This is a genomic window from [Phormidium] sp. LEGE 05292 (assembly GCF_015207735.1).
In the GTDB taxonomy this organism is placed as follows: Bacteria; Cyanobacteriota; Cyanobacteriia; order Cyanobacteriales; family Aerosakkonemataceae; genus Floridanema.
In genome coordinates, this window is record NZ_JADEWG010000001.1 from 115,343 (window position 1) to 200,965 (window position 85,623).

Below are 85,623 nucleotides of genomic sequence, written 5' to 3' on the forward strand. Positions count from 1 at the left end.
GAATATCAATTTTACGATGAATATAGTCTATCGGAAAGGGTAGAAGAGTTAGCTAAAAAAGCTCTGAAGTTAGGTTCCCAGTACCCAATTCAATTTCATCAATAAAATTGGAGACAGTTTTTGTAAATGTTTCTGTAAAAAAGAAGTTCCATTCATGATAAACGCCATCAATAATTACCAGTTTGGAACCTTTAATATTTCGAGCAAATTCTTTAGCCATTGTCATGGGAGTGAGTAAATCATCTGCACCCCAAATAATCAAACAAGGAGTATGAATTCGGGGCAACATTGAGCGGATATCTCTGTCTAGTACTAACTTAGCTGTTTCTAATACTTTTTTCGTATTAAACAGGCTATTGTAAAGTACACGGGCAAGTATAGCTAACGCAGGTTCAGGTTTTGCTTGCCACATTTGAGCAGACATTTCGATCGCTCTTCGCACTACAACTTCCGGCAATGAATTCATCGGAATACCTGTACTATCTACTACTATTAAACTTCGGGTAAAATCAGGTTTTAAAGCTGCTAATGCCATTGCGATCGCACCGCCTAAAGAATGGCCTACAATATGTACTGACTGAAGATTTAACGCCTTGAGAAAATCAATTAATACGGCAGCATAGTCGCTATAATCTTTGACAAAATGAGGGGCAGTTGATTTTCCAAAACCTGGCAAATAAGGTGCTACTACGTGATAACGTTGCGACAACATATTTAAGTTTTCTTGATAAGGTTCAATTGATACAGACCACCCATGAATAAATAATATAGAAACAGAATTAGTAGCTGTTCCGGCTTCTTGGTAAAAGATATTACTATCTGCTAAATGAATTTGCTTTTCGATGAACAAGCTCTCCATAGCATTTACTCCTGGCTACTTTCATAAATTAATTTGTAATCCAAATTACCAAAAACTATCTGTAATACTTCAGCCGATGGAGGGGTTTACGAAAACAGTAAATAACTCATCATTCAACGTAAAGAAGGATGAGGTCAGACATTATTATGTTAGCTTTAGAATATATAGTAATTGCACTGCTGTTCCTAGCGATTTTCCCTTTCTCAATTATACAAATGGGAACAGCTTTAGAGCAAGAAGATATTGAAGCTTTTTGCGTTTGGACTTTTTTAGCTTCTACGATCGCAGGTTTGCCATTAATGACGGTTTTATTAATTTAAGTCTTTACCTCTTGTCGATTTTTGTTAGTAGGGAATAATTTTTTTGGTAGATTGCGATCGCTCTAAGCCGTTTCCGTAACTGTATCTTTTGACTCCAGCATTTTGATGCTTTGAGAAGATTTCCAAGCCGAACCATATAGCTCAACAAATCTTTTAAATAACCAAGCAGTTTCGTGAGTTGAAACCATACTAACATTAAACAAACGGTCAATATTTCTATCTGCTAACTTCCTTAAGTATGGCAAATCTTCAAACAAAGTTAAGCAAGATGCAAAATGTAGTAAAAGTTGCAACAATGGTTTAGGCCAATCGAGATTGCTGTAAATGTCTATATACAATCTGTGTTCTTTATCACTAATAGGTTCGACATTAAACATCACAACAATTCTTTTATTGCCATAAACGGGAATATTCAGTTCTACCGTATATGGGTTATAGAGAGCTAGAATTACTTCTACTAATGGTTGTCGCCAAATTCGCAGAGTATTAAAATCTGAATTTAGCATGGTTTGAAATTTAATAATTCCCCCGATAGCCGTCGGTTGAAAATGTGTAACTGAAACAACTCTTAGGTTACTGAGGCTAAAGCTGTGAACTGTTTCTAAGTGTTTTAAATTCAACAAATGATAGATTTGGCAAAGATGAGAAAAGGGTAATATATACTCCTGACTAATCATGTGTAATTTTCGGAGTTCCAGCATCCTATTTTGTGCTGAATCTGGGTTAATTTCGTGAGGAACCAAACTTATATCGGTAGGATAAGTATTGATTTCTACCTGATAAGGTTTCAAAAACAGCCAACTTAAAAAGATGAAAGAAGCTGTAAATAGTTGCATGAAATCCATCGCTGATAAATAACCATCAGCTAAGGTAGCCATACTGCGATCGGTAATTCCAAATAACCAAGAGGGAATTCCTAACAGCCAAATACCATTTCTCAGGCTAGTAATAAATTCTGAAATCTCTACAGAACTTTGCTCAGAGGTCAATTTATCCATAGTTGCTTAATTACTTTTAATTTCTAAACTGAGAATTTAAGCTACTAAAAATTAGCGCCAAGCAAAAACTTGGCTACATAAAGCTGCCAGCTTTATTAGCAAATAAAAATTCTTCAGGCAGACATACCTTGCCTAATCTTTTGGTTGCTTATCTATATATTAATCCTAATATTAATCCTAATTATTAAGATTGCTTTCTATCGAAAGAGTAGTCTTGCAATCTATTCCAAGATATGCGTTTTTTCTATCAAAAAATAGTCAAAAATTGCATAATTTTAGCAAACAAAATATTACTTACATCCATCTTAAGTTGAGTAATTTAAAAATCATCCTTGCGATTGTTACTAAAGGCAGAAGAGTAGATAAGTTAACAGAGATACAGTTTAAAGAATAGACAATTATGAGCTATTGCTCTCACAGGCAATTAGCGATTTTAGAAGGATTTAGGAGAAGAGATAGTATGACTCTATTATCTATAGATGAGTTAAAAAATTTAGTAGAACAACCTACAGGATTGTGTGTTTCAATTTATATGCCTACTTGCCGTTTAGGACAAGAAACGCAACAAAATCCAATTCGGTTTAAAAATCTCATTCGTCAGGCAGAAGAATTATTAGTAGAACATGGTTTCACCCAATCGGAAGCAGGAAAATTTTTGCAGCCTGCTCATAAACTAGACGATCAAGATTTTTGGCAACATCAAAATAATGGGTTAGCAATCTTTGTAGCTGAGGGGGTATTTCATTACTACCGCTTACCATTAAACTTTGCGGAATTAGCTGTTGTTACCGATCGTTTCCATCTAAAACCGCTGTTACCTCTATTAACTAATGATGGGCTATTTTACATTTTGAGTTTGAGTCAAGAGCAAATCAAGCTATTAGAATGTACCCGCTATGATGTAAAAGAAATTGAGTTAGAGGATGTCCCCAAAAATATGGATGAAGCTCTCATGTATGATGAGACTGCTAAAGAGGGACAGTTCCGCATCAACACATCAAAAGGGGGAACTAATAATTCCTTTCAACATTCTGGAACTTTTCACGGGCAAGGAAGTCCAGACAGAGATAATATTAAGGTAGATTTGTTGCAGTTTTTCTACTTAGTCGATCGCGGAATTCAAAAGTATTTGCGCGGAAAAAATGTACCTTTGGTATTAACTGGAGTAGAATATCTCTTCCCAATTTACCGAGAAGCTAATACTTACCCGCATTTAGTTGAAGAAGGAATTACGGGAAATACCAAAATCTCCACTCCCGAAGAATTGCAAAGTGAAGCTTGGCAAATAGTGGAACCGATATTTTCACAGGCGCAGGAAAAAGCGATCGCTTACTATCAAGAATCCGCAGCCGCTCAAAGAGCTTCAACTGATATCAAAGAAACTGTCCCCGCAGCATATTATGGGCGCGTTGAACAATTATTTGTAGCTGTTGGAGTGCAGCAATGGGGTAATTTCGATCCCCAAAATAACACAATTGAACTACATCCCGAACCCGAAACCGGAGATGAGGATTTATTAGATTCAGCCGCAGTTCAAACCATTTTAAATGGAGGAACTGTATATGCTGTTGAACCAGAACAAGTTCCCGATCGCGCTCCCTTAGCAGCTGTTTTTCGTTATTAATCTGCCCTAGTTCATGATTCATTAAATTATCAATTATGAATCATGAACTTTTAGTATTTTCAGGAGACAAACGGATGGAAATTACCAAACAAAATACTACCAATCAACCAGAAAACACCAAGGATGCTGGACAATGGGCATCCTTAATTGGTGGTGGCGCACTTGTACTTTATGGATTATCGCGTCGCTCTCTTCGGGGTGCGTTGATGGCTCTTGCAGGTGGCGGTTTAGTGTATCAAGGTGTTGGTGGAAAAAGTGGCGTACAGGATGCAACAGGAATGAACCAAAATATCATAGTGGAAAAGACAGTAACTATTAACAAATCACCGGAAGAATTGTATCGTTTCTGGCACAATTTCGAGAATTTACCAACTTTTATGAAACATCTCAAATCTGTGAGAGTATCAGATCAAAAACGCTCTCATTGGATTGCTAATGCACCTATGGGTAACAGCGTAGAGTGGGATGCTGAAATAATTAATGACCAAGAAAATCATTTAATTGCTTGGGCTTCTTTAGAAGGTGCGGATGTAGATAATTCTGGTTTTGTTCGCTTTCAACCTGCGCCAGAGGGAAGGGGAACAGAAGTAAAAGTTGTCATGGAATATAACCCGCCTGCTGGTGCTTTGGGGGCTGCGATCGCCAAACTTTTTGGTGAAGAACCAGAACAACAAATCGGAGATGATTTGCGCCGCTTTAAACAATTAATGGAAGCCGGAGAAATTGCCACCACCGAAGGGCAACCTGCTGGACATAGATAACTGTGTGTAATTAGGACTTACGCACTCTGGAGCCTGAAATCTAGATCCGAACTAGCCCCCCTTCCCAAGGGGGGAACTTAATAGCCCCCTTGGGAAGGGGGTTGGGGGATCTCAGTGCGTAAGTTCTAGTAATATCAAAAAAACACCGTTGATTATTGGAAAAATCCATTAATCAACGGTGTTTTCTGCACTCACTTATTCGTTCAGAATAAAAAGGGAGGGAAATTTTTAAAACCCGGATTTAGGTCTAGAATTCCTACAGAATATCTAAATAATTTTTGGCTCAATCGGCTCTTTTTTTGCTACTTAGTTACCGCCTGAACTAACAGATTTGTAATGTATGCCTGGTTCTTCTGGCTTCTTGTGCCACTTGCCATCTTGAGCTTTTTCAAAGTTTACACCCAGGCTATTCCAAGCTACATTCATAGCAGATTCTTCATCCATTCCATTTTCGTAGGCGCTATTAAAAGCTGCCAGAAAATATTGTTCAGAACCATCAGCTAATTGTTCTCTAACTTCAGGAGATAAGTCTTCGAGTTGTTTTACAGCCATAAATACCATCCATTTGTTATTTCACTACTGGGATCATCATAAAAAGCAGAGTTTACAATTTCTTCATCCTTGGAGGTAATTATGGTATTTAATTCACTATGTCTGAGGTATGATTAGCAAATTAACAGTCACACTCAACAACTTAAAACAAAGTCATTAAGCCGCTTCTGGATTGAGTTGAATCATTTCCCAAGTAGTATAAGTTCCAACTGGACTCCACAGCAAATAAGGAATTAATAAAGCAGCAGCCAAGCCAGAAATAGGCCAAATTAATAGTGTTAGTGAAACAGCTAAAACTAGTCCCACTGCTCCTAATATTAAGCCAACTTTTAGGCTTCTTAGCCTTAGTGTCATAGGGATATAAGCCACTGTCACTACTTCTAAAACTAGGTAAAGTGCCATGAGTAACCAAGTTTTTAAACTACCTGGATCTTTTTCCCAAATCAGAATAGCTGACCCTGCACCACAGATAAAAATGAAAGTCCAAATGAAAGGAATAGCAGGTTCAAAAATTAGCCATTGAGGTCGAAGTAATTGTACTCCCCAAACGGTATCACGCGGTCTCATCAAAATAGTACCAAGGGCAACTATTAAAGTTATGCCTCCGATTACCAGCCAAGATTTAAGCATTTTTATACCTCTGATAATGCTAAATTATTTTGAATTTGTCATCATCCTGACAAGTGAACCAAAGAGTTTAATCAGTCTTGAGTATGAACATATCAAGACTGATTTTTTGTATTTTTTATTACTGAGGCTAAACATTAAAAATTCTTCAACTACTTTTGGTAAACTTCTGGTAGTTTCCACCAGGGAAGATGAGGGTATTCATGATGTTCTTTATGGTAGCCAAAATGGTAACAGGTAATGAATGACCAGAAAGGTGAAAGATGATTACTTGTAGTTCTATGCTGATTGGTATAGCCTTCTTTTGGTTCTCGGTGGGTGAGGAAAGTTCCAAAATAAAACAATTGTAATGAGCTTAAAAGTGAGGGAATAATCCAAAATAAAACTAAGTTAATTATAGGTATATGGAACCATTCAGCTAGTAACGAGAATACTAATGCGAATCCTAAAAGTTGTTTCCAATTGGAGTAACTTTTCATAAAGTGGAAATACCAGCTAAAGAAGCTTTTATGTACCAGATCATGATAATCTGGATCGAAATGAGTCGCCGGATAACGGTGATGTAACCAATGTTTTTTCAGTAAGTTTTGATAGGAAAATAAACCGTATAAAAATACTGCGATCGATCCGATTGAATGGTTAATTTTAAGATTTGCAGGAAATACTACTCCGTGCATGGCATCATGGGCAGTGATAAATAAACCTGCATAGAGAAAGGTTTGCAATAATATAGCGGGTATTATCCAAAAAAGCTGTAGCTTTGCGACATCAATAGAAAGTAATATTACTAAAGTAATTGCCCATAATGAAAGAATTACAGCAGCAATAATAATTCCATAAAAGTTAGCTATATTCCGAGAAATTGATAGGCCATAAAAGTTGGCTTCTCTACTTTTAATAATGTTATTAAAAGCCGATAAATTGGTGACTTCAGTCGTCATTTCACATTACTTAACAATTACATTCAAATCGTAACTGTTAAAAATTATTCTTTTCTCTGTCTACAGTTCTAAAAGTCTTGCACTTCTGAAGACAGATATTTATGGGTTAAATAATACAAAAAATTCTGTGGCTATACCTAAAAAATGTAGAATATTTAATAAGTATCATTTTATTGAAGCGAAGTTTTTTTTAGCTAAATCTATCTAAAGCAGGGATTTTTGTTTGGAAAATAATGTGTTTTTCTACACTAGACATCTATAAAAAGGAGGAAATGTTTTTGATTTAGGAATTATTAACTAAGTTAGCTACTAGGGCAATCAATTCTATTGGTTCTACAGGTTTAGAGAGATGTTTTTGAAATCCTGCTTTGAGGGCTTGTTTCTGATTAAATTCACCAACATAAGCAGTAAGTGCGATCGCCGGGATTTGGTTAATTTTTTGGTTGGGGTGATTTCTAATTTCGCGTACTAACATATAACCATCAATTTCTGGCATTCCAATATCACTTAATAAAATATCGATTTCTGATTGTGTTAAAACTTGTAATGCTTCTTGCGCCGAGGCGACTGGAATTACTTTGGCGCTTGCTTGTTCTAGGAGCGTGACAATTAATTCTCGCGTATCAGCTTGATCTTCTACAACTAAAGCTCGCACCCCATCTAATTTTATGTTTAATTCAGAATCTTTGGTTTCTATTTTTGTTTCTAAAGTAGTTTGTTTTACTGGTAATTGAACTGTAAAGGTAGCTCCTTTACCTTCACCTAGACTATCTGCTTGTACAATTCCTCCATGTAATTCTACTAAATGGCGTACAATTGCTAAACCTAAACCTAAGCCACCAAATTTGCGAGTTGTACTGCTATTTTCCTGACGAAAGTAATCAAATATATAGGGGATAAAATCAGGTTGAATTCCTTTACCAGTATCGCTGACTCGAATTAATACAAAACTGCCTATTTGGTTTAATTCAATTTCTACTTGTCCGCCATTGGGTGTAAACTTAACTGCATTAGAAAGCAAATTCCAAATTACTTGCTGCAATCGATTCGGATCGCCAGAGATTAAGCTAATATTTGATTGAAACTGAGTTTTGATTTGAATTGACTTTGCTTCAGCAGCTAAATGCACAGTTTCAATTGCGGCATGAATGATAGTTTTTAAGTCCACAGAACAAACATTGAGCGTCAGTTTACCTTGAAGGATGCGGGAAACATCTAATAAATCTTCGATTAATTCAGTTTGAAGTTTAGCATTGCGTTCTATTGTTTCTAAAGCGCGATCGGTAGTTTTTTGATCGAGTTTGCGGCTTCGTAGTAATTTTGACCAACCGAGAATAGGATTTAAAGGAGAGCGCAATTCATGGGAGAGAACTGCTAAAAATTCATCCTTTATTCTGTTAGCTGATTCGGCTTGAGTCCGAGCATTTTGTTCTGCTTCATATAATCGAGAATTTTCGATCGCAACCGAAGCCATTTGCGCCAACTGCACCAAAATATCTGCATCGGCTTCAGTAAAATCGCTGGAATGTTTATCAGAAAGTTGAATTACTCCAATATTTACTCCATCTCTTCTAATTAACGGTGCAACTAATAAACCCCGCATTGGCGGATAATTTTCTACTTCTTGATTAAATGTTATCCATTGCGGATCTAAAATTAACTCGGTTTCCGTCATCCTTAAAACTTGATTCATCTGACAAATTTTTGGATAGATTTGGCAGATATCAAAATTAGGTTTATAATCTCGCCATTGAGCATATTTATCGGAAAAAGATACAACATGAATTGGTTTTTGCCAATTTCCTTCGCTCGCCATAGTTGTAATTGATTGGTGAGCACCAATAATTATTCGCGCTTGTTCTGTGACTACTTGCAGTACTTGTTCAATTGACAGCACAGAATTCATTGCTAATGATGCTTCTGTTAATCCGCGTAATTGACTTGCTCTTTGTTGCACATCACCTAATAATTGATTGCGTTCAGTGACATCAGTTGCTACAGCAATTGCAATCCAACAATTCAACTCTGCTTCATATCGGGAAGTCATAATATCGGAAATCCAACGCCAAGTTCCATCTTTATGTTGAAACCGATATTCCATTAAATTAGTTCGACCAGCAAAGATATCTTGATAACGATTAGGAAGCAATAAAGCTAAATCTTCTGGTAATACTCGTGACATCCAAAGATGATGATTTTCTGTTAATTCTGCGGCGGTAAAACCAAAAACTTTCTCACAACCTGCGGAAAAATATTCAGATTCCCAACTACCATCAGCAAATACTCGATAGCTGATAATAGCAGCGATCGCACTATTAAGAATATCATCAAGTTTAGCTTGCGAACGTTGTAAGGCTACTTCTAGCTGTTTGCGATCGCTAATATTTGTAGTTGTCCCCACCATTCGCACCGAATTTCCCTGACTATCTTTAATCACAAAACCCTGATCTATAACATCCAAATATTGATTATTTTTACAGCGAACTCTATACTCAACTTCATAACGATTTTGATTGACTAATTGACTCAATCCTCTCTCCTTTACTAAAGGCAAATCTTCTGGATGAATCACACTTGACCACCAATCTGGCGTTGGTTCTGCTTCTTCGGGTAAATAGCCAAAAATGCGTGTTAAACCATCGGTTCTTTCTACTAAATTTGTTTGCAAATTCCAGTCATAAATTAAACAATTTACTGCCGCAGCTGCTAATTCAAAACGCTCTTTTTGCAATTGCAAATCTGATAAAGCTTGCTTACGTTTACTAATATCATAAGCAGTACCGAGAATTTGTCTAGGTGAACCATCAGTATTTCGACTAAATACAGTTGCCCGACCACTAAACCAACACCACTCACCATTAGCTCGTCGCATCCGATATTCTAGTTCTAAAACTTCTCCTTCTTTAAGTGAGTGAAACTGTGCGATATGAGCAGGAAATTTAATTAAATCTTCGGGATGCACCAATTGAGGAAATAACATTTCTCCCATTTCTTGAATTTGTTGCGGTGTATATCCCAGTATGTCACTAATTTGCTGATTTACATAAATATTCCGATTTTCTAGTAAATCATAAATATATAAGATTCCTGGAATTGTATCAGTTATTTGCTGTAATAAATGTTGACTTTTTTGAAACTGCTGTTCATGAAGTGAAAGCTGCCGAAGCGGATTCTGAGTATTTTCTGTACAATTAATAAAAATTCCTCCCACCTGATTACTTTCATCCCGAATTGGGCTATATGAAAATGTTATATCAACCTCTTTTCGGTATTTATTACGGTGCGTGAATAGCAGCATATTCTCCGAGCAGGCAGCTTCGCCAGTTTCCCTGACTTTTTGTAGCATTGAACCCATCTTTGACCACATTTCTGGACAAACTTCAGCAAAAGGTTTTCCTAACGCATGGGGATGATTTTCTGCCAAAAAGGGGATGTAATTATCGTTATAGAACTTGATAAACTGAGAACCCCAACAAATGAAGATTGGATAAGGAGAATTGAGCAGAATACTCACCGCCGTCCGTAAACTTTGCGGCCAATTTTTTACTACACCTAAAGGAGTATTCCCCCAGTCAAAACTTCGCATTAATACTCCCATTTCTCCGCTACCAGCAAAAATATCTTGAGGAACATTCATCTTCTATCTCTCCAATTTCTATCCCTGATAATTCAAGATAATTTACTTGGACTGATTAAAATTTCCCTTGTTCTACTGCTCGCTTGCTGCAAGGAACTGATTGCTTATTGCCTCTCTGTTTTGGCACGATGAATTAGAGAAAAATGCAGCAGACATGGTTTTTTATTTTCTGTTCAACGAGTAATCCAAAAGATTTATTCCGTTAGTAAAAATCAGTTTATACCGGATGGCAGATGGGTTGAGTAAATTATTACTGATAAATTGTAAATGTCAAAAGAAGAGGTTAAAAAGAACATTACCATGAATATTCTTGCTTGGATCATTTTAGGTTTGATTGCTGGTGCGATCGCTAAAGCTATTTATCCCGGACACCAAGGCGGTGGCATTCTCGGCACCATCTTACTAGGTATCATCGGCGCTTTGGTTGGTGGAAGTTTGGCTAACTTACTTACTACAGGGACTTTAGCTCTAACCTCGTCAACCTTAAGTATTGCTGGCGTTATTGTTGCTGTTTTAGGTGCAATTGTTGCCATCTTCCTGTGGAACTTGTTCACTCGCAGTGCGGCATAGGTAACTTTTGGTTAAAGCCCTTTGTTTTTGGCTTTCATGATTTTTTTAATCGCTGTAAAATTCAGGCTCAAATTATCACTGCTTCCTTAATCCATGCAGTGATTTTGAGCCCATACACCATTAACATAACATAAATAAATCTAGTTTTCTAATTACTGGAGTGCCAAATATTACTCAATAATAATAATAACTAATGAGTAACAAAAAGCACTCTATTAATAATAACGGAGTCTCAATTTTACTTATAGGACTTCGCAAAATATTTATTGAGAGTTTATCCAGCAGATGCTAAACGTTTAAAAAAATTACGATACCCAGAAGTTAGTAGCAATCAAACAGGAGAAACAAACTTTTCTTTTGAATAAAACTTTATGGGATAATTGAAGATTGAGATTTGCTAAAAATTAGGTGCGAATGCTGGCAGTATATTCTAGGAGTAATGATGATGAAATTCCCTTTTAATTAGCCTACTAATTTTGCAACAACGTAGCTGTACCATTAGCTACTATTTGCGCTACTCCAGTAAAAAATTCTTGGTCAATCGTATCAGGGTTGTCTGTTGATTTATGATAGTGAAGAGAGCGAAAATTGGCTGTATCGGTTATTAAAACTGCACCAATTCCTCGCATCCAAAAAGGTGCATGATCGCTACGCAATAAATCAGGTGTTGCTATACCTTTTAAAGGAATAGGTAAAGTCACGATTGGTGGTAAACTAGGAGCAGTTTTCTGATTAAATGCTGCAAGCAATTGAGTACTTTCCCTATCACCTATTACTGCTAAAAAATCTCCTTTGTCACTTGGCGGGGTAATTAGTAAACCGGGAGGATATTGCTGACATCCGGGAGTATGGCAAGCAAAACCAACCATATCTAAAATAATTGCACCTTGTAAATTGGTTAAATTTTCCGGTTGATTAGCAAAAGCGAAACTACCCAAAAGTCCTTTTTCTTCTAAGTCGAAAAAGGCAATTTTTAAGGTTCTTGCTGTAGGAAATTTACTCAATAAACGCGCCACTTCTAAAACGGTAGCAACACCGCTAGCGTTATCATCTGCGCCGGGAGAACCAATAACTGTGTCATAATGCGCTGCTAATAAAATGGTTCCCGCTTTGGGGTTAGTTCCGGGTTTTTCTGCTACTAGATTAACACCATACTCGAAAGTTTGTAGAGTTGGTGACCATCCCGATTTTTTTAAATTGTTGATAATATAATCTCTAGCTTTACTGCGGCTAGCGTCTTCGTAGCGTTCAAAGTTTAAAGCTTTAATATGTGCTAATAGTTGGTGGTTACTAACTTTTGGTGCTGCGATCGCTTGCGAGGTTTTAAGTTTTGGGGTAGGAATTGGTTGTGGGACTATTTCTGGAGTGTAATTTGTTGTTAATTGGGATGCTAGTAAGTTGGAGTACCAATTGCTCATGAAGTTGTTAGTGTAGGAAGAGAAAAAGATTGTTGTAGTTGTGGCGATCGCAAACAACCATCCCCACCATAACCATTTTTTCATTTTTAGGCGTTAATAATATATTTTTTTACCACAGATGACCACAGATAAACACAGATAAACACAGATGTTTTAATTTCAACTTTTGGTCAAACTTTAAAGTTTTAATTATTAAACCGCAGAAGCACGCAGAAGCACGCAGATGAAAGAAAGCAGATAAAATAATGGGATTATTAACTTTTTCTGCCTTCTGTATTTCTACTATTAAAATTCCACAGTCAATGGCGCACGAGGGAAAGGAATTACATCTCTAATATTAGCCATTCCAGTCATAAATTGCACCAATCTTTCAAAGCCTAAACCAAAACCTGCATGAGGAACTGTTCCAAAGCGACGCAAATCTAAATACCACCATAAAACTTTGGCATCTATTCCTAACGTTTCAATGCGTTTTTCCAGCACATCTAAACGTTCTTCTCTTTGGGAACCGCCGATAATTTCACCTATTTTTGGGGCTAAAATATCCATTGCGCGAACGGTTTGTTCATCATCATTTAACCGCATATAAAAAGCTTTAATTTTCGCCGGATAATCGGTAACAATTACAGGCTTTTTAAACTTTTCTTCTGCTAAATATCTTTCATGTTCCGATTGTAAATCCAAACCCCAATTAACGGGAAATTCAAACTTTTTATCTGCTTTTTCCAAAATTTTAATGGCATCAGTATAAGTTAAACGTTCAAACTGATTATTAATGATATTATCCGCCGTCGCCAACACCGAATTATCAATCCTTTGGTTGAAAAAATCCATATCTTCCGAACAGGTTTCCAACACATATTTAAAAATATATTTCAGAAACTCTTCTGCCAAATCCATATCACCTTGAAGATCGCAGAAAGCCATTTCAGGTTCTACCATCCAAAACTCAGCTAAATGGCGGGAAGTATTGGAATTTTCGGCGCGAAAAGTTGGCCCAAATGTATAAACATTAGAAAAAGCCATCGCCATAACTTCCGCTTCCAGTTGTCCGCTAACCGTTAAATAAGCTGGACGACCAAAAAAGTCTTTACTGTAATCAATTTCTTGCTTTTCAGTGCGAGGAACTTTATCTAAATTAAAACTTGTAACCGAGAACATTTCCCCTGCACCTTCACAGTCACTAGCAGTAATAATTGGTGCATGAATCCATAAAAAACCGCGTTCTTGGAAAAATTTATGAATCGCAGTTGCACAAGCATTTCTCACGCGAAAAACTGCGCCGAAGGTGTTAGTACGCGATCGCAAATGTCCAATATCTCTTAAAAACTCAAACGAATGCCGTTTCTTCTGCAATGGATAAGTTTCTGGATCGGCTTCTCCAAACACTTTTGCACTAGAAGCCTTCAATTCAATTCTTTGTCCCTTCGCCGGAGACGCAACCAAAACCCCTTCAACTTCCACCGACGCACCAGTATTTAATTGTTTAATTATTGTCGCATAATCCGCCAAATCAGGATTCAAAACCACCTGTAAATTTGCCATTGAAGAACCATCATTCACCTCAACAAAAGCAAACTCCTTTAACTCCCGCTTAGTGCGAACCCAACCTTGCACCTTAACAGATTCATCAGGTTGACCATTTTTCAGAATATCAGCAATACGTCGAGTCATAATGATTAATTGATTTTAACTGAGACACTTAGAACTTCATTATATTAAACCACAGAAATAAATCATCCCTCTTCATCTGCGTTCATCTGCGTTCATTTGCGGTTAAATTAACCAAAGACTAGGCTACCCAACAAAGATACAAAACTTTCTTTCTTCCTTCGCGTCCTTTGCGCTCTTCGCGGTTCAAAAAATCTTATCTAAATTAATCACCAATAGCAACCCCCTCCCGACGAGGATCGGCCCCCCCGATGAGTTCGCCATTTTTAATTTCAATCCCATGAGAACCGCTATTTAAAGGAATAACAATCACCTGATGACCACGCCTTTCCAAATCTGCCTTAAAACTAGCATAATTAGTATCAGCTTCCAACTCCGTCGGGCCATTACGACTACCAAAATTAGGTAAAGAAATCGCCTCTTGAACATCAATATTCCAATCTAAAACCCCCACCAAAACCTTAGCGACAAAATTAATAATTCCGCTACCGCCAGGAGAACCAATAATTAAAATTGGCTGCTTTTGAGCATTAAAAACTATCGTTGGAGACATAGAACTTCGGGGACGTTTCCAAGCTTCCACACGGTTAACAACAGGTTGACCATTCTCTTGGGGAACAAAGTTAAAATCCGTCAATTGATTATTTAATAAAAACCCCCTTACCATCAACCGAGAACCAAAACCGCTTTCAATAGAACTAGTCATAGAAACGGCATTACCATCTTTATCGACGATCGAAAAATGAGTAGTCGCAGGTAAATCTAACCAATGAATCGATCGCCTTTCTCCAGAAGAAACTACAATATTTCCCGGTGTAGCTTTTCCCATAGAACGGTTAGGATCGATCGCACTCCCCCGCACCCGCAAATACTGCGGATCGAGTAACCTTTGAGTAGGAATCTTCACAAAATCGGGATCGGCTAAAAACCGATCGCGATCGGCATAAGCAAGTCTACCCGCTTCCGAAAATAAATGCACCATTTCAATTGGTTTAGACTTCAAACTAGCTAGATCGAAATTCTGCAAAATTCCCAATATTTGCAAAACCGTAATTCCGCCAGAACTCGATGGCCCCATGCTACAAACTTGGTAAACTCGATATAAACCACAAACAGGATCGCGCTTTTTTGCCTGATATTTAGCTAGATCGGAAAGCGTCAAATCTCCCGGATTCACAGGCGATCGATTAACAGTTTCCACAATATCTTTAGCAATTTCCCCTTGGTAAAAAGCATCTGCGCCTTGATTTGCGATCGCTCTTAAAACCCCCGCCAAAGGTCGATTTACTAGTTTACTACCGACAGGTTTCGGCTGACCATTTGCTAAATAAAAATAATCCCTACTATTAGGAAAACGTTGTAAATACTTTTCCCTACTCAGCAGTTGATACAGTCTGGGAGAAATCGGAAAACCATTTTCTGCCAACTCGATCGCAGGTTGAAACAACTCTCGCCAAGGAAGTTTCCCTTCTTCCCGATGTACCATTTCCAACATCCGTACAACCCCAGGTACACCGACAGACTTTCCTCCAACTACCGCCGCGAATAAATCTAAAGGTTTACCTTCAGCGTTCAAAAAGCGATCGCTTCTCGCCTTCCCAGGTGCGGTTTCCCGACCATCATAACTCAGTAATTTCCCCGTTGTGCCATCATACAACAGTAGAAATGCCCCACCGCCAATACCCGAAGACTGCGGTTCTACCAAAGTTAACACCATTTGGACTGCGATCGCCGCATCCACAGCATTACCTCCCCGCCGCAGAATAGCGATCCCCGCCTGAGAAGCCAATACATTACCAGTAACTACCATTTGTCTTTTAGCGCGGACAGCTTGCTTTTCAATCCTTCCAGTGTCTCCCTCTGGCGCAGGTAAGTCTTGAGTGCGAACTGGGAAAACAAAGTTACAGGAAAATACCAAGGCGGTAAAAATGACTTTCCAGAATTTTTGTTGCATTGTGCAGTTGCAGAGTCGGGGATCATTGATACATAACTGATCCCCACTTTAACTCATACTTAATCTATGTCGATCGGGGATCGCATAACTTCTGTGCAATGATTTGTGCATAGCAGATTACCCAAGCAATGCACAATGGGGAAAATACAGGTCTTTAATTTGCACAAGACTTCAACAACCAACCGATAATCATCCCGATCCCCGCAAACCGCACTGCCATCCAAAAAGGTTCTTTCAAGCTACTCCAAGAAAACAAGCTACTTTCTAAATTAACTTCCAAAGTTTCTAATTCCTGCCGAATTTGCTTTAACTGGGCTTTCATTTCCTGGGATCGCGCAATACTGCGGTCTTGACGGACTTCCTCATAGCGATGTTTTAATTCTGTTTGTCGTTGGCGATCGCGTTTTACCTGTGCATAACGTTCTTTTAACGCCGTTAGCGATCGTTCTACTTCCACCAAAGCTTGCTCAAACTCTGGTTCACTATTTCCCGATCCCTGGGGATCGCTAGACGCAGATGGTTCCTCTGGTGGCTTCATAGAATACAGTAAAGGTAAATGCAAATGTGATTTCAGTATGAGTGAACCTACCCAGCTACTTAAAACCGACACCTTGAACCAATTTACCACCTTAGAACTGGCTCAAGCTTTAATGGAACGCCTTGCCATTACACCTAATGATTGGCATCGCCTCAAATCGAATCGTCAGGCGCGTGCAGGTGAACAAGCTGCCGCCGCACTGGTATTTTTGCTCAAAGATCAGCCAGAAGAAGCTTTATCGCGCTTTAACCAAGCCTCCGGCTGGTTAGATCGATCGCTCTCTGCACCTCCCTGTCCCTCTCACGGTCACGATCGTTCTCACTAATATCCCACCCTCAAAAAGTGGCTGCTCGTTCAGCCACTCAACCTGAAAATCAGGAACATTAAGATTTATTAGCTGACCAAAAATCGCTAATTTGTGAGCTACAATTAATTACCCAACACAAGGTAGCGGAAATAACTAACTAAACATCTGAAATAAGGTTAAAACAGCTTTTTAACCAGCTTTTTAACTTCTCCCTTCCAGCCTTCTACTATCTATCGCACTAATGGTAACTTATGACGGCTCTTGACATATTTACACAGACTTAACTCTCTGGCTTCTGGGTTCCAATGCACTTGATCGAAAACTTGGTAAAGAATATACAAGCCTCTACCACATTCTGACTCTTCCGAAGGCAGATACTCATTGTCATCGGTAGGGCGACAACAACAAGGATTAGGTTTAAACCCCAAACCTTGGTCTGAGATCACCCACCAGTAGTGATCTGCGATCGCGGCAAATTTCACCACAACTGTTTTACTAGGATCTAAGTTGTTCCCATGTTTAGCCGCATTTACCAACGCCTCCTGTAAACCTAGTCGCAATTCCGCTTGCCAAGAGTCAGGAATCTCTGACACCAGCAAATCCAGAATTGGACAAAGGTAAAGAGTCGAAGCAAAGCTAATCGTAGCCCAGCTGCGCCCAACTGGACGCTTAGATATAGCAATCACTTTGAAAACCCCCTCGTTTTCAGGTGGACAGACTGAAATCTCTGCACAGACTCTATCCCTACGCTCATAACTTAATAGTTTCGTTATAAACTCCTGCTTCAGTCTAATGGGAATATTTTTAGGTTTTGTTACCTATTTGGCAATTTTATTGATTCGCATTTTCCTCTCAATGCCTAATGTTAGTTAATTCCCATTACCTCAGCCATTTCATTTCCTTTCATTCAAGTTTGTGATTGCCCATAGCTTTATAAAAGCCATACAAATACATCCTGAACAGGTGTAATTTTTTGGTAGGGTTTTTACTACCTATTTATATTGTATCCAAATCTTCTTAAAAGACCAGAGCCTTTTGAGTAAATCTGCCCATTTGTTCTGTTCCTCTGGTTTCAATGTAACATAATATACAAAAATGCCAATCGCTTGGACAGCAGAAACCATCGCAGTCCTGGCATACTTGGCTAAACTGAAACCGACCTAAGTTATAGTCGCTTATTTAGGGCAGTAATTGCAAGAGTAATGGACAACCATTTCTCAATCCATCAGGATCAGCAAATAAATAGCTCTGAGAGTAAAACCTCAAATCAGCTTCAAATAGCTGCTTTCAGCTTAACAGCCACCTATCAAGAAATCTATACTGGGAAATAGGAAGACCAATATCTGAGGGAAGAGCATGGCTCCAAATCCCACCATCATGCAGGCTGTAGAACAGTTGAACTACCGTGTTACGGTAGGCGACATCGCAGCACAAACCGGATTAAATATCAACCAAGCTGAACAAGCATTATTAGTATTAGCTTCTGATGCAGGAGGACATTTACAAGTAGCTGAATCAGGAGAAATCGCCTATCAGTTTCCGCGAAATTTTAAAGCAGTGCTACGCAACAAATTTTTCCGGTTGCGGCTACAAGAATGGTGGCAAAACGTTTGGCAAATTCTGTTTTATTTAATTCGCCTGAGCTTTGGTTTAATTTTAATAGCTTCGATCGCATTAATCTTCATTACGATCGCCATAATTTTAATCGCCCTCAACTCCAGCCGAGACAGTGACAGTTCCGGCGGCGACTTTGGCGGTGACTTTGATGGCGGTTCAGTTTTTGCCCCAACATTTTGGTTTAGTGATTGGTGGTTTTGGGTATTTTATCCCAACTACGATAGCCCCCAATACCAATATCATCGACGGGAAAAACCCCAACTAAATTTTTTAGAAGCAATCTTCTCATTTTTATTTGGTGATGGAAACCCTAACGCCAACTTAGAAGAAAGACGCTGGCAAGAAATTGCCACAGTAATTCGCAACAACCAAGGCGCAATAGTAGCAGAACAAATAGCACCCTATTTAGATGAATTAGGAGAAGGTTACTCCCGCGAATATGAAGACTATATGCTACCAGTACTAACAAAATATAATGGTCGTCCAGAAGTTAGTCCTGACGGGCAACTAGTTTATCACTTTCCCGACTTACAAGTAACAGCTACCCAACAAGAAATCCAACCAGTAACACCATATTTACAAGAATTGCCTTGGCGATTTAGTGCAGCTACTTCTGGACAAATTCTGTTAGCTTGTGGATTAGGAGCGATCAATTTAGTTGGTGCATTAGTGTTAGGAAATCTCTTGACTGGCGGTACTGTCGCTGCCCAAATTGGTGGATTAGTTGCCTTTGTTCAATCAATTTATTGGCTGTTACTCATTTACGGAATAGCTTTTCTGACATTACCTTTAGTTCGTTATTTTTGGCTGCAATGGCGCAACAGTAAAATTGCCAAGCGCAACCAAAAACGCCAACAAAGAGCTAACTACTTAACCCAAGCAACTGCCGAATTAAAGAAAAAAATTACTTATGCTCGTCAATTTGCCGCCCAAAACATCATTAAGCGAGAGGACTTAGCTTACACTACAGAAACCGACTTAATCGAACAAGAAATTGCCAACAAAGATAAAATCGACGCTGAATGGCAACGCCGATTAGAATCTGGATCTTAGAAACTGGGGTCTGGGAGATGGGGAGAATTAGATTTTACCTTCTCCCCTGCTCCCCTGCTCCCCTGCCCCTCTGCCTCACCTAACTCTAATTCTGGCTAGACTCGCCCCCCGATAATAATGATTGAGGATTTGTTGGTAATTTGCACCTTGACGAGCCATTCCATAAGCACCCCATTGACTCAAGCCTATGCCATGACCAAAACCTCGACCATCAAAACGGAAAGAGATTGGTAGAGATTTATTATTGCCTTCTGGGGTGACGGTGAACCAGGTACTTCTTAATTCAAATATTCGCTGCAATTCTGCACCACTCATAATCCGCGAACCCTTGTCACCAACAACTTTTACCGTCATAATCCGCCCGTATGGAGAGATTCGTTCTGGTGTCAAAGATTGAACTTGTCCGACACCGCTAATGCGGCTACTGAGTTGTGGTTGAGTAAATGATCTTGTCCACTGATAACCGGGAGTTCCTTGATCGAAGTCTGGAACAGCACGGAGATAAGGTAAGGCTTGTACACCCCAAACATTTTCGACGTTTTCTGTGTGTCCTCCAGAGGCGGCGTGATAGGCAGCTAAAATCAGTCGGCCTCTATAAGTGAGTACTTGTCCTGCGGTGGAATCTACAGCGTTGTAAAAGCTGGGTGATTCGGTTTCTACTCCGCGATAAACTTGCCAAGCGATCGTATCACCGACATCAAAAAGCCGATTGCCTCTAGTTTGCCGTTGGTAAAGGGCATAAGTACGGGCGGCGACAGCTTGCGCTTTTAATGCTTCTTGAGGCCAGTTTGTGTAAACTTCGCCTCCCAGGACACTGTAAAGGTATCTTTCCAAGTCTACATAGTTGACTGCTGTTAGACCTTGGTTTGTGGGTACGACTAGAGTGCGTCCTCGATACCACTTATCGCCAATCCACACAAAGCCTTTGTTAGTCGGTTCCACCCACAAGGCATTGGATAGCCAACGGTTCATCTTCACTCTACCGCTGTCGGTTTCTGCAACAAAGGCGTTGAGTGGGGCGATTTCTCCTACTGGTTTTCCAGTGGCATCGCGGACGATCGCTTTTGTCGAACTACCGATTTTGACTTGGTTGGCATTTTCTTCGATCGCCACTCGCAATTCTAATGCGGCTTGGGCAGGCGCAACTAGAAGCATCCAGAACAACAGCGACAACCAAAATTTTTTTCCTGATTTCGGAAATAACTGTTTCTGTCTGACAGATAACAAGGAAAGCATTAAACTTCTGGCTAACATCTGGTAAACACCTCCTCACACGGCGGAGAATCGAGGTTACAAAGGATTTCTATAGTTTGACTTAGGTCTTGCACTTCTGAGGCGGAGCCTCTATTTCTCGTTCCCAGGTTCAACCTGGGAACGAGGGTTGGGAGGTTCTACCTCCTTAAGTTTGCAAGATCTAAGTTTGAATTTGGCAAAAAAATTTTCTTAAGTTGGCTATGCTAGACAGTCCTCTAGAATACCTTAATTGGGTAAATAGGTAAAGAAAAACTTTTTCCTAGTTAAAATGTCAATGGGGTAATCCCTGAAATTTTCGTAGGGTTGGCTTAATTTAAGTGCAGATTACTTTTTTTGGGACAAGTTCCGGTGTACCAACGCGATCGCGCAATGTTTCAAGTGTTGCCTTGCGCTTACCTCAGCGTGCAGAAGTTTGGCTATTTGACTGCGGCGAAGGCACTCAACATCAGCTTTTACATAGTGAGTTGAAAATTAGCCAAATTACTCGCATTTTTATTACCCATACGCACGGCGACCATATTTTTGGGTTGATGGGTTTATTAGCAACTTATGGTTTGGCTGGCAATCCTACTAAGATAGATCTTTATGGGCCGCCTGGTCTAAATGATTACATTAAAGCTTGCCAACGTTACTCATTTACTCATTTTTCCTATCCCTTAAAAGTGCATACTGTTGAGCCAGGAATAGTTTATGAAGATGACGAATATATTGTTAAATGTGGTCTTTTAAAACATCGAGTAACAGCGTTTGGTTATCGTGTAGAAGAAAAAGATAGACCAGGACGTTTTGATGTGGAAAAAGCCAAGGAATTAGGCATTCCTTCCGGCCCGATTTATGGCAAACTCAAACGAGGCGAACAAGTTACTTTGCCCGATGGAAGGGTAATTAATGGCGCTGATTTATGTGGGCCAAATCAAACTGGGCGTAAACTAGTTTACTGTACAGATACGGTTTATTGTGAAGGCGCTGTTGACTTAGCAAAAGATGCTGATTTATTAATTCATGAAGCTACTTTTGCTCACCAAGATGCAGAATTAGCTTTTCAAAGATTACATTCTACTTCCACAATGGCAGCCCAAGTAGCTTTACAAGCGGGCGCAAAACATTTAATTATGACTCATTTTAGCCCCCGTTATGCCCCAGGCAATGATATTCAATTAAATGATTTGTTGAATGAGGCAAAAGCAATTTTTCCTAATACAACAATGGCTTATGATTTCCTCGCTTATGAAGTGCCGCGTCGGGATTAGGGACTGGGGACTGGGGACTGGGTACTGGGGACAAGGGGACAAGGGGACAAGGGGAAGTTATTAACTCAAAACTTTCCCAGTACCAAGTACCCAGTCCCTTATTTAGCAACTAAGATTATTACCGATCGATCGCCAATTAAAATTCCATGTTGTTCAGTTAAAATTGCTTCATTTCCCGGTTGGCAAATATCTTCGGGAAAGGCGAGTCCTGTATTAACAAAAAGGTGCCATTTTAATTCTGAAGGTAACTTAGGTAATTCAAACCAGTGGCTTTCCCAGTGCATATTCATTGCTACATAAATTGAGTCATCTTTGACAGTACCTCCTTTAGCGTGTTTGCCACAAAGCATAAAAGCTAAAGTGCGACAATAGCTTGCCCAATCAGGTTTCCACGCATAAACACCATGCCAACTAATATCGGGATAACCACTTTCCATATAGTCTTGATTGCGAAAGTATTCCCGATTTCTCAACACTGGATGGGCATGACGAAAAGCTATACAATTTTTCACGAATTGGAAAAAATTATTATTGGTTTGTAATAAATTCCAATCTAACCAACTTAATTCTGAATCATGGCAATATGCGTTATTATTTCCTTGCTGCGATCGCGCCATTTCATCGCCCATCAGTAACATCGGAATGCCTTGACTAACTGTTAAAATGGCGATCGCATTCTTCATTTGCCGACGGCGCAAATTAATTATTTCTGGATCGTCAGTTTCGCCTTCGACTCCACAATTCCAGCTAAAATTATCATTTGAACCATCTCTACTTTCCTCTCCATTAGCTTCATTATGTTTTTCGTTATAAGCCACCAAATCTGCTAAAGTGAAACCATCATGAGCAGTAATAAAGTTTACCGAACTATCCACAGTCCTGTCTGTCCAAGCATACAAATCCGGCGAACCTTGAAGGCGTTGCACCATTTCTCCGACTAAAGGATCGCCTTTAATAAACTTCCTTACCGCATCCCGATATTTACCATTCCACTCGCCCCAACGATCATAATCTGGAAAAGAACCAACCTGATAAAGTCCGCCAGCATCCCAAGCTTCCGCAATTAATTTACACTTGGCTAAAACTGGGTCATAAGCTAAAGTTTCTAACAATGGTGGATTAGTTAAAGGTTCACCTTTGGTATCCCGTCCTAAAATTGATGCTAAATCAAATCTGAACCCGTCAATGTGATATGCAGATGCCCAAAACCGCAAACAATCTACTACAAATTGTCTAACAATTGGGTGATTACAATTAAGCGTATTACCGCAACCACTGAAGTTATAATACAGCCCTTCGGGAGTCAGCATATAGTAGGTTTTATTATCTAAACCCCGAAAAGAAATTGTTGGGCCATTTTCGTTGCCTTCTGCGGTATGGTTAAACACTACATCTAAAATTACTTCAATGCCATTTTTGTGTAGTTCTTTAACTAAAGTTTTCAATTCATTTGCTTGATTACCATAATTACCTGTGGCTGCATATCCAGCTTTCGGGGCATAGAAACCTACTGTATTGTAGCCCCAGTAGTTAAATAATCTTTCATCATTAAAAGGATTATGTCGAGTATTATCTAACTCATCAAACTCAAAAATTGGCATTAATTCCACACAATTAATGCCCAATTCTTTGAGATAAGGAATTTTTTCTTGTAGTCCAGCAAATGTACCTTGATGTTCTAGTTTAACTCCAGAGGAAGGGTGACGAGTAAAACCTCGGACGTGCATTTCGTAAATAATTAAATCTTCTTCGGGAATTTCCAAAGGTCGATCGCCTTCCCAATCAAACTCTTTGCTAACAATTTGTCCGCGATAGGGGTAAATATCATCTTCTCTTAAAGTATTTCCCCAAACATCCCTACCACCCACACAAGTAGAGTATGGATCTAGAAGAATCTTAGTGCGATCGAATCTGTGCCCTGCTTCTGGATTGTATGGGCCATCGACACGATATCCATATTCTAGGTCTTCGTATTTTGGTAAATCTAAAACTATCATGCTGAGTACATTGCCTAAGCGAAACTCGCTGGGAAAAGGAATTTCGGCATAAGGTTCTGGCGCATCTTTTTTGAATAGCACTAATGTCGCAGCGGTAGCATGACTAGAGTAAATAGAAAAATTAATCCCTCCTGGTACCGGAGTTGCGCCAAAAGGAATAGGATGTCCCTGTAATAGTTTGAAATTACCGTAAGTGTAACTGTGATAAATTTCCATACTTTATACTTACAAACATCATGAATCTTCTTATTGTCTCAGATCCAAATGTAGTTTGCTTCCAAATTAGATATAGTTTTTAGATTATCTTAAATTTTCACTTTTTTTCTGTTACATAAATATCAATTTAACTATAATTTGATTTAATTAAACTTAAGTATACTTTTCTTAAAATTACTCTATTTATTGTAAAAATATTTCGGATTAAATAAGGTTAAAGGAATAACCTTACCCTTAATCCTTACCTTGAATAAAAGTCTACTCTACTTTTTCCTTAATATTCTCAGAAGAAGATTCTACCTCATCAAGATTTCTTTGTTTTTTCAACAGGCGGGTAATTAGAGTATTTAAATGTACTTGGGTGTCAACTGGCGATCGCGGCAATGGAGTCTCCAAATTAGGCCAAGTCGGTAAATCAGAACAAGGACAATTATTAGGTGGTAATCCCAAATTCCTCACTGGTATTGGCATAGAACAACGCGCACAAGAGTTTAAATCCCAAGCAGGTGTCAGCAATTCGGTAATTGTTTCTTGTGTACCTTCGAGATTACAATCACCAGAATTAGGAGAGATTATTCTTTGCCAACATTCTTCAAATTCGTCGCTATAGCGATCGCCTTGAATCACTCTTTGCGGCAACAAAGCCTCTCTGCCATTGCGAATCAAAACTCTCTTACCTAGTTGAAACCAATAGGCAATGTATTGTTTAACTTGTTCTTCAGATGCCATAGCTTTTAATTGAATCACTGGTTAAAACTAGTACAAGAAGGTAAAAAGCAGAGAACAGAAGGCTCTAAGATAGAAGGAAAAAGAAAATAACACTTTTCCAAATTTTTTCCTGAGCGTTTAACTAATATTTATTTCTGCCTTACTACACTAGGGAGCAATGGATATTATCATGAATATCTCATAGCTGTTTCCCGATCTTAGTTTTTTTTTTCAAATTATGTTTCCATCTAATAGAGGAGTAACTCAGCTATAAAAAGGCATAAACTTTCTGCTGAGTCAATCATAGCCTTTAGCGATCTTCTTCCAAAAGAAATAAAATATTTATTTCCCATGTTGAGTAAGGTAAAAAGTCTCAATCTGGGAAAATGGCATTAATCAGGTAACAGCGATTTGCTATTTGTTGTTTAGGGGGCTACCAAGCTGACTTAAGTTTAAAACATGACCTGCTGTGACTAAGTAAGTGGGATTAGCGATCGCTCCTAATTGACGTACTAAAGTACCTAAGCGATCGCGGAAAAGCCGACCTGCTGGATATGCCGGAACTACACCCCAGCCTGTTTCCTCTGCTACAAAGATTACATCACAATTACAATTCTCAACAATTTCTAACAATTCTTTTAAGATTTTCTGCCACTGAGTTCGATCGTATTCTAATAAATTCGCTACCCATGTTCCCAAAGAATCTACCAATAAGCAATTACTACTTTTTGCTGACTCAATAGTTGCGCCTAAATTCACGGGTACTTCCCAAGTTTGCCAAACAGAAGGACGGCGCTGAATGTGTTGAGAAATTCTCGCCATCCACTCGGCATCATCAGGAGCTTTTTGAGCAGTTGCTACATAGATTACCGATTTTCCTGATTCTTGCGCTAGTGATTCCGCCCACTCACTTTTCCCCGATCGCGCAGGCCCAGTTACTAAGATTACTCGTCTTTTAGATAATTTATTCATATAATCTGGATCGGCTTTAAAAGCTACGAACAATCTGATCGATAGGGGCTGATTCCCTTTTTCGCTACGTACTTAACGGTACTTAATAACTGGACAAGTGTCAAAGATTTTACGGATATCGATAAATACTTTTATTTGGTAGCATGAGAAAAGTTCAACGCAAATTTTTTAACTTCATCTCTAAAAAGGAATAATTAAAACTTTTGGTAATAAATGTAGCTTTTCGTAAACAACCGATAAGTTAGTTAACAATTAGGCGGAAGTTTATGAGCAAAATTTCTGCAATTATTTGTACACATAATCGAGAAAAATATTTAGGTGCGGCTATTGATAGTTTGCTGGCACAAGATTTTCCTGATTATGAAATAATTGTTGTAGACAACGCTTCGAGCGATCGCACTCGTGAAATAGTTCAAGCACGCCCTAGCGTGAAATATGTATATGAACAAATCACGGGATTATCAGTAGCTCGCAACACAGGGGCAAAATCAGCCACAAGTCAAATTCTCGCATATCTTGATGATGATGCCGTAGCTAATCCCAATTGGTTGAGTGTACTGTATGCAGCTTATCAGAGCAACGAAAAATTGGCGATCGCAGGTGGCAAAGTTACCTTAATTTGGCCGGAGGGAATTTTACCCCCAACGTGGCTCTCCGATGACTTAGCGGGAAATTTAGGCGCATATAATCTGGGTGACAAAATTGTTTATATCGATCGCCCAGGCTTAACTCCCAGAGGCTTAAACTATTCTATTCGACGTAAGTTTCTCGAAGAAATCGGTGGTTTCGACGTTAACCTGGGTCGAGTTGGGAAAAAATTACTATCCAACGAAGAACTACTAATGACAGAACAAGCTTTAAACCGAGGTTGGCAAGTCGCCTATATCCCGGAAGCTTTAGTACAGCATAACGTTTCCCCAGAACGAGTTAACCGCCAATGGTTTTTAAGTCGAGGTTGGTGGCAAGGCATCAGCGAATATTACCGCGAACAACTAGTCGGGAAAGCCGGAGTAAAACAACTAGGACGAGGTGGCGAACGCTTAATGTACGGTGTTTATAAATCAATGAAATATTTTCGCCATCCCGACCGACGGTTTGAAAATTTAGTGTATAGTTACGGTCAAATTGGATATTTAAGTGCCGTAATCATGGGGTTATTTTCTGCCGCAAAACGGGAAAAATAAGATCGGGCGATGAGTTGGTTTCTCCTGAGACTCACTTGCCAATTATCTTGAAGTTTATTGCTAAATTAAGCACCACTAATCATGACTGCCACAGCCAAAAAAATCCCAGTCTCCGTGTTGATTCCCGCCAAAAACGAAGAAGCTAACTTGCCAGCTTGTTTAGAAAGTGTAGCAGTGGCGGATGAAATTTTTGTCGTGGATTCGCAAAGTAGCGATCGCTCGATAGAAATATCCGAAAAATATGGAGCAAATGTAGTGCAGTTTTACTTTAACGGTCGGTGGCCGAAAAAGAAAAACTGGTCATTAGATAATTTGCCTTTCCGCAATGAGTGGGTTTTAATAGTCGATTGTGACGAACGCATTACTCCAGAACTTTGGGCAGAAATTGCCGCTGCTATTGAAAACCCAGATTACAACGGCTATTACTTGAATCGGAAAGTCTTTTTCCTGGGAACTTGGATTCAGCATGGTGGTAGATATCCTGATTGGAATTTACGTCTATTCCGTCACCAAAAAGGACGTTATGAAAACTTGGGTACGGAAGGAATTCGTAACACTGGAGATAACGAAGTTCATGAGCACGTAATTTTAGAAGGCAAAGTTGGCTATCTAAAAAATGATATGTTGCACATTGACTTTCGCGATATATATCACTGGTTAGAACGACACAATCGTTATTCTAATTGGGAAGCTCGCGTTTATTTGAACTTGTTAACTGGCAGGGCAGATGATGGTACGATCGGCGCTAATATTTTGGGAGATGCGGTTCAACGCAAACGCTTTTTAAAGAAAGTTTGGGTACATTTACCTTTTAAACCTTTGTTGCGCTTTTTGATCAGTTATGTTTTCCAACTGGGCTTTTTGGATGGGAGAGCCGGATATACTTATGCTAGACTTTTGAGCCAATACGAATTTCAAATAGGGGTAAAACTCTACGAATTACGCCGTTTTGGTGGTCAGTTAAACAACGCACCACAACCAGTTACTCCTCCAAAAACTGTGACATCTACAACTGATTCTCCTACCACCAGCGATTCTACAGCTTATGACTCAGTGGGTTCCTGAACCAGCAGACCCAATTTCTGCATCCAAAAAAGAACCCTTGATGGATGCAGAACCTTGGATAGATTTAAGGAAGTACGATCAATCAAATTTCGATCGCGGTCGTTCCAATTGGATAATTTTACTTTGGTGGTTGGTGCAAGCGATCGTATTTCCCCTCACACCCCACCAACTTCACGCACCCAGAAATACTTTACTACGTTTATTCGGTGCCAAAATCGGCAAAGGAGTAGTCATTCGACCGACCGCCCGTTTCACTTACCCTTGGAAAGTAGAAATCGGCGATTACAGCTGGATTGGTGATGACGTAGTTTTGTACAGTTTGGATTACATTCGCATCGGTCGTCACAGCGTTATTTCCCAAGAATGCTACCTTTGCACCGGAAGTCACGACTTTCAAGACCCCACTTTTAGTTTAATTACCGCGCCGATTACTATTGGTAACGGCGTTTGGGTGGCAACTGATTCCTTTGTTGGCCCAGGTGTAGAAATTGGTGCAAATACTATAGTAGGGGCACGCAGTAGCGTATTTCGCAGTTTGCCAGCCGGACAAGTTTGTTGGGGTAGTCCCTGTCGTCCCCACCATCCGCGAAAAATGAACTTTTAGCAGAAGTTAGGAGATAGTTAAGAGGGTAGAAGGCAGAAGGATTTTTTCTGAAGTCTATAGGGCAGATAAATTGTTTGCGACTCTCGATCCAACAACGCGAAAATTATCGATCGCAAATCCCGAAACAGACGAACGTAAATCAATTCTTCTGACAGATACAGTGGGATTTATTCACGAACTTCCACCCCCACTAACGATCGATAATAAAATGTCACAGAGCTAAGCAGATAAGAGCAAAAGGGGAAAAGGGGAAAAGGGGAAGTTAATTAACTTAAAAATCCAACCCTAATGTCGGCAGGGGTCTCCCGTTAACCTCCGGTATAACGGGAGGGGAATGCCGATTTGATATAAAAGTGAGCGTAGCGAAAACGATTTAATTCTCTGGTGTCGCTTGTTGGTCGACATATTTTTTTAACTGTTCAATGGTAACACCGCCACAACTAGCAACAAAATAGGAACCAGTCCAGAACACAGGTTTTTTATAAAACTGGTATAAATAATCAGGAAATTCTTTTCTAATTAAACGACTAGAGACAGTCTTTAAATTAGCAATGAGTGTTATATTAGCTTGATGATTATAACCTACCAGTACAAAATCAAACCCAGTGACGAGCAAGTGTCTATCCTGGAAAATTGGATGGAATTATTGCGCCGTCACTGGAATTTTGCACTTGGTCAAAGGTTAGATTGGCTCAATTCAACTCGATGTCAGATTAACTATTGCTCTATTATTTCTGAACCGATTGGGGAAATACCAGAAAAAGTAGATTATTACACTCAACAAGCAGCACTTAAAGAAACTAAAGTATTATTTCCTGAATATAAGGAAATTTATACAGAAGTACAACAACTTAATTTACAAAGGTTAGATAAAGCCTGGAAGCGATGGTTAATTCCTGATAAATCAGGTAAACGTGGAGGAAGACCAAAATTTAAGAAAAAAGGCGAATTAAGGTCTATTAGTTTTTCGAGAGTAAATCATCCTAAAGCTGCCTGTTTTTTAGCAGGAAATACTTTAAGGATTCCTAAACTTGGTGGATTTCTAGTAGTTTTGCATCGTGATATTCCTTTATGTTTTACTCCCAAAACAGCAACTATAGTTAGAAAAGCTGATGGTTATTACGTTTGTATTACTGCGTCAGATGAAACAATACCAGATTTAAAGCCAATTGATACAGTTAAAACTGCGGTAGGAATTGATGTAGGCTTAAAGGAATTTTTAACAACATCAGATAATGAAACTGTAGCAACACCACAATTCTACAGGAAAGTACAAAGTCATTTAGCACGTCAACAAAGATTTATATCACGGCGTTGTTAAAGTGAATCCACATAACACATCACAGAATTGTTCTGGTTGTGGCGTAAAAGTTCCGAAAACTTTATCAGTTAGAACTCATTGTTGTCCCAAGTGTAATTTAACTTTGGATCGTGATCAAAACGCTGCAATTAATATCTTGATAAAAGCGTTACAAGCGGTGGGACTCATCGTTTCTGCGGGTGGAGGCTTCGTCAATAGACAGCCTGTGAAGCCTGAAGCTTGGGGTTTTAGTGGAGTGCAATTAGCTCTATTTTAGTCCTAAGAAGCCCCCGTTATATTTCGCAGAAATTAACGGGGGAGAACGTCACAATTTCATAACTCTCCCTAACTCAGAACGCAAAAAACGAAGCTAATAATTTTTCCTGTTCGCCGTTTCCTAACTTTTAATAAGGACATGGAATTCTTCTGGGATAACGAACTCGCTGCCTCGATCTGGGAATATAAACTTCTTCCTCTACACATATCTGTTCGGGAAATTCACTGCGATCGCGATCGAACCAACTACCACCTGAGCGAAATTGGGCGCGACATCCATTTGTTACCCAAACAAAACCTGGGCGATAGTCCCAATCTCTACCACGTATACAAGGGGTGCGAGATAATACTCTTTCTAAAACTACGCCACGTCGGGTATCCATTGAACATCTTGCAGGTTGAAAATTAATACTCTGGCAAATAGCAGCGCTTTGAGCTGAAGCTGACTTAGCCATGATGATAGTAGCGGCAACTGCAACCGTAGCAGCACCAGCTAAAGCGACTTTTTGACACATATTGGTCATTAGTTAAACTCCTCACTGTACAGGGCTTAGGTAGCTTTTGCATCTGCCCCCCGATAGACCAACAGTATCTCTAAGTTAGGTACTCTCGTCAACTACTTAGATTTTTGAGCATTTGATAACCTGGTTGGGTAATTGAAAGTTTTGATATCCATTACTTAGGATTTGTAACGCTTTTGAGGGGAGAGTATACGGGCTGCGATCGCACCACCAATAAAGCCAAACAAATGCCCTTGCCAAGAAATCCCAATTTGGGTTGGTAAAACACCCCAAATCATACTACCGTAAATGAAAAGTACGATTAATGATAAAAGAATAGATCCTGGACTACGTTGAAAATAGCCCCGAAATACTAAATAACCCAGATATCCAAACACAACTCCACTAGCACCAATATGAATACTATGAGGTGGTGCAAATAGCCAAACACCTAGACCACTAACGATCATTGAAACGACACTGACAACAAAAAAATCGCTGGTTTCTCGTAACATGATTAACCAGCCAAGAGTTACAAAGGGAATGGTGTTGGCTGCTAGGTGCACGAAGTTTCCATGTAGAAAGGGGGCAAATAATATGCCACGCAGTCCAATAGGCGAACCGGGAATAATCCCAAAGTTGTCCAGTTGACCGTGAAAAACGGTTAGGTCGAAAAATTCTAGAATCCACATTAGGGCGACAGTTCCCCCCAAGATTAGTACTTGGGTTTTTAATTCATTAGCGATCGCTTTTACATCCTCGCGACTCATTTCTTTTCCTCTGGGATAGCAAGTTGTATATGTCTAAGGTAGCAACTTCAGGGATAAAGTCTAGCCATTCAGATAGGTTTGGGAGGTGTAGGGAAGTCAGGTGGCAACAACCTGGGTCAGTTCCTTGGTATTTGGCAATATATGTTTAGCTTAGCGATCGTCTTGATTCCAAAATTGATCCTATAAGTACAATTACCCGTATAAATACTTAAATAACTATTTTTTTACCTACATAAATACATATTAACTACAGCACCAACTCCTATGCAAAAAATTTTTATTTATAGTTTAATTAAAAATAAAAATATTCGGGAAACTAGATCGTAATAATAACTAATATTCCGAGGCAATTTGAGAATAAATAACTAGTTTCCTATGTATATCTAGCATTGAACTTTAGTGAATTAACAGCAATTTAATATAGAGATTGATTACTATAAAGACTTAGTAAAAACAGCGAAAACATATTGCTTTTCACTAAATACTAGAAGATATTCATAAACAAGAGTAAATCTTTAACTTCTAACGGAAATTACAGGAATAAATCCATGCAATCTAAATTTTTAACAGGATTAATGATCGCTACAGCTTCAGTAGCCAGCGTATTTTACACCACAACAGCTAGTGCTTTGCAACTTAGCAACTCAATGTGGTCTCAGTTCAATAAATACGTACAAACAGAGCGTTTACAACTTGAAGGAGCCGAGCTTTTAGAGCTAGATCCTGCTAGTTTGAGATGGGAAAATGGTGTTAATGACGCAGAGATTTACTTTATTAATGAAGGCGCAGGTTTTAGAAATGCTCTCTACTATTCTGTGAATAATGGCCCTGAGAAGCTAATTTGGGGCGATATTGCTTCTCCTAACAGCATTTTGTCAGAAAGTGATGGCCCGATGAAATTAGGTCAAGGTTTTAGTTTAGGCAGCTACCAAGGTAATACTCAGTTATCTTTGTCCCTTGCTGCTAATGGCAACAAAAGTGCTATGTACGGTGGTGTCGCCGCTAATAACGCTGATGGATTACAGCACATGGTTGCTTATAATGTGAATGCTGGTGGCGAAAATTGGGTATTAATTGGTTTTGAAGATTTATTTGGAGCTGAAGGGGCAACTGGTGGCAATAACCAAAACTCTGACCGCGATTTTAATGATGTAGTGGTTGCGGTTCGTGGTGTTAAAGGTACTGCCTTCGCTAGCGTACCTGAACCTTCTGCAATGCTTGCTTTGTTAGGCGTAGGATCTTTTTTAGGATTGCGCCGTCGTCGCCAAAGCACGAATGAAATTTAATAAAGATAAGGCTATAACGTTAATCAAAGCTGGTCTGTTGTCAGGACTAAAATCCTGCTACTTGGGAAGACTGTTAGCGATAGCCTTTACTACAAACTTGATGAGAGTTAGAAATTTTTTGTTCCCTGTTGACCTTTATTCCAGCGCAAATACCATTTGTGGGAGTAACAGAACATTCCCCTCTGAATTAACTACTTTACCAATGCCCAAAAAGCGATCGTCTTCGTGATAAATTTGCTGCACATTTCCTAAGTGTTCGGTTGAAATATCTGAAAGTGGAATGCGTTGACCTTGACACCAAGCTTTAGCTTCTTTTGCTGATAGATTGATTATTGCTAAATGTTCTAAAACTGTTTCTGGGGAAATGGGGTTAAATGTTCCTTGTTCTAGCTGAGTTTCTAAGTCGGCAAAAGTCAAACTTTTGGTTAATTGTAAGCCACAACTGGCGGTGCGAGTTAAGGCGGCGAGAGTTCCTCCTGTTTGTAAAACTATTCCTAAATCGCGTGCGATCGCTCTAATATAAGTACCAGGCCCACAAGCGATTTCCAGGTCTAATTCGGGAAATTCTCCCCCACGCCAATCTAAAATATCTATTTGATGAATTTCCACAGGTCTAGGGGCAACAATAATGTTTTCTCCGGCACGAGCTAAGTCATATAAACGTTTACCTTGGACTTGAATTGCACTATAATTAGGTGGGATTTGTTGAATAATTCCCTGAAACTTTTCCAAAGCTATTTTCACTGCTTCTAAAGTTAAGTTATTTGCGGATTTTTCGGCAATTACTTCTCCTTGTAAATCATCTGTAGTCGTAGTTATTCCTAATTTAATAGTGGCGCGATAAGCCTTATCTTCCCGCAGGTATTGTAACAGGCGAGTTGCTTTACCCAACGCAATGGGTAAAACGCCCGTTGCTGCGGGATCTAATGTTCCGCCATGTCCGACTTTTTTTTGACGTAAAAGACGGCGTACTTTAGCTACGCAGTCATGAGAAGTAATACCAAAGGGTTTGTTTAAGTTAAGGAAACCTTGCACGATTTAGTAATTAATAATTGGTGATTTTTAGTTACGCTTAGTGGGCGAGATTACCGTTTCTGGTGATGGACGCTCTAAAGCTAATTTTAACTCAGCTTCGGTGAGCGATCGCACCAAACTTAAAGGCAAAGGCTCTTGACTTAAATATCCAATGTAGGATGGAGTCAAATAAGCTTGATATTCTCTCTGATCGGCAACATAAAATTTAAAGAAAGCCACACTGAAAACTTTTATGTAATCACGCGCCAAGGCAGGATTTGGGCCTATTACTGATGACGGCAAAGGTACACTAGATTGAGATTCAGCTAAAGTAGAAAAATGTGTACCGTTATTCATGATTAATAAGTATTTTTGGGGATCGTTTAGCCAAGTAAAAGGCACAATTTGTTCTGGTAAAGCGGGTGCAACTGTATCAGCAGTACCCGCAACTATAGCCACAGGAATATTAATATTTTGCAGTCCGTCTTTACCAAAAACGCTACTACCAATAGGGTTAATAGCAATTATCGCTTTGACTCTTGAATCTTGCAAATCATAATTGTAATTGGGTAAAACTAAAGCGCGACATTGCAATAAGAGTGACAAATTCCAAGTAGAATTAATTGCAGCACAATCTTTTTGTAGACTATTAAAATCGATACCTGCACCTGCTAAAGCTAATGTAGTATAACCGCCGAAAGATTGACCAATTACTCCCACTTGTTGAGTATTTATCCGACCTTGATACAAAGGATCTGTTTGAGAAAGTCTCTCTAATTCATCGAGGAGAAACTTAACATCTAAAGGTCTATTAGTAAATTCGTAAGGTTGAGCAGCTTCTTCTGCTTTACCTGCAAACAAATTTTGCAATTGCTGTGCATTACTACCAGGATGTTCCAACACAGCAACCGCTAGTCCAAATGAAGCTAAATGTTGGGCTAAATAAGCAAAGGTTTCTCTATCTGAACCTACACCATGAGAAATTACAATTACTGGTGCTGGAGTTGTTTGCTGATTAATGTTATCAGAAATTGGTAAATAAATATCTGCTTTAAAATTGCGGTTGCGGCGTAGGTCTTGTAATTGTATTGTTTGCTTATTAACTGTGAAAGATCCTGGTTGGCGTAAGTTGGGTAATGTAGCTATTTGTGCAGCAGTTTGATTAGCTACTAAAGTAGTCCCTTGTTCATTAACAGCTGCAATTGCTTTATTAGATTGCTCGATTAATTTGGATAAATCATCTGCAAGTTGTAAACCTCTTGTTAAATCAATTCTGACTCCAGATGCAGGAAATTTTCGCAAAACATTTAGTAAGGTAATTCCCTCTGGATCGTTGGCGGCGGAAATTAAAGCTTGTTGAATTGGTTGGGAACCATATTCTCCAGATTCCGTCTGAATAACTTGTCCTAATCTTCGCAGTAAAATTTCTGCTTGTGGTGTGTTGAAGAATTGAGAAACCGCGATCGGTCTGACTTCTAAACGTTTGAGTAATATCTGACGTAACAGGGCTTGTTTTTGAGGATTAACATATTGAACGTAAGGAGCTAAATCCTGGTTAACTACTCCTCTTTTAGCGTAAGCTTCCAAAGAATTTACAGAAATTGTACGTTTTAATATGTCTAAAGACACTTGCACTCGCTCTGCGGATCTTGCAGGAAAAGTAGATCCAATACTTGTCAGCAGAGAAATTCCTAGTAAAATTCCTACCCAATTAAATGATTTGCCGATCGAGTAAGTTAATTGACGCATAATTTAGGAGGTTTCATAAAGACAAATTCTGCAATAACTTAGCTGTTCATCGTTCCAAGAAAGTACAACGATGCTCATTACCTACTTCTATACTGACTAACAATTTTCCAAAAGTCGAGACTTTTGTGATTTTAAACAAAGCTGCAAATCAGCCTTACACAAATATCGAAGAATTTGTTAGAATATATAACCTATTATCTTTTTATCGAATCAGGAAATAGTCGGAAATTAGTTCTGCGATATTCACTGAAATTTAACTTATAGTTATCGCCAGAAATTAATGCTTTTTCCCCAAGGCAATAGTCATTGAACCAACTACAACTAAAAGTGCACCCAAAACTCCTAAAATTGTCAGGTTGTTGGTTACAACCCAAGTTGGAAATAAAAATGCTACTATCCAAACGGATATTAAAGTAACAATGGGAGCACTAGATATTACTGCGCTGACTCGTGATGCTTCCCAATGTTCTAAAGATTCCGCAAAAGCGCCGTAAGCAATAATTGTATTCAACCCACAAAAAATCAGCATAGAAAACTGCAAAGGCGTTAAGCTAAGTATAGATTGGGGTTGAGCAAAAGGAGCGAATAAAACAGAACAAATGCCATAAATTAATAGCATGACATTGGCTGAAGTTAATTGTTGCAAAAGTTGTTTTTGAGCTAAACCGTACACTGCCCAAACTATAGCAGCTATAATAATTAAAGCTGAACCAAATAAATATGTTCCTTGAGCATTAATCAAGGTTTTTAGTTGTTCATTAAAAAACAAAGCAAATCCTAACGTTAACACTCCTAAACCTGTCCATTGCATCAGGGTATAACGTTCTTGAAAAATATAGATTCCTCCTAATCCCATTAACACGGGAGCAAGTTGAATTAAAACTTGGGCATTTGCTGGAGTTGTGTAGGCTAAACCTATTAAATACAGGATATAGTTGAGGGCTAAAAATATGCTAGCAATTACCAACAAACTTAAAGGAAGAGAACGTAATTTTTCCCCAGAAGGTAGTTGCTTTCTGGTAGCTAAATACACTCCAAGTAATCCAAAAGACATGAAAAATCTAAACCAAGTAACGGTGTAGGGATCTAATCCTTGAAGTGTTACTTTTAGGGCTATGGGTAGAATACCCCATAAGAAAACGGTTAATAGTGATAACCCTAACCCTAAACGCCATTTTCCCGAACTTTGATGAAGTAACATTAGGCAATTTTAGATTTTGAAGTGGATATTCAATACTAAATCGGGGTTAACTACACCCTTGATCTTTTATAATGAACCGCTCCAGACGCAGAGGACACAGAGACAAGAGGGAGAATATAGAGTGGGTAATTAACCCGTATTCGGGATAATTACCTTTTTAATTTTCTAGCATTTGTAAAAGTTCCGCTTCCGACAATCGGGTGATTCCTAATTCTTCGGCTTTTTGTAGTTTAGAACCTGCATCTTCTCCGACAACCACAAAATCGGTTTTGGCGCTCACTGAATTTGTTACTTTACCCCCAGCTTTTTGAATTAAATCTTTGGCTTCATCGCGTTTTAAGGTGGGCAAAGTTCCGGTAAGGACAAAAGTTTTGCCATTAAATTTGTTACCTTTAGTGGTTGCCGTTGAGACAGATTCTTGATTTGCCAGTTGCAAATTTGCTGCTTTTAATCTTTCGATTAAAGTTTGATTTGCGGGAACTTTAAACCATTGGAAAACACTTTGGGCTATTTCGGCACCGATGCCATAAACTGCTTCAATAGATGTTGCTGAAGCTGCTTCTAGTTGTTCGACATTGGTAAATTTTTGGGTTAAAGTTTGGGCGTTGACGCTACCTACTAAGCGAATTCCTAAACCATATAATACTCTTGCCCAAGGTTGAGTTTTTGATTGATTAATGGCATCGATTAATTTGGTGGCTGATTTTTGCCCCATTCTGTCTAAAGTCATCAGTTTTTCGGGGGTTAAATCATACAAATCTGCGACTGAATGCACCAGGTTTTTTTCTACCATTTGATGCACTAGTTTTTCTCCTAATCCGTTAATATCTAAAGCGTCACGACTTCCCCAATGTACCAATGCGCCTTTTAAAATTGCGGGACAGGAAGCATTAACGCAGCGGGTGACTGCTTCTTCGGGTAACTTTACCACAGGTTGATTGCAAACAGGGCAACAACTGGGCATTTGAAAAGGTTTAGTATTGGGGGGGCGAAGTTCGGTTAGTACTTTGACGACTTCGGGGATGATTTCCCCAGCTTTGTGAACTATTACTGTGTCGCCTACACGGATGTCGATCGATCGCACATAATCAATATTATGCAGTGCCGCCCGTGAAACCGTCGTTCCCGCCAATTGTACCGGAGTCAGTTCGGCTAAAGGTGTAATTGCGCCTGTTCTTCCCACATTCACACTAATAGCTTCGACGCGAGTTGGTGCTTCTTCTGCTGCATATTTTAAAGCTACCGCCCAACGGGGAAATTTTTGGGTAAAACCAAGTTTTTCTTGCAATTTTAAAGAGTTTAATTTCGCCACTACTCCATCTGTCATGTAGGGCAAATTTAACCTTTCTGTATCCCAATAATTATAGTAATCTGCGACATCTTCTAAAGTTTTACAAAGTTTACGATTGGGATTTACTCGAAAACCCATTTTTTGTAACAATTCCAAAGATTCCCATTGCGTTTGGGCAATTTCCGCATCATCTTTTCCGGGAATATGTAAAGTGTAAGCAAAGAAATCTAATCTGCGTTTTGCCACAATTCTAGAATCTAATTGGCGCAGAGTTCCAGCAGCGGCGTTACGAGGATTTGCAAATAATGTATCTCCGGCTTTTTCCCGTTCCTGATTAATTTGTTTAAATGTATCTAAGGCTAAAAATGCCTCTCCCCGTACTTCCACACGAAAGGGTGGATTTTCTAAGTTTAATTTTAGAGGAATAGAACGAATAGTTTTGACATTTTGGGTGATATCTTCTCCAGCAACACCATCACCTCTAGTCACACCTCTAACTAATACTCCATTTTCATAAGTTAGCGCCAAAGCTGAACCATCAATTTTCAATTCACAAACATATTCAAAAGATTCTTTTCCTGTTTCTTGTTCTTTCGCATAACGCCGCCAACGTTCTTGCCAAGCGGCAAACTCTTCTATATTAAAGGCATTTTCCAAACTGTAGAGCGGAATATTGTGCCTGACTGCGGTAAACTGAGTGGCGGGACGTTCACCAACTCGCTGCGTGGGACTATCTGGGGTAATTACTTCTGGATATTGTGTTTCTAAATCTTGCAATTCCCGGTACAAGCGATCGTATACCGCATCCTCCATAATTGGATTATCGAGAGCATAATAGGCATAGCTTGCTTCCTGAAGCTTTTGCCGTAATTGTTCCACTCGCTGCTTGACTTCCGGCGTTAATGATGACACAGAATCCCTCTTGGCGCGAAAATTACACTAAGCACAAATACTAGTGTAACGTTCTGTATAGAAATAGCCATCCTATTTAAGTTGTAAACTCTTCCTCTTTCCTCTGTGTCCTCTGTGCCTCTGCGGTTCAAAAAACATTTAAACTTTAAAATTATGTAAGATTGTTTGAGGTAAAAAAATGAGAGTTTGGTTTGCTAGTTTCCTGTTATTGTTTGCTTTAGCACAACTCTTTAACTGGATGAAACACTTATCTTTGCCATTACCAGTGTTCATTTTAGGTGGGTTGCTTTTAGCGATCGCATCTAACTATAATAAGCGATCGGGCTGGCCTTTTTGCAATCAAATATCCAACTCAGAAGTTAAACATATTGAAGCACCAACAGACAGATTAGATTGATAGAAATATGAATCTTAGAATTAGAGTTAGTGCGATCGCTTGATCTGTCACCACTATCTTACAATTAACATTTTCTGACCAACCCAACAAATTACTCAAGTTAACATTAGTGGTTTATTTGTAGGTGGTGTGCTTTTTCCACAAACTTCGTAAATATCTTGCGCTTGTTGTTTCCCTCTAGGGACTACGCGATCGATCCAACGCACTTCAAAATATTCGGATTGAGTCAATTGAGAAATTACTGAATCACTAGCGATAATTCCACAACTGTAATGTTTAGTTAATTCTTGCAGTCTTGATGCTGTATTTACCACATCACCAATTACTGTAGAATCAATCCGAGAATCAGCACCCAAAGCTCCTATAATGCCTTTACCTGTATGGATTCCAATCCCAATATTAATGGGTTCTTCTAAGTTATATTTATCCCGTCCTTTATTAAATTCAATAATTTTTTGCTGCATCATTAATGCCCCATTTACAGCATCTTGGGGGTGACTTTCTGGGCGATCGAATACAGCCATTAAAGCATCACCCAAGTATTTGTCAATAAACCCGTTATTTGCCATAATACAAGCATTCATTTCGGTAAAAAATACATTTAACCATTGAAAAGTCTCACTGGGAGTTTGCCCTTCACAAATTGTAGTAAACTTGCGAATATCACAAAACAAAACCGTAATTTCTTCTTCTTGAGAGTTGCCTAATTGAATTGATTCTACTCCATTAGGCGCAATGCGATGCAGAAATTGATCGGGAACAAATAAACGTAGCTTTTCGGAAAGTGCTAAATTAATATTCCAAGCTGCTGAGAATTGCCGTTTGGTTTTCTCTTTAATTTCTTGTTTTACTTGTTGCGATCGCATTTCCTGAAGCCGTAACATATTAGCAATTTTTTGCAAAAGTAAATTATTTTTAAACGGCTTAGTTAAAAAATCATCACCCATTACTTCTAAACCGCGCAATTTAGAATAATCATCATCTAACGCTGTCAAAAAAATAATCGGTATAGTTTGTAAATTACTATCTTCTCGTAACTTTTGACAAACCGCAAAACCATCCATTCCGGGCATCATAATATCTAATATAATTAAGTCGGGAATAGATGTTTCAGCAATTGTCAGTGCTTCTATTCCTGAAGTCGCTGACAGAGTTTTGTAACCTTCTACTCGTAGTAAACATTCTAGTAAAGTAATATTCACAGGCTCGTCATCTACGAGCAAAATGGTTGGCGGGTGGTTTAGCATAATTAAACAAAAAACTACTAGTGTGGTACAACCACAAATTCCAACTTAGCAATAACTCCAAAGTCTTTAATTTTTTATGGCTTTGGTAATAGAGATACACCCGCTTTGTTCTGAACATTAAGCCAGTGCAGTTGAAAAAAAGTGAAAAAGCTTGATCTAAGTTTAAGCCTTCTTTTCCTCTGTTGTCTGCCCTGGAGCTTTCCGCGTTTTTGTACTAACGCAAGTTGCTAGTTATTAATTCTTTCGGAGTTCCCCCCTTGAGTAAGGGGGGTGGTGGGGGGATCTAACGCTGTGATTACTAGGTTTTGATCCCCCCAACCCCCCTTATTAAGGGGGGCTGAACAAAGAGTCAGACTTCTAATTAGCAACTTGAGTTACTAGTTGTCAGGACTTTTACTCAAACGCCTGGAAAGCTTTCTTAATATATTGAAACAATTTAACTAAAAATCTTCAACTCTCAGCCCGGTTACTTACTAATTTATTTCTTTTGGTGCTGTGTCTGTATACAAGCGCACACAAGCAATTAACTCATCGACTTTTAGGGGTTTACTCAAGTAGCCGTCAGCACCAGCGGCTAAACAACGATCGCGATCGCCAGACATAGCGATCGCCGTAACCGCAACTACTGGTACTCGTTTCCACAAATCATGCGCCTTCAGTTGGCGGATAATCTGAAATCCATCCACTTGGGGCAATTGAATATCCATTAAAATCAAATCTGGTAGAGACTGGGGCGTAACTAAAGGAGAATAAATTGTCTGCATCATCGTTCCGCCATCATAAATCATCTCTACTTTATACCCTTCAAGTTCCAGCACTTCGGAAATAAAAGCTTGGTTGTAGACTTGATCTTCCACCACCAAAACTCGCTTACTCTGGAATTTAGCTGGAGAAACTGAGGGTTCTTGAAGTCGCAGATTAATTTTCGATGGCTGTGGGAACTCTACTGGCACTATCCCAGTTTGTTCCTGACGCATTTCCGTCAGCGGTAGCCAAACGCGGAACTTACTGCCTTTATTTTCTTCCGATTCTAAAGAAACAGTACCACCATGTAATTCTGCTAACCGCTTTGTCAACACCAAACCCAAACCAGTACCTTCGTGATGACGTGCTAGGGAAGCATCCACCTGTTGAAAAGGACGGAACAGGAAATGCCATTTATGTTTGGGAATACCAATACCGGAGTCTTGCACTTCCAAGCAGAGGTAAGGAGTGCTGGGATTGATCGCAGAGCGATCGGGCCGATATTCTTTCTCTAATTGGCTACCATAAGCTAAACGGCTAGAAAGTTTAATTTTTCCGCCTTCCGGGGTAAATTTTACTGCATTGGAAAGCAAATTAATCAAAATCTGACAAGCCCGACGTTCGTCAATGTTCACCTGTTCCAAACGGTAATCTAATTCCAAAGTCAGCGCCAGTCGCTTTTTCAGTGCCCGCACTTGAATCATTTTCAGGCATTCTGTACATAGATAGTGGATTGAAATTGGCTTTAAGTTTAGTTCAGTTTTGCCAGCTTCAATTTTGGAAAGATCGAGAATGTCGTTAATTAGCTGTAACAGGTGTTCGCCGCTTTTTTCGATCGTCTGAACATAATTAAGTTGCCGATCGCTCAAAGAACCCGCGCTTTGGCGTAACAATAAATCAGAAAACCCTAAAATACTATTTAACGGCGTGCGTAACTCGTGAGACATCGAAGCTAAGAACTCTGATTTCATCTGCGAAGCGCGTTCTAAGTCTTCGTTGATCCGCAGCAAATTTTCTTGGGCTTGCACTCGTTCGATCGCCACACCCAAAGTCCGACAAGCTGCAATCAACATATCTTGTTGCGGCGCTTCTTGTAGCTTCTGTAAACTCCGCGATTCTAAAGTTAGTACCCCAATAATCGTACCATCAGCTGCCGGGATCGGAAAAATCCCCAATTGTCCGATCGCCGGATGCTTAAACCCAGGTAAAGCTTTCGGATGTTTATAATAATCATCGACAAAGATTGGTTCCCCAGTTTCCACTACATCCCAGAGTAACCCTTGACCATAAGGAATGCCTTGATTTAATAATGCAAGCATTTCCGCAACGGCAATTTCTCCATGAGTAGCAATAAATTGTGCCGAAATCCGATTAGTAATGGCGCTAGCATAACGCCGATCGCCATTACCTATAATTACTTTGACATCTCCGAATGCCGCGCCCGTTACTTCTACCAAATAGCTAAGGGCAAATTTGCCCAGTTCTTGTAAATCAGTAGCAGGTTGGAGTCGTTCTGTAAGTTGCAGTAAAAAGTTTAACCGCCTGACTTCTGCATTTAAGGAAGTTTGGGTTTCTGTGGCTGAACGCAGTGCTTGCTGATATGATGTCACATCACGGAACGTAAATAACCGTCCTCCGTCAGATGTCAATGTAGTGTAAACTTCCAAACAAATGCCATTACTTTGTTGCAAGTAAAAACAAGTGTTTGCTGTATCTGCTGTTTGTAAATATGTTTCCAACTGTTGCTTTTGTGATTCTGACCAGTAGCCTTGTTCTACAATAAAGTTGAAAATAGCTTCATCAGTAGGTTGTTTTTCCAGAAATACTGGAGATAATCCCCAAATCAGTGTCAACTTATTGTTAAATAAGATTAGCTGATGGGATTGAGCAAAAAGCGCGATCGCATTGTCCACTTGATTAACGATTAAATCCTCTTCTTGCTTTAGTTTTTGTAGGCGCATCTTTATAGATTCTAAATTCATCTTTAGTAGCAGTATTGAGGGCAAAGAAACTATTTATACAATGGTTAATTTAACAAAAATTAACATTTTTGGTTGGTGAGTCTACTATCTGATAGGTTGTGATCTAAAACACCTGCGTAAATTAAACAAGTGGAGAAAATATATTTGAAAAACCTGCTCTTAATGCTTGGTTCACTTCACCTGTCGTCAAAAAATATATCTCTCAAGGTCTACACTACCCATAATGGGTGAACGCTTTGAGTTAAATAGTGGGCACACTTTTGTTATAGGGAATTGAGGAGCTAGAGTCCATGTTAATAGCTGAACAACGGGCAGATGAATTGCGAAAGCAGCTGCAAGTGGACTGTGAAAACATCAGCCAACAGACCCAAGAGAGTATTATAAAGTGGTTATTAGGAAAAGATTTAGAGCGTTATGAAACCTTAGCCCCGAATCAATCAGCAATTGCCAAACAAGCAATAGAGTATCGTTACCGGATTTTACGGCATCGGTACTTAGGAGTAGGGCCAGAAAGAGCATATAAAAATTTAATGACTCGCTTGGGTTCTTTGGTCATGCTCCGCAATAAAATTAAGACTTGGGTAGCCTTGAGTCGCGATCGCCAAAGAGCAGTAGTTGATGTTCTCCAGGAGGTAATTCAAGAATTATTGCAGTCCGATCGTTATCTACAAGAACAAATAGGCTGGATTCGGGAATGTACAGAAGACCCCAGATTGCGGAATGCTCTGTTATTAACCAGTACCGAAGAGTACTGTATGCGCCCGATTCGCAACCAACCTTTACTACTGTATCGTTTTGTTAACTACTTGCGACGTACTCAACGGGGCGGGATTACCCAAGTACCAACAGGAGACTTAGTGCGCTTAGTTTCCGAAGAAATAGTCCCCGAAGAAGCAGAAAACCCAGTCAGTTTGTTGGATAATCAAGCGATCGCCCAATACATAGAAAACCAAGAATGGGAAGAAAAACAAGCTGCCCGTCTCGCTGTTAAAAAAGAATTTGAAGCATATTTAGCCACAAATATTGATTCTCTAGCCTCGGAATGGCTCAAGCTTTATCTTCAAGGCAGATCCCAAGAAGAAATAGCCTGCGCTTTAAACAAACCTATTAAAGAAATCTATCGCCTGCGAGAAAAAATCAGCTACCATGCCATCAAAGTTTTTGCCCCAAAAATACAACCAGAGTTAGTTTCCACCTGGTTAGAAACCTCACTAAAAGAACACCGTCTAGGCTTAACCCCAAGTCAGTGGCAAGAATATTGGGACAGTTTAACACCACAACAACGGCGACTGTTGGACAAATTAACCACTGGCAAAACCCTAGAAGACGTAGCCCAAGACTTAAACCTGAAGACTAATCAAGTAATGGGGGAATGGATTAAACTTTACCTGGCAGCACAAGAAAAGCGCAACGCTTAGTAAAGAAATATAAAAAATCCAGGAAAAATTTTATTTTGAGGTAATGAGTAAAACGGTGCAAATATTTGCGATCGCTAACTCTAGCCATACAGTATCAGAAGACAACAGTTATAATATCCTGTAACTACCAGGGTGTATCGGAACCTGATACTTAGTTAAGTATTTATCCTGAGAAATTCAGGAAAAATCGCTTAAAGTTAACAGGTAATTTTTAATTGACTTTTGGCTGACCTGAAAACTTGTCATTTACCAGTTGATCCTCTCCTGCAACTCTATTAGGCAGGAGAAGTATTGAGCTAAGTCCCAGCATTACTCAAAACCCATCAGGAACAGAGGAAAAAAAACAAGTAGAGACAAGAAAAGGTAACAAGTCAGAAAAAAACATCCAGGTCAGAGTAAATATTTATGCCACCTTTACAAGTTAGCTCTATAACAAGCAAGCAAACCAAAACTCAGGGAGAGGCTTTTTCATCAATGAAAGATGACCCGCTTCAAGTAAATGAAGCCATGTTCCGCCTGATTGATGGTATTCTTCCCTTTGAAGCCTGTCTATATCATCAAGTCGTACCTCTTTCCCTAGAGGGAACCCGCCTGAACTTAGGTATGGTAGATACAAATGATACAGAAGCCTTGGATTATGTCCGCCGCATATTGGCTTACATGAACTGCTCGTTATCACCACAACCTCTTTCTGCCAAAAATCACCAAGCATTGCTCTCAGCTTACTTAAGCCACACCGGACAGTTAAAGCCAACAGTATCCAACATAGAACAACAAGAAATACCCAGAGGAAAGGCAAACCAAGATAATAAACCCACCCTGATTTTAGATGATGAAGAATCGGCTATAGATTATATAGAAGAAAAAAAACCACCAGTTGTAAATTCACCACCAACAGTTCAGCAGCACTTAACAGCACAGAAACCACTATCTGCCAGTTCTAGTGCGAATAAGAAAGCACAAACACCTCCTGTTGCTCCCAGTCCAGGTTTGAGTTTACCGACTTTGGAAGTAGAAGCGCAATATCTATCTAGTCCGATCGAAGTATTGGCAAAACTGCCACCCAAAGTTTTACTCAATGAATTACTCGCAAGAGTATTAGCCGGAGGAATTGGTCGGTTATATATAGAAAATCATGGCGACAAAGGACGGATTCTCTGGAGTCAAAACGGAGTTCTCCAGTTAGTCTTAGAAGGGGTAGATTCCTCTATCCTCCAGGGATTAATTCAAGAACTCAAGCGGTTAACCCACTTGCCTATGTTGCCAGTGGAAAAACCAAAGCAAGCAGAAATTGAACGTATTTACAAGCAAAACCGCTTGTTGCTACGCCTACGAGTCATGCCTGCTACTTATGGAGAAGAAGCCACCCTTCAAGTACTAAGGGGCGCAGCTTTGAAATTTTATCAACAGCAACAGTTGGAAAACTTGAGTCGAGATGCCTTAAACATTGCCCAGCAGTTGCACCACAAAGTTAATGAAATTCGAGACCGGACTAATCTTGACCCAAGCTTAAATACAGATAAGCTAGACGCTTTACCAGCTTTAGATGAAGTAGTTCAAAGCGTGGAAGAACAAATTAAATATTTAAGAATTATACAAGCTCAAGCTAAGAAAAATGACCATAACACAAAATAGTCCCGAAAGGAGTTAATGCTTTTACCTTTAAATAAGAAATTCATTACGGCTGATTGAGCCTAAATTACCCGTCCCTAGACTACGATGGTAATTGCTAATAGTTTCTGCCACAAAAGCAGCCCTTGTTCAACCAAGGAGAAGACTTTTATTGCTGCCGATGCTGGTAATCGTGATTTTAAGATCTTTCATGCAGACTGAAGATTTTAGTGAACTTTTTCCGCTTTTCAATACGGTCAATCCAGAGACCTTAGAATGGTTGCTATCGGTTGCCGACGAACACGAGTATCCCTCTGGCAGAGCAGTTCTTATGGAAGATGCTTGGGGTAATGCGGTTTACTTCGTGCTATCCGGTTGGGTGAAAGTCCGGCGCATTGCTGGTAACGATCGCATATCGCTGGCAATTCTAGGAAAAGGCGATTTTTTTGGAGAAATGGCGATTCTTGATGAATCTCCCCGTTCTACAGATGTCATTGCCCTGTCCTCAGTGCGATTACTCAGCGTTCACGCGCAGCGATTTATCCAGACTTTGTTTAAAGACCCGCAGCTACACCATAGAATGCTGCAACTGATGGTCAGAAGACTGCGCCAGATGAATCTTCGTTTTCAATTACGTCATCAACCACCCGCAGTTAAGTTGGCTAATAGTTTGATTTCTATGGGGGAAAACTACGGTCAAGTTACAGATACAGGAACGGAAATTTACAATATTCCATTCAAAGATTTGGCTGATGTAGCTGATGTGGGTGTCGAGGATACTACTAAGATCATGGAAAAATTAGATAGTAAGGGTTGGATTAAAATCGACCCGTCGCGTCAAGTTATCCATTTAATCAATCTTAAGCAGTTGGCGCACCTTGCAGGAAAAATTTAATCCGCTGTCACAACTTTTTAACTCGGTAAGGAAGAGGATTAAAGCAATTTTCTCCTCTTTCAAAATATTGATTTGCAATTTTGAGCTAAGTAAATAAACATTATCAATTTTCAATTGCCATGACAGAAGCAACTACCATTCGCCCTAGTAACTTGCCACGCACTGCACCTAAAATACACTTTCAAGTGTCGATGCCTCAACCTAGTTCACATTTGTTTGAGGTGATTTTACAAATTTCGGGATGGTCGGCATCAGTTTTAGATTTAAAACTTCCAGTTTGGACTCCCGGTTCTTATTTGGTGCGCGAGTATGCGAAAAATTTGCAAGATTTTTCAGTGCAAGCAGGGAAGACAATTTTGCCTTGGCGTAAGTTAGCCAAAAATCACTGGCAAGTGGGAACAAATGGGGTTTCAGAAGTTACAGTGCGCTATCGAGTTTTTGCCAATGAGTTATCGGTAAGAACTAATCATTTAGATAGTTCTCACGGTTATTTTAATCCAGCGGCGCTATGTTTCTATATCCCAGAATTTACGGAACAACCAATCAAAATTACTATTGTTCCTCCGCAAGCCGATTGGCGCATTGCTACACCTTTACCTGCTGTTTCTGGTATGGAAAATACTTTTGAGGCGGCAGATTTTGATACTTTGGTGGATAGTCCGTTTGAAATTGGTGTTCATCAATTTTATCAGTTTGAAGCTTTGGGTAAATCCCATGAGTTAGTAATTTGGGGAAAGGGAAATGCGGAACCGGAAGGAATTATTGAGGATACTAAAAAAATCATTCAGGTAGAGGCAGATATTTTTGGAGGTTTACCTTACGAAAGATATTTGTTTTTGCTGCATTTGTCTCCCAATATCGGTGGAGGTTTGGAACATAAGTATGCTTGTTCGTTAATTTATCCCCGGTTTAATTTCCGCAAACAGGAGAAGTATGAGAGTTTCATGCAGTTAGTGGCGCATGAGTTTTTCCATTTGTGGAATGTGAAGAGATTGCGTCCGAAAGGCTTGGAAAAGTTTGATTATGATGGGGAAAATTACACTCCTTCGCTGTGGTTTTCGGAAGGAACTACTAGCTATTACGATTTACAAATTCCTTGGCGTGCGGGAATCTATGATGCTAAGACTTTTTTGCATAATTTAAGTAAGGAAATTACTTTGTTGCAGACGAAACCAGGTAGAAAAGTTCAACCTGTAAGTGAGTCGAGTTTTGATGCTTGGATTAAGCTGTATCGCCGGGATGCGAACAGTGATAATTGTCAGATTTCCTATTATTTGAAAGGGCAATTGATTTCGTTTTTGTTGGATTTGCTGATTCGGGAGAGACAGGGAAATGGGCGATCGCTTGATGATGTGATGCGCTATATGTGGGAGAATTTCGGTAAGGCGGAAATTGGGTTTACAGGTGAACAGTTGCAAGATGCGATCGAATTAGTAGCCGGAAAAGATTTAAGTGACTTTTTTGCCAGCTATATCGATGGTGTTGAAGAGTTACCTTTTGATAAATATTTAGCACCTTTCGGCTTACGTTTACAAGCTGATATTGATGCCGATCAGCCTCCTTATATTGGCTTAAAAGCCAAATTTCAAAATGGCAAACAAAAAATTGAATTTGTCGAATTTGATTCACCTGCACAATTAGCTGGTGTTAGTGCTGATGATGAATTATTAGCAATTGATGGAATGCGAGTCAATGCAGATCAATTGAACGAAAGGTTAAAAGATTATCAACCAGGAGATACAATTCAATTGTCAATCTTCCATCAAGATGAATTGCAAACTTTGTTAGTTACCTTAGCAGATCCTCAACCTACTAATTACAAAATTGTAGCTGTGGAAAATCCTAATCAAACTCAGCAAGAAAACTTTCACGCTTGGTTAGGAATTCCCTTAGCAAAACTGGCGAATTAACATGGCTTAGGGTGCGTTACGGTTACACCTAACGCACCTTTTTAATTCCATTAATTTACGAAAATATAAACTACCATGCTAACATTCACAGTCAACTTAAATCCTATTATTAAACTCACTGATGAACAATTTTATCAGCTTTGTCGAGCTAATCCCGATGTAAAATTTGAACGTAATGCCACAGGAGAAATTATTATTATGTCGCCAACAGGAGGGGAAACAGGAAACTTTAATTCTGAGATTAATGCAGATTTTGTGATTTGGAATCGTCGCACTAAATTGGGTAAAGTCTTTGATTCTTCAACTTGCTTTAAACTTCCTAATGGTGCAGATCGTTCTCCAGATGTAGCATGGATTCAAAAATCAAGATGGGATGCACTTACCACCGAAGAGAAAGAAAAATTTCCGCCAATTGCGCCAGATTTTGTGTTGGAGTTAATGTCACCTACTGATAGTTTGAAAGAAACTCAGAAAAAAATGCAGGAATATATAGATAATGGCGTAAAACTCGGTTGGTTAATTAATCGAAAAAACCGAAGGTTAGAAATTTATCGCCAAGGAAAAGCTGTAGAATTGCTAGAGTCTCCAACTGAATTATCAGGGGAAGATGTGTTACTAGGATTTGTCTTAAATCTACAATTTATCTGGAATTAACTCAGCTAATGGTTCTTTTTTCAGATAACCTGCGGCAATACAATCAGCAATAATTTCTTCGACTAATTTACCTAGAATAGGTGATGCTTCTTGTACAGGAGACATTCTTTTTCTAACTAAGTTTTCGGTAATTCCATGAGTTTGCCAAGTTCCGCCGTAATTTTGTTGATTTTGGAGGAGGGGTTGTAGGCGATCTAAGGCGATCGCAAATTTAGCAGTTTCAGTTTTTGATTCCTCGAATTCTTCCCAAAGTTGCCTTAATTCTTCAGCTTGTTCTGAAGGTAACAAACCAAAAATTCGAGTTGCTGCTTTAATTTCCCTTTCCGCTTTGTCTAAGTTTCCTTTTACGTCATAACAGAAAGTATCTCCCGCATCAATTTCAATTAAATCGTGAATTAATAGCATTTTAATTGCTTTAATTATATCAACTTCTGGTTCGGCATATTCGGCTAAAATTATTGCCATAATTGCTATATGCCAAGAGTGTTCGGCGCTATTTTCTTGGCGGGAACCATTAGTTAATTTAGTTTGGCGCAGAATGTTTTTAAGTTTGTCAATTTCGATAATGAATTGGATTTGTTGGGTGAGTCGATCGTTCATATTTTTTGAACCGCAGAGGCGCAGAGGACGCTGAAAGAATAAAGAGAGGTGTTAAAAAGTTATTTAGGAGGCTGTATTATGATAATTAACACTGGCAAAAAAGGGGGCGAATTTGACAAATTATTGGTTGATGAAGTCGGAACCAAATGTTTATAGTATAACGGATTTGCAGCGCGATCGCCAAACTATTTGGGACGGTGTGCGTAACTATCAAGCGCGAAACTTTCTGCGCCAAATGAATCCAGGTGATTTAGCATTTTTTTATCATTCTAATAGTAATCCTCCGGGAATTGTCGGGTTAATGCGTGTAATAAAAAACAATATAGCCGATCCTACTCAATTTGATGCAAACAGTAAATATTATGACCCTAAATCTACTCCTGACTCTCCGCGCTGGCAAACTGTAATTGTTGAATTTAAAGAAGTTTTTCCCGAAGTAATTAGTTTAGAAAAGCTCAAACAAAAGTTTAATGACGATGAGCTTTTAATCGTCAAAAAAGGTAATCGTTTATCAGTAATTCCTGTATCCGAAACGGTGGCGAAAAATATTTTAAATAGGTTATTTATTAAATAAAAGGGTAGGATTCACCTACCCCAAATCAAGCATTAAAAACAGATTTGAATTTAAGAACCTTCAACTTTTTCAATAGCAATTGTGAGATGGGCAACTAATGCACCAATTGCTCCAATTGCTGCTACAATGGGAAACATTGCTGTACCAACTACTCCTCCCACAACACCAATAGTTAGAGGAATTTCTATTAATGTATGCCCTTCTTCATTTTTGATGGTGATGCGACGAATGTTTCCTTGATGAATCAATTCTTTAATCTTACTTACTAAGGCATCACCACTAATACTAAACTCTTCAACCCTAACTTTTGGTTTTGCATCTTCAGTTTCAGGTTCAACAGTAGTTATTTCAATTTCAACAGGTTTTGCTTCGTCTTGAGGTGAATTCATTGTTAAATCCTCCAATCTTAAATTTCAGAAAATGAAAGTATTTACAATTAATTGATTACCTCCTACATTAGAATCATTCTAACAACTAATCTTAATTTTCATGAACAGCCAAATTTCACTGCTAGCACAACTTTCTTGGTGGAATAACGTTATTCGCACTAATCCTCAAGATGCTAAGGCATATATTCGGCGGGGAATGACTAATTTTAAATTGGCTAAAATTGCCGAATCTATTGAGGATTTTGACACAGGAGAGAAGTTAGAACCAAGTCTAACTCCATATCTTTGGCAACGTGGTCTATCTTACTATTATGCCGAAAAATTTGCCGAAGGTGCTAACCAGTTTGAGATAGATTTAACAGTAAATTTTCACGATGTTGAAGAAACTGTGTGGCGATATCTTTGTATTGCTAGGTTTCGAGGGGTTAATGAAGCGAGGAATACTTTATTAGAAGTGCGAAACGATCCACGAAAGGTAATGCGGTATGTTTACGATCTGTTTGCGGGAAATTGTACAACAGAAGATGTGTTAATTGCTGGGGAATCTGAAGGTAAGCAAGGTAAATTTTACAGTCATCTTTACTTGGGTTTGTATTACGAAGCTGAGGGAGATGTGAAAAAAGCTCAAGATTATATTGTGAAAGCGGTTAGTTATCAGTTAGAAGATTATATGTGGTATTTAGCTTGCGTACATCAGAAATTAAGAGGTTGGAATTAGCTATAAATATCAATGTTTGTTACAAATGTTTGGGGTGGGCGGGTTTTGATTTGAATCTTATATAAATTACGCACTCTCTGCCTGAAACCTAGATCCCCCCTAGCCCCCCTTACCAAGGGGGGAACCTTCTCAGTCCCCTTGGGAAGGGGGTTGGGGGTACTGAGTGCGTTATTAGTTTTGCTTTCCCACGTTTTGGCTAAACCCGCCTCTCCCAAATTGTATTAATCATCTGTATAAATGACATTAATTCCGATTTTTTCGATAAAAAGATGCTAGTTTTTCTGGGGGAACTCCCAGGTAATAACCAAGAATCATTAATTGATTAATTAAGGTAGTTTTTATGATGCCAAGTTGTTGCCAACGGCGACCTGATGTGATAACTGGTGGGGAAATAATGGCAATTTTTCCTATCTTTTTTAATTTACGAATAAACACGAAATCTTCCATAATTGGTTGGATGGGAAAACAACCAATTTTTTGGAATATTTCTGCTTTAATAAAGATAGCTTGATCGCCGTAAGGTAGGGAAAAAAAGTGCGATCGCCAATTCACCATCTTCTCTACTAACCTAATTCCTCTAATTTTCGCATCAATTGCTAATTCAAAAGCACCCCCAACTACTCCCGGTTTTTGTGTTGCTGCCAAAACCATTTGTGGAAAATTAGCAGGTAAAATTGTATCACCATGCAAAAATAGGAGAATGTTTCCAGTTGCGATCGCAGCGCCAGCATTCATTTGGATCGATCGTCCGCGAGGAGAAGACAAAACTTTACAACCGAAACTTTCAGCAATAGCAAAAGTTTCATCTTCGCTTCCACCATCGACAACAATAACTTCTAACTCTGAGTAATTTTGTAAATTAAGCAATATATTTTTAATTACTTTAGCTTCGTTCAATACAGGAATAATTACTGATATTTTTATTTGGTTGTTTCTCATAAAATTAATCAAAAAAATTTATCTGCGTTCATTTGCGTCCATCTGCGGTTTAAAATCCAAAATTGCTAGGTCTTCTGGTCTGTCAATATCAGAAAGAGTGCTAAGATAAGCAACTGCTAACTTCAGATTTTCCGCAATTTTAACTGTTTGCTGTAATACCTCAGAAGTTCCCCAGTTAACTCCGGTGAATAATTCAGGTATTAACCGCTTTAACCCTATTAAATAATAACCGCCATCTGCTGCACGACCAAGCACTAATTCATGTTGGGAAAGTGCTGCAAATGCTTCTTCTATGATTTGATAATTTAGCATCGGACAGTCCGAACCAATAATTACAACTTTCTCTATTCCGTTGTTGAAAGCTGTTTGAAAAGCGGTCGCCATTCGCCTACCTAAATTACCTTCACTTTGTTGTCGATAAGTAATATTTTCTCCCAACCATGCTTGCATTAATTGTTGGTTTCCACCAGTAAAATGCACTTCAATTAAAACGTTTTGAACTTCTTTTACTTGAGTAATTACAGTTTCAGTTAATTGTCGATGCAAATTTGCTGCGCCTTCAGCTCCAAGAACTGGAATTAATCGGGTTTTGGTTTTTCCAGGTTCGGGGTAGCGAGTAAAAGTTATTAAACAGTTTTTTGGGTTGTTGTTAGTCATTGGTCATTAGTTAAGATTTTTTAACCGCAGATGTTCATTAAGCTTTCTTGTCGGATGCGAATGACCAATGACCAATGATCATTAACTCATTTCTAGCATTCTTTGCATGGGTCGCAATGCAGCAATTCTAAGATGTTCTGGTAAAGTGAGTTCAGGGGTGCAATTTTTCATTGCTAGATATAACTTTTCTAAGGTATTTAATCGCATGAAAGGACATTCGTTGCAGGCGCAATTATTCGTTGGTGGTGCAGGAATGAATTGTTTTTGCGGTTCCTGTTTTTGCATTTGGTGAATGATTCCCGGTTCTGTGGCTACGATGAATTCTTGAAAGGAACTTTCGTGAGAATATTTCAATAAAGCACTGGTGGAACCGATAAAGTCAGCGTGGCGTAAAACTGGTGGTTCACATTCTGGATGTGCTAAAACTTTGGCTTCTGGATGAGCAATTTTTAAATGGACAATCTTCTTTTCAGAAAAGTTTTCATGAACGATACAAGCACCTTGCCAAAGTACCATTTCTCTTTTAGTTTGCTGCATCACGTAGCGTCCGAGATTGCGATCGGGCCCAAAAATAATCGGCTGAGTTTCGGGAATTTGGTTAACTATTTTCACTGCATTAGAACTGGTGCAAATAATGTCACTCATTGCTTTAATTTCTGCCGAACAATTGATATAGGAAATTACCAAATGTTCGGGGTGTGCAGCTTTAAAAGCAGCGAACCGATCGGGAGGACAGCTATCCGCTAAAGAACATCCAGCATTGAGATCTGGTAAAAGTACCAATTTATCTGGGTTGAGAATTTTGGCAGTTTCTGCCATAAAGTGAACCCCAGCAAAAACAATTACGTCAGCATTTGTACTGGCGGCGCGGCGGGACAGTTCCAAGGAATCACCGATATAATCTGCTACATCTTGAATATCTGAATCTTGATAATAGTGAGCCAAAATAACTGCATTTAGTTCCTTTTTCAGAGCGTTGATTGCTCCAACTAAATCATCAGGGATTGCTGAAGTTTCAGTAGATTCTGTGGGAGGTAATGTACTAATAAACATAGGTAATTGCTAATTAAAGTAAGAAGACAAGATTGTTACTGTCCATTAATTATAGTTGATTTTACTAAAAATAGGGGTAGAGAGTATCAGTAAGAATTACATAAACTTCTGCTATTAGCGCCTAGAGCGCCAGTCTAGTAAAAGAGGTTGACAAAATGAACCAAAGGATATTTGTACAGACCCTGGCAGGGCGAACGCGAGTGCGTGCTGTAGGCATCAGCATTCGGGAAGAAAATCTTGGGTTTTGTACAATAAATTGTCGCCCGTTCTGCGTAGCAGTTCCCGAAGGGTATGCTTCGCCCCTACAGATATTTTTACTAATGTGGGATGCTCCCAGAAAATCTTTTATTTAATAGACATTTCCAAAAAAGATTGTAGAGACGTTGTATACAACGTCTCTACAAGGGTTTCAAGTAACGCACCTTTAATTTCTGGAGATGTCTAATGATTATGCTGATGGGTGTTTGGCATGGGTTGGGGTGATTCTTGTGCTGGGGGGGAGTGGCGCACTAATCCCATTGCGTGTGTGCCAAAACTTGCTAATCCCATTGTTACCAGTCCGGTACTTAGTAACCCCATAGACACTAAACCTGCTGAGAAAATCCCCATTGAAATTATACCGATCGACACAATTCCATGAGTCGAAACGCCGATCGCCACAATTCCATGTGCGGATATACCTATGGCTACAGTACCATGAGCCACAGTCCCTACAGACAACCATTTCTTTTTCATGACAAACCTGCTGCTGAGAGCTTTGATTCGGCAATACTTTAAGCAGTTTTACTTGGCTTGTCAAAAGACAGGCTGTAGTAATGGTGGAAATATTTATTGATTTGGCGATCGCTCTGGAGTAAGCTGCCAAAATAGTCCTTGCTTGCCTATCCTAAGAAAAGATAAAAGAATAAAGTCAGGCATGGACATTTTGGGGAATCAAAATCAACTAATTAAAATTGCAGTGGTCGGAGATGTTCACGACCAATGGGAAGCGGCGGATGGAGAAGCTTTACACCGCTTGGATGTGGACTTGGTGCTATTTGTCGGGGATTTTGGCAATGAGTCGGTAGGAGTGGTAGAGGCGATCGCATCTCTCGACATCCCGAAAGCGGTAATTTTGGGCAATCATGATGCGTGGTACACTGCTACGGACTGGGGTCGCCAGCGTTGTCCTTACGATCGCACAAAAGAAGATTGGGTTCAGGATCAGCTAGATTTACTGGGAGAAACTCATGTTGGATATAGTAATCTCGATTTTCCAGAGTTTAACTTAACTGTGGTTGGCAGTCGTCCTTTTAGTTGGGGTGGCGAGATTTGGCGAAATGCCGATTTTTACATCGAACGCTATGGTGTGACTGGTTTTGCTGAGTCTACTAAGCGAATTATGGCAGCAGTTAACAATGCTGCTTATGATACGATTATTTTTCTCGGTCATAATGGCCCTGTGGGATTAGGCGATCGAGCGGAAGACCCTTGCGGGAAAGACTGGGAACCTTTGGGGGGAGATTTTGGGGATTCGGATTTGGCAAGTGCGATCGACCAAACCAAAAAAATGGGAAAATCCATTCCCCTGGTAACTTTTGGACACATGCACCATCACCTCCGCCACCGCAAAGACCGCTTACGCACACAGATTTCCACCAGTGACGATGGTACAGTCTATTTAAACTCTGCGAGTGTGCCCAGAATTATTCACAAAGGTAGTCACACTCAGCGCAACTTCTCCTTGGTGACATTGCAAGCTGGTGTTGTGACTCAAGCATCCTTAGTCTGGGTAGACAAAGACTATAGCGTGATTTCCGAGCAAATTCTCTATCAACTTTCGCCAACGGAAACTCAAACTGCCTGTAGTCATTTGTAATTATTCCTGATAAGATAAACAAATGTGCCTGGAGAGGTGGCAGAGTGGTCGATTGCGCTTGACTTGAAATCAAGTGTGGCAGCAATGTCACCGTGGGTTCAAATCCCACCCTCTCCGTTGAGTTTTTTAGAGCTATTGGGATAAAGATTTTTGTACGTTCGCAGATTAAATGTCGCTGTTCGCAGATTAGTGTCGGGATTAGCAGACTTGTTAACTTTCTTAACACAATTCGCAAATTCATGTCGCTAATTGACACCTCCTATCTATTCGCACGTTAATGTCGTACAAGTTAATGAGGATGGATTTGAACCCACGGTCTTTCAATCTACCAACTACTTATTATTATATTTATCCTCTGCGATTGTTATAGTTCCAACACCCCTAGTTGGGATGGTAGTTGAAACTAGAGTGGGTAGAGCGTAGGAAAGAGAGGAATTGCACTTTCAACCCACCCCTAGTTGGGATGGTAGTTGAAACAACTGGTTTGTTTAGTAATTTGAGTGTTGGTATTAATGGCTTTCAACCCACCCCTAGTTGGGATGGTAGTTGAAACTTCAGGGAGCACAGAGGTAAGCTAGAAAAGGAAAAGCTTTCAACCCACCCCTAGTTGGGATGGTAGTTGAAACTTTGGCCCCCCTATAAACCAAAATGAGCCTTACTGTACTCTTTCAACCCACCCCTAGTTGGGATGGTAGTTGAAACGAAAACTATATAGCAGAACGATTCTCCAAAACTGCTCTTTCAACCCACCCCTAGTTGGGATGGTAGTTGAAACTTAAATTTTATGCTCCAGGCTTTATTATGAAATTATCGGACTTTCAACCCACCCCTAGTTGGGATGGTAGTTGAAACCTCCCATATATCTTCAGAAACTTCTTTAACTAGTGCAGCTTTCAACCCACCCCTAGTTGGGATGGTAGTTGAAACATTGATCTGTATCTATTGCCTAATAGGTTTAGCTTTCAACCCACCCCTAGTTGGGATGGTAGTTGAAACCCAGCCAAGAATCCGCCTTGACTGAGTAAATAGATTCCTTTCAACCCACCCCTAGTTGGGATGGTAGTTGAAACGAGACCGCCTTACGACATAACTGAGCCGCCTACTCTTCTTTCAACCCACCCCTAGTTGGGATGGTAGTTGAAACCGAAATTTTCATAGCTACTGATGCAGAGGTCGTCGACTTTCAACCCACCCCTAGTTGGGATGGTAGTTGAAACAATATAACGCACTGTTGGGGTAATTTCAAAGATGTCATCTTTCAACCCACCCCTAGTTGGGATGGTAGTTGAAACAACGGCAGCTAAAACAGTTACCTGAACTAGCTTTTAGAGGCGATTTTCGTGAACCTCTAAATTTGTTGTGCTACCTCTGCCTTAAACAGAGAAGCAACCATCCCGCAAAAAGACTGTAATCCTTAACCCATAAGGGGTTCGAGGTTTTCGTAAACCTCCTGGGGATTTGACCCCCGCTTCGGTTCACGAAATAAGGAAAATTGAGGGTAGATTCCCCCTTGGTCGGGGGTGATTCAGTAGCCACTACAGCAGCATATCTGCACCCAATTTGCTGGGAGCGCACCTATCCTGTTTGTCAAAAGACAGACAGCAGCATCAGGGTGAGCAGCTACCAGGGTCAGAAAGCAAGACTGTCTTCCGACAGCCAAACTAACCCATACTTTTCACAGCTCAGAGGCTAAAAAGCATGAACTGCGGCGCTATTAACTATTTTACTGTCAAGGTTCAGATATTTGCCAGGATTTAGCTTTATTTCAAGCTTTGCTTACACGAGACTGATAAGCTGAGAAGGCTAATTCTCTAGCCTTCTCTTGGACACTTACAGTACCAAGGCGTGTTTGCATCCCCACCTCAATGGAGATGCCAGCCTTTGCTGCCTGAGCCTGGATGCTTTCAATTAATCTGTTATAGCTCCACTGGTGGATATTAATCCGGTACTGTTTGGCATACAGTTTCTGAACTTCCACAAGGCCGGGATGTTTTTGCTGAGCACGGGTTTCTAGTTCAGATTGGATAATCTCCCGCATATCCTTAAGGTCGGGTAAGACGATACTGCCAGCTTGGAAGCTGATTGCGATCGCCACAATCTCTTTAGCCAATAATCGATCTATGTACTGCCCCAACTCAGAAGCCCCAAAGTCATTGGGTGCAGAGCGTTTTTGAGCTTTATGGCGTTGGTGAGCCCCATCTTGTTGCTCAAGACGCTGACGGTTTAGCAGTGGATAATTCTCCCCAAGTAGCTGACGGACACTACGATAAGTGAGGACTGTTTGTGCGATCACATCCACTACCGCTACTGTGGCGGGTTTGTCTAACCCTAAGCTCACTCCCACCAGGATGTGAGATCTACCTTCGTAAATGGGCTGGCTAGGGCGATTAAAAGGGGTATCCATTCGCTTAAGACTGGTTTGCTTAGCCTTAGTCCTATTAGATACTTGCTGGTTCTTATTTAAATTGTCCTCTTTCTTCTTCTTAGTGAGGTAACTAGTAATCTGAGCAGCTTTCTGGGAGCGTACTTGTTCAGTTCCTTCCTTAGTCCATAGGCGAGTATCAATTGTGCAGTGAAGGGCTAAGCGATGGACTTGCCAAGGCTCCCCTTTCCCTTCCCCTTCTTGCCAAGCTAAGCGACCACTCCTTAAAGCAAACAAGGCGGTTGAATGCTGGCCTTTACTCTCACGTTTAGTCTCTTGGTCTTCCCAGAAGCGTTGAAACCAGGGTAACTGACGGCGATCGCAATACACTTCAAAGATTAGCTCTGTTAAACCAGTAAACTCAACACAGAGCCGACCTTCCTGGTTCTTTGACCAACGTAAATCTTCGCCACCTAAGAGTACTGGAAAAGGCAGACAACTGAATTTGGTTAATAGGATATCCTGCCAACCCTTGGCCTCATGATTGTCTTGGGGGACGGTAGTAGTTGCGAGATCTAATGTCTCTAACCATCGAGTATTGGTTAATTCTCGGCCCTTTGGAACTCGACTGGCTAACTTTTCGCTAAGTCGTTCAATTTCAACCTCGACCTTACGGCGACGGAGGACGAACTTCTCTGGGTCTTCCTCTGTATCGTTAACTTTACAGCCGTTCTTGATGAGATAACAGATGGCACACTGCCGTAGGATATCGTCTGTATTCCGATACGCCTCAAACAAGAGCTTAGATAAGTTACGGTTGGGAGCGGCAGCCTTGCTGTTACCCTGTTTTTCCTTTCCTGACTCCAATTGGAGGATAACCTCAGCTAATATTTCAGCCGCCTTAGTCCGAAGGGCATCCAAAGTGTAACCACTAGCTTCTACCAATTGGGCATCGCTTTTGAGCATTTCTAACCAGCTTCTTTTCCCATCTAGCTTATGCTGTAGTTGCTTTTGAATAGCCAACCAAGATTTGTAGATGTATTTCACTACGGAAATAGCTGAGCTATAGAAACGGCCAGGTTGACCTGTAAAGCGAGGGTCAGTTTTGAGAGATTTGCATAGCTGGCTAACAACATCAAAATCCTTATCAGCAGGGAGTTTACCCTTTTGTCTCCAAGTCTCGAAATCAGGATGACGAGCGACTTGTTCTAGTAGTTCATTAATTAATGGCGTATTCCTTTGAACCATCAACTTCCATAGTTTCTGGCGGGTAGATTCACTGGCAACTAAGCGACACTGTATTGTAATTAAACTCATAATTATTCTTACTTAATTCATCAGTTAAATGCTTACCCATTGCTTTACCGATTAACTCAAGTAAGGCATAGGTTCTAGCACTAAAGAAAGCATCAAAGTCGTTGGTTCTTAGAAGTCTTGGCTCTATTAAATGTGTACGTAAGATTTGATTCAACCTTCCCTGAGAAATGCCAGATGATTCTAGTTGTTTTAGATAATCTGAAGGGGCTTTTCCACCTAATAGCCTGTTGGTATTAGCTGTAATTGGTGTCTTGTTAATAATACTGTTATAGCGTTCCCGACAAATACCTTGCTGATAGCACCACGCTTGAGGAAAGATATGATGATTCTGTATTTCTTCCTCAAAGAATCTAAGATTAATTATAGGTTGACCACAGCTAAAATCGGTCGCCCCATAGCATTTAAGTAGTGTTGATATTCCCCGGTAAGCTGCCGCATCATGATTAGATAGTTTACGTAAACGTCTCGCTGTTAAAGTAGTATCTTTGATGCTGGAAGGAAGAGATCCACCATTGAGCCATTGGGAAACTTCTAGCATATCTTTGGCAGCTTTTCTTTCAGGCCAACCTGTATATACTTCACCAAAAACAGCACAGTAATACCACTGCTTAAGTTGAGTTCTTACTAACTCATCCTTCAGGCGTTCTCCTAATACTGTGAGGATAGCTGCTAAAGCTACAAGCTGATTGTGGTAAGGTAGTTCACTTGCATCAAATATGGCTAGGGAATACAGAAACTTAGCAGCTTCCTCATACCCACGACTAACTGGCTCAGCCCAAGCCTTGTACTCTGATAAGCTCAGACGCATTAGCTGTTGCCTTGTACAGCCAACTGCGGGAAGTTGGTCACAACTGTAGCCTCGATTAATCGCTTCCATTCTGTGGGTATAAGTAGCGACTAAGGTAACAGCTTGGAGGAAATCACTATTCTTTAAGAGACGCAGCACTTTTACAGACTGGAAATGCTTCTCCTTAATCTCCCAATCTTCTTTTAGAGAAAAGCCATTAACAGCATAGGTGGCTGTCATTCTATCGAAGTAATTAGGCTCCTTAGAAGGCTCAATAATTTGGCATACTGCTTCTTTAGGTGGCTCACTTTTGGCAATGACAATGGGAAGTAAACAATGTTCAAACTTATTAATAATTGATACTTCAAACTGCTCTATTAGTTCCCGTTTGCATGGCTTATAGTTCCAGTATTTAGAGTATTTACTCCGCCATTGGCTAAAGTTAAATACTTGATTAATTGGGAAAAGGCCAGATTTATACTCCTGTTCAGGGGTGGAACAATCTATTAAGTATTGCCATTGACAAGATAGTGTTCTTTCTGAGTTTAGGCTAATGATGCTATCGGCTCGATCAATAGTGGGAAAATCTAGAGCCTTAGCCATGTCAATGTAATACCACTTTTGGGTAATTCTTTGACTATTACCTTGTTTAAGGCATACTGGTTGTTTGGATAAAAGTGCCATAAACAAAACTGTTAAACTTTCCTGACCCTCAAGAATTAATAGCTCTGGTTGGGGTGCCTTTGGTAGGCAAACACCGTCGATGAGTCTGGGTTTGATCTCAACATTTAGGTTCCTCTGTTCAATTAACTTGATCTCTTTGATGGGGTAGCCAAGAGACACCATCGCTAACAACTGTTTTACATATTCATCATCCCAACACTGACTGTTCTTAGGTTCGGCTTGTTGGACTATCCCTCGCTTGATATCGCAGAGGAAGTTGAACAAGGGTTCTTTGGTGAAATCAAAGCTAGAAATAGATAACATTCAATAGTTTTGTTACGGCCTATAATTGCAACCTAGTTCTTGATACTTCTTAGAGTCAAGGAAGTTTTGTCAATCTGCAAAAGGGGAACCCTTGACTTCCTTACTCCCCGATGTGCCAGCGTTCTAGTAAGGGGTGAATTCGCTCGGCATTGGAGAGGAGAAAATCAGTCATTGCCAGTATTCTTTGGTAGGGTCTGCCTGCGGTGCGTCGGCTGGCTTGTCCTGCTAACCAGTGGTAAGTGGTTGATTTGGAGATGCCGCAGATGGCAGCCAGTTCCTCATAACCTATGTCCCAGCGATAGCTGAAGTCTTGGGGTGACATTAACATCTGCTGTAGCAGTTCCAGTACTTGTTGGCGTTTCTGCCGTTCAGACATTGTTCCCTCTGGTATGACCTGGTTGTAAGTTGGGTAAGCTTTGCAGGTCATCTTCAAAGGCAAAGTCATAGCTGGTTAGGGAGCGAGAGGGGCTTTGTTCGTCAAGTAATACTAAGTAGTGCAGTCCAGTGACTTGGCAGCTTGCTTCTTCGGTGTAGATGACCCCGATGACACGACCAAAGTCTCCATTGGGGACTTGGAACCAACGTACTGATTCACCAAGCTGGAATCTTTGGGGTGGTAAGGTTTCTGGGATAACTTCTGGCAGGGCTACCGGAGGAATCTGAGGTGGCACGTCAGGCATTAAAACTCCTCAATGGTTATTACTAATTGGGAAATGCTTCGACTTTTGTGGCGTTGTTTTATATTAGTTTAGCACGAATACTCGAATTCGCGTATACGCGAATACGCGAAACTAGTAAAACGCTCATGGGAAAATCGGAACATGAGTAAGAAAGATCCAGGGATGGCTGAACTCAACGGCTATGTCCCCAAAGAGTTGAAGCTGAAGTTTAAGTCGTTATGCGCCGCCCAAGATAAGTCGATGAGCGAGGTCTTGGTGGAGCTAATTACTGATTGGATAAACGAGCAGGAAGATGAAGAGGATACCTTATCACGTAGGGATGACACTTTTGGTAAATAGTCCGCCTTCTAGCTAGGCATCTTCTGCCTCTCCCTGATTTTCCTCTTTTAGCTTGTCGATATATAGCTCGAACATCCACCTGAATAGAGCAGTTTCAAAGTCTTTATTTATCTTAATTTTGGGATAAAAGTCTTGAAAGTTAGGACTATTTTCCCTGAATAAAGCTATTATTTGCTTCTGCGCTGTTTCATAGAAGGTTGTTTGGGCTTTTTCAGCGTTGACTTGTACCTTTTGCTTTAGCTGTACATCTTGAGATAATCTTTTTGTTACTGTCTCAACGCAGACTTTATCGGCATCAGTTAAATTAACGCCGTAGCGATTGTTAAACTCTTGAATAACTTGGGAAAGAGGAACCTCTACCTTAACTGTTGGAGTACCATAACCTTTGATTTCAGGGGCTTGCAGTAACGTTTGTGCGATGTTATCCAGTTTTATGGTACCGCTAAAGGTTTGTTGAATTCGATAGGCTTCTAATTCTATTCCTTGGGGAAGCGTAAAGGGAGATTCTTGGTGAGATGGTTGTATCTTTGTTAGGAGTAAGTGACCTAAGCTGTAGAGTTTTTCTAAATCTACATCAGTAAATTTAACAATTTGAGATAGATAGAGATAGAGGCGAACATATTCGGTGAGAAGCTCTCTAAAGCGGTTTTGGTCGTCTTCTTCTGCTTCGTCAAAGCGTTCAACTACAGGAGAAATTGCAGCTTCTAATTGGTCTACGGCTTGGGGATTTCTAAAGTAAATATTGGTAACATTTTCAAGTTCTGACGTATCATAAAATCCAAACTGTTTAAGCTTTCGTTCCAGGTTGTAGAGGCGGTCGGGGTCTGTACCTTGGCTAAGAGAGGTGGCGGTGTAGTAGCGTTGAAAGGCATTTTTGATAGTCTGCCAGTCATTGATAAAATCCAGCACCATTGTCTCGTTCTTGCCGGAATGGCAACGGTTGAGGCGGCTAAGGGTTTGCACGGCTTTGATGTCTTTGAGCGGTTTATCCACATACATGGTGTGCAGTAGGGGTTGGTCGAAGCCTGTTTGGAATTTGTCAGCGACAATGAGAATGCGGTACTCATCCTTTCTAAAGGCTTCGGCTATGTCGTGGATGTTTTCTCCAGCACTGGCAGTATTCATGCTGTATTCAGTGTATTTGATTCCGTTGAGAGTTACCGTTTGGGAGAAAGCAACTAGGGTCTTGAAAGTGTATCCTTTCTCCTGAATGTAAGCGTCTACCACTTGTTTGTAGCGTACTGCTTGAGGGCGGGAACTGGTAACGATCATCGCTTTGGCTTTACCGTTGATACGCTGTTGAACGCGATCGCAAAAATGCTCTACTATAACTTCAACTTTCTCTCTAATCGCCTCTTCCTTGAGATTGACGAATTTGTGAAGAGCACGGGCAAGTTGTCCAGTAGTGCAATGTGGGTCTTCGGTGGTCGCTTGTAGCAGACGATAGTACTGCTCATAGGTGGTATAGTTTTGCAGCACATCGAGGATAAAGCCTTCTTCAATAGCTTGGCGCATTGAGTATAAATGGAAAGGGTTATAATTCCCCTCCGGTTGAGGTTCGCCGAATAGTTCTAGAGTTGTATCCTTAGGGGTGGCGGTGAAGGCAAAATAACTGAGGTTGTTAAGCCTGCCGCGTTTCTTGGTTTCCCTCACGATAAAGTCTTCGTCATCTTCCTCGACATCGGCTAAGACGGCATTCATACTTCTGGTGGTTTTGCCGCCTTGGGAGGAGTGCGCTTCGTCGATGAGGACGGCAAAGCGTTTGTTTAGCATTTGGCTGGTTAGCCGCAGCACTTGAGGAAATAAAAACAAGCTACAAACAATCACCTGTTTGCCGTCTTGGAGGGCTTGTTTGAGTTCTGCACCAGTTGGGGGAGTGGCGACTGTACCGCGCACCTGTTCAAATTGCTGAATATTGTCTTGGAGTTGTTTGTTAACGATGTTGCGATCGCTGAATTACAATAATGGAGTTAAAAACCCTTTGGTCATTGGGGTCAAAGAGATTCTTGAGTTGATGAGAAAGCCAAGCAATGGTGTTACTTTTGCCGCTACCAGCACTGTGCTGAATCAGGTAGCGTTGTCCTACACCTTTAGCTAGGGCATCGGCTAGGAGTTTCCGTACTGCGTCAAGTTGATGGTAGCGGGGGAAAATCAGGCGCTTTTCGGGGGTTAACTGGATGAAGTTTTTAATGAGGTTAAGAACACTGTCAGGTTGCCAAATTTCTTCCCACAGGTAAGCAGTACGACAGCTTGTAGGATGGGGAGGATTGCCTTTACCTTGTTTATGGCCTTTATTAAAGGGTAAAAACTTAGTTTTACTGTCCTGTAAGTGAGTAGTTATTTCCACTTCGTCTGGGGCAATGGCAAAGTGGCATAGACAGCGACCTAAGGTAAAGAGAGGTTCTGTAGAATCCCGTTGTTTGCAATATTCCTCTTTAGCATCTTGAATGTCTTGCCAGGTGAAGTTATTTTTCAATTCGGCAGTAAAAATGGGTATACCGTTTAAGAATATTCCCCAGTCTAAGCTATGGTTTGGAGTCTTTTTGCTGTAGTGGAATTGGCGCAGTATGGTAAAGCTATTTTGCTCGTACAGGGTTTGTAGTTCTGGGTTGCGGCTGCTGTTAGGTTGAAAGTAAACGAGTTTGAAGGTACAGCCATAGGTTTTAATACCGTTTCGCAGGACATCCAGGGTGCCTCGGCTGGTAATTTCGCTGGCTAAATAGTTGAGGAATTTGGTTTCTGTAGCGTCGCCATGATGTTGTTTGAGTTGTTCCCATATTTCTGCCTGGGTTCTCTGGATAAACTGGATTACGTCTTTAGGGATTAGGCAACGGGCTGTATCGTAGGTTTGAGTGCGTTTCTCGTCATCGTAGGTTTGAGTGCGTTTCTCGTAACCTCTATTTATCAGGCTTTGTTCGATGATGGCTTCTAAGTCTTTTTCTAAGGGAGTCATAGAGATTTTGGATTACAGGTTTAATCTGATAGTTCGGATACATCTATTTTTCCCGTGACAGCAGCAGAGATTAACGCGGTTCGGTATTCTTTTAGCTTTTCTATACCTTCGCGGATTTTGGCGATGAGGGCATCTATCTTGGCGGTTTCGCGGTCGAGGTAAGATGCGATCGCTACTTGCTCATCAAATGGAGGAACAGACAGAGGAACTCTGGCAAGAATCGTAGTGTTCAAGTTATCCATAGTTGCACCTACAGATTCAAGCAATAGCCAGTCACGAACTCCACTGGTAGACAGTATCCAATTCAAGAACTGGGGATAAGCTACATCGCGTTTTAGCCTCATTCGTAAGCTTCCAGTTCCATGCCCGTCACTAATCCGAGGTAATCCCGCATCAAAACGCCCCCCAGCCTTCTTCTCAGCTTCCACTGCTTTCTTATCCCCTTCCCATTTTTTGCCATAAGGAGGATTCGCCAACATATAGTCAAAGCTTCCCTGGTGCTGAGGGTTTGCCAGCGTAGTGCCAAACATAATCTGTTCGGCATCCCTACCGTCAGCACTGAGGATATACAAATCAGACTTGCAGACTGCATAAGTTTCTGGGTTCACCTCCTGTCCAAACAATCGCACCGTAGCAGTGGGGTTCATCGCTTCAATCCACTTTTTCGCAGAAATCAGCATCCCGCCCGTACCGCAGCAGGGGTCATAAACCGTCAGCTCAATATACTCTTGAGTTAGCGCTTGCTCATCCAGACACATCAACAGACTTACCATCAACCGAACTACATCTGGCGGCGTGAAGTGTTCCCCTGGATTCTCATTGAGTGCCTCATTAAACTTCCGAATCAACTCCTGGAAAATGTCCCCCATTTCCTGGTTAGAAACACGGTCAGGATGCAAGTCAATTTCATTACTCTTAAACCGCTCCATGACCAGGAAAAGCAATCCCGATTCATCTAACCGTTTAATCGTGTTCCGAAAATCAAACTTCTCCAGAACATCTCGCATATTTTTACTAAAGCCATTAATATAATCCTTGAGATTAGCCGCTAAGTTATCTGGGTCTTCTAATAACGATTCAAATGTATATTTTGAAGTATTGTAAAAGGCGTATCCCGATATGTCCCTGAGCATATCGTCCAAAGCATCCTCTGGCAACGAATCCTTTAATTGTTGGTACTCTTCCAGTACTTGCTTTTTAGTCTGTTCTAGTACGTAATCAATCCGCCGCAGCACCGTAAATGGCAAAATTACATCCCGGTACTTACCGCGATTGAACGTATCCCGAATCAAATTCGCGATACCAAAGATGAAATTAGCCTTCTCACCAAAGTTATTCATTCACTAGCTCTCTGACAACAGCCCCAACAAGCGAGGTGATAGTTTCTACTGGAACGTAACAAAGTGCGATCATAACCAGTAGGAATCCAAGCCGCTTGGAATACAATACAATTCTGGCATTTTATGGCTCGTCATCCTCCTCGTGGGGTGGCTTTAGTTGAATGAATCTTTTAATGGCAACACTCTACTGCTCTTTGAGACTAAGCAGCTTTGGGGTTCCTGCTACGTTCAGCTTTAGCTTTATTTCTAAACTCTCCAAAGTCAATTACTGTAGAGTTCTCAGCAGCATCCCATATATCGTCTACTACTTCTTGAAATGCAGGTAAGACAAGCAGTGTATATTGACCAATACCTTTACCACGCTTGTCTCCCACCTTTAATGCAGAGATTTGACAGCCTAAATCCGACCAATCTTCTTTTATCCAAAAGACCTCATCACCTGCCACGACAATCCTTTTGTCTCTTAAACTCCCATCTATATTGCACTTGTCAAAGTATTCTAAGACTCTGCGGATCATCTGGAGGGAGGTATTCTCCCGTAGGTCTCGAATAGCTTTGATATCTAAAAGCTGTTCCCAAGTGTAATAGACTTCAGGTTTCTTCTTCCCATTCCATATTCTCTCTGGCACGACCAATCCAGCACGCTCAAGAGATTGTAACTGATTGGAGGTCGCCCCAGTCAGTTCCATTATCTCTTTTCTACTGAACCGATCGATCACAGACATAAAAAGTATTCAAAACACAAAACTGAATACATTTGTTAGGATACGGGAGGAGCATGAGCCAAGCCGCTAAACTTTCTCATGCTCTAGTAGTTTCTAAGAGGGAATATTCCCATGATCTACCGTCCAGGTCAAATCGTACCTACAAGCGGCCAATACGCCGTTGTTAATCTGCAAGGATATAGTATTGGTCGTGAAGTTACGGTTGTTAAGGGGGAACCTTTTCCACCCGTTCCTTCTGGTTACGGTTTTAAGTTAGTTGACCCAACTAAACACTGGCGTTAATTACATACTACCTTGCCTTGTTACCCTAAGACCTTCTTTTAGATCGTCTTAGGGTGGATATTGGGGTAGCAAAATGCTGGATTGCGATAACACTAAGTAAAGGAATTAACTTAATGTCAACAGATATTGCAAAAGCCGTCATGGGCGTGTCAGCAGGTATCGATGCGATTAAAAAGCTTGGTGATTTGGCAGTCAAATCTCAAAACCTAGAACTGCGAGAAGGGATTCTTAGCCTTAGAGAACAACTTTTAGAGGCAAAAGACGCACTTCTAGATGCAAAAGAACAGGTCTCTAATTATAAGGAAGAGAACGCTACACTCAAAACTAGGATTACAGAACTTGAGCAGAGATTAGCAAACGGCAAAGAAGAAATTAAGCTGACTGTTAAAAAGGGTGGCTATTACAAAGAAGACGGCGACGGTCCTTACTGTACAGGTTGTTATGACAATGATAAGAAATTGATCAGAGTTACTGACGTTGGCCCTATATGGCGTTGCCCTGTCTGTAGAAGTGTAGCTACTAAAACATAACCTTATATCTATGTGGGAAAAGGATGACTACGATGAAGAGGAGCGGCCCCCCGATCCTGCTCAAGAGAAAGCAGAGGAAGAATTGAGGCAGTTTTTCCTTGCTAATAAGGAGGCAGTTTTCTTTTCCCGGCAAGTAGCGGTTCGATTTGAGGATAAATACTTCCACTGGGTCACAAACCGTGCCATTTGTAATTTGATTGAGTTAAATGAATTACAAACAGAGACACGCGAGCTAAGCACTGGTGGGAGTATCAAGCTTTTGTGGAAGCGTGGCTATAGGTATTACAAACGTTCTGCAACTGAAGTAGTCAAGCTTGTAGAGGAGTACTCAAACCCTAATATGACTGCCGCTCTCGGTTATCACGGCGAACTGATGGTGCTGGAAGGGTTTGCTCGGAATCATTTTGTTCTGCTTGGTAGAGGACTGCGCCAACTAGGGGAGCTTATTTGGACACAAACCGAGCATGATATGGACTTCATCTTTGAGCGGGATAGCGTCAGGTACGGCGTTGAGGTTAAGAATACCCTTGGCTACATGGAACAAGAAGAACTCAATATTAAGATAAACCTATGTAAGTCTCTTGGTATTAGACCAGTGTTTGTCGTCCGAATGGCACCAAAGAACTGGATTCATGAAGTATCTAAAGCAGGCGGCTTTATCCTCATTCTCAAGTACCAACTATATCCCTTTACACATATACACCTGGCACGTAAGGTCGCTTCTACCTTGAGTCTCCCCGTTGATGCCCCCCGTACTCTCTTGGATCGCACTATGAATCGTTTTCTATTTTATCATCGGAGTAATTATGTGAATTAGGATTTCAATTCACATAGCACTTGTCTGAAACCCTTATAAACATTACTTTTCTCTACATACCTCTATAAATACTTTTTGCCTATTCCCTCAACTTGGTTTCGTGGGCTAACAAAACGCTCATCACTTAGTTAAGCCTTAGCTCTGAATAAATAGAAAGAAAAGGTGGATAGTATCCACCTTTGATCATTTTAAGTCCTAGCTTATTCAACATTCATTCAACAGATTGGCAACCTGTTTAGCTGCTGCATAAGATATACTGGCACAGCGTTTAGCGTCACTAGGATTAAGAGAACAAATTCGTTTAGCACTGAGAACTTTAGCAAAGTCAGTCGTAGCCAACTCCTCAATATTCATGCCATCTTTGCAGTTCTGCTTCTTCTTTAGACCCCTAGAAGCTCGGAACTGTTTGGTATCTCCAATAATTGGTTTGTAGACCTGATACTTGCAGAAGCCATAATCCTGACGACTTTGAACACCATGCTGAGATAATACAGATTCGTAATAGTCTTCCTTAGGTACAGATTCAAGACGGGCAGTAATATATTCTGACGATTTACCTTGTTTCTGCCAACTTCGGATAGCTCTTTGACGACTACGCTTAATACCTAACTCTGGATCTGCTTCTTCCTCTATTCGTTCTTTAAGAACAGTCAATGCCCACTGATGAAATTCGGGTGAGAGTATTTGGGCATAGTCAATAGCTAGTTCAGGAATAGCATAAGTACCAGCTTTGTTACCCCCAGTAATGACAATAAGAACTTCTGGAACTTGGGCAATTAAGCGTTGTGCTTCAGGACGCTTACCCATTTTTCGTTCAACCCAAGTGGGCACCGTGCCCACTTGGGTTGCAAGGTGCTGAAGTAATTCTTGGGTTTGGCTTAAGCGTATCCAATCACGGGGGGTTTTGTTAGCTGGTTTATCAGATGCTTTCCACATATCCGTTAAGCTAACCAAGCCATCATCTTGAAGACCGATCATAGCCCCTTTATAATTTAATTGCTTGTTAGGTAATTTAGGCATTATAGTCTCCTTTTGTTTCAAATTCTGGTTGACATAATTTCAAATCAGCGGTATGCCAAAAGGTTGCTTATATGCCTACAATGCCTTACAATAGAAGACAGAAAAGCATACAAAGTTTTTACCGCAGTAATTAGGATGACTGGGGTAAGGTTTTTGTGCATTTGGTCTACCGCTTTGCGAGTAGGTAATTAAGGGTAATGGGAACTAAATCCCCGAACTCTTAAACATTTAGTTCAAAACCTCCAAAGAGTAATGTTGTGGAAGTGGTGGGACTCGAACCCACAAAACCCGGGCAAGGTTTGACCGATTAGGAGTCGGATGCGTTTACCAGTTCCGCCACACTTCCAAGCTTTAACTACAACGGGGATTGGGCGTAGGAAACCCGATCCCCGTTGCAGTCTGTGTTAAAGAGGTCTGGATGGAAATCAATTGCAGAGAATCTATTGGTTTCAGATTCTGTGCTTTGTTCTTTATCTTGTTCTTGAATGGGTAAACAGTAGCGTTTCTGTTTCTTCTTCTTTGTTAAGGGATCTATCATGATTTTTCCCTCCTCTACACCCCTCCTAATTTCAGTAGCAAATGAGCTCTTGGCTTTTAAAAACTCTTCCTCGGTCTGAAAGTCGAAGACACGTTGAACCAATTGAGAAAGATTCAGATTAGGTTCCAAGGATAAGACTTCAAGTGCAGCCTCAATATAACTTTTATCTCTGAACTCAGGACGACGCATTTCTTTAGGGGTGCGAGGATTTAGAGTGGTTACATCAGAGTGACGCTGTGTTGTGTCTTCAGCTATATCTTCATCTTTGACAGATGAGACCGGAGTTACAGATTGGAAACTACCATTCAAATATGAGTCCTTTACCTCCTGGTTAAGCTTGGGTAAATCTCCATCTTCTTCGGTTAAACCTTTTATGGTTCCCTCTATATTCTTAGCTAAAACACGAAGTTTAACTGCCTCGGCTTCTAGTCGTAATGCCTCGGCTTCATATTCTTCAACCTGCTTCTTAGTTTCGGCAAGCTTCTTCCTTAACCAATAGATCGGCTCAGAATTCGTAGTCATAAAGACATCATAACTCAATCTCTTTTAAATGGAAGGATTTTACTGAACATCTTCAAACTCTGAAGTTAAATATACTCACCTAAAACACTGTTGATAGTAATTTAATAAATGATTTAAGAATAAAGGCACTACATATAGCCCTCTTGAGTAAATGAAATCACTTAAAAGGTTATTTTAAATCTAATGGCTTAGTCTAAAAAAGGCTTCCAAGAGGTTGATAACTTACTAAGGCAGCAGAGTGAGCTTCTTAATCACAAGTACTATGGCTGGAAGAGCAATGGGTCTGTGACAGAAGCCATCTGGGTCAGGTGCACTAGCGACATTAAGTACCGAGAGATAAAAGATCACCAAGATCAGACCCATCCCATGAGACTGATCGTATCCTTGGGCTTTGATGAAGTATCCCATCTAGATACCGATCGCATCACTAAACAATCGGCTTCTGGTACCTCGCCATCTCCTTGAACTCCATACGGCACCGTTGGCAAACCCCTTCCTCCCACAAAGCAGGGATATCAAACTTTTTGTCACAGTTAGGACACTTAGAGAGTAAACGCAATTGGTGGCGATCGCACCCTGCCGTTGTCTTGAACTGCCACTCCATTTGATGGCAGGGAGCCTCTGCATAACAAGCCCCACACAAACGTATAGACCAACGCCACATCCCAACACCCTTGGGCGGCAGCATCTTATATAAACTGCCAACATCAACGTTAATAAGCTTGCTTAGTGCTGCCAATTCCTCTTCTCTTGGGAAAGGATTAAAATATAACTTTTCCCATCTGGCAATTACTGCTGGAATACCGACAAGTGTCCCCAAAGAGTATGCGGAAGGGAGACTATTAGCCTTGAATCGTCGCAAGCGTCCTAGATAATGACTGATACTCTCACCCTCATAGGGTTCAACAAATGCTAGCCTTGATGCTACTTCATCTAGTTGACTCATATAAACTCTTGAAAACTCCCAATAAGTGTTATTCAGACTTTGCCTCTATAGGTAAGTACTTTTTCCCATAACGACGTGCAATTTCGTCTAACACTTTTACATCAATTCGGTTGAAGCCGCGATTGAGAGAATGTAGAACTGCTTTTGGCAAAATCTGAAGTAAAGGGCCAATTTTTCCCCCAGTATTGCTAGCCAGAATTTCAAATATATTGCCTTCAGCTAAGTTTGATGGTTCATCTAGAGCTAAAATGTCCACTTCAATGGCTCGGAGGGTTTTCTTAAAATCTTCTTCAGAGAGACGTTCAAATTCGTAAAGTGTAGGAAAATTACTTATTAAATCTACATCGTCAAGTAGGATGTCAAGTTCCCTGCTACCGATCAACACAATTGGTACATTAGATTCATCAAACAGATTCTTCAAGTCAAACAGTGCTTCTTTTTGGAGTTGATCGGCATTATCAATAATGACTAATTCAATACCAAATGTCTCCAGACTACCTGCAAGCCTTGGACGGAGGTCTTCTTTCCTACCCATTACTGCGGCGTGTTTGATATCTTGAAGGATGGAACTAAAGAGACGCTTGGAACTAAATGATGTCCAAACTTTGACATAAGAAATCCGCTTTCTATCCTCTTCATAATATTGCTTTGATGCTCGGCTTTTTCCCACACCCTTTGGGCCGATTACACGACCACACTGCTTAAGTAAGCGTAACTCATCTAACCAGCAGAAATACTCTTGGGCGCGATCGGTAGGAATAAAAGAAGTTTCTATAAACTCCTCAATTTCAATTACTTTTGCTAGTTTAGCTTTCAAGTCTTGTTGAGGTGTTAAAACTCCAACAGACACTTTTTTAGCCAGAGGTGCGTTTGCCATAACGTTACCAAGGTTTCTTATTTCGATTGTTAATAATTAAACGATGACGTTCCTGTAGTTCAACCTCCACTTTCTGTGCTGGAGATTCATCCATATTTGGCTCAGAAGTAATAGCCTCTACCTGCAACTTCATAAGACGTTCAGGTAATAACTCCATTTGTTCTGTTGTCGCTGTAATAGTCAGATCCTTTCGCTGATTCAGGTCAATTACATTAGAGTTATTATTCTTATTTGAGGACTGACGGGCACGTTTGTGTTCTTTCCTAGCACGTTCTTTTTTGGTTTGCTTACATTCTTCTATTAAGCTATTTCTTCGCACTTGTTCTATTAAGATTGAGTAATTATCAATCTTTTTAGAACCTTTATTTAACTTGGTATTAATTCGTTTTAGTTCATCCAGAGTTAAATCTTGATATTCCAAGTTAATTGGTTTAACAATGCCTAAGAATTTACCCATCCTGTCATCAGATTCATAACTATAGACGCGAAGATTTAGGATATTATCTGGGTCATATCTTAGAGTTACTTGTTGCCCAACATAAGGTCTGAGAGCATCTCCTCTGTAAATCAGGTTCTCAAAGTATACAGAACCATGTGTGTGAACCAAACGACAGTCTTCTTTCCTCAGACAAATATCCAATTCTGATTCATCAATTGGTGTAGGTAAATTTCCTCCCATTCCTCTTAACCAACGGTCGAACCGAGTGACACCTTTTTCCTTAGGGTAATTTCCGTGATTATAGGTAACACAGAAAAATCCCACTAGAATCTTTTCCAAGTCTTTCAACGTTAGGCAGGCAATATTCTCTGCATTCTCTGGACGCTCCTTAACATTTGAGCCTGTGTAACCGGGAAGCATTTGAAGAACTTCAGTATTGATGGTTTTAAAGACACGCTCGACTATTCCGCCTTGGGATGGGCGAGCACGCAACTCGCAAGTAAACCCTAACTTTTGACCAATCAGCTTTAAATGTTTGGAGCGAAAGTCTTTTCCTCCATCCGTAAAGAAGTACTGCAAAGGAGGGCCATAAACTTCCCAGTTCTTGGTTAACTCATACTCAGGTGGATAGTGCTTGGGAAGAATCGCGTGACGTAAAGCTAAGGCAACCTCTTCCGAACTTGGTTGCTTCATCCCCAAGAAAAACCCGTTGATACAACTAGAGTAAGTATCTACGACAAGGGTTAACCAGGGGCGACCTAAATTATCACCGTCCTTATCCACAACAATTACGTCTAGCTTAGTGTGGTCACACTGTAAAATTTGGTTGCTGTACTCTGCTTTCAAAAACTGACCATTACGGGTCTCCACAACTAGGTAAGAACCTGAACCAGGATTACGGACTGTCTTCTTTCTGTTCCTCTGTTTGATTATGGGTTCTAGTACACGATACACAGTTGCTTGATGAGGATATTCACCATCCGAGAGCTTTAGATCGATAACTGCGTGTCTTTTCACTTCCCGATAAACATTGATCGGGGACATTTGACAATCCTTGTTCCCTTTAATCCAGGTATTTTTAATATAGTCTTGCCAATAAGGATCGATTCTATGTTTTCCTTTATCTGACCGTGTTGCTCCACTATTTTCGTGTAGTTCTCCCTGAGAGTATTTTTCTAAAAGCCTCTCTACTTGACGAACAGAGATGCCTAAAGTATCAGCTACTTCTTTCTTTCTTTGACTACGAATTTTGGGAGTGGGTGAATCAGCAACCCACTGAATTAGCTTAAATTTCAGCTTCGGCTGCTCTGCTGTTTCCAACAATATATGTTCTAAATTAGTGGAGAGAGTACGATCGGACAGCATTACAAATTCTGATGCTTGTCCGACAATATCAATATAATCATCGGATAAATTGTCAGGCATCGTGATTAAACGGTAGACAATAGTAAAATTGTACTATGTTTTTTTAGTTTACGACAAACAATTTGCTAAGGTTTAAGTTAACACTTGTTTATAAATTAACGACAAACAATCTGCGAATCTGATAATGCGACATTTAATCTGCGAAACAGTTACAAAGTTATTGTTTGAGATAAAAGAGCTATAATGCTCATATAGTAACAGGTTCAGTAATTTAGACAAAAAGTGCTAATCTGCGAACAGCGACATTTAATCTGCGAACGTACATTTGTACAATGACAATTTGTTTGTCATTGATGACAATATTATTGTTTGTTATAGCTAATTAAACTGTGTGCAAATAGGCAAACTCAGTGATGACAATACCTGCACCTGCAACCAAAGCTTACGAGGAAATAGTTGATTTTATTGCGGCGGGGACAAGTCCCGATCGCGTCATTACCTTTCAACCCTCAGAAACAGTTAAAGCACGAGTGGAAAACCTGATTTACCGCGAAAAAAATGAAGGTATTTCCTCAGAAGAAAAAGCGGAACTTGACCTCTATCTGCAATTAGAACATATCATGCGTCTTGCCAAAGCACGCGCACGACAGTATGTTACCAAGCAATAAATTAATGACTCGTCCATCTATTCCGCAAAACTTGCGACAACTAGTTGCTAAACGTGCAGATTACCTCTGTGAATATTGCCTAATTGCTGAAGAAGATACTTTCTTAGGTTGCCAAGTCGATCACATTATTAGTGTAAAACATGGTGGTCCTAGCTTTTCATCCACCCCGTTTACGTCAGTTTACCGAATTCGCAGCCGTCTAACTGATTGCTCACCAGAAAATTAATTGTCATTGGTGATAATGTTGAAATAACAATCGAACAAAAATATATTGTAGCTAAAGTCGATCGCCTAATGCCCCGATTTATTAAACTATCAAACTCTCGTCAACAGACTATTGAAAAAATTATCGAAAAATAAGTAAAATGCCGACATGGATGAATTAATTATAATTAACTCATCCATATCGCATCGTTTCGCAAAATTTTAGATTTTCTTTTGTATTGTCACTTGCTGCAACTCCCAAACTCATATAAATCTTAAGGGTTGCAGCAATTCTAAATTAATTCTTTTTTGTAACAGTAGCTACTAAAAAACCAGCGACAATAAAAGTAGCCAATACTCAGCAGTCAGCTTAAGCAGGCCGTCCAGAGGGGTGAGCTATTTACTAAGCTATTGTCTGATGGCTAAAAGCTTAATAAATAAATAACTAGTACCGCAACGGAAACTAACCATTAAAAATCGTTGAATAGCTTATTTTTTAGATTTTTTTAATTTTTGATTTGGTATTCCGTGCAGCGTTACTAGATTCTGAATTAGCAAATCGCACCCTCCTTCGAGGAAGAAAATTTAATGAAAATTTTATTAGTAGAAGACGACTCTTTGACAAGTTCAGCCCTAGCTGAAACCCTCTCCAATCATCATTATACAGTTAACGTGGCTGCGGATGGATTAGAAGCTCAGGAGTTAGCTTTAGAATACGAATATGATTTAATTTTGCTAGATATTGTAATTCCTAAACTCGATGGAATCAGTGTTTGTAAGCAACTCCGTGCTAAAGGTTATCATAACCCAATCTTACTTTTAACAGCAAAAGATAGCAGTAACGATCGCGTTATGGGCTTAGATGCTGGAGCTGATGATTATGTCGTAAAACCCTTTGATTACAAAGAATTAATGGCCAGAATTCGCGCTTTGCTGCGGCGAGGAAAAGCAGTTTCTTCTTCGGTAATTACTTGGGAAAATGTCTGCTTTGACTCGGTTAACAACGAAGTTAAATGTGGAGAAACATTATTACACCTGACTCCGAAAGAATATTGCTTGTTGGAACTATTTCTATTAAATCCCAAGCAAATTTTTAGTCGTCGAGCTATTTTAGATCGGTTGTGGGATTTTGCGGAAGCGCCAGGAGAAGAAACTGTGAGTACCCATGTGAAATGTTTGCGCCAAAAACTTAAAGCAGCAGGGGCAAGAGATATAATTGAAACAGTTCATGGTTTAGGTTATCGGCTGCGAGTCCCTTCTTATCAACCAGAAACAGCCACTTCTGTTAATTTCCAACTTCCTGAAGTCAAAACTGATGCTGAATATCGTCAGCGAGTAGAAGCAGCTACTTCTAAAGTCTGGGAAAAGTTTCAAGGAAAAATGTTAGCACAAATTGCCGTACTAGGAGAAGCCGCAGCTGCTTTAACAGCAGGGAATTTGACCGCTCAATTACAACAACAAGCCCAACAAGAAGCGCACAAATTAGCAGGTTCTTTGGGTATTTTTGGTTTTATGGAAGGATCAAAATTAGCTAAGGAATTAGAAGAATTATTGCAACTAGATTTTTTACAACTAGAGGCAGAACAAGTTAAGCAAATTTCTGAGTTAGCCGCAGCAATATATAGAGAAGTTCAACCAAAATCTACCTCTCCTGTACCATCCACAGAGAATTCTTACTCAGCTTTAATTTTAATTGTGGATGATGATTTAGTATTAGCTGAACGGGTGCGAATTGAAGCGATCGCTTGGGGATTTCGAGTAGAAATTGCTACAGACTTAACTGTAGCCCGGAAATTAATTTCCCAAAAACCACCCGATATTATTCTCCTAGATTTGAACTTTCCCAGTGCTAGAGAAGATGGAGTCACCTTACTAGAAGAAATAAATCGGCGCGTTCCTTCCATTCCGGCGATCGCTTTAACAGGAAGAGAAAGTTTTAGCGATCGAATAGCCGTTGCTCGCTTAGGAACTAGTGCGTTTTTACACAAACCATTACCTGCTCATCAGATTCTTAAGGTAGTGAGCGAAGTACTTGCTCAACACCAAAAAACTTCCAGAAATCGCATTATGATTGTTGATGACGATCGAGTAGCCTTAGCCCATCTCTCTAACCTATTAAAATCTTGGGGTGTAGAAGTAACAACATTAGAAAATCCACAAAATTTCTGGCAAATATTCACCGCTTGCTCACCTGATTTACTCATCCTCGATCTAGAAATGCCTGACTTCAACGGTGTAGAATTGTGTCAAGTAGTTCGCAACGATCCCCAATGGAATCATTTGCCAATTTTGTTTGTTTCCTCTCATACTGGCACCGAACAAATTGAAAAAGCCTTTGCCGCTGGCGCAGATGATTACATTAACAAATCAGTAGTGGGAACTGAAATAGCAACGCGAATTATTCGCCGCCTCAAACATAGCCCTAATTAATTAACTATTATGGTTAATTGCAGACTTAAACAACAGCTTGTATATTGAATTATGAGTAAAAAAATTCTCGTAGTTGACGACGACGGAGCAATTCAAGAAGTCATTAAGACTTGTTTAGAAGATTTAGCAGGGTGGCAAGTATTGCTAGCAGGTTCAGGTTTAGAAGGACTTCTCATTGCCAACTCTGAACCATTAGATGCAATTTTGCTCGATATTTCCATGCCAAAAATGAATGGTATTGAGATGTTGCAGAAGTTACAAGAAAATTCTACAACACGGAAAATCCCTGTGTTTTTATTAACCGCTACGACTCTTTCTCTCGATCGACAGCAGTTAAAGCAAGTTGCTGGCGTAATTGTTAAACCTTTCAACATCATCAAATTAGTTGAACAGATGTCTCAAAGTTTAGGCTGGTAATTTTAACTTTTGTAAACTTCAAGTTTTCTTCAAATTCGCTCTTTACTATGGCAGTAGTCATCCTCATAAGTTTGATGGGTGTTTTTTGTGACTGTAGAGGAGATTTACTGATTAATGTATCTAAACTTATTGATGAAAAACCCCTGGTAAAACTTTTAGCCTCAGTAAGACTGTACAACCCTTGTGACTCCAAGAGAGGAATAGTGAGTAGAATTTTAATTATTGAAGATAATTATTCCAGTAGTTTAGAGTTTGGCACAAATATCGCTCAAATTCTAGATATGGAGGGATTTAAGATCGCATTAATCAGTAACATCGCTGTAGGCTTGAATTTAGCTGTTAATCTTGAATTTGACCTCATCATTTTTGAATTAAACTTTTACTCGCTAATAACAGAGGATATTCTGAAGCGAATCAAATCTAGTTTAAAGAATTTGCAAGTATCAAGTCTTTTAATTACTGCAAATTACGAATTTGAAGCTATTTCTTTAATTAAAGAACTAGGAATAAGTGATTATTTAATCGCTCCTTTTACCAAACGGGATCTATTAGCAGTAGTAACTAACTGTTTTCTGGAACATCAAATTGTTTAGGTGGTTATCCGGCTAATTAACCATAGTATTGTTAATCCAAAACCTTGTAGAGACGTTATATATAACCTCTCTACATTATGCTTAATCAAGCGGACACATGATATGACAGGGGACTGAGGATTAGGTACTGGGAAAGGCAGAAGAAAAAAGGGTTGAGTTATATGGAATACCTAAATGTTTGCAACAAATGCTTGATCCCCCCTAACCCCCCTTATTAAGGGGGGAACAAGACTCCGTTTTAAGTCCCCCTTATTAAGGGGGATAATGGGGGATCGCCGATTTGTTGCATTCTTTTTTCTATTTGATATTACAGGGGCGGGTTTTGGAGACAAATTATATATCAAAAAAAATTACTAAAGTAGCCCTACTTTCCCTTGTCTCCTTGTCCCCCTGCACTTAAGTGCTTTCACATAAACAATTATGTACTTTTGTAACTTTTCCGTTATTTTAGGTTCATCTTCAAAAGTTCTTCAAATTTCCCTCATATCCTCTAAATCATCGCTGGTAAATGAATTGTCATCCTTCCTCTGTTAGTTATTGAGGTCTAAGAAAATGGCAAGTTGTCCCTGTTGTTCTCATGCTATGTTGCGGCATATTCGTCATAACAAAATTTATTGGTACTGTCGCCATTGTTGGCAAGAAATGCCTAATTTTAATTCCTCCCCTTCGTTGTCAAAATATAGCCAATCTTTGGACAATTTCTTGCAGAAAAAAGTATCAGTTCGTGAATTAATGACAACTGATAAACTTAGCCAAATAGCCTCTTAAATTCAAGTTACTAAGAAATTAACCAATAGCTACTTAGTAGTGGAATTCAAATAGTAATTATATCGTTCCTGTAGTTGTGCAACTGTGAGATTCTGTGTCCAAAACTCTACTACAGTGTGTCCAAATGCCCAAGCATTACGATCGGGTGCAGCCGAATTTTCAATTAACAATAACCAAAGCGGTCTTAAATCAAAGTCGATCGGTTTAGATTTGTCATTTAACAGTGAGTAAATGTCATAAGCCATTTGCAATTTACCAATGACTACAGGCAATTGTTCTACAGGAATTTGTTGAGCCAAGACAAAAGCTAAAGATGGCGATCCAGTAGACATGGTAGAAATAAATTGAAGGATCGGACTTTTCAAAAATGCCGCTAATCCTTGAGTAGTTGTCATCTGGAAAGTGTAACGATCGATGATTTTAGCAGCAGCGACAGTTCGCGCTTCTAAATTACGCAAGAATCGAGCTAAACGCAGTTGTTTGGCAGGTGCGATCGCATTTACTAAAGCCAAAGATAACATATCAATATTCCAAGCGTTGCGATTAGTTTTACTATCCGAAGTAACAACAGGCAAAACTAATTTGCTGAACTCTCCTAACTGTTTAGCACGATATTCAGTCGCCTCTCGAATAGCAACTTCCTTTGGTTTATCTCCCCATTGCCAATCATAAGGCGGTTCCCATTCCCGAATCGGACGCAGGCGATCGACTTGAGTTACAACTGTAATTACAGGTATGTCTGCAACTTCTCCTTTAATATCTTTAAGAAAGTCTACATCCATTTGTAAAGCCGGATCTAACGCCGGAGTAACTAATAACAAAAGATCGCCATTTGTTGCATAATCAATTACTAAATCCCTTAATTCCCCCCGTTTTACCTGTTCATAACCAGGCGTATCCCAAAGCGTTAAACTTTCTCCACTTTGCGTTTTCCATTCATAACTTTTAATTTTATCCGTGCTAGGCAAAACATCGACTTCTGCTAAATCTGCCTGAAACAAACTATTAATTAAACTGCTTTTTCCCGATCCAGTCCTTCCCGCCAATAAAATATTTACGGGTTTTTGTTCTACTGTTTCTACTGGTTCAGCTTGAGTTAAAATATCTCGTAAAGTTTGGGTTTTTGCTTGGGGAAGAGTGGGTGTAGCAACAGCAGATTCAGAAAGATTTGCGGCAATACCACTATACAGTTGAATTGCTTGGCGAGCTAAATTTCGTAAAGCTGCTTCCCGCAAAAGTTGACCTAAATTGATTAATAATTGCTGAGTTGCTTGGTTGCTGGAACGCTGACTAGCTACTCTTGCTAACGCTGCTGCTGGGTTCATTATCCATTGTACCCAATTCCAAATTTGCCAGAGTTTTCGCGCCGAAGGTTCTAATCTTTGATAGACTTCATAAGCTTCCACTGCTTGTCCAACTGTTACTTGATTCAAAGCAGGAGATAATTTTTGCATCCAGCGATCCATATCATCTACTGTGCCCCGAATTAGAGAGTAAGCTTGAGGAACGTAGATGTTAAGTAAGGGATATTTTACTTCTGGATTGTATGCGTGTGCGATCGCAATTACTAACTGCTGACAACGTTCCCAAAAAGTACCCCAATCTTCCCAAACTGGGCGATCGTTTTGTGCAGTTTTCAATATTTCTTGTAACGCTGCTTCGGCTTTAATTACAGCATTATTTCCCGCAGGTAAACTTACAGTACTTTCAGCAGCAGCTTCTTCCAGTTCCTTATTTACCTCGGCAACTACAGTTTCTATTTGTGCTACCACAGGTTGCGTCCATTTTACCAACAACCAACGCCAACCCACCAAAATTAGAGTGAAGATAGCCCAAATCCAATTAATTCCCCAAGCGTGAATTTGTTGCCCTGCTGCTACCATCAGGAAAGCAATGATAGTTGCGATCGGTGTTGCTAATACAACGATTTTCCAAGGTTTTAGTCGTACCATTGTCCTAAACCTGCCTAATTAGGTGAAAAGATAACCTGTATTATCAATCCTAGTATTTCTAATTTATAAAAACACAATAACAAGCGATCGAGAGTTCTATCTTTGAATACCCATATCATCGACAGACAATACACTGATTAAGATATGAAAGCAGACGAACATATCCTGAAATTAGTTCATATAGGTTTGAAGTATAGAGATTTACTTCCTGAAAAATCAGGAATATATTATGTCCTAGACGAACAATCGATCGTTTGGTACATCGGACAAGCGAAAAATCTACGCAGCCGTTGGTCAGGTAATAACCACCATAGATTATATCAACTACAAAAGCAACGAAAAAAACAATTTACGATCTACTACGAGTTAATATCTCAATTACAGCTTGATGCTATAGAACGGCAGCACATTGAGCAATATAATCCACAGTTGAACAGAACTAAAGTTAAGGCGCAGAAGCTACATCCTACAGAAACACTTTTACGAGAAACACTAATTCTCATTGCACCATATAGCTTTGTATTAGGTGTAGAATCGCCACGAAAAGAAGACCCTAAGCTTATTGAAGATTCTATAAATTGGCGAGATGCTTGGAGAGTTCAGAAAGCCGTATTACCTTTAAGAGTAATCCACATCTGTATCAATCTAAATCAGTTAGGAGAATGTCTTAAAGAAAACGATTGGCATTCTTTGTGCCTTTTCCTAAGAAAGGTTTTCCGCCAACGTAACAACTATTCAGAAAGCTGGGCTTGTAAAGGTACTCTAAAGTATGAATACTCAGGAATATTTTATGTGAGGAGATTGTTAGTTAATGGCTTTGCTATAGAAGTTTATGTAACTAATCAAGAAACAGCAGACCTTATTCAAGAATATGAATTAACACAACTTGCAGGAGTAAACATTAGGGTTATTAATGAAGCATATTTGGCTATAATAAAAAATAAGTGTCAGCTAAGAATTACTGGTATGTATGTGTATTATAATAACCAAAACCAGCCATACGAAGAATATCGGCGTAGAGCTATAGAACGACTATCTCCATACAAAGAAGATTTGGTTAAACTATTGTTTAACGAGGTTTTGGACATAAGCAAGCTAAAAATTCTGAATGTTTAAAATCATGAATCCTTTGTAGATTAGTTTAGGTTTATTTCCCTAAACATAATATATTGATATTGTTTTGCAGACATTACGGCAGTTATGACTGAGATACTTGAAAGAGCGATCGCGCAGCGTGCCGTAGGCGATCGCAAAACTCAACCTTACCTGCTAGCCTATATATAGAGTTACCTACACATTTAAAAGCAAGCTTTTCGGCAGGGCACTCGTTGATAATATGACTCTTTATCATGGCTTAAAATCGCCAGTTCCCAAAACTGAGGTTCTTCACAAGTACAACAGAGTATTTTGGATTGAAAGCTACATTTTTTGAGATTTTGGGCGCGATCGCAAAACTTTCCGTCTACTAACCTTCTCTCTTCTGCCTTCTACTTATTACTTCACCCTTCTGCCGTATCTACCAGTTGGGAAATTGTCCACTTTGCACGAATTAAAGTTGAGAAGTGGAACAGGGGAATTATACTGAGTCAAAATTCTGAAAATTCGCTCTGTGTAAGTAATCTAGCAGTTTCTTCTATGAGGTGAACACCTACTTACAAATGGCAAGTCTAACCAAGAAAATAAAAAACTTGAGACAGTGACACATCGCCAGCACATTTATAAACCGTATTTGCCTAAATTTTAAGTGTAGACACTTAAAGCAGCAAATTTTTTCTAGTTAGTTAATCCCTCTGTCAAGTTAATTATGAGAGTAGAATATATGAATTTACCTAGCACTACAACTTTAATAAACTCTGCAAATATAGATGTTGATTTCCCTGCTAATGAGTCAGCTTTAGATATTGAAATTCTGACTTACCGGGCTTGGAATGAACTACAGTCGCAAATAAAATCTGGTAGTACTGTAAAAGTTTCTGCCGCTTCTATGCAGGGGGTAGCGAGTCGTATTGCCAAAGAAGTAGACAGAATTTGTCAGCAAAGTTCTCGGATTCAAAATTCTGGAGAAGTTCGTTCTTGGCAAATATCTTTAGTCAAACATCGGGTACAAAAATGTTTAGCTTATTATCATCTTGGTTCTCGGCAAAGCCGGATTGAGTTACATAGTACTTTGGCGGCAATTGTCTATCGTTATATTGCTCCAATGCGATCGCAACTTGGCTTTCAAACTCGTTACAACTTGATCGAAGATTTCTTGCAAGCCTTTTATATAGAGTCACTGAAAGTCTTCCGTAAAGAAGCTGAACTACCGGAAAATTACACACCGCGCCATTCCCTAGAAATTGCTGAATATTTAGCATTTACAGAACAATATGCGCGACGCAAAATTTTTGTAAAAGCAGGTCTTTCTCAGCAATTAATTGTGTTACGTGCCCAAACATTTTCCCGTCGCCAACCAGCGGAAACAGCAATCGATATTGAATTAGCCGCTGAGTCAACTAAAGGTGAAGATGCTGGCGCATCTATACACGAATCAGCACTACAACAAGTGCGAGCTTCTATGGTATCGGAAAGTAGCGATCGTTCAGAAGAATTGTTGCGAGAAAATTTAATTACTGAATTGATTCAATATTTGGAAGCGCAAAAACAGCCCGAATGCGTGAAATATCTGATTTTAAAACTGCAAGATTTATCAGCGCCAGAAATTGACGAAATTCTCGGGTTGTCTCCCCGGCAGCGAGATTATTTACAGCAACGCTTTAAATATTATGTAGAAAAGTTTGCTCGTTCCGATCGCTGGCAACTAGTCCATCAATGGTTAGGTGCAGATCTCGATCAAAAGTTGGGAATGTCTTCTGTGCAATGGCAACTGTTCTGGCAGAAACTTTCACCCCAACAGCAAGAACTACTGCAATTAAAGCGTAACCAAATTAACGACCAAGCGATCGCCACCGCCCTAAAATGCTCCCAAAAACAAGTCCAAAAACGTTGGGCAGAACTTTTAGAACTAGCTTGGCAAAATCGTAACAAGCAATAGGGAAGAAGAGGTGGGGAGATAGGGAGGTAGGGAGGTAGGGGGAGTAGAAGAGAAGAGATAGTTAAATTATTTCTCCCCATCCCCTTGTC

General features: G+C 39.9%; 79 protein-coding genes, 2 tRNA genes, 2 pseudogenes and 1 CRISPR repeat array. Of the genes and pseudogenes, 38 read left to right on the plus strand and 45 right to left on the minus strand.

The genetic code is table 11. The features are described 5' to 3' along the window. Window positions 1-52 precede the first annotated feature (52 nt). A complete protein-coding gene (locus IQ264_RS00435; RefSeq protein WP_193977492.1) occupies window positions 53-859 on the minus strand; it encodes an alpha/beta fold hydrolase in 807 nt (268 codons plus the stop codon). Between the two features lie 146 nt (window positions 860-1,005). Here IQ264_RS00435 and IQ264_RS00440 point away from each other — a divergent pair, with 146 nt between their 5' ends. Next, window positions 1,006-1,179, plus strand: coding sequence for a hypothetical protein (locus IQ264_RS00440; protein ID WP_193977494.1), 174 nt, complete (start codon window positions 1,006-1,008; stop codon window positions 1,177-1,179). 62 nt (window positions 1,180-1,241) lie between these two features. Here IQ264_RS00440 and IQ264_RS00445 read toward each other — a convergent pair whose 3' ends face one another. Beyond that, window positions 1,242-2,177 carry a hypothetical protein gene (locus IQ264_RS00445; RefSeq protein WP_193977496.1) on the minus strand — a complete coding sequence of 312 codons (936 nt, stop codon included), beginning with the start codon at window positions 2,175-2,177 and terminating at the stop codon, window positions 1,242-1,244. Between the two features lie 460 nt (window positions 2,178-2,637). Between IQ264_RS00445 and IQ264_RS00450 the strand changes: the two genes are divergently transcribed. Further along, a complete protein-coding gene (locus IQ264_RS00450) occupies window positions 2,638-3,801 on the plus strand; it encodes a hypothetical protein (RefSeq protein WP_193977498.1) in 1,164 nt (387 codons plus the stop codon). Between the two features lie 35 nt (window positions 3,802-3,836). Continuing rightward, entirely contained in the window at window positions 3,837-4,562 is a 726-nt protein-coding gene (locus IQ264_RS00455) for an SRPBCC family protein (protein WP_322744558.1), read from the plus strand. Between the two features lie 306 nt (window positions 4,563-4,868). On the opposite strand, the gene IQ264_RS00460 is transcribed toward IQ264_RS00455, so the two are convergent. The 4 genes from IQ264_RS00460 to IQ264_RS00475 all read right to left on the minus strand — a co-directional run bounded on the left by IQ264_RS00460 (window position 4,869) and on the right by IQ264_RS00475 (window position 10,319). Then, the gene (locus IQ264_RS00460) at window positions 4,869-5,114 is read right to left on the minus strand and encodes a ChaB family protein (protein ID WP_193977500.1); all 246 of its coding nucleotides are present in this window, start codon (window positions 5,112-5,114) and stop codon (window positions 4,869-4,871) included. Window positions 5,115-5,270: 156 nt separating this feature from the next. After that, the gene (locus IQ264_RS00465; RefSeq protein ID WP_193977502.1) at window positions 5,271-5,744 is read right to left on the minus strand and encodes a TspO/MBR family protein; all 474 of its coding nucleotides are present in this window, start codon (window positions 5,742-5,744) and stop codon (window positions 5,271-5,273) included. A gap of 149 nt (window positions 5,745-5,893) precedes the next feature. Next, window positions 5,894-6,682: a beta-carotene ketolase CrtW gene (gene crtW, locus IQ264_RS00470; protein WP_193977504.1), complete on the minus strand. Its 789-nt coding sequence runs from the start codon at window positions 6,680-6,682 to the stop codon at window positions 5,894-5,896. A gap of 283 nt (window positions 6,683-6,965) precedes the next feature. Further along, window positions 6,966-10,319, minus strand: a complete 3,354-nt coding sequence (locus tag IQ264_RS00475) for a PAS domain-containing protein (RefSeq protein WP_193977506.1) — start codon at window positions 10,317-10,319, stop codon at window positions 6,966-6,968. A 300-nt stretch (window positions 10,320-10,619) separates the two neighbouring features. Between IQ264_RS00475 and IQ264_RS00480 the strand changes: the two genes are divergently transcribed. Then, window positions 10,620-10,889, plus strand: coding sequence for a GlsB/YeaQ/YmgE family stress response membrane protein (locus tag IQ264_RS00480; protein WP_193977638.1), 270 nt, complete (start codon window positions 10,620-10,622; stop codon window positions 10,887-10,889). 470 nt (window positions 10,890-11,359) lie between these two features. Here IQ264_RS00480 and IQ264_RS00485 read toward each other — a convergent pair whose 3' ends face one another. The 4 genes from IQ264_RS00485 to IQ264_RS00500 form a co-directional block, all read right to left on the minus strand. Further along, a complete protein-coding gene (locus IQ264_RS00485; RefSeq protein WP_228061184.1) occupies window positions 11,360-12,391 on the minus strand; it encodes a M28 family peptidase in 1,032 nt (343 codons plus the stop codon). A 201-nt stretch (window positions 12,392-12,592) separates the two neighbouring features. Then, window positions 12,593-13,984 carry an asparagine--tRNA ligase gene (gene asnS / locus IQ264_RS00490; protein ID WP_193977642.1) on the minus strand — a complete coding sequence of 464 codons (1,392 nt, stop codon included), beginning with the start codon at window positions 13,982-13,984 and terminating at the stop codon, window positions 12,593-12,595. Between the two features lie 199 nt (window positions 13,985-14,183). Further along, the gene (ggt, locus tag IQ264_RS00495; protein ID WP_193977508.1) at window positions 14,184-15,932 is read right to left on the minus strand and encodes a gamma-glutamyltransferase; all 1,749 of its coding nucleotides are present in this window, start codon (window positions 15,930-15,932) and stop codon (window positions 14,184-14,186) included. A gap of 154 nt (window positions 15,933-16,086) precedes the next feature. Further along, window positions 16,087-16,470, minus strand: a complete 384-nt coding sequence (locus tag IQ264_RS00500; protein ID WP_193977510.1) for a DUF2203 domain-containing protein — start codon at window positions 16,468-16,470, stop codon at window positions 16,087-16,089. A 37-nt stretch (window positions 16,471-16,507) separates the two neighbouring features. On the opposite strand from IQ264_RS00500, the gene IQ264_RS00505 reads away from it, so the two are divergent. Next, on the plus strand, window positions 16,508-16,795 hold the full coding sequence (locus IQ264_RS00505; RefSeq protein ID WP_193977512.1) for a DUF6439 family protein: 288 nt from the start codon (window positions 16,508-16,510) through the stop codon (window positions 16,793-16,795). A gap of 212 nt (window positions 16,796-17,007) precedes the next feature. Here IQ264_RS00505 and IQ264_RS00510 read toward each other — a convergent pair whose 3' ends face one another. Further along, window positions 17,008-17,463, minus strand: coding sequence for an ATP-binding protein (locus tag IQ264_RS00510; RefSeq protein WP_193977514.1), 456 nt, complete (start codon window positions 17,461-17,463; stop codon window positions 17,008-17,010). Between the two features lie 670 nt (window positions 17,464-18,133). On the opposite strand from IQ264_RS00510, the gene IQ264_RS00515 reads away from it, so the two are divergent. Next, window positions 18,134-19,447, plus strand: coding sequence for a hypothetical protein (locus IQ264_RS00515; RefSeq protein WP_193977516.1), 1,314 nt, complete (start codon window positions 18,134-18,136; stop codon window positions 19,445-19,447). A 75-nt stretch (window positions 19,448-19,522) separates the two neighbouring features. On the opposite strand, the gene IQ264_RS00520 is transcribed toward IQ264_RS00515, so the two are convergent. Next, window positions 19,523-20,683: a SpoIID/LytB domain-containing protein gene (locus IQ264_RS00520; RefSeq protein WP_228061196.1), complete on the minus strand. Its 1,161-nt coding sequence runs from the start codon at window positions 20,681-20,683 to the stop codon at window positions 19,523-19,525. Window positions 20,684-21,018: 335 nt separating this feature from the next. Between IQ264_RS00520 and IQ264_RS00525 the strand changes: the two genes are divergently transcribed. Then, on the plus strand, window positions 21,019-21,951 hold the full coding sequence (locus IQ264_RS00525) for a ribonuclease Z (protein ID WP_193977520.1): 933 nt from the start codon (window positions 21,019-21,021) through the stop codon (window positions 21,949-21,951). A 98-nt stretch (window positions 21,952-22,049) separates the two neighbouring features. Here the strand turns inward: IQ264_RS00525 and glgX are convergent, their stop codons facing one another. From glgX to cobU, 3 genes are all read right to left on the minus strand, one after another. Then, on the minus strand, window positions 22,050-24,164 hold the full coding sequence (gene glgX / locus IQ264_RS00530) for a glycogen debranching protein GlgX (protein ID WP_193977522.1): 2,115 nt from the start codon (window positions 24,162-24,164) through the stop codon (window positions 22,050-22,052). Window positions 24,165-24,422: 258 nt separating this feature from the next. Then, entirely contained in the window at window positions 24,423-24,893 is a 471-nt protein-coding gene (locus tag IQ264_RS00535) for a hypothetical protein (RefSeq protein ID WP_193977524.1), read from the minus strand. A gap of 393 nt (window positions 24,894-25,286) precedes the next feature. Further along, complete coding sequence (cobU, locus tag IQ264_RS00540) at window positions 25,287-25,844, minus strand: bifunctional adenosylcobinamide kinase/adenosylcobinamide-phosphate guanylyltransferase (RefSeq protein ID WP_193977526.1); 558 nt, start codon at window positions 25,842-25,844, stop codon at window positions 25,287-25,289. 266 nt (window positions 25,845-26,110) lie between these two features. Between cobU and IQ264_RS00545 the strand changes: the two genes are divergently transcribed. From IQ264_RS00545 to IQ264_RS00560, 4 genes are all read left to right on the plus strand, one after another. Then, window positions 26,111-27,028: a glycosyltransferase family 2 protein gene (locus IQ264_RS00545; protein WP_193977528.1), complete on the plus strand. Its 918-nt coding sequence runs from the start codon at window positions 26,111-26,113 to the stop codon at window positions 27,026-27,028. Between the two features lie 81 nt (window positions 27,029-27,109). Further along, a complete protein-coding gene (locus IQ264_RS00550; RefSeq protein WP_193977530.1) occupies window positions 27,110-28,093 on the plus strand; it encodes a glycosyltransferase family 2 protein in 984 nt (327 codons plus the stop codon). A gap of 40 nt (window positions 28,094-28,133) precedes the next feature. Further along, on the plus strand, window positions 28,134-28,697 hold the full coding sequence (gene hpsU / locus IQ264_RS00555) for a hormogonium polysaccharide biosynthesis acetyltransferase HpsU (protein WP_228061197.1): 564 nt from the start codon (window positions 28,134-28,136) through the stop codon (window positions 28,695-28,697). Between the two features lie 70 nt (window positions 28,698-28,767). Then, entirely contained in the window at window positions 28,768-28,920 is a 153-nt protein-coding gene (locus IQ264_RS00560; RefSeq protein ID WP_193977534.1) for a hypothetical protein, read from the plus strand. A gap of 150 nt (window positions 28,921-29,070) precedes the next feature. On the opposite strand, the pseudogene IQ264_RS00565 reads toward IQ264_RS00560, so the two are convergent. After that, window positions 29,071-29,253 (minus strand): annotated as a pseudogene (locus tag IQ264_RS00565) (IS200/IS605 family transposase); the annotation flags it as partial. Window positions 29,254-29,268: 15 nt separating this feature from the next. On the opposite strand from IQ264_RS00565, the gene IQ264_RS00570 reads away from it, so the two are divergent. The 3 genes and pseudogenes from IQ264_RS00570 (at window position 29,269) to IQ264_RS33600 (ending at window position 30,274) form a co-directional block, all read left to right on the plus strand. Then, on the plus strand, window positions 29,269-30,018 hold the full coding sequence (locus IQ264_RS00570) for a transposase (RefSeq protein ID WP_322744559.1): 750 nt from the start codon (window positions 29,269-29,271) through the stop codon (window positions 30,016-30,018). A gap of 1 nt (window position 30,019) precedes the next feature. Next, window positions 30,020-30,097: pseudogene (locus IQ264_RS33595) on the plus strand (RNA-guided endonuclease TnpB family protein); the annotation flags it as partial. A gap of 24 nt (window positions 30,098-30,121) precedes the next feature. Then, window positions 30,122-30,274, plus strand: a complete 153-nt coding sequence (locus IQ264_RS33600; protein ID WP_322744570.1) for a hypothetical protein — start codon at window positions 30,122-30,124, stop codon at window positions 30,272-30,274. Window positions 30,275-30,401: 127 nt separating this feature from the next. Here the strand turns inward: IQ264_RS33600 and IQ264_RS00575 are convergent, their stop codons facing one another. Then, window positions 30,402-30,797, minus strand: a complete 396-nt coding sequence (locus IQ264_RS00575; RefSeq protein WP_193977536.1) for a DUF3011 domain-containing protein — start codon at window positions 30,795-30,797, stop codon at window positions 30,402-30,404. Window positions 30,798-30,952: 155 nt separating this feature from the next. Beyond that, window positions 30,953-31,543, minus strand: coding sequence for a rhomboid family intramembrane serine protease (locus IQ264_RS00580; protein ID WP_193977538.1), 591 nt, complete (start codon window positions 31,541-31,543; stop codon window positions 30,953-30,955). Window positions 31,544-32,091: 548 nt separating this feature from the next. Between IQ264_RS00580 and IQ264_RS00585 the strand changes: the two genes are divergently transcribed. Then, window positions 32,092-32,829, plus strand: a complete 738-nt coding sequence (locus tag IQ264_RS00585) for a DUF4114 domain-containing protein (RefSeq protein ID WP_193977644.1) — start codon at window positions 32,092-32,094, stop codon at window positions 32,827-32,829. A 135-nt stretch (window positions 32,830-32,964) separates the two neighbouring features. Here the strand turns inward: IQ264_RS00585 and truB are convergent, their stop codons facing one another. From truB to ligA, 4 genes are all read right to left on the minus strand, one after another. Beyond that, window positions 32,965-33,864 (minus strand): tRNA pseudouridine(55) synthase TruB, encoded by a 900-nt coding sequence (gene truB / locus IQ264_RS00590; RefSeq protein WP_193977540.1) that lies wholly within the window; start codon window positions 33,862-33,864, stop codon window positions 32,965-32,967. Between the two features lie 27 nt (window positions 33,865-33,891). Beyond that, the gene (locus IQ264_RS00595) at window positions 33,892-35,592 is read right to left on the minus strand and encodes an alpha/beta hydrolase (RefSeq protein ID WP_193977542.1); all 1,701 of its coding nucleotides are present in this window, start codon (window positions 35,590-35,592) and stop codon (window positions 33,892-33,894) included. A gap of 277 nt (window positions 35,593-35,869) precedes the next feature. Continuing rightward, window positions 35,870-36,793 (minus strand): DMT family transporter, encoded by a 924-nt coding sequence (locus tag IQ264_RS00600; protein WP_193977544.1) that lies wholly within the window; start codon window positions 36,791-36,793, stop codon window positions 35,870-35,872. A 157-nt stretch (window positions 36,794-36,950) separates the two neighbouring features. Continuing rightward, window positions 36,951-38,996: an NAD-dependent DNA ligase LigA gene (gene ligA, locus IQ264_RS00605; RefSeq protein ID WP_193977546.1), complete on the minus strand. Its 2,046-nt coding sequence runs from the start codon at window positions 38,994-38,996 to the stop codon at window positions 36,951-36,953. Window positions 38,997-39,174: 178 nt separating this feature from the next. Here ligA and IQ264_RS00610 point away from each other — a divergent pair, with 178 nt between their 5' ends. Continuing rightward, the gene (locus tag IQ264_RS00610) at window positions 39,175-39,393 is read left to right on the plus strand and encodes a hypothetical protein (RefSeq protein ID WP_193977548.1); all 219 of its coding nucleotides are present in this window, start codon (window positions 39,175-39,177) and stop codon (window positions 39,391-39,393) included. Window positions 39,394-39,488: 95 nt separating this feature from the next. Here IQ264_RS00610 and IQ264_RS00615 read toward each other — a convergent pair whose 3' ends face one another. Next, window positions 39,489-40,640 (minus strand): response regulator, encoded by a 1,152-nt coding sequence (locus tag IQ264_RS00615; RefSeq protein ID WP_193977551.1) that lies wholly within the window; start codon window positions 40,638-40,640, stop codon window positions 39,489-39,491. Between the two features lie 473 nt (window positions 40,641-41,113). Next, on the minus strand, window positions 41,114-43,345 hold the full coding sequence (locus tag IQ264_RS00620) for an ATP-binding protein (RefSeq protein ID WP_193977646.1): 2,232 nt from the start codon (window positions 43,343-43,345) through the stop codon (window positions 41,114-41,116). Between the two features lie 311 nt (window positions 43,346-43,656). On the opposite strand from IQ264_RS00620, the gene IQ264_RS00625 reads away from it, so the two are divergent. The 5 genes from IQ264_RS00625 (at window position 43,657) to IQ264_RS00645 (ending at window position 49,854) form a co-directional block, all read left to right on the plus strand. Further along, window positions 43,657-44,784, plus strand: coding sequence for a HetZ-related protein 2 (locus IQ264_RS00625; RefSeq protein WP_193977553.1), 1,128 nt, complete (start codon window positions 43,657-43,659; stop codon window positions 44,782-44,784). Between the two features lie 405 nt (window positions 44,785-45,189). Beyond that, window positions 45,190-46,419, plus strand: a complete 1,230-nt coding sequence (locus tag IQ264_RS00630; protein ID WP_228061187.1) for a hypothetical protein — start codon at window positions 45,190-45,192, stop codon at window positions 46,417-46,419. 187 nt (window positions 46,420-46,606) lie between these two features. Next, a complete protein-coding gene (locus tag IQ264_RS00635; protein WP_193977555.1) occupies window positions 46,607-47,290 on the plus strand; it encodes a Crp/Fnr family transcriptional regulator in 684 nt (227 codons plus the stop codon). A gap of 119 nt (window positions 47,291-47,409) precedes the next feature. Further along, complete coding sequence (locus IQ264_RS00640; protein WP_193977557.1) at window positions 47,410-49,200, plus strand: M61 family metallopeptidase; 1,791 nt, start codon at window positions 47,410-47,412, stop codon at window positions 49,198-49,200. A gap of 75 nt (window positions 49,201-49,275) precedes the next feature. After that, entirely contained in the window at window positions 49,276-49,854 is a 579-nt protein-coding gene (locus tag IQ264_RS00645) for a Uma2 family endonuclease (protein WP_193977559.1), read from the plus strand. On the opposite strand, the gene IQ264_RS00650 is transcribed toward IQ264_RS00645, so the two are convergent. Next, window positions 49,834-50,454: an HD domain-containing protein gene (locus IQ264_RS00650; protein WP_193977560.1), complete on the minus strand. Its 621-nt coding sequence runs from the start codon at window positions 50,452-50,454 to the stop codon at window positions 49,834-49,836. The genes IQ264_RS00645 and IQ264_RS00650 overlap by 21 nt on opposite strands. Window positions 50,455-50,584: 130 nt before the next feature. On the opposite strand from IQ264_RS00650, the gene IQ264_RS00655 reads away from it, so the two are divergent. Further along, window positions 50,585-51,028 carry an EVE domain-containing protein gene (locus IQ264_RS00655; protein ID WP_193977650.1) on the plus strand — a complete coding sequence of 148 codons (444 nt, stop codon included), beginning with the start codon at window positions 50,585-50,587 and terminating at the stop codon, window positions 51,026-51,028. 50 nt (window positions 51,029-51,078) lie between these two features. Here IQ264_RS00655 and IQ264_RS00660 read toward each other — a convergent pair whose 3' ends face one another. After that, window positions 51,079-51,417, minus strand: coding sequence for a DUF4342 domain-containing protein (locus IQ264_RS00660; RefSeq protein ID WP_193977562.1), 339 nt, complete (start codon window positions 51,415-51,417; stop codon window positions 51,079-51,081). Between the two features lie 100 nt (window positions 51,418-51,517). On the opposite strand from IQ264_RS00660, the gene IQ264_RS00665 reads away from it, so the two are divergent. Next, the gene (locus IQ264_RS00665) at window positions 51,518-52,135 is read left to right on the plus strand and encodes a tetratricopeptide repeat protein (RefSeq protein ID WP_193977564.1); all 618 of its coding nucleotides are present in this window, start codon (window positions 51,518-51,520) and stop codon (window positions 52,133-52,135) included. Window positions 52,136-52,378: 243 nt separating this feature from the next. On the opposite strand, the gene IQ264_RS00670 is transcribed toward IQ264_RS00665, so the two are convergent. From IQ264_RS00670 to nadA, 3 genes are all read right to left on the minus strand, one after another. Next, complete coding sequence (locus IQ264_RS00670; protein WP_193977566.1) at window positions 52,379-53,074, minus strand: TIGR04283 family arsenosugar biosynthesis glycosyltransferase; 696 nt, start codon at window positions 53,072-53,074, stop codon at window positions 52,379-52,381. An 18-nt stretch (window positions 53,075-53,092) separates the two neighbouring features. Next, a complete protein-coding gene (locus IQ264_RS00675; protein WP_193977568.1) occupies window positions 53,093-53,731 on the minus strand; it encodes a TIGR04282 family arsenosugar biosynthesis glycosyltransferase in 639 nt (212 codons plus the stop codon). 81 nt (window positions 53,732-53,812) lie between these two features. Beyond that, a complete protein-coding gene (nadA, locus tag IQ264_RS00680; RefSeq protein WP_193977570.1) occupies window positions 53,813-54,784 on the minus strand; it encodes a quinolinate synthase NadA in 972 nt (323 codons plus the stop codon). A 155-nt stretch (window positions 54,785-54,939) separates the two neighbouring features. On the opposite strand from nadA, the gene IQ264_RS00685 reads away from it, so the two are divergent. Further along, window positions 54,940-55,137, plus strand: coding sequence for a hypothetical protein (locus IQ264_RS00685; RefSeq protein ID WP_193977572.1), 198 nt, complete (start codon window positions 54,940-54,942; stop codon window positions 55,135-55,137). An 88-nt stretch (window positions 55,138-55,225) separates the two neighbouring features. Here IQ264_RS00685 and IQ264_RS00690 read toward each other — a convergent pair whose 3' ends face one another. Continuing rightward, the gene (locus IQ264_RS00690) at window positions 55,226-55,519 is read right to left on the minus strand and encodes a hypothetical protein (protein WP_193977574.1); all 294 of its coding nucleotides are present in this window, start codon (window positions 55,517-55,519) and stop codon (window positions 55,226-55,228) included. A 181-nt stretch (window positions 55,520-55,700) separates the two neighbouring features. On the opposite strand from IQ264_RS00690, the gene IQ264_RS00695 reads away from it, so the two are divergent. Further along, a complete protein-coding gene (locus tag IQ264_RS00695) occupies window positions 55,701-56,642 on the plus strand; it encodes a TIGR04168 family protein (RefSeq protein WP_193977576.1) in 942 nt (313 codons plus the stop codon). A 30-nt stretch (window positions 56,643-56,672) separates the two neighbouring features. Next, a tRNA-Ser gene (locus IQ264_RS00700) sits at window positions 56,673-56,759 on the plus strand. A 323-nt stretch (window positions 56,760-57,082) separates the two neighbouring features. Beyond that, window positions 57,083-57,934: a CRISPR direct-repeat array (repeat unit 37 nt; unit sequence CTTTCAACCCACCCCTAGTTGGGATGGTAGTTGAAAC). A 473-nt stretch (window positions 57,935-58,407) separates the two neighbouring features. On the opposite strand, the gene cas12k is transcribed toward IQ264_RS00700, so the two are convergent. From cas12k to IQ264_RS00720, 4 genes are all read right to left on the minus strand, one after another. Beyond that, window positions 58,408-60,321: a type V CRISPR-associated protein Cas12k gene (gene cas12k, locus IQ264_RS00705; protein ID WP_193977578.1), complete on the minus strand. Its 1,914-nt coding sequence runs from the start codon at window positions 60,319-60,321 to the stop codon at window positions 58,408-58,410. After that, window positions 60,281-62,095, minus strand: coding sequence for a hypothetical protein (locus IQ264_RS00710; protein ID WP_193977580.1), 1,815 nt, complete (start codon window positions 62,093-62,095; stop codon window positions 60,281-60,283). The genes cas12k and IQ264_RS00710 overlap by 41 nt, the downstream gene beginning before the upstream one ends. A 100-nt stretch (window positions 62,096-62,195) precedes the next feature. Beyond that, window positions 62,196-62,471 carry a helix-turn-helix domain-containing protein gene (locus IQ264_RS00715; protein WP_193977582.1) on the minus strand — a complete coding sequence of 92 codons (276 nt, stop codon included), beginning with the start codon at window positions 62,469-62,471 and terminating at the stop codon, window positions 62,196-62,198. Continuing rightward, window positions 62,464-62,775: a hypothetical protein gene (locus IQ264_RS00720; RefSeq protein WP_228061188.1), complete on the minus strand. Its 312-nt coding sequence runs from the start codon at window positions 62,773-62,775 to the stop codon at window positions 62,464-62,466. The genes IQ264_RS00715 and IQ264_RS00720 overlap by 8 nt, the downstream gene beginning before the upstream one ends. Window positions 62,776-62,916: 141 nt before the next feature. Here IQ264_RS00720 and IQ264_RS00725 point away from each other — a divergent pair, with 141 nt between their 5' ends. Then, window positions 62,917-63,114, plus strand: a complete 198-nt coding sequence (locus IQ264_RS00725) for a hypothetical protein (RefSeq protein WP_193977584.1) — start codon at window positions 62,917-62,919, stop codon at window positions 63,112-63,114. Window positions 63,115-63,126: 12 nt separating this feature from the next. Here IQ264_RS00725 and IQ264_RS00730 read toward each other — a convergent pair whose 3' ends face one another. The 4 genes from IQ264_RS00730 to IQ264_RS00745 form a co-directional block, all read right to left on the minus strand. After that, window positions 63,127-65,010 carry a type I restriction enzyme subunit R domain-containing protein gene (locus IQ264_RS00730; protein WP_322744567.1) on the minus strand — a complete coding sequence of 628 codons (1,884 nt, stop codon included), beginning with the start codon at window positions 65,008-65,010 and terminating at the stop codon, window positions 63,127-63,129. 37 nt (window positions 65,011-65,047) lie between these two features. Then, window positions 65,048-66,067: a type I restriction endonuclease gene (locus IQ264_RS00735; protein WP_193977586.1), complete on the minus strand. Its 1,020-nt coding sequence runs from the start codon at window positions 66,065-66,067 to the stop codon at window positions 65,048-65,050. A 20-nt stretch (window positions 66,068-66,087) separates the two neighbouring features. Further along, a complete protein-coding gene (locus IQ264_RS00740) occupies window positions 66,088-67,407 on the minus strand; it encodes an N-6 DNA methylase (protein ID WP_193977589.1) in 1,320 nt (439 codons plus the stop codon). A gap of 200 nt (window positions 67,408-67,607) precedes the next feature. Further along, entirely contained in the window at window positions 67,608-68,132 is a 525-nt protein-coding gene (locus IQ264_RS00745) for a MerR family transcriptional regulator (RefSeq protein ID WP_193977590.1), read from the minus strand. A 111-nt stretch (window positions 68,133-68,243) separates the two neighbouring features. Here IQ264_RS00745 and IQ264_RS00750 point away from each other — a divergent pair, with 111 nt between their 5' ends. The 3 genes from IQ264_RS00750 (at window position 68,244) to IQ264_RS00760 (ending at window position 69,761) form a co-directional block, all read left to right on the plus strand. Then, window positions 68,244-68,414: a hypothetical protein gene (locus IQ264_RS00750; RefSeq protein ID WP_193977592.1), complete on the plus strand. Its 171-nt coding sequence runs from the start codon at window positions 68,244-68,246 to the stop codon at window positions 68,412-68,414. 113 nt (window positions 68,415-68,527) lie between these two features. Beyond that, window positions 68,528-68,944, plus strand: coding sequence for a hypothetical protein (locus IQ264_RS00755; RefSeq protein WP_193977594.1), 417 nt, complete (start codon window positions 68,528-68,530; stop codon window positions 68,942-68,944). A 10-nt stretch (window positions 68,945-68,954) separates the two neighbouring features. Further along, window positions 68,955-69,761, plus strand: coding sequence for a hypothetical protein (locus IQ264_RS00760; RefSeq protein WP_193977597.1), 807 nt, complete (start codon window positions 68,955-68,957; stop codon window positions 69,759-69,761). Between the two features lie 204 nt (window positions 69,762-69,965). Here the strand turns inward: IQ264_RS00760 and IQ264_RS00765 are convergent, their stop codons facing one another. The 6 genes from IQ264_RS00765 to IQ264_RS00790 all read right to left on the minus strand — a co-directional run bounded on the left by IQ264_RS00765 (window position 69,966) and on the right by IQ264_RS00790 (window position 75,528). Next, window positions 69,966-70,781 (minus strand): KilA-N domain-containing protein, encoded by an 816-nt coding sequence (locus tag IQ264_RS00765; RefSeq protein ID WP_193977599.1) that lies wholly within the window; start codon window positions 70,779-70,781, stop codon window positions 69,966-69,968. Window positions 70,782-71,039: 258 nt separating this feature from the next. Then, window positions 71,040-71,127 (minus strand) — tRNA-Arg (locus IQ264_RS00770). Window positions 71,128-71,136: 9 nt separating this feature from the next. Beyond that, complete coding sequence (locus IQ264_RS00775; protein ID WP_193977601.1) at window positions 71,137-71,841, minus strand: hypothetical protein; 705 nt, start codon at window positions 71,839-71,841, stop codon at window positions 71,137-71,139. Between the two features lie 427 nt (window positions 71,842-72,268). Beyond that, window positions 72,269-72,787, minus strand: coding sequence for a TniQ family protein (locus IQ264_RS00780; RefSeq protein WP_193977603.1), 519 nt, complete (start codon window positions 72,785-72,787; stop codon window positions 72,269-72,271). Between the two features lie 28 nt (window positions 72,788-72,815). Next, window positions 72,816-73,664, minus strand: a complete 849-nt coding sequence (locus IQ264_RS00785) for an AAA family ATPase (RefSeq protein WP_193977604.1) — start codon at window positions 73,662-73,664, stop codon at window positions 72,816-72,818. A 4-nt stretch (window positions 73,665-73,668) separates the two neighbouring features. Then, the gene (locus tag IQ264_RS00790) at window positions 73,669-75,528 is read right to left on the minus strand and encodes a Mu transposase C-terminal domain-containing protein (RefSeq protein WP_193977606.1); all 1,860 of its coding nucleotides are present in this window, start codon (window positions 75,526-75,528) and stop codon (window positions 73,669-73,671) included. Window positions 75,529-75,881: 353 nt separating this feature from the next. On the opposite strand from IQ264_RS00790, the gene IQ264_RS00795 reads away from it, so the two are divergent. From IQ264_RS00795 to IQ264_RS00820, 6 genes are all read left to right on the plus strand, one after another. Next, window positions 75,882-76,136, plus strand: a complete 255-nt coding sequence (locus IQ264_RS00795; RefSeq protein WP_193977608.1) for a hypothetical protein — start codon at window positions 75,882-75,884, stop codon at window positions 76,134-76,136. Between the two features lie 4 nt (window positions 76,137-76,140). Further along, entirely contained in the window at window positions 76,141-76,362 is a 222-nt protein-coding gene (locus tag IQ264_RS00800; RefSeq protein ID WP_228061189.1) for an HNH endonuclease, read from the plus strand. 566 nt (window positions 76,363-76,928) lie between these two features. Further along, window positions 76,929-78,770 (plus strand): response regulator, encoded by a 1,842-nt coding sequence (locus IQ264_RS00805; protein WP_193977610.1) that lies wholly within the window; start codon window positions 76,929-76,931, stop codon window positions 78,768-78,770. A 51-nt stretch (window positions 78,771-78,821) separates the two neighbouring features. Then, window positions 78,822-79,187 (plus strand): response regulator, encoded by a 366-nt coding sequence (locus tag IQ264_RS00810; RefSeq protein ID WP_228061190.1) that lies wholly within the window; start codon window positions 78,822-78,824, stop codon window positions 79,185-79,187. A 203-nt stretch (window positions 79,188-79,390) separates the two neighbouring features. Continuing rightward, a complete protein-coding gene (locus IQ264_RS00815; protein WP_193977612.1) occupies window positions 79,391-79,780 on the plus strand; it encodes a response regulator in 390 nt (129 codons plus the stop codon). A 552-nt stretch (window positions 79,781-80,332) separates the two neighbouring features. Then, window positions 80,333-80,548 carry a hypothetical protein gene (locus IQ264_RS00820; protein WP_193977614.1) on the plus strand — a complete coding sequence of 72 codons (216 nt, stop codon included), beginning with the start codon at window positions 80,333-80,335 and terminating at the stop codon, window positions 80,546-80,548. A 29-nt stretch (window positions 80,549-80,577) separates the two neighbouring features. Here IQ264_RS00820 and IQ264_RS00825 read toward each other — a convergent pair whose 3' ends face one another. After that, window positions 80,578-82,500: a GTPase family protein gene (locus IQ264_RS00825; protein ID WP_193977616.1), complete on the minus strand. Its 1,923-nt coding sequence runs from the start codon at window positions 82,498-82,500 to the stop codon at window positions 80,578-80,580. Between the two features lie 144 nt (window positions 82,501-82,644). On the opposite strand from IQ264_RS00825, the gene IQ264_RS00830 reads away from it, so the two are divergent. Then, window positions 82,645-83,616 carry a GIY-YIG nuclease family protein gene (locus IQ264_RS00830; protein ID WP_193977618.1) on the plus strand — a complete coding sequence of 324 codons (972 nt, stop codon included), beginning with the start codon at window positions 82,645-82,647 and terminating at the stop codon, window positions 83,614-83,616. A 703-nt stretch (window positions 83,617-84,319) separates the two neighbouring features. Continuing rightward, on the plus strand, window positions 84,320-85,534 hold the full coding sequence (locus tag IQ264_RS00835; RefSeq protein WP_228061191.1) for a hypothetical protein: 1,215 nt from the start codon (window positions 84,320-84,322) through the stop codon (window positions 85,532-85,534). Window positions 85,535-85,623: the final 89 nt, after the last annotated feature.

Bases quoted from the DNA above. Each gene is read 5' to 3' on its own strand.
- IQ264_RS00630 (WP_228061187.1), top strand. From the start codon at position 45,190: ATGCCACCTTTACAAGTTAGCTCTATAACAAGCAAGCAAACCAAAACT.
- IQ264_RS00760 (WP_193977597.1), top strand. From the start codon at position 68,955: ATGTGGGAAAAGGATGACTACGATGAAGAGGAGCGGCCCCCCGATCCT.
- IQ264_RS00635 (WP_193977555.1), top strand. From the start codon at position 46,607: ATGCAGACTGAAGATTTTAGTGAACTTTTTCCGCTTTTCAATACGGTC.
- nadA (WP_193977570.1), bottom strand. From the start codon at position 54,784: ATGTTTATTAGTACATTACCTCCCACAGAATCTACTGAAACTTCAGCA.
- crtW (WP_193977504.1), bottom strand. From the start codon at position 6,682: ATGACGACTGAAGTCACCAATTTATCGGCTTTTAATAACATTATTAAA.
- IQ264_RS00615 (WP_193977551.1), bottom strand. From the start codon at position 40,640: ATGCTAAACCACCCGCCAACCATTTTGCTCGTAGATGACGAGCCTGTG.
- IQ264_RS00505 (WP_193977512.1), top strand. From the start codon at position 16,508: ATGAGTGAACCTACCCAGCTACTTAAAACCGACACCTTGAACCAATTT.
- IQ264_RS00755 (WP_193977594.1), top strand. From the start codon at position 68,528: ATGTCAACAGATATTGCAAAAGCCGTCATGGGCGTGTCAGCAGGTATC.
- IQ264_RS00450 (WP_193977498.1), top strand. From the start codon at position 2,638: ATGACTCTATTATCTATAGATGAGTTAAAAAATTTAGTAGAACAACCT.
- IQ264_RS00650 (WP_193977560.1), bottom strand. From the start codon at position 50,454: ATGAACGATCGACTCACCCAACAAATCCAATTCATTATCGAAATTGAC.
- IQ264_RS00790 (WP_193977606.1), bottom strand. From the start codon at position 75,528: ATGCCTGACAATTTATCCGATGATTATATTGATATTGTCGGACAAGCA.
- IQ264_RS00545 (WP_193977528.1), top strand. From the start codon at position 26,111: ATGAGCAAAATTTCTGCAATTATTTGTACACATAATCGAGAAAAATAT.
- IQ264_RS00685 (WP_193977572.1), top strand. From the start codon at position 54,940: ATGAACCAAAGGATATTTGTACAGACCCTGGCAGGGCGAACGCGAGTG.
- IQ264_RS00575 (WP_193977536.1), bottom strand. From the start codon at position 30,797: ATGACCAATATGTGTCAAAAAGTCGCTTTAGCTGGTGCTGCTACGGTT.
- IQ264_RS00520 (WP_228061196.1), bottom strand. From the start codon at position 20,683: ATGCTTTCCTTGTTATCTGTCAGACAGAAACAGTTATTTCCGAAATCA.
- IQ264_RS00600 (WP_193977544.1), bottom strand. From the start codon at position 36,793: ATGTTACTTCATCAAAGTTCGGGAAAATGGCGTTTAGGGTTAGGGTTA.
- IQ264_RS00435 (WP_193977492.1), bottom strand. From the start codon at position 859: ATGGAGAGCTTGTTCATCGAAAAGCAAATTCATTTAGCAGATAGTAAT.
- IQ264_RS00445 (WP_193977496.1), bottom strand. From the start codon at position 2,177: ATGGATAAATTGACCTCTGAGCAAAGTTCTGTAGAGATTTCAGAATTT.
- IQ264_RS00475 (WP_193977506.1), bottom strand. From the start codon at position 10,319: ATGAATGTTCCTCAAGATATTTTTGCTGGTAGCGGAGAAATGGGAGTA.
- IQ264_RS00780 (WP_193977603.1), bottom strand. From the start codon at position 72,787: ATGAGTCAACTAGATGAAGTAGCATCAAGGCTAGCATTTGTTGAACCC.
- IQ264_RS00745 (WP_193977590.1), bottom strand. From the start codon at position 68,132: ATGTCTGTGATCGATCGGTTCAGTAGAAAAGAGATAATGGAACTGACT.
- IQ264_RS00625 (WP_193977553.1), top strand. From the start codon at position 43,657: ATGTTAATAGCTGAACAACGGGCAGATGAATTGCGAAAGCAGCTGCAA.
- IQ264_RS00670 (WP_193977566.1), bottom strand. From the start codon at position 53,074: ATGAGAAACAACCAAATAAAAATATCAGTAATTATTCCTGTATTGAAC.
- IQ264_RS00485 (WP_228061184.1), bottom strand. From the start codon at position 12,391: ATGAAAAAATGGTTATGGTGGGGATGGTTGTTTGCGATCGCCACAACT.
- IQ264_RS00690 (WP_193977574.1), bottom strand. From the start codon at position 55,519: ATGAAAAAGAAATGGTTGTCTGTAGGGACTGTGGCTCATGGTACTGTA.
- IQ264_RS00550 (WP_193977530.1), top strand. From the start codon at position 27,110: ATGACTGCCACAGCCAAAAAAATCCCAGTCTCCGTGTTGATTCCCGCC.
- IQ264_RS00765 (WP_193977599.1), bottom strand. From the start codon at position 70,781: ATGCCTAAATTACCTAACAAGCAATTAAATTATAAAGGGGCTATGATC.
- IQ264_RS00820 (WP_193977614.1), top strand. From the start codon at position 80,333: ATGGCAAGTTGTCCCTGTTGTTCTCATGCTATGTTGCGGCATATTCGT.
- IQ264_RS00735 (WP_193977586.1), bottom strand. From the start codon at position 66,067: ATGACTCCCTTAGAAAAAGACTTAGAAGCCATCATCGAACAAAGCCTG.
- IQ264_RS00660 (WP_193977562.1), bottom strand. From the start codon at position 51,417: ATGAATTCACCTCAAGACGAAGCAAAACCTGTTGAAATTGAAATAACT.
- IQ264_RS00665 (WP_193977564.1), top strand. From the start codon at position 51,518: ATGAACAGCCAAATTTCACTGCTAGCACAACTTTCTTGGTGGAATAAC.
- IQ264_RS00775 (WP_193977601.1), bottom strand. From the start codon at position 71,841: ATGACTACGAATTCTGAGCCGATCTATTGGTTAAGGAAGAAGCTTGCC.
- IQ264_RS00580 (WP_193977538.1), bottom strand. From the start codon at position 31,543: ATGAGTCGCGAGGATGTAAAAGCGATCGCTAATGAATTAAAAACCCAA.
- IQ264_RS00620 (WP_193977646.1), bottom strand. From the start codon at position 43,345: ATGCGCCTACAAAAACTAAAGCAAGAAGAGGATTTAATCGTTAATCAA.
- IQ264_RS00800 (WP_228061189.1), top strand. From the start codon at position 76,141: ATGACTCGTCCATCTATTCCGCAAAACTTGCGACAACTAGTTGCTAAA.
- IQ264_RS00695 (WP_193977576.1), top strand. From the start codon at position 55,701: ATGGACATTTTGGGGAATCAAAATCAACTAATTAAAATTGCAGTGGTC.
- IQ264_RS00465 (WP_193977502.1), bottom strand. From the start codon at position 5,744: ATGCTTAAATCTTGGCTGGTAATCGGAGGCATAACTTTAATAGTTGCC.
- ggt (WP_193977508.1), bottom strand. From the start codon at position 15,932: ATGCAACAAAAATTCTGGAAAGTCATTTTTACCGCCTTGGTATTTTCC.
- IQ264_RS00610 (WP_193977548.1), top strand. From the start codon at position 39,175: ATGAGAGTTTGGTTTGCTAGTTTCCTGTTATTGTTTGCTTTAGCACAA.
- IQ264_RS00795 (WP_193977608.1), top strand. From the start codon at position 75,882: ATGACAATACCTGCACCTGCAACCAAAGCTTACGAGGAAATAGTTGAT.
- IQ264_RS00675 (WP_193977568.1), bottom strand. From the start codon at position 53,731: ATGACTAACAACAACCCAAAAAACTGTTTAATAACTTTTACTCGCTAC.
- IQ264_RS00835 (WP_228061191.1), top strand. From the start codon at position 84,320: ATGAATTTACCTAGCACTACAACTTTAATAAACTCTGCAAATATAGAT.
- IQ264_RS00720 (WP_228061188.1), bottom strand. From the start codon at position 62,775: ATGCCTGACGTGCCACCTCAGATTCCTCCGGTAGCCCTGCCAGAAGTT.
- IQ264_RS00655 (WP_193977650.1), top strand. From the start codon at position 50,585: ATGAAGTCGGAACCAAATGTTTATAGTATAACGGATTTGCAGCGCGAT.
- glgX (WP_193977522.1), bottom strand. From the start codon at position 24,164: ATGGAAATTTATCACAGTTACACTTACGGTAATTTCAAACTATTACAG.
- hpsU (WP_228061197.1), top strand. From the start codon at position 28,134: ATGGATGCAGAACCTTGGATAGATTTAAGGAAGTACGATCAATCAAAT.
- IQ264_RS00515 (WP_193977516.1), top strand. From the start codon at position 18,134: ATGGCTCCAAATCCCACCATCATGCAGGCTGTAGAACAGTTGAACTAC.
- IQ264_RS00595 (WP_193977542.1), bottom strand. From the start codon at position 35,592: ATGCGTCAATTAACTTACTCGATCGGCAAATCATTTAATTGGGTAGGA.
- IQ264_RS00740 (WP_193977589.1), bottom strand. From the start codon at position 67,407: ATGAATAACTTTGGTGAGAAGGCTAATTTCATCTTTGGTATCGCGAAT.
- cas12k (WP_193977578.1), bottom strand. From the start codon at position 60,321: ATGAGTTTAATTACAATACAGTGTCGCTTAGTTGCCAGTGAATCTACC.
- IQ264_RS00825 (WP_193977616.1), bottom strand. From the start codon at position 82,500: ATGGTACGACTAAAACCTTGGAAAATCGTTGTATTAGCAACACCGATC.
- IQ264_RS00500 (WP_193977510.1), bottom strand. From the start codon at position 16,470: ATGAAGCCACCAGAGGAACCATCTGCGTCTAGCGATCCCCAGGGATCG.
- IQ264_RS00715 (WP_193977582.1), bottom strand. From the start codon at position 62,471: ATGTCTGAACGGCAGAAACGCCAACAAGTACTGGAACTGCTACAGCAG.
- cobU (WP_193977526.1), bottom strand. From the start codon at position 25,844: ATGAATAAATTATCTAAAAGACGAGTAATCTTAGTAACTGGGCCTGCG.
- IQ264_RS00785 (WP_193977604.1), bottom strand. From the start codon at position 73,664: ATGGCAAACGCACCTCTGGCTAAAAAAGTGTCTGTTGGAGTTTTAACA.
- IQ264_RS00830 (WP_193977618.1), top strand. From the start codon at position 82,645: ATGAAAGCAGACGAACATATCCTGAAATTAGTTCATATAGGTTTGAAG.
- IQ264_RS00455 (WP_322744558.1), top strand. From the start codon at position 3,837: ATGAATCATGAACTTTTAGTATTTTCAGGAGACAAACGGATGGAAATT.
- IQ264_RS00750 (WP_193977592.1), top strand. From the start codon at position 68,244: ATGATCTACCGTCCAGGTCAAATCGTACCTACAAGCGGCCAATACGCC.
- IQ264_RS00805 (WP_193977610.1), top strand. From the start codon at position 76,929: ATGAAAATTTTATTAGTAGAAGACGACTCTTTGACAAGTTCAGCCCTA.
- IQ264_RS00725 (WP_193977584.1), top strand. From the start codon at position 62,917: ATGAGTAAGAAAGATCCAGGGATGGCTGAACTCAACGGCTATGTCCCC.
- IQ264_RS00645 (WP_193977559.1), top strand. From the start codon at position 49,276: ATGCTAACATTCACAGTCAACTTAAATCCTATTATTAAACTCACTGAT.
- IQ264_RS00640 (WP_193977557.1), top strand. From the start codon at position 47,410: ATGACAGAAGCAACTACCATTCGCCCTAGTAACTTGCCACGCACTGCA.
- IQ264_RS00460 (WP_193977500.1), bottom strand. From the start codon at position 5,114: ATGGCTGTAAAACAACTCGAAGACTTATCTCCTGAAGTTAGAGAACAA.
- IQ264_RS00480 (WP_193977638.1), top strand. From the start codon at position 10,620: ATGAATATTCTTGCTTGGATCATTTTAGGTTTGATTGCTGGTGCGATC.
- IQ264_RS00570 (WP_322744559.1), top strand. From the start codon at position 29,269: ATGATTATAACCTACCAGTACAAAATCAAACCCAGTGACGAGCAAGTG.
- IQ264_RS00535 (WP_193977524.1), bottom strand. From the start codon at position 24,893: ATGGCATCTGAAGAACAAGTTAAACAATACATTGCCTATTGGTTTCAA.
- IQ264_RS00710 (WP_193977580.1), bottom strand. From the start codon at position 62,095: ATGTTATCTATTTCTAGCTTTGATTTCACCAAAGAACCCTTGTTCAAC.
- IQ264_RS00585 (WP_193977644.1), top strand. From the start codon at position 32,092: ATGCAATCTAAATTTTTAACAGGATTAATGATCGCTACAGCTTCAGTA.
- IQ264_RS00810 (WP_228061190.1), top strand. From the start codon at position 78,822: ATGAGTAAAAAAATTCTCGTAGTTGACGACGACGGAGCAATTCAAGAA.
- IQ264_RS00440 (WP_193977494.1), top strand. From the start codon at position 1,006: ATGTTAGCTTTAGAATATATAGTAATTGCACTGCTGTTCCTAGCGATT.